This is a genomic window from Microbacterium sp. GXF6406 (assembly GCF_054798215.1).
The window spans coordinates 1-111802 of the sequence record NZ_JBSJZH010000006.1 but is presented as its reverse complement, the minus strand read 5'-3'; the positions used below and the strand labels follow the sequence as shown (position 1 = coordinate 111802).

The 111802-nt window shown below is 68.3% G+C and carries 111 protein-coding genes, 1 tRNA gene and 2 pseudogenes (1 of these 114 cut by a window edge); 68 read left to right on the top strand and 46 right to left on the bottom strand.

Annotation, left to right across the window (positions count from 1 at the left end):
* Positions 1–636: pseudogene (locus ACWAUG_RS05620) on the top strand (ABC transporter ATP-binding protein) (it extends 58 nt beyond the left edge of the window).
* Between the two features lie 69 nt (positions 637–705).
* On the opposite strand, the gene gndA reads toward ACWAUG_RS05620, so the two are convergent.
* Complete coding sequence (gene gndA / locus ACWAUG_RS05615) at positions 706–2154, bottom strand: NADP-dependent phosphogluconate dehydrogenase (RefSeq protein ID WP_460801783.1); 1449 nt, start codon at positions 2152–2154, stop codon at positions 706–708.
* Positions 2155–2202: 48 nt separating this feature from the next.
* Positions 2203–2328, bottom strand: a complete 126-nt coding sequence (locus ACWAUG_RS05610) for a hypothetical protein (protein ID WP_460801782.1) — start codon at positions 2326–2328, stop codon at positions 2203–2205.
* A gap of 229 nt (positions 2329–2557) precedes the next feature.
* On the opposite strand from ACWAUG_RS05610, the gene ACWAUG_RS05605 reads away from it, so the two are divergent.
* Both ACWAUG_RS05605 and pth read left to right on the top strand, forming a co-directional pair.
* Entirely contained in the window at positions 2558–3151 is a 594-nt protein-coding gene (locus ACWAUG_RS05605; RefSeq protein ID WP_298037875.1) for a 50S ribosomal protein L25/general stress protein Ctc, read from the top strand.
* 101 nt (positions 3152–3252) lie between these two features.
* Positions 3253–3834: an aminoacyl-tRNA hydrolase gene (pth, locus tag ACWAUG_RS05600; protein ID WP_460801781.1), complete on the top strand. Its 582-nt coding sequence runs from the start codon at positions 3253–3255 to the stop codon at positions 3832–3834.
* A 77-nt stretch (positions 3835–3911) separates the two neighbouring features.
* Here the strand turns inward: pth and ACWAUG_RS05595 are convergent, their stop codons facing one another.
* Positions 3912–4556 (bottom strand): hypothetical protein, encoded by a 645-nt coding sequence (locus tag ACWAUG_RS05595; protein WP_460801780.1) that lies wholly within the window; start codon positions 4554–4556, stop codon positions 3912–3914.
* Positions 4557–4578: 22 nt separating this feature from the next.
* Positions 4579–5583, bottom strand: a complete 1005-nt coding sequence (gene trpS, locus ACWAUG_RS05590) for a tryptophan--tRNA ligase (RefSeq protein WP_298037879.1) — start codon at positions 5581–5583, stop codon at positions 4579–4581.
* Between the two features lie 72 nt (positions 5584–5655).
* Between trpS and ACWAUG_RS05585 the strand changes: the two genes are divergently transcribed.
* From ACWAUG_RS05585 to ACWAUG_RS05570, 4 genes and pseudogenes are all read left to right on the top strand, one after another.
* Entirely contained in the window at positions 5656–6309 is a 654-nt protein-coding gene (locus tag ACWAUG_RS05585) for an SRPBCC family protein (protein WP_460801779.1), read from the top strand.
* A 13-nt stretch (positions 6310–6322) separates the two neighbouring features.
* Positions 6323–6463: pseudogene (locus ACWAUG_RS05580) on the top strand (DUF4166 domain-containing protein); the annotation flags it as partial.
* Positions 6464–6500: 37 nt separating this feature from the next.
* Positions 6501–6992 carry a DUF4166 domain-containing protein gene (locus ACWAUG_RS05575; protein ID WP_460801778.1) on the top strand — a complete coding sequence of 164 codons (492 nt, stop codon included), beginning with the start codon at positions 6501–6503 and terminating at the stop codon, positions 6990–6992.
* Positions 6989–7651, top strand: a complete 663-nt coding sequence (locus tag ACWAUG_RS05570; RefSeq protein WP_460801777.1) for a DUF4166 domain-containing protein — start codon at positions 6989–6991, stop codon at positions 7649–7651. Before ACWAUG_RS05575 ends, ACWAUG_RS05570 begins: the two co-directional genes overlap by 4 nt.
* Here the strand turns inward: ACWAUG_RS05570 and ACWAUG_RS05565 are convergent.
* From ACWAUG_RS05565 to sdhC, 6 genes are read right to left on the bottom strand one after another with little or no spacing between them, the layout of a single operon-like run.
* Positions 7639–8532 carry an exodeoxyribonuclease III gene (locus tag ACWAUG_RS05565; RefSeq protein ID WP_460801776.1) on the bottom strand — a complete coding sequence of 298 codons (894 nt, stop codon included), beginning with the start codon at positions 8530–8532 and terminating at the stop codon, positions 7639–7641. The genes ACWAUG_RS05570 and ACWAUG_RS05565 overlap by 13 nt on opposite strands.
* A 9-nt stretch (positions 8533–8541) precedes the next feature.
* Positions 8542–9750: a YihY/virulence factor BrkB family protein gene (locus tag ACWAUG_RS05560; protein ID WP_460801775.1), complete on the bottom strand. Its 1209-nt coding sequence runs from the start codon at positions 9748–9750 to the stop codon at positions 8542–8544.
* Between the two features lie 52 nt (positions 9751–9802).
* Positions 9803–10564, bottom strand: a complete 762-nt coding sequence (locus tag ACWAUG_RS05555) for a succinate dehydrogenase iron-sulfur subunit (protein ID WP_298037892.1) — start codon at positions 10562–10564, stop codon at positions 9803–9805.
* Between the two features lies 1 nt (position 10565).
* Positions 10566–12371 carry a succinate dehydrogenase flavoprotein subunit gene (sdhA, locus tag ACWAUG_RS05550; protein WP_460801774.1) on the bottom strand — a complete coding sequence of 602 codons (1806 nt, stop codon included), beginning with the start codon at positions 12369–12371 and terminating at the stop codon, positions 10566–10568.
* A gap of 17 nt (positions 12372–12388) precedes the next feature.
* Positions 12389–12841 carry a succinate dehydrogenase hydrophobic membrane anchor subunit gene (locus ACWAUG_RS05545; RefSeq protein WP_298037897.1) on the bottom strand — a complete coding sequence of 151 codons (453 nt, stop codon included), beginning with the start codon at positions 12839–12841 and terminating at the stop codon, positions 12389–12391.
* The gene (gene sdhC / locus ACWAUG_RS05540; RefSeq protein WP_298037899.1) at positions 12841–13272 is read right to left on the bottom strand and encodes a succinate dehydrogenase, cytochrome b556 subunit; all 432 of its coding nucleotides are present in this window, start codon (positions 13270–13272) and stop codon (positions 12841–12843) included. Before sdhC ends, ACWAUG_RS05545 begins: the two co-directional genes overlap by 1 nt.
* Before the next feature lie 164 nt (positions 13273–13436).
* Between sdhC and ACWAUG_RS05535 the strand changes: the two genes are divergently transcribed.
* From ACWAUG_RS05535 to ACWAUG_RS05495, 9 genes are all read left to right on the top strand, one after another.
* The gene (locus ACWAUG_RS05535; protein ID WP_460801773.1) at positions 13437–14552 is read left to right on the top strand and encodes a mannose-1-phosphate guanylyltransferase; all 1116 of its coding nucleotides are present in this window, start codon (positions 13437–13439) and stop codon (positions 14550–14552) included.
* 130 nt (positions 14553–14682) lie between these two features.
* A complete protein-coding gene (locus ACWAUG_RS05530; RefSeq protein WP_460801772.1) occupies positions 14683–15771 on the top strand; it encodes a BMP family lipoprotein in 1089 nt (362 codons plus the stop codon).
* Between the two features lie 111 nt (positions 15772–15882).
* Positions 15883–17448, top strand: a complete 1566-nt coding sequence (locus ACWAUG_RS05525; protein WP_460801771.1) for an ABC transporter ATP-binding protein — start codon at positions 15883–15885, stop codon at positions 17446–17448.
* Positions 17445–18746: an ABC transporter permease gene (locus ACWAUG_RS05520; protein ID WP_460801770.1), complete on the top strand. Its 1302-nt coding sequence runs from the start codon at positions 17445–17447 to the stop codon at positions 18744–18746. The genes ACWAUG_RS05525 and ACWAUG_RS05520 overlap by 4 nt, the downstream gene beginning before the upstream one ends.
* A complete protein-coding gene (locus tag ACWAUG_RS05515; RefSeq protein WP_460801769.1) occupies positions 18743–20023 on the top strand; it encodes an ABC transporter permease in 1281 nt (426 codons plus the stop codon). Before ACWAUG_RS05520 ends, ACWAUG_RS05515 begins: the two co-directional genes overlap by 4 nt.
* A gap of 8 nt (positions 20024–20031) precedes the next feature.
* A complete protein-coding gene (locus ACWAUG_RS05510; protein ID WP_460801768.1) occupies positions 20032–20427 on the top strand; it encodes a cytidine deaminase in 396 nt (131 codons plus the stop codon).
* On the top strand, positions 20427–21716 hold the full coding sequence (locus ACWAUG_RS05505) for a thymidine phosphorylase (RefSeq protein WP_460801767.1): 1290 nt from the start codon (positions 20427–20429) through the stop codon (positions 21714–21716). Before ACWAUG_RS05510 ends, ACWAUG_RS05505 begins: the two co-directional genes overlap by 1 nt.
* A gap of 58 nt (positions 21717–21774) precedes the next feature.
* A complete protein-coding gene (locus ACWAUG_RS05500) occupies positions 21775–22902 on the top strand; it encodes an adenosine deaminase (protein WP_460801766.1) in 1128 nt (375 codons plus the stop codon).
* Between the two features lie 117 nt (positions 22903–23019).
* Positions 23020–24084, top strand: coding sequence for a polysaccharide deacetylase family protein (locus ACWAUG_RS05495; RefSeq protein ID WP_460801765.1), 1065 nt, complete (start codon positions 23020–23022; stop codon positions 24082–24084).
* 43 nt (positions 24085–24127) lie between these two features.
* On the opposite strand, the gene ACWAUG_RS05490 is transcribed toward ACWAUG_RS05495, so the two are convergent.
* The 10 genes from ACWAUG_RS05490 to ACWAUG_RS05445 form a co-directional block, all read right to left on the bottom strand.
* A complete protein-coding gene (locus tag ACWAUG_RS05490) occupies positions 24128–24823 on the bottom strand; it encodes an alpha/beta hydrolase (protein WP_460801764.1) in 696 nt (231 codons plus the stop codon).
* A 9-nt stretch (positions 24824–24832) separates the two neighbouring features.
* A complete protein-coding gene (locus tag ACWAUG_RS05485; RefSeq protein WP_460801763.1) occupies positions 24833–25783 on the bottom strand; it encodes an SDR family oxidoreductase in 951 nt (316 codons plus the stop codon).
* Entirely contained in the window at positions 25780–26730 is a 951-nt protein-coding gene (locus tag ACWAUG_RS05480; protein WP_460801762.1) for a bile acid:sodium symporter family protein, read from the bottom strand. The genes ACWAUG_RS05485 and ACWAUG_RS05480 overlap by 4 nt, the downstream gene beginning before the upstream one ends.
* The gene (locus ACWAUG_RS05475) at positions 26727–28037 is read right to left on the bottom strand and encodes a flavin-containing monooxygenase (protein ID WP_460801761.1); all 1311 of its coding nucleotides are present in this window, start codon (positions 28035–28037) and stop codon (positions 26727–26729) included. Before ACWAUG_RS05475 ends, ACWAUG_RS05480 begins: the two co-directional genes overlap by 4 nt.
* 83 nt (positions 28038–28120) lie before the next feature.
* The gene (locus ACWAUG_RS05470) at positions 28121–29266 is read right to left on the bottom strand and encodes a mannitol-1-phosphate 5-dehydrogenase (RefSeq protein WP_460801760.1); all 1146 of its coding nucleotides are present in this window, start codon (positions 29264–29266) and stop codon (positions 28121–28123) included.
* Entirely contained in the window at positions 29263–29697 is a 435-nt protein-coding gene (locus tag ACWAUG_RS05465) for a PTS sugar transporter subunit IIA (RefSeq protein ID WP_298037934.1), read from the bottom strand. Before ACWAUG_RS05465 ends, ACWAUG_RS05470 begins: the two co-directional genes overlap by 4 nt.
* Positions 29694–31247 (bottom strand): PTS mannitol transporter subunit IICB, encoded by a 1554-nt coding sequence (locus tag ACWAUG_RS05460; RefSeq protein ID WP_460801759.1) that lies wholly within the window; start codon positions 31245–31247, stop codon positions 29694–29696. Before ACWAUG_RS05460 ends, ACWAUG_RS05465 begins: the two co-directional genes overlap by 4 nt.
* Positions 31244–32929: a phosphoenolpyruvate--protein phosphotransferase gene (ptsP, locus tag ACWAUG_RS05455; RefSeq protein WP_460801758.1), complete on the bottom strand. Its 1686-nt coding sequence runs from the start codon at positions 32927–32929 to the stop codon at positions 31244–31246. Before ptsP ends, ACWAUG_RS05460 begins: the two co-directional genes overlap by 4 nt.
* Positions 32926–33207 (bottom strand): HPr family phosphocarrier protein, encoded by a 282-nt coding sequence (locus tag ACWAUG_RS05450; RefSeq protein ID WP_460801757.1) that lies wholly within the window; start codon positions 33205–33207, stop codon positions 32926–32928. The genes ptsP and ACWAUG_RS05450 overlap by 4 nt, the downstream gene beginning before the upstream one ends.
* The gene (locus tag ACWAUG_RS05445; RefSeq protein ID WP_460801756.1) at positions 33204–33548 is read right to left on the bottom strand and encodes a PTS sugar transporter subunit IIB; all 345 of its coding nucleotides are present in this window, start codon (positions 33546–33548) and stop codon (positions 33204–33206) included. The genes ACWAUG_RS05450 and ACWAUG_RS05445 overlap by 4 nt, the downstream gene beginning before the upstream one ends.
* 153 nt (positions 33549–33701) lie before the next feature.
* Here ACWAUG_RS05445 and ACWAUG_RS05440 point away from each other — a divergent pair, with 153 nt between their 5' ends.
* Entirely contained in the window at positions 33702–35624 is a 1923-nt protein-coding gene (locus ACWAUG_RS05440) for a BglG family transcription antiterminator (protein ID WP_460801755.1), read from the top strand.
* A gap of 44 nt (positions 35625–35668) precedes the next feature.
* Here ACWAUG_RS05440 and ACWAUG_RS05435 read toward each other — a convergent pair whose 3' ends face one another.
* Genes ACWAUG_RS05435 through ACWAUG_RS05425 form a run of 3 tightly spaced genes read right to left on the bottom strand, consistent with a single transcriptional unit; the run spans position 35669 to position 38455 of the window.
* Positions 35669–35932, bottom strand: a complete 264-nt coding sequence (locus ACWAUG_RS05435) for an HPr family phosphocarrier protein (protein ID WP_460801804.1) — start codon at positions 35930–35932, stop codon at positions 35669–35671.
* Between the two features lie 13 nt (positions 35933–35945).
* The gene (locus ACWAUG_RS05430; protein WP_460801754.1) at positions 35946–37625 is read right to left on the bottom strand and encodes a phospho-sugar mutase; all 1680 of its coding nucleotides are present in this window, start codon (positions 37623–37625) and stop codon (positions 35946–35948) included.
* The gene (locus ACWAUG_RS05425) at positions 37622–38455 is read right to left on the bottom strand and encodes a purine-nucleoside phosphorylase (protein WP_298037953.1); all 834 of its coding nucleotides are present in this window, start codon (positions 38453–38455) and stop codon (positions 37622–37624) included. The genes ACWAUG_RS05430 and ACWAUG_RS05425 overlap by 4 nt, the downstream gene beginning before the upstream one ends.
* A gap of 57 nt (positions 38456–38512) precedes the next feature.
* Here ACWAUG_RS05425 and ACWAUG_RS05420 point away from each other — a divergent pair, with 57 nt between their 5' ends.
* Positions 38513–39952, top strand: coding sequence for an NAD(P)H-quinone dehydrogenase (locus ACWAUG_RS05420; protein WP_298037956.1), 1440 nt, complete (start codon positions 38513–38515; stop codon positions 39950–39952).
* Here the strand turns inward: ACWAUG_RS05420 and ACWAUG_RS05415 are convergent, their stop codons facing one another.
* The 3 genes from ACWAUG_RS05415 to ACWAUG_RS05405 form a co-directional block, all read right to left on the bottom strand.
* Positions 39953–41263 carry a hypothetical protein gene (locus ACWAUG_RS05415; protein ID WP_460801752.1) on the bottom strand — a complete coding sequence of 437 codons (1311 nt, stop codon included), beginning with the start codon at positions 41261–41263 and terminating at the stop codon, positions 39953–39955.
* A gap of 154 nt (positions 41264–41417) precedes the next feature.
* On the bottom strand, positions 41418–43181 hold the full coding sequence (locus tag ACWAUG_RS05410; RefSeq protein WP_460801750.1) for an acetyl/propionyl/methylcrotonyl-CoA carboxylase subunit alpha: 1764 nt from the start codon (positions 43179–43181) through the stop codon (positions 41418–41420).
* Between the two features lie 78 nt (positions 43182–43259).
* A complete protein-coding gene (locus ACWAUG_RS05405; RefSeq protein ID WP_298037963.1) occupies positions 43260–43904 on the bottom strand; it encodes a Maf family protein in 645 nt (214 codons plus the stop codon).
* 60 nt (positions 43905–43964) lie between these two features.
* Here ACWAUG_RS05405 and ACWAUG_RS05400 point away from each other — a divergent pair, with 60 nt between their 5' ends.
* The 6 genes from ACWAUG_RS05400 (at position 43965) to ACWAUG_RS05375 (ending at position 52685) form a co-directional block, all read left to right on the top strand.
* A complete protein-coding gene (locus ACWAUG_RS05400) occupies positions 43965–45191 on the top strand; it encodes a class I SAM-dependent RNA methyltransferase (RefSeq protein ID WP_298037966.1) in 1227 nt (408 codons plus the stop codon).
* A gap of 29 nt (positions 45192–45220) precedes the next feature.
* Positions 45221–45883 carry a response regulator gene (locus tag ACWAUG_RS05395; protein ID WP_460801748.1) on the top strand — a complete coding sequence of 221 codons (663 nt, stop codon included), beginning with the start codon at positions 45221–45223 and terminating at the stop codon, positions 45881–45883.
* Positions 45873–47105: a sensor histidine kinase gene (locus tag ACWAUG_RS05390; RefSeq protein WP_460801746.1), complete on the top strand. Its 1233-nt coding sequence runs from the start codon at positions 45873–45875 to the stop codon at positions 47103–47105. The genes ACWAUG_RS05395 and ACWAUG_RS05390 overlap by 11 nt, the downstream gene beginning before the upstream one ends.
* Positions 47102–48103: a hypothetical protein gene (locus ACWAUG_RS05385; RefSeq protein WP_460801744.1), complete on the top strand. Its 1002-nt coding sequence runs from the start codon at positions 47102–47104 to the stop codon at positions 48101–48103. The genes ACWAUG_RS05390 and ACWAUG_RS05385 overlap by 4 nt, the downstream gene beginning before the upstream one ends.
* Before the next feature lie 237 nt (positions 48104–48340).
* Entirely contained in the window at positions 48341–49576 is a 1236-nt protein-coding gene (locus tag ACWAUG_RS05380) for an ROK family transcriptional regulator (protein WP_460801742.1), read from the top strand.
* Between the two features lie 88 nt (positions 49577–49664).
* The gene (locus ACWAUG_RS05375) at positions 49665–52685 is read left to right on the top strand and encodes an alpha-mannosidase (RefSeq protein WP_460801741.1); all 3021 of its coding nucleotides are present in this window, start codon (positions 49665–49667) and stop codon (positions 52683–52685) included.
* A 21-nt stretch (positions 52686–52706) separates the two neighbouring features.
* Here ACWAUG_RS05375 and ACWAUG_RS05370 read toward each other — a convergent pair whose 3' ends face one another.
* The 5 genes from ACWAUG_RS05370 to ACWAUG_RS05350 all read right to left on the bottom strand — a co-directional run bounded on the left by ACWAUG_RS05370 (position 52707) and on the right by ACWAUG_RS05350 (position 56750).
* The gene (locus ACWAUG_RS05370) at positions 52707–52925 is read right to left on the bottom strand and encodes an acyl-CoA carboxylase subunit epsilon (protein WP_298037979.1); all 219 of its coding nucleotides are present in this window, start codon (positions 52923–52925) and stop codon (positions 52707–52709) included.
* Positions 52922–54517, bottom strand: a complete 1596-nt coding sequence (locus ACWAUG_RS05365; protein WP_298037981.1) for an acyl-CoA carboxylase subunit beta — start codon at positions 54515–54517, stop codon at positions 52922–52924. Before ACWAUG_RS05365 ends, ACWAUG_RS05370 begins: the two co-directional genes overlap by 4 nt.
* 117 nt (positions 54518–54634) lie before the next feature.
* Entirely contained in the window at positions 54635–54937 is a 303-nt protein-coding gene (locus ACWAUG_RS05360) for a hypothetical protein (protein ID WP_460801739.1), read from the bottom strand.
* Between the two features lie 75 nt (positions 54938–55012).
* Positions 55013–55957: a hypothetical protein gene (locus ACWAUG_RS05355; protein WP_298037986.1), complete on the bottom strand. Its 945-nt coding sequence runs from the start codon at positions 55955–55957 to the stop codon at positions 55013–55015.
* Positions 55958–56057: 100 nt separating this feature from the next.
* Complete coding sequence (locus ACWAUG_RS05350; protein ID WP_298037987.1) at positions 56058–56750, bottom strand: phosphocholine cytidylyltransferase family protein; 693 nt, start codon at positions 56748–56750, stop codon at positions 56058–56060.
* Between the two features lie 231 nt (positions 56751–56981).
* Here ACWAUG_RS05350 and ACWAUG_RS05345 point away from each other — a divergent pair, with 231 nt between their 5' ends.
* The 3 genes from ACWAUG_RS05345 to ACWAUG_RS05335 are packed head-to-tail and all read left to right on the top strand — an operon-like array spanning position 56982 to position 60570.
* A complete protein-coding gene (locus tag ACWAUG_RS05345; protein WP_366938965.1) occupies positions 56982–58721 on the top strand; it encodes an ABC transporter ATP-binding protein in 1740 nt (579 codons plus the stop codon).
* On the top strand, positions 58697–60262 hold the full coding sequence (locus tag ACWAUG_RS05340) for a hypothetical protein (protein ID WP_460801736.1): 1566 nt from the start codon (positions 58697–58699) through the stop codon (positions 60260–60262). The genes ACWAUG_RS05345 and ACWAUG_RS05340 overlap by 25 nt, the downstream gene beginning before the upstream one ends.
* A 41-nt stretch (positions 60263–60303) precedes the next feature.
* Entirely contained in the window at positions 60304–60570 is a 267-nt protein-coding gene (locus ACWAUG_RS05335; RefSeq protein ID WP_298037992.1) for a DUF3039 domain-containing protein, read from the top strand.
* A 12-nt stretch (positions 60571–60582) separates the two neighbouring features.
* Here the strand turns inward: ACWAUG_RS05335 and ACWAUG_RS05330 are convergent, their stop codons facing one another.
* Positions 60583–61908: a nicotinate phosphoribosyltransferase gene (locus ACWAUG_RS05330; RefSeq protein WP_460801734.1), complete on the bottom strand. Its 1326-nt coding sequence runs from the start codon at positions 61906–61908 to the stop codon at positions 60583–60585.
* Positions 61909–61972: 64 nt separating this feature from the next.
* On the opposite strand from ACWAUG_RS05330, the gene murI reads away from it, so the two are divergent.
* From murI to ACWAUG_RS05310, 4 genes are all read left to right on the top strand, one after another.
* Positions 61973–62842 carry a glutamate racemase gene (gene murI / locus ACWAUG_RS05325; protein WP_460801733.1) on the top strand — a complete coding sequence of 290 codons (870 nt, stop codon included), beginning with the start codon at positions 61973–61975 and terminating at the stop codon, positions 62840–62842.
* The gene (gene rph / locus ACWAUG_RS05320) at positions 62835–63569 is read left to right on the top strand and encodes a ribonuclease PH (protein WP_460801731.1); all 735 of its coding nucleotides are present in this window, start codon (positions 62835–62837) and stop codon (positions 63567–63569) included. The genes murI and rph overlap by 8 nt, the downstream gene beginning before the upstream one ends.
* Positions 63566–64165 (top strand): RdgB/HAM1 family non-canonical purine NTP pyrophosphatase, encoded by a 600-nt coding sequence (gene rdgB, locus ACWAUG_RS05315; RefSeq protein WP_298040501.1) that lies wholly within the window; start codon positions 63566–63568, stop codon positions 64163–64165. The genes rph and rdgB overlap by 4 nt, the downstream gene beginning before the upstream one ends.
* Positions 64166–64244: 79 nt before the next feature.
* Positions 64245–65162: a cation diffusion facilitator family transporter gene (locus tag ACWAUG_RS05310; RefSeq protein WP_460801729.1), complete on the top strand. Its 918-nt coding sequence runs from the start codon at positions 64245–64247 to the stop codon at positions 65160–65162.
* A gap of 26 nt (positions 65163–65188) precedes the next feature.
* Here the strand turns inward: ACWAUG_RS05310 and ACWAUG_RS05305 are convergent, their stop codons facing one another.
* Together ACWAUG_RS05305 and ACWAUG_RS05300 are read right to left on the bottom strand one after the other, a co-directional pair.
* Positions 65189–65842, bottom strand: coding sequence for a DedA family protein (locus ACWAUG_RS05305; RefSeq protein WP_460801727.1), 654 nt, complete (start codon positions 65840–65842; stop codon positions 65189–65191).
* Between the two features lie 39 nt (positions 65843–65881).
* Positions 65882–65963: transfer RNA gene (locus ACWAUG_RS05300), tRNA-Leu, on the bottom strand.
* 130 nt (positions 65964–66093) lie between these two features.
* Between ACWAUG_RS05300 and ACWAUG_RS05295 the strand changes: the two genes are divergently transcribed.
* Genes ACWAUG_RS05295 through ACWAUG_RS05265 form a run of 7 tightly spaced genes read left to right on the top strand, consistent with a single transcriptional unit; the run spans position 66094 to position 70499 of the window.
* Complete coding sequence (locus tag ACWAUG_RS05295; protein ID WP_460801725.1) at positions 66094–67236, top strand: CpaF family protein; 1143 nt, start codon at positions 66094–66096, stop codon at positions 67234–67236.
* Entirely contained in the window at positions 67233–68096 is an 864-nt protein-coding gene (locus tag ACWAUG_RS05290) for a type II secretion system F family protein (RefSeq protein WP_460801724.1), read from the top strand. Before ACWAUG_RS05295 ends, ACWAUG_RS05290 begins: the two co-directional genes overlap by 4 nt.
* The gene (locus ACWAUG_RS05285; protein ID WP_460801722.1) at positions 68093–69031 is read left to right on the top strand and encodes a type II secretion system F family protein; all 939 of its coding nucleotides are present in this window, start codon (positions 68093–68095) and stop codon (positions 69029–69031) included. The genes ACWAUG_RS05290 and ACWAUG_RS05285 overlap by 4 nt, the downstream gene beginning before the upstream one ends.
* Positions 69032–69063: 32 nt before the next feature.
* The gene (locus tag ACWAUG_RS05280; protein ID WP_298040511.1) at positions 69064–69261 is read left to right on the top strand and encodes a hypothetical protein; all 198 of its coding nucleotides are present in this window, start codon (positions 69064–69066) and stop codon (positions 69259–69261) included.
* Positions 69262–69308: 47 nt separating this feature from the next.
* Positions 69309–69662 carry a TadE family protein gene (locus ACWAUG_RS05275; RefSeq protein WP_298040513.1) on the top strand — a complete coding sequence of 118 codons (354 nt, stop codon included), beginning with the start codon at positions 69309–69311 and terminating at the stop codon, positions 69660–69662.
* A complete protein-coding gene (locus ACWAUG_RS05270) occupies positions 69634–70089 on the top strand; it encodes a TadE family protein (RefSeq protein ID WP_460801721.1) in 456 nt (151 codons plus the stop codon). Before ACWAUG_RS05275 ends, ACWAUG_RS05270 begins: the two co-directional genes overlap by 29 nt.
* The gene (locus tag ACWAUG_RS05265; RefSeq protein WP_460801719.1) at positions 70086–70499 is read left to right on the top strand and encodes a pilus assembly protein TadG-related protein; all 414 of its coding nucleotides are present in this window, start codon (positions 70086–70088) and stop codon (positions 70497–70499) included. The genes ACWAUG_RS05270 and ACWAUG_RS05265 overlap by 4 nt, the downstream gene beginning before the upstream one ends.
* 4 nt (positions 70500–70503) lie before the next feature.
* On the opposite strand, the gene ACWAUG_RS05260 is transcribed toward ACWAUG_RS05265, so the two are convergent.
* A complete protein-coding gene (locus ACWAUG_RS05260; protein ID WP_460801803.1) occupies positions 70504–71730 on the bottom strand; it encodes an MFS transporter in 1227 nt (408 codons plus the stop codon).
* Between the two features lie 103 nt (positions 71731–71833).
* Between ACWAUG_RS05260 and prfB the strand changes: the two genes are divergently transcribed.
* From prfB to smpB, 4 genes are read left to right on the top strand one after another with little or no spacing between them, the layout of a single operon-like run.
* Positions 71834–72946: a peptide chain release factor 2 gene (gene prfB, locus ACWAUG_RS05255; protein ID WP_298040517.1), complete on the top strand. Its 1113-nt coding sequence runs from the start codon at positions 71834–71836 to the stop codon at positions 72944–72946.
* 58 nt (positions 72947–73004) lie between these two features.
* Positions 73005–73943: a cell division ATP-binding protein FtsE gene (gene ftsE, locus ACWAUG_RS05250; RefSeq protein ID WP_298040519.1), complete on the top strand. Its 939-nt coding sequence runs from the start codon at positions 73005–73007 to the stop codon at positions 73941–73943.
* A complete protein-coding gene (gene ftsX, locus ACWAUG_RS05245; protein WP_298040521.1) occupies positions 73940–74854 on the top strand; it encodes a permease-like cell division protein FtsX in 915 nt (304 codons plus the stop codon). Before ftsE ends, ftsX begins: the two co-directional genes overlap by 4 nt.
* 57 nt (positions 74855–74911) lie before the next feature.
* Positions 74912–75388 (top strand): SsrA-binding protein SmpB, encoded by a 477-nt coding sequence (gene smpB, locus ACWAUG_RS05240; protein ID WP_298040523.1) that lies wholly within the window; start codon positions 74912–74914, stop codon positions 75386–75388.
* A 3-nt stretch (positions 75389–75391) separates the two neighbouring features.
* Here smpB and ACWAUG_RS05235 read toward each other — a convergent pair whose 3' ends face one another.
* Both ACWAUG_RS05235 and lexA read right to left on the bottom strand, forming a co-directional pair.
* Positions 75392–77284 carry an alpha/beta hydrolase family protein gene (locus tag ACWAUG_RS05235; RefSeq protein WP_460801717.1) on the bottom strand — a complete coding sequence of 631 codons (1893 nt, stop codon included), beginning with the start codon at positions 77282–77284 and terminating at the stop codon, positions 75392–75394.
* Positions 77285–77341: 57 nt separating this feature from the next.
* Positions 77342–78028 (bottom strand): transcriptional repressor LexA, encoded by a 687-nt coding sequence (lexA, locus tag ACWAUG_RS05230; protein ID WP_298040527.1) that lies wholly within the window; start codon positions 78026–78028, stop codon positions 77342–77344.
* A 265-nt stretch (positions 78029–78293) separates the two neighbouring features.
* Here lexA and ACWAUG_RS05225 point away from each other — a divergent pair, with 265 nt between their 5' ends.
* The 6 genes from ACWAUG_RS05225 to ACWAUG_RS05200 all read left to right on the top strand — a co-directional run bounded on the left by ACWAUG_RS05225 (position 78294) and on the right by ACWAUG_RS05200 (position 82623).
* Entirely contained in the window at positions 78294–78656 is a 363-nt protein-coding gene (locus ACWAUG_RS05225) for a LysM peptidoglycan-binding domain-containing protein (RefSeq protein WP_298040528.1), read from the top strand.
* A gap of 20 nt (positions 78657–78676) precedes the next feature.
* Positions 78677–79762, top strand: a complete 1086-nt coding sequence (locus ACWAUG_RS05220; RefSeq protein ID WP_460801714.1) for a histidinol-phosphate transaminase — start codon at positions 78677–78679, stop codon at positions 79760–79762.
* Positions 79759–80364, top strand: coding sequence for an imidazoleglycerol-phosphate dehydratase HisB (gene hisB, locus ACWAUG_RS05215; RefSeq protein WP_298040531.1), 606 nt, complete (start codon positions 79759–79761; stop codon positions 80362–80364). Before ACWAUG_RS05220 ends, hisB begins: the two co-directional genes overlap by 4 nt.
* On the top strand, positions 80361–80996 hold the full coding sequence (hisH, locus tag ACWAUG_RS05210; protein ID WP_460801712.1) for an imidazole glycerol phosphate synthase subunit HisH: 636 nt from the start codon (positions 80361–80363) through the stop codon (positions 80994–80996). Before hisB ends, hisH begins: the two co-directional genes overlap by 4 nt.
* A 111-nt stretch (positions 80997–81107) precedes the next feature.
* Entirely contained in the window at positions 81108–81854 is a 747-nt protein-coding gene (priA, locus tag ACWAUG_RS05205) for a bifunctional 1-(5-phosphoribosyl)-5-((5-phosphoribosylamino)methylideneamino)imidazole-4-carboxamide isomerase/phosphoribosylanthranilate isomerase PriA (RefSeq protein ID WP_460801710.1), read from the top strand.
* The gene (locus ACWAUG_RS05200) at positions 81838–82623 is read left to right on the top strand and encodes an SseB family protein (RefSeq protein WP_298040534.1); all 786 of its coding nucleotides are present in this window, start codon (positions 81838–81840) and stop codon (positions 82621–82623) included. Before priA ends, ACWAUG_RS05200 begins: the two co-directional genes overlap by 17 nt.
* A gap of 71 nt (positions 82624–82694) precedes the next feature.
* Here the strand turns inward: ACWAUG_RS05200 and ACWAUG_RS05195 are convergent, their stop codons facing one another.
* A complete protein-coding gene (locus ACWAUG_RS05195) occupies positions 82695–83081 on the bottom strand; it encodes a DUF1844 domain-containing protein (RefSeq protein WP_460801802.1) in 387 nt (128 codons plus the stop codon).
* Positions 83082–83325: 244 nt separating this feature from the next.
* On the opposite strand from ACWAUG_RS05195, the gene infC reads away from it, so the two are divergent.
* The 10 genes from infC to pheT all read left to right on the top strand — a co-directional run bounded on the left by infC (position 83326) and on the right by pheT (position 92539).
* The gene (infC, locus tag ACWAUG_RS05190) at positions 83326–83970 is read left to right on the top strand and encodes a translation initiation factor IF-3 (protein ID WP_366938984.1); all 645 of its coding nucleotides are present in this window, start codon (positions 83326–83328) and stop codon (positions 83968–83970) included.
* 73 nt (positions 83971–84043) lie between these two features.
* Complete coding sequence (rpmI, locus tag ACWAUG_RS05185) at positions 84044–84241, top strand: 50S ribosomal protein L35 (RefSeq protein WP_147037565.1); 198 nt, start codon at positions 84044–84046, stop codon at positions 84239–84241.
* 32 nt (positions 84242–84273) lie between these two features.
* Entirely contained in the window at positions 84274–84660 is a 387-nt protein-coding gene (gene rplT, locus ACWAUG_RS05180) for a 50S ribosomal protein L20 (RefSeq protein WP_298040293.1), read from the top strand.
* 81 nt (positions 84661–84741) lie between these two features.
* Positions 84742–85554: a TrmH family RNA methyltransferase gene (locus ACWAUG_RS05175; RefSeq protein ID WP_298040295.1), complete on the top strand. Its 813-nt coding sequence runs from the start codon at positions 84742–84744 to the stop codon at positions 85552–85554.
* Positions 85555–85669: 115 nt separating this feature from the next.
* Positions 85670–86419 carry an amino acid ABC transporter ATP-binding protein gene (locus tag ACWAUG_RS05170; protein WP_298040297.1) on the top strand — a complete coding sequence of 250 codons (750 nt, stop codon included), beginning with the start codon at positions 85670–85672 and terminating at the stop codon, positions 86417–86419.
* 32 nt (positions 86420–86451) lie between these two features.
* A complete protein-coding gene (locus ACWAUG_RS05165) occupies positions 86452–87354 on the top strand; it encodes a glutamate ABC transporter substrate-binding protein (protein WP_460801707.1) in 903 nt (300 codons plus the stop codon).
* A 64-nt stretch (positions 87355–87418) separates the two neighbouring features.
* Positions 87419–88075: an amino acid ABC transporter permease gene (locus ACWAUG_RS05160; RefSeq protein WP_460801706.1), complete on the top strand. Its 657-nt coding sequence runs from the start codon at positions 87419–87421 to the stop codon at positions 88073–88075.
* Positions 88072–88983 carry an amino acid ABC transporter permease gene (locus tag ACWAUG_RS05155; protein WP_460801704.1) on the top strand — a complete coding sequence of 304 codons (912 nt, stop codon included), beginning with the start codon at positions 88072–88074 and terminating at the stop codon, positions 88981–88983. Before ACWAUG_RS05160 ends, ACWAUG_RS05155 begins: the two co-directional genes overlap by 4 nt.
* Before the next feature lie 11 nt (positions 88984–88994).
* Positions 88995–90035, top strand: coding sequence for a phenylalanine--tRNA ligase subunit alpha (pheS, locus tag ACWAUG_RS05150; RefSeq protein WP_298040304.1), 1041 nt, complete (start codon positions 88995–88997; stop codon positions 90033–90035).
* Complete coding sequence (gene pheT, locus ACWAUG_RS05145; RefSeq protein ID WP_298040306.1) at positions 90035–92539, top strand: phenylalanine--tRNA ligase subunit beta; 2505 nt, start codon at positions 90035–90037, stop codon at positions 92537–92539. Before pheS ends, pheT begins: the two co-directional genes overlap by 1 nt.
* A 74-nt stretch (positions 92540–92613) precedes the next feature.
* Here the strand turns inward: pheT and ACWAUG_RS05140 are convergent, their stop codons facing one another.
* Genes ACWAUG_RS05140 through mvk form a run of 6 tightly spaced genes read right to left on the bottom strand, consistent with a single transcriptional unit; the run spans position 92614 to position 98928 of the window.
* Positions 92614–93771, bottom strand: a complete 1158-nt coding sequence (locus tag ACWAUG_RS05140) for a hydroxymethylglutaryl-CoA synthase (protein WP_460801703.1) — start codon at positions 93769–93771, stop codon at positions 92614–92616.
* A complete protein-coding gene (locus tag ACWAUG_RS05135) occupies positions 93768–94823 on the bottom strand; it encodes a hydroxymethylglutaryl-CoA reductase (RefSeq protein ID WP_298040310.1) in 1056 nt (351 codons plus the stop codon). Before ACWAUG_RS05135 ends, ACWAUG_RS05140 begins: the two co-directional genes overlap by 4 nt.
* 32 nt (positions 94824–94855) lie before the next feature.
* Positions 94856–95944, bottom strand: coding sequence for a type 2 isopentenyl-diphosphate Delta-isomerase (gene fni, locus ACWAUG_RS05130; RefSeq protein WP_460801701.1), 1089 nt, complete (start codon positions 95942–95944; stop codon positions 94856–94858).
* Positions 95934–97025 (bottom strand): phosphomevalonate kinase, encoded by a 1092-nt coding sequence (locus ACWAUG_RS05125; protein ID WP_460801699.1) that lies wholly within the window; start codon positions 97023–97025, stop codon positions 95934–95936. The genes fni and ACWAUG_RS05125 overlap by 11 nt, the downstream gene beginning before the upstream one ends.
* 5 nt (positions 97026–97030) lie before the next feature.
* Complete coding sequence (gene mvaD / locus ACWAUG_RS05120) at positions 97031–97984, bottom strand: diphosphomevalonate decarboxylase (RefSeq protein WP_298040316.1); 954 nt, start codon at positions 97982–97984, stop codon at positions 97031–97033.
* Positions 97981–98928 (bottom strand): mevalonate kinase, encoded by a 948-nt coding sequence (gene mvk, locus ACWAUG_RS05115; protein ID WP_298040319.1) that lies wholly within the window; start codon positions 98926–98928, stop codon positions 97981–97983. The genes mvaD and mvk overlap by 4 nt, the downstream gene beginning before the upstream one ends.
* 402 nt (positions 98929–99330) lie before the next feature.
* On the opposite strand from mvk, the gene argC reads away from it, so the two are divergent.
* From argC to ACWAUG_RS05075, 8 genes are read left to right on the top strand one after another with little or no spacing between them, the layout of a single operon-like run.
* Positions 99331–100374 (top strand): N-acetyl-gamma-glutamyl-phosphate reductase, encoded by a 1044-nt coding sequence (gene argC, locus ACWAUG_RS05110; RefSeq protein WP_298040321.1) that lies wholly within the window; start codon positions 99331–99333, stop codon positions 100372–100374.
* Positions 100371–101528 (top strand): bifunctional glutamate N-acetyltransferase/amino-acid acetyltransferase ArgJ, encoded by a 1158-nt coding sequence (gene argJ, locus ACWAUG_RS05105; protein ID WP_460801697.1) that lies wholly within the window; start codon positions 100371–100373, stop codon positions 101526–101528. The genes argC and argJ overlap by 4 nt, the downstream gene beginning before the upstream one ends.
* Positions 101525–102439, top strand: coding sequence for an acetylglutamate kinase (gene argB / locus ACWAUG_RS05100; RefSeq protein ID WP_298040325.1), 915 nt, complete (start codon positions 101525–101527; stop codon positions 102437–102439). Before argJ ends, argB begins: the two co-directional genes overlap by 4 nt.
* The gene (locus ACWAUG_RS05095; RefSeq protein ID WP_460801695.1) at positions 102436–103653 is read left to right on the top strand and encodes an acetylornithine transaminase; all 1218 of its coding nucleotides are present in this window, start codon (positions 102436–102438) and stop codon (positions 103651–103653) included. Before argB ends, ACWAUG_RS05095 begins: the two co-directional genes overlap by 4 nt.
* Positions 103650–104573: an ornithine carbamoyltransferase gene (gene argF, locus ACWAUG_RS05090; protein ID WP_298040329.1), complete on the top strand. Its 924-nt coding sequence runs from the start codon at positions 103650–103652 to the stop codon at positions 104571–104573. Before ACWAUG_RS05095 ends, argF begins: the two co-directional genes overlap by 4 nt.
* A gap of 8 nt (positions 104574–104581) precedes the next feature.
* Positions 104582–105658 (top strand): heparan-alpha-glucosaminide N-acetyltransferase domain-containing protein, encoded by a 1077-nt coding sequence (locus ACWAUG_RS05085; protein WP_460801693.1) that lies wholly within the window; start codon positions 104582–104584, stop codon positions 105656–105658.
* Between the two features lie 10 nt (positions 105659–105668).
* The gene (gene argH, locus ACWAUG_RS05080; protein WP_460801691.1) at positions 105669–107099 is read left to right on the top strand and encodes an argininosuccinate lyase; all 1431 of its coding nucleotides are present in this window, start codon (positions 105669–105671) and stop codon (positions 107097–107099) included.
* A gap of 55 nt (positions 107100–107154) precedes the next feature.
* Positions 107155–107799: a SatD family protein gene (locus tag ACWAUG_RS05075; RefSeq protein ID WP_298040332.1), complete on the top strand. Its 645-nt coding sequence runs from the start codon at positions 107155–107157 to the stop codon at positions 107797–107799.
* A gap of 3 nt (positions 107800–107802) precedes the next feature.
* Here ACWAUG_RS05075 and ACWAUG_RS05070 read toward each other — a convergent pair whose 3' ends face one another.
* Complete coding sequence (locus ACWAUG_RS05070) at positions 107803–108381, bottom strand: hypothetical protein (protein WP_460801689.1); 579 nt, start codon at positions 108379–108381, stop codon at positions 107803–107805.
* A 38-nt stretch (positions 108382–108419) separates the two neighbouring features.
* Here ACWAUG_RS05070 and tyrS point away from each other — a divergent pair, with 38 nt between their 5' ends.
* Together tyrS and ACWAUG_RS05060 are read left to right on the top strand one after the other, a co-directional pair.
* On the top strand, positions 108420–109745 hold the full coding sequence (tyrS, locus tag ACWAUG_RS05065) for a tyrosine--tRNA ligase (protein WP_298040335.1): 1326 nt from the start codon (positions 108420–108422) through the stop codon (positions 109743–109745).
* Positions 109746–109748: 3 nt separating this feature from the next.
* On the top strand, positions 109749–110573 hold the full coding sequence (locus ACWAUG_RS05060; protein ID WP_460801687.1) for a DUF4184 family protein: 825 nt from the start codon (positions 109749–109751) through the stop codon (positions 110571–110573).
* Here ACWAUG_RS05060 and ACWAUG_RS05055 read toward each other — a convergent pair.
* Positions 110512–111360, bottom strand: coding sequence for a CoA transferase (locus tag ACWAUG_RS05055; protein WP_460801685.1), 849 nt, complete (start codon positions 111358–111360; stop codon positions 110512–110514). The genes ACWAUG_RS05060 and ACWAUG_RS05055 overlap by 62 nt on opposite strands.
* Positions 111361–111802: the final 442 nt, after the last annotated feature.

Genomic DNA, 111802 nt, shown 5'->3' with positions numbered 1-111802 from the left:
AGAAGGACCGGGTCGTCCGGGCCCTGACCGGCGTCGACCTCGACATCTGGGCGGGGGAGTTCGTCACCATCCAGGGACCGACCGGCGGTGGCAAATCGACGCTGCTGCAGCTGCTGGGCGCGCTCGACCGGCCGACGTCCGGATCGCTGACGCTCGGCGGCACGGAGCTGGCGAAGGCATCGGATGCCGAGCTCACACGGCTGCGCGCGGAGGAGGATCGGGTTCGTCTTCCAGAGCTTCAACCTCATTCCGACGCTCACCGCGGCCGAGAACGTCGAGATGGCACTGGAGACCACGCGCCTGTCCAAGCCGGAGCGGCGCCGCCGTGTCGACGAGGCCCTTGAGCACGTCGGCCTCGCGGAGCGCGGCGACCACCTGCCGTCCGAGCTCTCCGGAGGCCAGCAGCAGCGCGTTGCGATCGCGCGCGCGATCGTGAGGCGGCCGAAGGTGCTGCTCGCGGACGAACCGACCGGCAACCTCGACGAGAGCATGCGCGATGAGATCCTCGTGCTGTTGGAGGGGCTGTGCGCGGAGGGGATAACGATGGTCGTCGTCACGCACGACTCCGCTGTCGCGCGCCGGGCCAGCCGCCGGTTGCACCTCGCGAAGGGCGCCATCACCGATATCACCCGCTGAGCGGTTCCTCAGAACACGGAAGAAGGCCCCGGCGTAGCCGGGGCCTTCTTCTCACGCGGTGAACGCTGCTCAGTGGGTGTCTTCCGCCTCGATCTCGGTGCGGTCGCCCGACCAGAGCGTGTGGAAGGTGCCGTCCTTGTCGATGCGCTTGTAGGTGTGCGCGCCGAAGAAGTCGCGCTGGCCCTGCACGAGGGCTGCGGGCAGGCGGTCGGCGCGGATGCCGTCGTAGTACGACAGCGACGAGCTGAACGCGGGGGCGGGGATGCCCGCGGTGGCCGCGGCGATGACGACGCGGCGCCAGGCGGCCTGGGCGCGGGTGATGGCCTCGGCGAAGTACGGGGCGCTCATCAGCACGGGCAGGTCGGCGTCGGCGGCGTAGGCGTCGGCGATGCGGTTGAGGAACTGGGCGCGGATGATGCATCCGGCGCGCCAGATCTTCGAGACCGCGCCCAGGTCGATGTTCCAGTCGTACTCGGCGGCGCCGGCGCGGATCTCGTCGAAGCCCTGCGAGTAGGCGACGATCTTCGACGCGTACAGGGCCAGGCGCACGTCTTCGATGAATGCGTCGGCGTCGTCGACGGTGAACGTCTCGTCGGGACCGGGGAGCGCGGATGCGACGGCGCGCTGTTCGGGGTGCGAGGACAGTGACCGGGCGAAGGTGGCCTCGGCGATGCCGGAGACCGGCACGCCCAGCGACAGGGCCGTCTGCACGGTCCACGCGCCGGTGCCCTTGGCGCCGGCCTGGTCGAGGATGACGTCGACGAGGGGCTTGCCGGTTTCGGCGTCGACCTGGCGGAGCACCTCGGCGGTGATCTCGATCAGATAGGACTCGAGCTCGCCGGTGTTCCACTCGGCGAAGATGTCGGCTATCTGGGCGGGGGTCTTGCCGGTGCCGCGGCGGATGAGGTCGTAGGCCTCGGCGATGAGCTGCATGTCGGCGTACTCGATGCCGTTGTGGACCATCTTCACGAAGTGGCCGGCGCCGTCGTGGCCGACGTGGGTGACGCAGGGCTCGCCCTCGGCGACCGCGGCGATCGAGCGCAGGATCGGGCCGAGGGTGACCCAGGACTCGTCCGAGCCGCCGGGCATGATCGAGGGGCCCAGCAGGGCGCCCTCCTCACCGCCGGAGATGCCCGCGCCGACGAAGTTGATGCCCGTCTCGCGGACGGCCTTCTCGCGGCGGATAGTGTCGGGGAAGTAGGCGTTGCCGCCGTCGACGATGATGTCGCCGGGCTCGAAGACCTCCACCAGGGCGTCGATCACCGCATCCGTCGGGCCGCCGGCCTTGACCATGATGATCGCGGTGCGCGGCTTCTGCAGGCTGTCCGCGAACTCCTGGTAGGTCTTCGCCGGGATGAAGCCCGCTTCGGGGTGCGCGTCGAGCACGCCCTGGGTCTTCTCATAGCTGCGGTTGAAGATCGCCACCGTGTTCCCCTCGCGGGATGCGAGGTTGCGGGCGAGGTTCGACCCCATGACGGCGAGTCCGACGACTCCGATGTTCGCTGATGCTCCGGGCAAAACTGCTCCTCGATCGTGAAGAAGTGGGGGTGTTCAGGTTAGCGCGCGTCAGTCCTTGCGGTACCCGGTGCGGCCCATCGCGTACATCGCGCCGATACTGACGACGGTGGCGCACACCGACATGGCGCCGATGAGCCAGAGCAACGCGTGGGACATGAAAGCTGCATCGAGCATGCGGAACTCCAAGTTCTCAAAGGGTGGGGATTGCCTGAGTTTCACCCTACCGGGTGATCCGGTACCATGGAGTTGTTCCTCGGCGAGGGATGCAACGTGCGCGCACGCAGCATCCGTAATCGACGCGGCGAATCAAGCCCCTGGTTTTTTCGCACGTCTGTGTCTGGGACACCGACCACCAAGACCACCACGCGGCGAGATGTTCGCCGCGTGCCCCGAAGGAGAAACCATGTCTGACGACACCAAGGTCATCGCAGAGGTCCGCACGCAGTTCGGCAAGGGCTTCGCCCGTCGTCTGCGCGCCGCTGGCCAGATCCCCGCCGTTCTTTACGGCCACGGCACCGAGCCGGTCCACGTGGCCCTGCCCGGCCACCAGGTCTCGCTCATCATCCGCCGCGCCAACGCGCTTCTGGAGCTCGAGATCGACGGCAAGGGCCAGCTCGCGCTGGTCAAGGACGTCCAGAAGGACCCGGTGCGCCAGATCATCGAGCACATCGACCTCCTCGTCGTGAAGAAGGGCGAGAAGGTCCAGGTCGAGGTCCCCGTCACCGTGACCGGTGAGTCCTTCTCCGGCACGATCGTCACCGTCGAGGTGAACACGATCAAGCTCGAGGTCGAGGCCACCCACATCCCCGAGCACGTCGAGGCTTCGGTCGAGGGCCTGCAGGACGGCGCGCACATCACCGCCGCCGACATCGTGCTGCCCCAGGGCGCTTCGCTGGTCGACGAGCCCGAGCTGCTACTCATCGCCGTTTCGGTTCCGGCCGCCGAGGTCTCGGAAGAGGCCGAGGCTGAGGCTGCTGCCGCACCCGCTGCGGAGTAATCCACACGCGAATCATGAGCAGAGGGGACGCGATCGGTTCGCGTCCCCTCTGTCGTATGCTCCGCCCGTTTCTGCGACCACGTCCGAAAGGCGCCTCCTCCATGGCCGATACCTGGTTGATCGTCGGGCTGGGAAACCCCGGCCCCCGCTACGAGAGCACCCGGCACAACGTCGGCCAGCTCGTCGTCGATGAGCTCGCGGCCCGGCGCGACGAGGGCTTCCGCGAGCACAAGGGCGGCGCCCGCGTCGTCGAGACCTGGATGCGGCCGGGCGGGGACAAGATGGTTCTGGCCAAGCCGAACTCGTTCATGAACGTGTCGGGAACCCCGGTGGCGGCGCTGTCGCGGTTCTATTCGGTGCCTGCGGAGCGCATCGTGCTCGTACACGATGAGCTCGACATCCCCTTCGACACCATCAAGCTCAAGGTCGGCGGCGGCCACGGCGGGCACAACGGCATCCGCGACGTCGCCCGGGCCGTCGGAACAGCCGATTTCCCCCGCGTCCGCGTGGGGATCGGGCGCCCCCCGGGGCGTCAGGATCCCGCGGACTGGGTGCTGGCGCCCTTCGGTAAGGCGGAGCGCGAAACGCTCGCGATCCTCGTCTCGGATGCGGCGGATGCTGTCGAGCAGCTCATCGGCGAGGGGTTGCTCGCCGCGCAGCAGAAGCATCACGCGCCGCGGTGACGAGGCGTCACCGATGATGCGGAAGGCCGGTACGGGAATCCCGTACCGGCCTTCCGCATCAGAGCGAGGTGGGCGCCTCAGCTGTAGTAGGTGATCGCTCCGGCGCTCGCACCGATCCCGAGCATGATGGCGAGCATCAGGAAGAAGATGAACGGTGCGATGACGCCGAGCACCAGGGCCGTGATTGCCCAGCCGCGGCCGGCACGCTTCACGATCGCGATGATGCCCACGATGATGGCGGCGATGCCCGCGAGGGTACCGATCCAGAAGCTGATCTCGCCGAGCAGGACATCATTGCGCACGGGCGAGAGCAGATAGAGCACGTCGTCGGTCATATCGAGGTAGTCCTCCTCGATCACACCCGGCATCCCGAAACCGATGCGGTATCCGGCGATGCTGGCCATGATGGGCGAGACGACGACGGCGATGACGCCCAGGAGCAGGGCGATGATGCCGGGCATCGGGGACTTCTTCGCCGGTGCGGACGGCGGCTGGTAGGCGCCGTCGCCCAGGGCGTAGCCGCCCACGGGGGCCCCGTATGCTCCGGGAGGCGCCTGCACGGCAGGACTCGACGGAGGGGCGACGGGGTATCCCGGAGCCGGGTACGCGGGCGCTGCCGTTGGCGCCTGCGGGTATGCGGGCGCTTGCGGATGGGCGGACGCCTGCGGCACCGGAGGCAGGGGAGTGCTCGGCCCGGGGGGAGGAAGCTGCGGATCAGTCACGGCTCCATCCTATGCGGGCGGCTCACACGCGACGCAGGAGTCCGACCCGGTCATAGACGCGAGCGAGGGTCTCGTCGGCGACCGCGTCGGCGCGTTCGGCGTTCGCCGCGAGGATGCGGTCCAGCTCGGCCGGGTCATCGAGCAGCTCGAGCGCACGGGCACGAACCGGCTCGAACTCCGAGACCACGACCTCGGCCAGGCCCTTCTTGAAGTCGCCGTAGCCGCGTCCCGCGTATTCGTCCTCGATCGCTGCGATCTGGCGTCCCGTGAGGGCCGCGTAGATCGTCAGAAGGTTGGAGACGCCGGGCTTGTTCTCGCGGTCGAAGCGCACGACGCCCTCGTTGTCGGTGACGGCGCGCATGATCTTCTTCGCGGACTTGGCCGGGTCGTCCAGCATCCAGAGCACGCCCGCCTCGCTCTCCGCGGACTTCGACATCTTCGACGTCGGGTTCTGCAGGTCGTAGATGCGCGCGGTCTCCTTCTGGATGACCGGCATCGGCACGACGAAGGTCTCGCCGAAGCGCGAGTTGAAGCGCTCGGCGAGGTCGCGCGTGAGTTCGACGTGCTGCTTTTGGTCGTCGCCGACCGGGACGACATCGGTCTGGTAGAGCAGGATGTCGGCGGCCATGAGCACCGGATAGGTGAACAGGCCGACGCTCGTGGCATCCGCTCCGTAGCGCGAGGACTTGTCCTTGAACTGCGTCATGCGCCCGGCTTCGCCGAAACCGGTGATGGTCGAGAGGATCCACGCCAGCTCGGCGTGAGCGCGCACGTGCGACTGCACGTACAGTGTGGACTGCGACGGCTCGATGCCCGCCGCGATATACTGCGCCGCCGTGCGGCGGGTCTTCTCACGCAGCTGGGCCGGGTCCTGCGCCACGGTCAGGGCGTGCAGGTCGACGACCGAGAAGTAGGCGTCGTAGGAGGCCTGCAGATCGCGCCACTGGAGGAGCGCCCCGATGTAGTTGCCGATCTGGAGGGAGTCGGCGGAGGGCTGCATTCCGGAGTAAAGGCGAGGCTTGGTCACGACATCGATTCTATGCGCGCTCCCGAAGGGGCCCGCACCATCCCCGGGAGACGGATGCCTTACGCTGGGGCAGTGTCCCCGGCATCCCGCATCCGTCGTCGGCGCCCGACGGCGCCGCTTTATGTCGAGATCCTCGTGCGCGCACCGCTGGAAAGGGTGTGGGAGCTGACCCAGGACCCGACGGCGCACGTGCGCTGGGACGCGCGCTTCACGGCGATCCTCCCCACCCGGGAGCGTGCAGACGGATCGCAGGAATTCCGGTACGAGCTCGATCTGCGCCTGCACACGATCCGCGGTACCGGCATCTCGAAGGGCACGCGGACCGCCCGCGGAGGGGAGCGCACATCGGCGCTCGTCTTCGACAGCGACGACCGGCTCTCGCCTCTGGGCGCCGGACGCGGCTACTGGCGATACATCCCCACGGCCGAGGGCGTGCGCTTCCTCACCGGCTATGACTACGCACCGGGGTGGGGGATCCTCGGCAAGCTGCTCGATCCGCTCGTCATCCGCCCCTTCATCTGGTGGCTGACCGCCCGCAGCCTCGATCGGCTGCGGCTGTGGGCCGAGTCCGGCATCATCCCGGAGGAGACCACCTGGTGGCGAGCCCTCCCCCCGGGCCGACGTGTGCGTCCGCGTGCCGGACGATGCCTGTCCCGTCCCGTCTCGCGGCGGCGGGCAGATGTCATGGACGATGCGCCGGTGAGCCTGGGCGAGATCTCACGATGACGACGCGGCGAGCATCTTCGCACGCGCTCTCGGCGAGGACTTCACACGTCTGCACCCGCAGCTGCAGCGCCGTTTCGGCGTCGGGGTCGACGCGGGGTACGGATGCATCGGCCGAGGCGTCATGACCGAGCTTCGACGCGGCCCCTGGTGGACGGTGCCCTTTCCTCCGGCTCGGCACGCTGCGCAACATCATGTTCCCCGAGCGGGCGAGCGATGTGCCCTTCCAGATCGACAACTTCCCGTACATCGATGGCTTCGGGCGCGAGACGGTCACCTTCGTGCGCACCATGCGGGTCGGCCACCGGCGTCGGCGCCGATTCGACGCGACGATGATCTACAGCGCTGCGGGTGGACGGATCGTCGACTACCTCGGTACCCATCAGCACCTCGCCGTCGACCTCGACCTGTCGGTCACGCCGGATGGCTCCCTGCGGCTCACCTCGCACTCCCAGAGGTTCTACGAGGGGGCCATAGCGTTCCGGTTCCCGATGCTCCTGAGCGGTCGCGCCGACCTCACGGAGCGCTACGACGAGGAGCGCGGATGCTTCGTCATCGACCTGGAAGTGCGAAACCGCTGGTCCGGGCGGCTGTTCGGCTACCGCGGGGAGTTCACCTGCACGTATCCGCCGGCATCCGCGATCCCGGAGACCGTGAAGCCCTATCGCGAGGAGCGGCGCGAGTGACGCACGAACGCTCGGTGTTCCTGCGCGCGCTCGGCGCCCAGACTGATCGCCTCGCCCCGGAGGTGCGTGCATACGTCGAGGGGCCGCCGCGCGGCGAGATCGGGGTCGGGGAAGGCGTGTTCGAGGTGGCCGGCAGCCCGTGGCGCTGGATGCTGCGGCTCGCCCAGCCGTTCATGGGCCCGGGGCTGCTGGTTCCGCGCTATGAGCGCGATGTCCCGTTCACGATCATCGAGCGCCCGGCGGAGGGTCTCTCCGACCTGCCCGTGCTCGCGGCCTCGCGCGCCCTGCGCTTCCGGGGCGGCTTGGAGCGCTTCGACGATGTGCTGCGTCTCGGACGCGAACCGGGCACGCTCGTCAACATCGTCGGCGATGGTGGTCGACTCGAGATCCTCCTCGACGTGACGGTCATGGAGGACGGCGCCCTGCGCTTGACGACGAGATCGACCCGTGCGCGCATCGGCGGACACCGTCTCCGTCTGCCGCGACTGCTCGGGATCGACGGCGTCGTCGTGAACGGATATGACCGCGCGCGATCTCGAGGCACGATCACCGCGCGCATGCGCAACCCTCTGCTGGGGACGGTCATGGAGTACCGCGGCTGGTTCCGATACGAGCATCGCATCGCACCGGAACAGCCGCAGGGCGCTCAGATCGCGTAGTCGACGATGACGGGGGCGTGGTCGCTCCACCGTTCGGCGTAACTCGCAGCACGCGCGACACGGTAGTCGACGACGCGCTCGGCCAGCGGGGGAGTGGCCAGGTGGTAGTCGATCCGCCAGCCGGTGTCGTTGTCGAAGGCCTGACCGCGCATCGACCACCACGTGTACGGGCCTTCGACCTCTCCGTGGAAGCGCCGGCCGACGTCGACCCAGCCGAGACCGGGACCATCGGTCTCTGAGATGTGCACTCGCGTGTCACTGAGCTCGCCGACCATTCCGCGCCCGATGCCCTCCTGGCCGATGACCGTTTCGCCGGCGGCAGTGAGGAACCGATCGAAGTAGGCGCGCTCGCGCGCGAGATAGCCGGACTTCTTGACGTTGCCCTTCCAATTCTTGATGTCGAGGGGGCGGTGTCCGACGTTCAGATCGCCCGTGACGACGGCGAGCGCATCGTCGGCGCCGAGCTCCGCGAGACGCGGACCGAACGCGTCGAGGAACTTCCACTTCTCGATCTGCTTGGGGGTCTCGGCCTCGCCGGAGTGGACATACGCGCTCACGACGGTCAGAGGACGGTCGCCGAGCAGGAAGTCGCCCTCGATCCAGCGACCCTTCGAATCGAAGTCATCGGGGCCGAAATCGGTGCGGTGCGCCAGTGCGGGCGTGCGGCTGGCGATCGCGACGCCGGCGCGGCCCTTCGCCGTCGCCTCGTCGTGGATGATGTGCCAGCCCGGAAGCGCTGCCTCGAGGTGTTCGTCCTGGGCGCGCACCTCCTGCAGGGTGAGGATGTCGACATCGGCGGCATCGAGCCAACCGCTCATGCCGTTGCGGGCGGCGGCACGGATGCCGTTGACGTTCACTGAGGCGACGCGGAGATGAGCCATTCCTCCAGCCTAGCGAGGGGCGCGGACACCGCCTTCGCCCCGGAACAGCTCCGTGAGCAACCGCCGCGGCGAAGCCGTCTCGGGGGTGGTCTGGCGGGGCGGGTTGTCGAGGAGTTCGGCGAGCTCGCTCTCGGCGGAGCGCACGGCGTGCGACGCCGACCAGTGGCGGAACCAGGGGGACGAGCTCCGGGCATCCGTCGCATCACGCAGGCGGATCCGGGCGGCGACGACGAGAGCCTGGTACTCCTGCTCCTGGCGCTGGAACTCCGACTGGCGCAGGAGAGGCTGGTCGCGATCCTGGGCGGTCACGGCGATCCATGCCGCGGCGATGAGCATGACCACTCCGATCACCCGGAACCACAGCAGCAGACCGATGAATATGGCGAACGTCGCCAGAAGCGGATTGGAGGGGGTGTAGCTGACGAGGAAGCCGACGCCGAACTGCAGGAACGTCATGGCGCCGCCGCCGAGCATCGCTCCGGGCCAGATCGTCCGCCAGTGCAGCGCTGTTCCGGTGAGGAAGCGCACCATGGCCGCCAGGGCGCAAGTCATGATCGCGAACGACACGATCACCGTGCCGATCCGGATGAGGAGGTTCAGGCTGGTGGAGCCGGAATCCCAGCCGAGCATCTGGAGTACCCAGCGCAGCACCGCGGCGCTGGTGTAGCTGAGTGCGGCTCCGACGATCAGGGATATGCCGAAGATCACGGCGGCCAGCAGATCCCGCGCCTTCAAGATGATGAAGTTGCGCATGTCCGGGGGGAGGCCGAACATGTCCCGGACCGCGCGCCGGGAGAAGGTCACCCAGCCGATCGCCGTCCACACGACTGCGCCGAGAGCGACCAGACCCGTCAGGGTCAGCACGCTCGTCGTGCTCCGGGCGATCTCATGCGCTTGCTCGGGAGTGGCGAACTTGCTGTCCTTGCTGATGAGATCGGGGATGTAGCTGTTGATGACGCCGATGAGCGCATTCACGGCATCCGGGCTCCCGCCCAGCCAGATCCCGGCGATCGCGAAGGCCAGGTAGATGGCGGCGAAGATCGCGAACAGCGCCTGATAACTCACACCGGCCGCGAGGAGGAAGCCGTTGTTCTGCAGGAAATGCCGCCAGACGCGCACGGGGAAGAGTTCGAGCGTGCGCCGGGTCAGATCGCCGGCGCGCTCGACTGCGGCATCGAGACGCCCGGCTTCGGAGGACGGGCCCGGAGAATCAGACACGCCCCCACCCTATTGCAGGGTGGGGGCGTGTCCGTGAAGCGGAGGCGCGGTGTCAGGGACGGCCGCGCAGAACAGCCTGCTTGACCTCGGCGATCGCCTTGGTGACCTCGATGCCACGCGGGCACGCCTCGGAGCAGTTGAAGGTCGTGCGGCAGCGCCAGACGCCCTCCTTGTCGTTGAGGATGTCGAGGCGGACCTCGGCGTTGTCATCGCGGGAGTCGAAGATGAAGCGGTGCGCGTTGACGATCGCGGCGGGACCGAAGTACTGTCCGTCCGTCCAGAAGACGGGGCAGGACGAGGTGCACGCGGCGCACAGGATGCACTTGGTCGTGTCGTCGAAGATCGCGCGGTCGGCGATCGACTGCGTGCGCTCCTTGCCCTTCTCGGGGGTGGAGCTGGCGACGAGGAAGGGCTGCACCTCGCGGTAGGAGGCGAAGAACGGCTCCATGTCGACGATGAGGTCCTTCTCGAGGGGAAGGCCCTTGATGGCCTCGACGTAGATCGGCTTCGAGATGTCGAGGTCCTTGATCAGCGTCTTGCAGGCGAGACGGTTGCGCCCGTTGATGCGCATGGCGTCAGAACCGCAGATGCCGTGCGCACAGGAGCGGCGGAACGACAGCGAGCCATCGACCTCCCACTTGATCTTGTGCAGCGCGTCGAGCACGCGGTCGGTCGCGAACAGCTCGACGTCGTAGTCGACCCAGCGCGGCTCTTCATCGACCTCGGGGTCGAAGCGGCGCACGATGAAGGTGACGAGGAACGACTGGATGGCCGGGTCAGCGGCAGCAGGGGTCTCTGCGACAGCGGTGGACATCTCAGTACTTCCTCTCCATCGGCTGGTAGCGGGTCTGGACGACCGGCTTCCAATCGAGCTTGATGTGGTCGGACGGCGTCGACGAGTGCGGGTCGCCCGTCAGGTAGGCCATGGTGTGCTTCATGTAGTTCTCGTCATCGCGCTTGGGGAAGTCGTCGCGCATGTGGCCGCCACGGCTCTCCTCGCGGTTCTGCGCGGCGTAGACGACGACCTCGGCGATGTCGAGGAGGAAGCCCAGCTCGACGGCCTCGAGCAGATCGGTGTTGAACCGGTGGCCCTTGTCGTCGACGTAGACGTTCTTGTAGCGCTCGCGCAGCTCGGCGATGACGCCGAGAACGTGCTCGAGGGACTCGTGGGTGCGGAACACCTGGGCGCCGCGGTCCATCTCGTCCTGGAGTTTCTTGCGCAGCACGGCGACGCGCTCGGTGCCGTTGCTGTTGCGCAGGTTCTCGATCATGTCCTTGACGAAGCCCGCCGGGTTCTCCGGCAGCGGGACGAACTCGGCCGTCTTGGCGTAGGCGACGGCGTTGTTGCCGGCGCGCTTGCCGAAGACGTTGATGTCGAGCAGCGAGTTGGTGCCGAGGCGGTTCGAGCCGTGCACCGAGACGCACGCGCACTCGCCGGCGGCGTAGAGGCCCGGCACGACGGTGTTGTTGTCGGAGAGGACCTCGGCATCGTTGTTCGTCGGGATGCCGCCCATCGCGTAGTGCGCGGTCGGCATGACGGGGACCGGGTCGGTCACCGGGTCGACGCCCAGGTAGGTGCGGGCGAACTCGGTGATGTCGGGGAGCTTCGTCTCGAGGACCTCGGCGCCCAGGTGGGTGCAGTCGAGGTAGACGTAGTCCTTGTGCGGACCGGCGCCTCGTCCGTCGAGGACCTCCTGGACCATGGACCGCGCGACGATGTCGCGGGGTGCGAGGTCCTTGATGGTGGGGGCGTAGCGCTCCATGAAGCGCTCACCCGACTCATTGCGCAGGATGGCACCCTCACCGCGGGCGCCCTCGGTGAGGAGGATGCCGAGACCGGCGAGTCCGGTCGGGTGGAACTGGAAGAACTCCATGTCCTCGAGGGGCAGGTTCTTGCGCCAGATGATGCCGACGCCGTCGCCCGTCAGGGTGTGCGCGTTGGAGGTCGTCTTGAAGATCTTGCCGAAGCCGCCGGTCGCGAAGACGACGGACTTGGCCTGGAAGACGTGGAGCTCGCCGGTGGCGAGGTCGTAGGCGACGACACCGGCGACGCCGATGTTTCCCTCGTCGTCCTTGACCGTGATGAGGTCGAGGACGTAGAACTCGTTGAAGAAGTTGATGCCGAGCTTGACGCAGTTCTGGAACAGCGTCTGCAGGATCATGTGGCCCGTGCGGTCGGCGGCATAGCAGGCACGGCGGACCGGGGTCTTGCCGTGCTCGGCGGTGTGGCCGCCGAAGCGCCGCTGGTCGATCTTGCCCTCGGGGGTGCGGTTGAAGGGCAGGCCCATGTTCTCGAGGTCGATGACCGCGTCGATGGCCTCCTTCGCGAGGATCTCGGCCGCATCCTGGTCGACGAGGTAGTCGCCGCCCTTGACGGTGTCGAAGGTGTGCCACTCCCAGCTGTCCTCTTCGACGTTCGCCAGCGCCGCGGCCATACCGCCCTGCGCCGCACCGGTGTGCGAGCGCGTCGGGTAAAGCTTGGAGATCACCGCGGTCTTCGCGCCGGGACCGGCCTCGATGGCGGCGCGCATCCCCGCTCCGCCGGCGCCGACGATGACGACGTCGAACTGGTGGTAGTGAACGCCATCGCGAACGACGGAATCCTGCGTCTCAGTAGTCACTTCTCGTTGCTCTTTTCTCAGTTTCCGACGACACCCAGGGCGACGCACGACTCCCAGAGCGTGCTCGACTCGGTCACGCCGAGGCAGGGGTCGAAGGTGAAGACGACAAGGGTGCCCAGAACGATCATGAGGGCCGCGGCGAGGCCGATGGCCCAGACGAGGGCCTTGCGGGCCTTCTCGTTCGTCACGTAGTCGTTGACGATCGTGCGCATGCCGTTGCCGCCGTGGATGAATGCCAGCCACAGCATCAGCACGTCCCACCACTGCCAGAACGGTGTGGCGAACTTGCCGGCGATGAATGCGAAGTCGAGGGCGTGGATGCCGTCACCGACCATGAGGTTGATGAACAGGTGCCCGAAGATGAGGACGATCAGCACGACGCCGGATGCTCGCATGAACACCCAGCCCCACTTCTCGAGGTTGATGCCGCGGCGACGGCGTGCCGGGGCGACGGCGGTCTGAGCAGACATCAGTGGGCTCCGAATCCTGCGAACGCGAGCATGAGGTGGCGGGGCACGAAGCCGGCCATGACGATCACCCAGACGGCGAGCACGCCCCAGAACAGCTGGCGCTGGAAGCGTGCACCCTTCGACCAGAAGTCGACGAGGATGATGCGCAGGCCGTTGATCGCGTGGAACACGATGCCGGCGACGAGCACGACTTCCCCGAGCGCCATGATCGGGTTCTTGTACGTTCCGATCACGGCGTTGTACGCCTCGGGGGATACCCGGATGAGTGCTGTGTCCAGAACGTGGACCAGCAGGAAGAAGAAGATGGCGACTCCGGTGATGCGATGAAGCACCCACGACCACATGCCCTCGCGACCCCGGTAGAGGGTGCCGCGCGGTGCCTTGGAAGTGGTTTCCGAAATCGACGGTGTCAAGCGAGTGCCTGCGGACACGGTCGTCCTCCCTGATCGATGCGAGGTCGGTTGCATCCTGGGGTCCGAACTGACGACAGGGCTGCCCGATCGCGTCCCATCCTATTCCCGTTCCGAGATCTGGACGAGGAAGGGTTGCCTAACTATCTTGATGTCGAGATTTCCCACCGGGCTACGCTGGAGGCATGAGCGACCCGTTCGACCATTTCTACGCAGTGATCCCCGCCGGTGGCATCGGAAGCCGGCTGTGGCCGCTGTCGCGGGCGGACGCTCCGAAGTTCCTCCACGACCTGACCGGTTCGGGGAACTCCTTGCTGCGCGACACGTGGGACCGACTTTCTCCTCTCTCCGGCACGGACAGAATCGCGGTCGTGACCGGACGCGCCCATCGCGCCGCCGTCGAAGCGGCGCTCCCGGGGATCCCCGATAGGAACGTCTTCCTCGAGTCCGAACCGCGCGAGTCGGCGGCCGCGATCGGCCTTGCCGCCGCGATCCTGCATCGTCGCGACCCGGACGTGATCATCGGCTCCTTCGCAGCCGACCACGTGATCCGCGGTACGCGCACATTCGAGTTCGCGGTGCAGCAGGCGGTCGCCGTGGCCCGCGCCGGCTACATCTGCACGATCGGCATCCAGCCCTCGGAGCCGTCCGTCGGCTTCGGATACATCCGCAAGGGCGAGGAGCTCGATGTCGAGGGCGCCCCGGAGGCCGCGATGGTCGAGCGCTTCGTCGAGAAGCCCGACCTCGACACGGCCAAGGAGTACTACGCGGATCGCTCCTTCCTCTGGAACGCGGGCATGTTCATCGCGAAGGCGAGCGTGCTTCTCGATGAGCTCGCCGCCAATGAGCCCGAGCTGCATGCCGGACTGCTCGAGCTCGCCGAGGCCTGGGACGACCGTGACCGTCGCGGGCCAGCCGTTGATCGTGTGTGGCCGCGCCTGAAGAAGATCGCTATCGACTACGCCGTGGCCGAGCCCGCCGCCGATAAGGGTCGCCTGGCGGTGATCCCGGGGCACTTCGACTGGGACGACGTGGGGGACTTCGCCTCGTTGACCAAGCTCATCTCCAACGGTCGCAAGAACGATCTCGCGGTGCTCGGGCCGCGCGCCCGGGTCCTCTCGGATGCGGCGACCGGGATCCTCGTCAGCCAGACCTCCCGCGTGATCAGTCTGGTCGGTGTTCAGGACATCGTGGTGGTCGATACCCCGGACGCGTTGCTGGTGACGACGACGGAGCATGCGCAGCGGGTGAAGGGCGTCGTCGAATCGCTCAAGCTGACGGGCCGCGGCGACGTCCTCTGACGTGCACGGCCGGGATCTATTGCGAGTTTGTAACCATTAACCGCGCGTGCGGTCAATGGTGCGGTAACAGTCGGTAATTTGGGCTGTGGGGCCACGCGATCGGCGCGGGCCAGTAGTCGTGGAGGCTTACGTGACCATTTCCACCCAGAAGCGCGCATTCGCCGTGCTCGTGGCGACCGGTGTCGCCGTCTCTCTCGCCGGCTGCGGCGCAGCACCGGAGGACAACAACGCCGGTGGCGGAGAGTCCATCGACTTCCTGCCCTGCATCGTCTCGGATCAGGGCGGATTCGACGACAAGTCGTTCAACCAGCTCTCGTACGAAGGCATGGTCCAGGCGGCCGAAGAGGTTAACGTCACGCCCAAGAGCGTCGAGTCCAACTCGGAGACCGACTTCGCCCCGAACCTCGAGAGCCTCATCTCGCAGGGCTGCGACGCGATCGTCTCGGTCGGCTTCGCGCTGTCCGCCGCAACGGTCGAGGCCGCGAACGCCAACGAGGGCGTCGACTTCATCCTCGTCGACGACGCCGCAGACAACAACTACGACGGCACCACCGACGCCGACAACGTCAAGCCGCTGCTGTACAACACCGCCGAGGCCGCGTTCCTCGCCGGCTACCTGTCGGCCGGTTACTCCGAGTCCGGCAAGGTCGGCACGTTCGGCGGCATGGAGTTCCCGACCGTCACGATCTTCATGGACGGCTTCTACCAGGGCGTTCAGTACTACAACGAAGAGAACGGCGCCGACGTCGCCGTCGTCGGCTGGGACGGCACGTCCGGCTCGTTCACGGGCGGTTTCGAGGCCGGCCCCGAGGCGAAGACCGTCGCTCAGAACATCATCGACCAGGGCGTCGACGTGCTGCTGCCCGTCGGCGGACCGGTCTACCAGTCGGCTCTGCAGGCCATCAAGGAATCCGGCCGCGACATCGCTCTCGTCGGTGTGGACGCCGACCTGTTCGTCACCGACCCGAACACCGAGGACTACGTGCTGACGTCGATCCTCAAGGACATGAAGCTCTCCACCTACGAGGCCGTCATGTCCAGCGCCAACGATGAGTTCGACGCCGCGACCTACGTCGGAACGCTGGAGAACGAGGGCGTCGGCCTGGCCGAGCTGCACAACTTCCAGGACAAGGTCGACCCCGAGCTGTGGGCCGCTGTTCAGGACCTGCAGCAGCAGATCATCGACGGTGACATCACCGTCACCTCGTACCTCGACTGATCGAGGACGATTGAAGAGGGGAGGTCGGCCACCCGCCGACCTCCCCTCACCTATGCCAGGCTCCCGATCGGAGCCTGGGCGGAAGCATCTTTGCTGATTAGGATCTGACATATGAAGCTAGAACTGCGCGGCATCACGAAGAGATTCGGCGCGCTGACGGCCAACGACCACATCGACCTGACGATCGAGCCCGGTGAGATCCACTGCCTGCTCGGAGAGAACGGCGCCGGGAAGTCGACGTTGATGAACGTCCTGTACGGCCTGTACCAGGCCGATGAGGGCGAGATCCTCCTCGACGACGTGGCTCAGGACTTCGCCGGCCCCGGCGATGCGATGGCGGCCGGCATCGGCATGGTGCACCAGCATTTCATGCTGATCCCCGTCTTCACCGTGGCCGAGAACGTCATGCTCGGGCATGAGAAGACCCGCTTCGGCGGGCGCCTGGACCTGGCGGCCGCACGCGCGATGGTGCGCGAGATCTCGGATCGCTTCGGGTTCCAGGTCGACCCGGATGCCGTCGTCGAAGACCTGCCCGTGGGCGTTCAGCAGCGCGTCGAGATCATCAAGGCTCTGTCGCGCGATGCGAAGGTTCTCGTGTTCGATGAGCCGACCGCGGTGCTCACGCCGCAGGAGACCGATGAGCTGATGGCGACGATGCGCCAGCTCAAGGACTCCGGCACTTCCATCGTCTTCATCACTCACAAGCTGCGCGAGGTCCGCGAGGTCGCGGACCGCATCACCGTGATCCGCCTCGGAAAGGTCGTCGGAGAGGCCTCGCCGACCGCCGGCAACGAGGAACTCGCCTCGCTCATGGTCGGTCGCGCCGTCGAGCTCACCGTCCAGAAGGACGCCCCGAAGCTCGGCGCCGAAGCGCTCGTCGTCGAGAACCTCACGGTGACGGACTCCGCCGGGACCGTGACGGTCGACGACGTCTCCTTCACGGTGCGAGCCGGGGAGGTCCTCGCGATCGCCGGTGTGCAGGGCAACGGACAGACGGAGCTCACCGAGGCGATCGTCGGCCTCCAGGAGCGCGTCGCCGGCAGCATCACGCTGAACGGACGCGAGCTCATCGGACGCTCCGTGCGCGGCATCCTCGACGAGGGCGTGGGCTTCGTCCCCGAGGACCGCAGCGTCGACGGCATCGTCAAGGAGTTCTCGATCGCCGAGAACCTCATGCTCGACCGCTCGGTCGGTGCTCCCTTCGTCACCGCGGGTACGGTTCAGCGCGGCATCCTCGACGCGTTCGCGCGCGAGAAGATCACCGAGTTCGACATCCGTACGCAGGGACCCGTGCAGGCGGCCGGTCGGCTTTCCGGCGGAAATCAGCAGAAGGTGGTTCTCGCCCGCGAGCTGAGCCGTGATCTGTCGCTGTTCGTCGCCGCGCAGCCGACCCGTGGCGTCGACGTCGGATCCATCGAATTCATCCACAAGCGCATCATCGACACCCGCGACTCCGGCATCCCCGTCGTCGTCATCTCGACCGAGCTCGATGAGGTCGCGGCCCTCGCCGACCGCATCATGGTCATGTACCGCGGAAAGGTCGTCGGCATCGTCCCCGGCGACACCTCCCGCGAGCAGCTGGGCCTGATGATGGCCGGCATGGTCGAGACCGATACGACCGCCGTGGCTGTGCCGAGCGAATCGGCGACCACCCCGACCGAGGAGACCCGCGCATGACCGGCCCCGAACTGAAGCCGAACCTCGCCCCGCCGGCGGACTTCGGCAAGGACGACACCGCGCCGGACCCGTCCAAGTGGCACGAGGCCTGGCACCGCGTGTCGACCGGAAACGGAATGATCTCGCTGCTGTCTGTCGTGCTCGCCCTCGTCGCGGGCTCGATCATGATCGCGTTCACCGATTCCGAGGTGCAGCGCACCGCCGGGTACTTCTTCGCGCGTCCGGGCGACATGCTCGCGGCCGTGTGGTCGGCGATCTCCGGTGCCTATGTCGCGCTCTTCCAGGGCGCGATCTACAACTTCCGCGTCGACGGGTTCGCCGCCGGCATCAAGCCGTTCACCGAGACCCTGAAGTTCGCGACGCCGCTGATCGCCGCGGGCCTCGGCGTCGGGCTCGCGTTCCGCGCCGGTCTGTTCAACATCGGCGGCCAGGGGCAGATGCTCATGGCCGCGGCCGCCGCCGGCTGGGTCGGAACCAGCATGAACCTGCCCTGGCCGCTGCACATGATCGTCGCGGTCGTCGCGGGAATCCTCGCGGGTGCGATCTGGGCCGGCATCGCCGGAATCCTGAAGGCGCGAACGGGCGCGCACGAGGTGATCGTGACGATCATGCTCAACCACATCGGCTTCTACCTCCTGGCCTGGATGCTGGCGACCCCCGGCATCCTCCAGGCACCCGGATCCAGCAACCCGAAGACCGCCGCGATGGCGGAGTCGGCGATCCTGCCCGGCATCCTCGGTTCGCAGTACAAGCTGCACGCCGGATTCATCCTCGCCCTCATCGCCGTCGCATTCACCTGGTGGCTGCTGGAGCGCTCGAGCCTGGGCTTCCGTTTCCGCGCGGTCGGGGAGAACCCGGCTGCGGCGAAGACGGCGGGAATCAGCGTCGGCAAGATGTACTTCCTCGTGATGCTGTTCGCCGGAGGCCTGGTGGGCATCGCCGGCGTCAGCCAGATGCTCGGCACCGTCACGACCGGCTTCGGTGGCGACATCGATGCCGGCATCGGCTTCGATGCGATCACCGTGGCGCTGCTCGGCCGCTCGACGCCGCTGGGCATCCTCGCGGCAGGCATCCTGTTCGGAGCGTTCAAGGCCGGTGGATTCGCGATGCAGGCCTCGGAGAACGTCCCGATCGAGATCGTGCTCGTCGTGCAGTCGCTGATCGTCCTGTTCATCGCGGCGCCTCCGCTGGTGCGCGCGATCTTCGGTCTGCCGCAGCCGGGAGCCCGACGCAAGACGAAGAAACCCAAGCCGCCGAAGAAGAACGCGGCGCAGATCGCCGAGGAGGTGTCCGCATGAGCATCACCGCCGAAGCGGTCGTGAGCGATGAACAGCGCCACGTCACCGTCACGTCCTGGAAGGCCCCGATCATCTTCGGGATCTTCACCGTGCTGTTCGCCCTGCTGCCGTTGCTCGTCCCGCGTGAGGGTGTGAGCACCTTCCGTCTCGTGCGCTCGGCCGAGGCCGCGATCCAGCTGCCCGAGCTCGTGCTGCCTGCAACGGCGACCGCCTGGGTGTGCGCCGCGCTGATGGCCGTGGTGACCGTCGTCTCGATCATCTGGACCCGCGCGCACCGGCTGCTGCCGCTGTGGCTGACCGTCGTCTACGTCGTGATCCTGCTCGTCGGCTTCCTCGCCTGGGCCTCCGCGGGAGGCACACTGCCGATGATCGGTCTGCTCGGCGGTGCTCTCGCCCTCGCGACGCCGCTGATCTTCGGAGCCCTCGGCGGCGTGATCGGCGAACGCGTCGGCGTCGTCAACATCGCCATCGAGGCGCAGCTGCTCGCGGGCGCCTTCATGGCCGCCCTCGTCAGCTCCGCCACCGGAAGCGCGTGGGCCGGGCTCATCGCCGCGATGGCGGCGGGCGTCCTCGTCTCGCTGGTACTCGCGGTCTTCGCGATCACCTACTACGTGAACCAGGTCATCGTCGGAGTCGTTCTGAACGTGCTCGTCGCGGGTCTCACGACGTTCCTGTACCGCCAGGTGCTGAACCCGAACGCTGCGGAGCTCAACGCGCCGAAGCTGTTCCCGGTGATCCCGATCCCGGTCCTGAGCGAGATCCCGGTCCTGGGGCCGGTGCTCTTCCGCCAGACGATCATCGTCTACATCATGTACGTCACGGTCTTCGTCGTCTGGTTCGGTCTCTACCGCACCCGCTGGGGTCTGCGTCTGCGCGCCGTCGGCGAGCACCCGCAGGCCGCCGACACCGTCGGCATCAAGGTCGAGCGCACGCGTTACGGAAACATGATGCTCGCCGGCGCGATCGCCGGTATGGGCGGCGCGTTCTACACACTGGTCACCAACCCCGAGTTCGGGCGCGAGATGACCGGCGGTGCCGGTTATATCGCACTGGCCGCCGTGATCTTCGGCAAGTGGGACCCGGTGCGCGCGACGCTCGCGGCGCTGCTGTTCGGCTTCGCCTCGAACCTGCAGGGGGTGCTGAAGGTGATCGGTTCGCCAGTGCCCAGCCAGTTCATGCTCATGCTGCCGTACATCGTCACGATCTTCGCGGTCGCGGGCCTGGTCGGACGCTCGCGTCCGCCCGCAGCATCCGGCGAACCGTACATCAAGAGCTAGAAGGACACATGACTGACATCGATTGGGATGAGCTGCGTCAGGTCGCGACCGACGCGATGACGAAGGCCTACGCCCCGTACTCCCGCTACAGGGTCGGTGCGGCGGCACTGGCCTCGGACGGGCGCATCGTGTCCGGATGCAACGTGGAGAACGCGTCCTACGGCGTGGGCCTGTGCGCCGAGTGCGCACTCGTCGGCAACCTGCAGATGACCGGCGGCGGCCGGCTCGTCGCCTTCGTCTGCGTCAACAACGACGGAGAGACGATCATGCCCTGCGGTCGGTGCCGTCAGCTGCTTTTCGAGCACGCGATGCCCGAGATGCTGCTGGAGACGGTATCGGGCATCCGCACCATCGACGAGGTGCTGCCCGACGCTTTCGGACCCCGAAACCTGGAGATCGTGTGATGACTGAGCCCTTCGACGCCATTGACGTCATTCGTGCCAAGCGAGATGGCGGTGCCGTCCCCGAGCCCGAGCTGCGCTGGATGGTCGACGCCTACACCCGCGGCTACGTCTCCGACGCGCAGATGGCCTCGTTCGCGATGGCGATCTTCCAGCGCGGCATGCAGCGCGATGAGATCCGCGTGCTGACGGATGCCATGATCGCGTCGGGGGAGCGGATGAGCTTCGCATCCCTCGGGAAGAAGACGGTCGACAAGCACTCCACCGGAGGTGTCGGCGACAAGATCACCCTGCCGCTGGCTCCGTTGGTCGCCGCGTTCGGCGTCGCCGTGCCGCAGCTGAGCGGGCGTGGCCTCGGCCACACGGGTGGAACGCTCGACAAGCTCGAGGCGATCCCGGGCTGGCGCGCGGCCCTGTCGAACGAGGAGATGTTCGCGCAGATGCAGGGCGACGTCGGCGCGGTCATCTGCGCCGCAGGCTCGGGTCTCGCGCCCGCCGACAAGAAGCTCTACGCGCTGCGCGATGTCACCGGAACGGTCGAGGCCATCCCGCTGATCGCCTCGAGCATCATGTCGAAGAAGATCGCCGAGGGCACGGATGCGCTGGTCCTCGACGTCAAGTTCGGCTCCGGCGCCTTCATGCAGGACATCGACCGCGCCCGGGATCTCGCCCAGACGATGGTTTCCCTCGGGACCGATTCCGGTGTGGCGACCACCGCACTGCTCACCGACATGAACGTGCCGCTCGGCTTCGCGATCGGCAACGCCAACGAGGTGCGCGAATCCGTCGAGATCCTCTCCGGCGGCGGCCCCGCCGATGTGAGGGAGCTGACGATCGCCCTCGCCCGTGAGATGCTCGCGCTGGCGGGACTCCCGGATGCCGATGTGGAAGGCGCCCTGGACGGCGGCCGCGCAATGGACGTCTGGAACGCGATGATCCGCGCCCAGGACGGCGACCCGACGGCGGCCCTCCCGGTGGCCAATGAGACGCACGTCGTCACGGCCCCGGCCGACGGCTTCGTCACACGGATGGACGCTCTGCCCTTCGGTATCTCGGCCTGGCGACTGGGTGCCGGTCGTGCGCGTGCCGAAGATCCCGTGATCCACGCGGCGGGCATCGACCTGCACGCGAAGCCGGGCGATCGCGTCACCGCCGGTCAGCCGCTGTTCACGCTCTCGGGCGAGGACGCCGCACGCTTCCCGCGTGCGCTCGACGCGCTCGAGGGCGCGTGGGAGATCGGCGCCGTGGCGCCCGAGCGCGGACCGCTCGTCCGCGAGCGCATCACCGCGTAACCTGGTATCCGCCTGTTCCGCACCCGGCCGGTGGGCGAAATCTGAGAGGACAACACCCATGTCTATCCCCGCAGACGGCGACGTCAAGGTTCAGGGCGTCTCGCTGCGCTCGCTGCCCAAGATCTCCCTGCACGATCACCTCGACGGCGCCGTGCGCCCGCAGACGGTGGTGGAGCTCGCAGCATCGATCGGGCTGGACCTTCCCGCACGCGACGGACGGGGCATGGGGCGGTGGTTCGGCAAGCAGGCGGACTCCGGCTCGCTCGTGGACTACCTGAAGACGTTCGACTACACGGTCGGCGTCATGCAGTCCGCGGATGCGCTCACCCGCATTGCGCGGGAGTTCGTCGAGGACCTCGCCGATGATGGGGTCATCTACGGCGAGGTTCGCTGGGCGCCCGAGCAGCACCTCGAGGGCGGACTGTCCCTGGATGATGCGGTCGAGGCCGTGCAGCGCGGCATCGACGAGGGCGAGGATGCCGTGGACCGCTCCGGTCGCAGCATCCGTGTCGGACAGATCCTCAGCGCCATGCGCCAGAACGACCGCGCCGTGGAGATCGCGGAACTCGCGCTCGATCACCGCGAGGAGGGCGTGGTCGGTTTCGACATCGCCGGCCCCGAGGACGGCTTCCCGGCCTCCGATCATCGTGAGGCCTTCGACCTGCTCGCCGCGAACTTCATGCCGGTGACGGTGCACGCGGGCGAGGCGGCGGGCCTCGCCTCGATCCGCAGCGCGCTGCTCGACGGACGGGCCCTGCGCCTCGGCCATGGCGTGCGCCTGGTTTCCGATCTCGAGGTCATCGCCCGCGAGGGCAGCCGTGACGGCGAGGAGGTGCAGGTGCGCTTCGGCGACCTGGCGCGCTGGGTGCGCGACCGGGAGATCCCGCTCGAGCTGTCGCCATCGTCCAACGTGCACACCGCGGCGATCGAGGCGTGGGGCACCGAGATCGGCGACCACCCCTTCGACCTGCTGTACCAGCTGGGCTTCGCAGTGACCGTCAACGTCGACAACCGCACCATGAGCGGCACGTCCCTCACGCGCGAGCTGGCACTGCTCGTCGACGCCTTCGGCTATGGCCTCGACGACCTCGAGACGTTCCAGTTCAATGCGGCGTCGGCCGCCTTCCTGCCGGTCGAGGAGCGCGAGGAGCTCGTCGAGATGATCGCGGACGGCTTCCAGCGCTGAGCCTCTCTTCCCCCATAGACTTCGGCCATGGGGGAAGAAGGACGCCGGGGGGCGAGAACGTTGGAGCGAGCCCGGAAACGGCGGCGGACGAAGATCTGGACACTGATACTCGTCCCGGTGATCGTGGTGCTCGCGATCGGAACGACACTCGTGGTGGCGGCGCTGCAACGCCCTGCGCCGGCGGCTGAGGCCTCGGAGACGGCGACGCCGTCTCCCACGCCCACACCGACGCCGCTGACACCGGTCGAGCAGCTGCTGATCGATGCGGATGATCCGCTGGCCTGCGCGGTGGAGTTCGACGGCGAGGGGATCGAGCTCGAGCCGATGCTGCAGAGCCAGGAGACGCTCTTCGCGTCGTTGCCGATCCCTGCTCGCGAGGGAATGGCGTTCGGCGGTTGGTACACGAGCGCGGAGGCGGCCTCGGCCTTCGAAGCGGCTTCCCGGATCAACGGCGCGGATTCCGTCGGATGCGATGACCAGCGGCTCACCCTGCACGGATCGTGGATGACGGCAGAGGAGAACGCGGCGACCGACACCGAGGTGCCGATCCTCATGTACCACCAGTTCACGAACCGGCCCGAGGGCGAGGACGGATGGCTGCGCGGCAACTACGCCTACATCGGCGATTTCCAGGCGCACATGGAGCACATCGGTTCGACGGGGTTCTACCTGCCCACGTGGGATGAGCTCGCCGCCTTCATCGATGGCAGGCTCCACCTGCCGCAGCGCTCCGTGATCATCACCGATGACGATGCGGATCAGACCTGGTTCGATCTCGCGGTTCCGGTGGTCGCGGAGAACAAAGTGATCGCCACGTCGTTCATGGTCACCGCTTACCGGCAGGACCCGGCGCCCTCGCCGTATGTGCTGCGTCGTTCGCACACGCACGACATGCACGAGGCCGGTGAGGATGGGCGTGGACGTATGGCGAACTGGTCGGCAGACGAGATCGCCGCCGACCTCAACGCGTCCGCCGATGTCCTCGGCGTGCGCGAAGTCGTCGCCTACCCCTACGGCCACTACAACGACACGACGAAACAGGGCGTTGGCCAGGCCGGGTTCGAGATGGGGCGAACGATCGAACCGGGCATGGTCCGCATCGGCACCGACAAGCTCGCGTTGCCGGTCGTTCGGATCGACTACGGGATGGGAATCGACGCGCTCATCGCCCGGATCGGCTGATCGTGGGGTCAGCCGGTGATCAGCAGCTCCACGATCGGAGCCGTCACCGCGGCACGCAACTCGGCGTCGGCGATCGTCGGTTCGCCGTCGCCGGACTGGGGCCGTAGGCGCCGAACGAGGCGTGAGAAGCTCCGGCGATCTCGATCATCACGGCGTCCGTGGGCAGAAGGCCGCGCGCTTCGGAGACATTCTCCGGAGTCGACAGACCATCCTTGGATCCGGCGAGGCTGAGCACCGCGAGATCGTCCGGGACCTCTCCGGCACAGTACGAGGCGAACAGGACGAGCGCGTCAGCCTGGGAAGCGAGCATGCAGGCGCGCACTCCGCCGAGCGAGTGTCCGCCGACGCCCCAGGACTCGACCTCGGGCACGGCGGAGGTGAAGGCGTCGGGGCCGCGCAGATCGAAGAAGGCGAGGTCGAGCCACGGGCGGGTGATCACGACCGTGACCCTGGATGCCGCCACATCCTGCAGCACCGGAACATACGCCCACGGGTCGACCTTCGCCCCCGGGATGAACACCAGGCCCGCCTCTGATCCGCCATCGGCGGGGGAGAGCACGATCCCCTCGGGAGCATCATCGATCGTGATCGATGGATTCGCGCGGGCCTCCGCGAGGGGCTCGTCTTCAGCATCCATCACCCCGACCTGCGACCAGATGAGGGTTCCTCCGACCGTGAGCACGACAAGGACGACGAGTCCCCAGATCACCCGCCGCAGAACCCGACGCCTGGTGCGCATGGGCGGCGCCTATCGGCGCGCCACAGCAGGATGCGTGGCGAGGTACTCCTCGAACGCCTGGGCCGTGGTGCGGGAGGGCGTGTAGCCGAACTCCTCCTTCAGCGCGCGGTTGGCCAGCACCGGCCGGTAGCGCAGGAACGGCACCTTCTCGGGACCGTGCGGGGTGAGGCGCAGCATCCTGCCGATGCCCAGTGCCGCCGTGAGGACCCAGGCGGGGACGACGATCTGTCCCTTGCCGAGGCGACGTGCGATGTCGGGGACCGTCAGGGAGCCGTCGCCGGCGACGTTGTAGATGCCAGCAGGCCCATCGGTCGCCGCTCGGACCATGGCGCCGGCGACATCATCGACCCAGATGAAGACGAACGGGGCATCCGACCCGGCGATGCGCAGCAGGCGCGGGCCGTCCCACAGCGCGGTGATCTGATTCTGCACATCCGGCCCGAGGATCGTTCCGATGCGGAAGATGACCTGCTCGAGTTCGGGGTGGGACACCCGGTACTCGGCGAGCAGCTCCTCGACAAGGCGCTTGTGGCGAGAGTACGGGAATGCGTCGTTGCCGCGCACCGGGACGCTCTCATCGATCCACGCCGGACTGTCGGCGTGGTAGCCGTAGGCGGCACCCGAGCTCGATACGACGATGCGCCGGACCCCCGCTTCGACGCACGCCGCGAGAACGTTCGCCGATCCCGTGACATCGACGCGGTACTCGAGTTCGACGTCCGCACCGGGGTTGACGATGGCGGCGAGATGAACGACGGTGTCGATGCGCAGTTCTGTCAGCACCGGTGCGATGGATGCGGCATCCGTCACATCCAGCACCACCGACTCGATGCCGTCCCGGGGCTCCTGGGCGCGCAGGTCGGCGGCGACGACCAGCTCGACGTCCTCGCGCTCGGCGAGGAGGCGTGCCACGTGCGAGCCGAGGAAACCGGCGCCGCCGGTGATGAGAACGCGGGTCATAGGGCCTCCACCGCGGTGCGTCCGGAGGCGTCGCCGGTCGCGGACCCGGTGCGCTTCTTGGTGTGCCGTGCCCAGAGGCCGGCGACGACGAGACCGGCGACGATGTCCCAGATGCCCCACCATCCGGCCACGATCGCCATGCCGCCCAGGCCCCCGAAGAAGGCGAAGACGAGGCCGAGGCCGAGGCCGGCGTTGCGGATTCCGACCTCGAACGTCATGGCCTTGCGCTCGCGGGTGCCCAGGCCGCCGACCACGGCGGTGCCGTAACCGAGTGCGAGGGCGACGGCATCGTGCACCGTGACGACGAGAACGACGATGCCGAGAACCTGGATGAACACCGACCAGTTGCCCACGAGCGCGACGACGATGAAGGCGACGAGCGCGATCAGGCTGAACCACTTCACGATCGGGTGCGCCCGGGCGGCGATCTTCGGGAGCCTGGCGCGCAGAAGCAAGCCGATGGCGAAGGGCACGCCGATGATCAGGACGATCTCCAGGAGCATCTTGCCCGGGTCGAGCGACACGTCCTCGAGCACTGTGCGCGCTGTGGGGTGCATCGACCCCCAGAACGCGATGCTCAACGGCATCGCGACGATGTAGATGAGGTTGCCGACCGCGGTCAGCGACACCGACAGCGCGACGTTGCCGCCGGAGCGATGGGTCAGCACCTGGGAGATGTTCCCGGGCGGGCAGCAGGCGACGAGGATCATGCCCATCGCCATGGAGGCGGTCACCGGCAGGATCATCGTCAGCCCGAAGGTGACGGCCGGCAGCAGCAGCAACTGTGCGAAGAGCGCGATGACGAACGGCTTCGGATGCCGTGCCACGACGCGGAAGTCGGAGGGCGAGGTGTCGAGGGCGATGCCGAACATGATCAGCCCGAGCACGATGTTCAGAAGGGTGAGCGATCCCGGTGTGAAGCTCAGGACGACGTCGTCGACGTTCATGCGGCCTCCAGCCCCTCGCGCTCGGCGCGGACCGCGGCGCGATAGGCGCTCTTGTTGACGTAGTACGACATGCGGTCCAGGCCCAGGTACCGATAGCCGCCGGTGACATCGGGCCAGGGCTCGCCGGAGACGCGCCGGCGGAAGCGCGCCGCGCGAGCCGGCGCGTTCTCGACCGCGGCGAGGTAGGTCGCCAGCAGCTCGGCCTGCTCGTAGCGGCCCTGCCAGCCGATGCCGCTGGCCTCGATCATACCCATGACGTACAGGCCGTTGAAGGAGGCGGGGAAGACGTTGAGGAACAGCTTCGGTGAGGCGGCGCGCCAGGACAGGTGCTCGCGATCGACGAAGGGGTAGTCGAGCGTGTAACCGGTGGCGAGCAGGATGATGTCGTAGTCGGCGTGCGATCCGTCGCGGAAGTGGACGGTGTCGCCGTCGAACCGGTCGATGTCGGCGCGGATGCGCAGATCTCCCTGACCGAGGTGGTTCAGCACCATGGTGTTCACGATCGGGTGCGACTCGTAGATGCGGTAGTCGGGCTTCGGGAATCCGAAGCGGGACGGGTCTCCGGTGAACGCACGCAGCATCTTCGTGTCGAGGAACTGCTTGATGCGGCGGGGGAGCGGTCTGCCGGTTTCGAAGGTATCGGTGGGGCGGCCGAAGACGTAGCGCGGTACGAAGTAATATCCGCGGCGCACGCTCATATCGACCCGTGCGGCGCGGTGCACGGCATCCACCGCGATATCGCACCCGGAGTTGCCGGCGCCGATGATGAGCACGCGCTGTCCCTCGAGGATCGACGCGCTCTTGTAATCGTGCGTGTGCATGATGGTGCCTGAGAACTCGCCGCGGAATGCGGGCACGTTGGGCTCGGCGAGAGTCCCGTTGGCGAGGATCACTCCGTCGTAGCGCAGAGTCTCCTCGACCGCATCCACGTCGTCGTCCGCGTGCTCCGCGACGATCGTGAGATCCCACTGGTCGCCAGCGGGCTCGACACGGGTGACCCGGGTGTCGAAACGGTAGAGATCGTCGAGGCCGAAGTGCTGCGCATAGGAGCGGAAGTACTCCAGGAGCGCCTCGTGGCTCGGATAGTCGACGTCGCTCTGCATCGGGTACTCGGCGAATTCGGTCGTCGTGCGGGACGATATCAGGCGTGCGGATTCGTACATCGAGCTACGCGGATTCGCGATGTCCCAGAGCCCGCCGACGCCGTGCGACGCCTCGAAGCCGTCGACGTGGATGCCCTGCTTCTGCAGGGCGCGGGCCGCGGCCAGGCCCGAGGGGCCAGCGCCGATGACGGCGTACTTCTTCATGCTTCTCCTTGCACGGCGGTGTGCTCGATCGTCGCCCCCCCCAGCTGATTCGATCGTACCGGCACCGCCGTGCGGCGACGTCATCAGCGCTGTGCCATCTCCTGCTGACGCGCGGAGAAGGCGACCTCGACGACCCGGAAGAGCGGATGATCGGGCTCCAGCCCGGTCACGGAAGCAGTGAGCTGCTGCGCACCCTCCGCGCGCAATCGGCGCTGCAACTCGACGGACTGCTCATCTCCCGGATCGTCGAAGCGGAGTGCGGCCGCCACAGCGGCGACGAGCGCCGCCGTGGGCAGTCCGCGTTCCGCGGCCATGGCGGCCGGTCCGATGAAGCGCTCGTGGCGGGAGAGCTTGCGCAGCGGCTGGCGGCCGACGCGCTGCACGGTGTCGACGAGCGCGGGGTTGCGGAAGCGCTCGAGGATCTTGGCCCGGTAGTCGGCCAGGTCCGCGGGGTCGAGGCCGTGCACCGCGGTGAGCACCGCCGAGGTCTCCGTCAGCGCTGTGGCGACCCGTGCGGCGATGGCGGGGTCGGCGAGCGCATCCGAGATGCGCTCGATGCCGGCCTCCGCCCCGAGATACGCCGTCGCGGCGTGCCCGGTGTTCACGGTGAAGAGCTTGCGCTCGATGTAGGGGGCGAGGTCATCGACGAAGTGCGCCCCCGGGATGCTCGGCAGGGACTCCGCGAGGGGGAGCCGCTCGATCGTCCACTCGAAGTACGGTTCCACGGTGACATCGATACCGCCGTCCGCAGGCTGCGCGGGCACGATGCGGTCGACGGCGGTGTTCGCGTACGCGGCACGCGCCGCCGCGTCGGCATCCAGGCTCTCGATCTCCGCCCGCAGGGTGTCGGTCGCGCCGATCGCGTTCTCGCACGCCATGACGATCAGCGGCGAGGCATCCAGATCCCGGCGCCGCAAGCCCGCGACGATCGCCGGGGCGATGAAGCGCAGCACGGTCGGACCGACCGCGCAGGTGACGACATCGGCCGAGGCGACCTCATCGGCCACGGCATCCGGATCCTCCGCACTGTTCACCGCTCGGAATCCGGTCACGACATGGTCGGTGCCGCCCGGGCCGGCCTCATGAACCGTGTAGGAATCGGCGGCGTTGATGGCGTCCACCAGGGCGCCGGAGACATCTGAGAACACCAGGTCGTAGCCGCCCTGGTGCAGCAGCAGACCCACGAAGCCGCGCCCGATGTTGCCGGCGCCGAAGTGGACGGCCTTCATCCTTCGTTCACCGTCGACAGCAGCTCGTACAGCTCATCCGGGGTGGTGGCGGCGTGGAGCCGGGCCACATCGTCCTCATCCGAGAACAGGATGGCGATCTGCGAAAGGATCTCGAGGTGCTCGTCACCGCGGCCGGCGATCCCGATGACGAAGGTGGCCTGCTCACCGGCCCAATCGACGCCGCCGTCGTAGCGGACGACCGACAGACCGGAGTCGAGGATCGCGTCCTTCGTCTCATTCGTTCCGTGCGGGATCGCGAGCCCGTTTCCCATGAACGTGGAGACGGTCTCCTCGCGCAGCTTCATCGCGTCGACGTAGGCCGGGGTGACGGCACCGGCGGCGACGAGGATATCGGTCGCCTCCTGCAGCGCCTCGTCCTGGGTGACGGATCCGGGATGGATGCGGACCTGGCCGCGGTTCAGGACACTCATGATTCTTCCTCTCGCTGGGACTGGACCATCTCGACGACCTCTTCGTATTGCGGTGCATTCATGAAGTTGTCGACCGAGACGTGGATGGAATTCGGCGAGGTGCCCTTGGCGCGATCGGTCAGCTGCTGCTGGGTGATCACGAGGTCTGCCGTGCCGTCGAGATTCGCGATGGCCTGGTTGGTGACGGTGACATCCGTGATGCCGGCCTTCTTCAGCTTGTTGCGCAGCACGCTCGCGCCCATGGCGGAGGAGCCCATGCCGGCGTCGCAGGCGAAGACGACGTTGCGGATCGGGGCCGTGACGGTTGCCGTCGTTCCTGCTGCGGCCGACGCTGCGAGACCGGACAGCGTGCTCGACGCCTTGCCCTTGTTCGCCTCGGTCTGCGCGATGGCAGCGGCGAGCGGGTCGCCGCCGGCGGCTTCCGCGGCGATGTCGCGCTTGCGGCTGGCCCGGAGGATGACACCGCAGACGAGGAACGATACGGCGGCCGAGAAGAGCACGGAGCAGATGACGCCGAGGTGGCTGCCGGGCGCGGTCTGGATGAGCACCGCGAAGATCGATCCGGGGGCTGCCGGAGCCACGAGACCCGACTGGAACACCATGTTCGTCGCAACGCCCGTTGCACCACCGGCGATCAGACCGATCACGAGAGCGGGCTTGGCGAGGACGTAAGGGAAGTACACCTCGTGGATGCCGCCGAGGAACTGGATGATCAGCGCACCCGGTGCGGTCGCCCGGGCGACGCCGACGCCGAAGACCATCAACGCGAGCAGCATTCCGGCGCCGGGGCCGGGGTTGGCCTCGATGAGGAACAGCAGGCTGCGTCCGGTCTCCTGCACCTGCTCGGTGCCGAGCGGGGTGAAGACGCCGTGGTTGATGGCGTTGTTCAGGAACAGCACCTTCGCCGGCTCCACGATGATGCTCGCCAGCGGAAGCAGGCCCGTCTCGACGAGCCAGCCGACCGCGTTGCCGAGGATCTCGGTGATCCACTTCATGACCGGAGCGAGCCAGAAGAACGACGCCAGCGCCATGAAGAAGGCGACGAATCCGGCGGAGAAGTTGTCGATCAGCATTTCGAAGCCGGGCTTGACCTTGCCCTCCCAGGGCTTCTCGACCCACTTGAGGACGAGGGCGGTGAGCGGGCCGACGATCATGGCGCCGAGGAACATGACGGTGCCGGATGCTCCGATGATGACGCCCATCGCGGCGACCGCGCCGACGACCCCGCCGCGGTGCCCGTGCACGACGCGTCCACCGGTGAATGCGATGAGAAGCGGAAGCAGGTAGTTGATCATCGGGCCGACGAGGCCCGGATACTCGACGCCCCCGACCTCACCTCCGCCGAGGATCGCGGAGTCCGCCCACTGCCACGATTCGACGGGGCTGTTGCTGCCCAGCCAGCCGTCGGGGATGAACAGCGCCGTGATGAAGCCCCATGCGATGAACGCCGAGATATTGGGCATGACCATGCCGGAGAGGAACGTGCCGAACTTCTGCACGCCGACCCGGAGTCCGCCGGTCTTTGCGGGGGACGGTGACGTCGTCGTCATGATGTCGTCTCTTTCTGATGTGAGGGGAGGGATGCCGCGGCCTCGGCCACGGCGCTGCGCGCACCGGCGGCGTCATCGGCTGCGAGTGCGATCTCGGCGAGGCGACGCGCCTCGTCGAGGGTGCGCTCGGTGAGCGCGAGTCGGACGTCGGCGAGTGCCGCGGGTGCCATCGACAGGCTCGTCGCGCCCAGACCCACGAGGACGACGGCGAGCAGGGGATCGGCGGCGGCCTCGCCGCAGATGCCCACGGGCTTTTCGGCGCGTGCGCCGGCGGTGCCGACCTCGCCGACGAGGCGCAGCACGGCGGGATGCCACGGGTCCTGGAAGCCGGCGACGGAGCCGAGCAGACGGTCGGCGGCCATCGTGTACTGGGTCAGATCGTTCGTTCCGATCGAGGCGAAGTCGGCGTGCGCGAGTACGCGGTCGGCGAGCAGGGCGCTCGCCGGCACCTCGACCATGACCCCCGCCGTCTTCAGCCCGTACTCGCGGGCGAGACCGGTGAAGTAGGCGGTCTCCTCGACCGTGGTCACCATCGGCGCCATGACCCACAGATCCGCGGCGGTCGCGGCATCCGCCTCGGCGAGCGCCGTGAGCTGCTCGCGCAGGATGTCCTCGCTCGCGCGCAGGGAGCGGAGTCCCCGCAGACCCAGCGCAGGGTTCTCCTCGTGGGCGTCGTTGAGGAAGGCGAGCGGCTTGTCGGCTCCGGCATCCAGCATCCGCACCACGACCTTCTGAGCGGGGAAGGCCGTCAACAACTCCGTGTACGCGGTGCGCTGCTCGGCGATCGTGGGTGCCTGCGCGGAGGAGAGGAACAGGAACTCGGTGCGGAACAGGCCGACGCCCTCCGCTCCTTCGGCCACCGCATCAGCGGCATCGGAGGGCTTCCCGAGGTTCGCGAGCAGAGCGATCGGTGTTCCATCCGCGAGCGCTCCCGCGGTCGGCGGCGCGCTGCGGGCCGCGTCGCGGTCGGCGGCGCGCTGGCGCGCGCGCTCGATCTGCTCGGCGCTCGGATCCGTCGTCACGGTTCCGGCCGCGGCATCCACGATCACCACCTGCCCGGTGCTCAGTTCACCCGCCGAAGCGGCGCCGACAAGTGCGACGATGCCCTTCTCCCGCGCAAGGATCGCGGTGTGCGAGGTCGGGCCGCCGTCCGTCGTGATGAGCGCGAGAACCTGCTCCAGATCCAGGAGCGCGGTATCGGCCGGGGCGAGGTCGCGCGCGACGAGGACGAAGGGATGCCCCGGGTCGGGGATGCCGGGAGCATCCACTCCCCGCAGATGCGCGAGCACGCGCTGGGCGATGTCATCGAGGTCGGCGGCGCGCTCGCCGAGGTATCCGCCGACGGCCTCGAGCGTGGCACGGAAACCGGCGAAGGCATCGTGCACGGCCCACTCCGCACCGGCGCCCTGGTCGATGCGCGCATCGACCTCCTCCTGCAGGCTGGGGTCCTCGGCGATCATGGCCTGCGCCTCGAGCACCTCTTGGGCGGATCCTCCCGCGGCAACCGCCCGCTGCTGGAGCTCCGCCGCGACGGTCGACACCGCCTCCCGCACCCGGGCGCGCTCTGCCTCGGGGTCGAGATCGCTCGGAGAGTTCTCCGGGGCCGGCAACGGCTCGGCCATCCGCACGACCGGACCGTGCGCGACTCCGCGTCCGACGCCGACTCCGCGCAGCTCGGTCATGCCTGCTCCTGGTCGTGATCCGTCGTCAGCAGCTCGGTGAGCGCGTCGAGCGCACCCTCGGCGCCGGCACCCTCCGCGGTGAGCGTCACGTAGTCGCCATGCACGACGGCGAGGGCGATCACCGCGAGGATGCTCGCGGCGTTGACAGGCTTGCCGGAGTCCTTCGCGATCGTCACCGGGATGCCGGACTCCTTCGCCGCCTGGGCGAAGAGCTTCGCGGGACGGGCGTGCAGCCCGTGGGATGAGCCGATGCGCACGGTGCGGCTGAGAGCGGTCATGATGTTCCTTTCGCAGAGGACGAGGAGCGGGTCGAAGAGGGAAGACCGGGGGAGTGCTCGAGCTCCGCCAGCACCAGGGCGAGCGTCAGGGCGCCGTTCCGATCGGCCAGGACGTCGGCCGGGAGAACCGCGACGGGAATCGGGAGCCGCGCGCGAATCGGCTCAAGACGATCGGCGATGTGCGGGCCGAGGAGCACGAGATCGGCGAAGGCCTGATCGATCGTGAGCTCCGTGCCGGGGTATGCATCGAGATCGAGGCCGGCGCTCTCGGCCGCGCGCCGCAGACGCTGGGCGATAAAGGTGCTGGACGCACCCGCGCCGCACACCACCAGGATCCTCATCGATGCCACCTCGTTCCGCTGTCCAGTCTGGGAAGACGCTGAACGATCCGCCACCACATTCCCTTCCGCCCCTGCGGAATCTTCCACAGTGTCCCGCACCGGGCCGAGGGCTGGCATCATGGGGCAGTACCGGCACCGGATGGGGAGGAGCGCATGTCGCGTCAGCGTCAGGACCAGCTCCTGCAGGCGCTGCTGCGCCATGACGACTGGGTGACCGCTGCCGAGCTCGCCGATTCCCTCGGAGTGACCCCGCGCAGCATCCGCTCCTATGTCGCATCCCTCAACGCCCGCGGCAGCTCCGGCGACGCCGTCGAGTCCGGGCCCGCCGGCTACCGGGCGGGACCGGGCGCGCACACAGCGCTGCGTTCGCGCGCCACCGGAGACATCACACCGCGAGATCGCCTGCACGCCCTCGTCCGCCTGCTGCTGGACGCCGATGACGGCATCGACGTCTACGACACCGCCGAGCGGCTGCACATCAGCGACGCGACCATCGAAGCCGACCTCGCCCGGGTGCGCGGGCTCCTCGACGGTGCGGATCTGCGCTTGGAGCGAGACCGTGAGACCGTGCGCCTGCAGGGGACGGAGATCGCTCAGCGGCGGCTGCTCAGCCGCCTCGCCCACGACGAGATGGATGCCGGATCCTTCCACCCGGAGAGCATCCGCCGTGCCCTGACCGGGAGCGCGGTCGCCGCCCACGCCGTGGCGCCCTTCAAAGCGGCGCTGGTGGGAGAGCTCGGAGAACTCGGATACTTCGTCAACGAGCTCGCGATCTCCGACGTTCTGCTGCACATCGCGATCGCCGCCGACCGCGTCGCGGCGGGGCGCCCTCTCGACGCCTCGGCGGTCGACGCTGGCGACGAGGCCCCGAAACTCGCCTCGGTGATCAGTCGCCTCGCCGCCGAGCACTTCGGCGTCTCGCTCGGCAACGGCGACAGCGCGCACCTCGCGACCCTCGTGCTCACCCGTGCCATCGCCCCCGGCGAGGAGACCACCGCGGAGGCGGCGCGACGTGCCGTTGACGCCACGATCGAAGCCGCCGTGCGAGCCGAGATCATCCAGGCCGCCGTCGACTACCAGGTCGACCTCCTCGATGAGCGCTTCATCCTGCGACTGGCCCTGCACGTGCAGAACCTGCTGCGCCGCGCCCAGGAACATGCCTGGACCCGTAACCCGCTCACCCGTTCGCTCAAGTCCTCATACCCGATGATCTTCGAGGTCGCCGTCTCGATCGCCAGCGGACTGCACGACCGGCTCGGCGCGCCGATCCGCGACGACGAGATCGCCTACATCGCCATGCACATCGGCGGCCGTCTCGAACGCAGTCGCAAGGCCGAGAGCATCCTCAGCGCCGTGATCGTCTGCCCCGGCTATTACGAGCTGCACGAACTGCTGCGCTCGAGCATCGATCGCTCGCTCGGCACCGCTGTCGAGGTCACCGGTGTCCTCACGAGCGTCGACCCCGATTGGGACGGCATCGACGCCGACCTCGTGCTGACGACGATCGAACCCGGCGCCGGGGGCGAGCGCTACGTGCGCATCCAGCCGTTCCTCACCGACGCCGACATCGAACGCGTCACCCAGGCGGCCTCCCGGATGCGGCGGGCGAGGCGACTCGCACGATTGCGCGAGGAACTCTCCCGATACTTCCACGCCGACGCCTTCATGCACCCGCTCGCGGACTCCGGCGACGAGACGATCATCCGTCGACTCGGCGGGCTGCTCGTCGAACGCGGGCTGATCGGCGAGGACTACATCGAGAACACCATTGCGCGCGAGCGCATGTCCTCCACCGCCTTCACCGACGCGCTCGCCGTGCCCCACGCCCTCCAGATGACCGCCGAGCGGACCGCCATCGCGATCGGAGTCGCCGAGGGCTCCGTCGCCTGGGGCGAAGGGCGCGTGCAGGTCGTCGCGCTCGCCGCATTCAGCGAGAACGACCGGGCGGCCTTCCAGACCGTCTTCGAGCAGCTCGTCGAGGTGTTCAGCGAGCGCGAGAGCGTTCAGCGCATCGTGCGCCGCGGGACGAGCTTCGAGGCCTTCCTCGACGAGCTCGTCGCCGTCATCGACGGCTGAGGCCCCTCCGGGATCGAAGGGGCCTCAGGCGTTCCGAGGGAACGTCAGGAGACCGGATCGAGCGCCTGCGCCAGGGCGGCCAGCACAGCATCCGCCTCCGGTGACGGAGCCGTCTCGAGGGACACCTCGTCTCCGATCTCCAAGGCGAGGTCCATGACGGCCAGCACACTCGACAGATCCACGACCGTGCCATCGTGCGTGCGCAGGGTCACCGGATCCGAGTGCTCGGCGGCGAGACGGACGAGCTCGGCCACCGGGCGCGCATGCGCGCCGCCCGGGACCGTGATCCTCACCTGACGGACGGGCATCATCCGCCGGCGCTCAGGAGCGCTCCTCCAGCAGAGCCCGCGCACCGGCCTCGAGCGCGGAGACGATCGTCTGCGCCTCCTCGGGAGTATCGGCCTGCGCATCCAGATAGATCTTCAGCTTCGGCTCGGTGCCGCTCGGGCGCACGATGACGCGCGATCCGCCCGCGAGGCGGTAGCGCAGCACATCGCCGGACGGTTCGCCCGGTGCGGCCTGGAGCAGATCATCGGCCTCGGTGATCGCAAGGCCGCCGAACTCCGCCGGCGCAGTCGTGCGCAACGACAGCATGATCTTCGCGATCACCGCGATGTCATCGACGCGCACCGATACCTGCCCGCTGGCGACGTGCCCGTACGCGTCTCCGAGCTCGGAGATGAGCGTCGCGAGCGTCTCACCGCGTTCGCGTGCCTCGGCGGCGAGACCGAGCACGGCGATCGCCGCGGAGATGCCGTCCTTGTCACGCACCGTCTCGGGGTTCACAAGGTAGCCCAGGGCCTCCTCGAAGCCGAAGACCATGCCGGGAGCACGCGAGATCCATTTGAAACCGGTCAGGGTCTCGTGGAAGTCCAGCCCGTGGCGGGCCGCGATCGTGCCGAGGCCGGGGGAGGAGACCAGCGAGCATGCCAGCGAAGCGCCCGGCGTGCCCTCCGCCGCGCGGGCCGCGCGGGCACCCAGCAGCAGGCCGATCTCGTTGCCGCTCAGACGGCGCCAGCCGCCCGCAGCGGTCGTATCCGGGATCGCGACCGCGAGACGGTCGGCATCGGGGTCGTTCGCGAGGATGAAGTCCGCGCGGGTGCGTCGGCCCGCGGCGAACGCGAGATCCATCGCGCCCGGCTCCTCCGGGTTGGGGAAGGCGACCGTGCGGAAGGTGGGGTCCGGCTCGAGCTGGTCGAACACGGCCTTCGGCCGGGGGTAGCCCGCGGCATCCAGGATGCGCGCGAACGTCTCCCAGCCGACGCCGTGCATGGCCGTGTAGACCCAGGTGAGCTTGCGGGCGGATGCCGGCGCCGGGGCGACGGCGGCCGTCGCCGCGACGTACGCCTCGACGACCCTCTCCCCGGCGACCTCGTAATCCTGCGAACGGGCGAGAGCGCCGATGTCGCCCGCGTCGGCGATGCGCTGGATGTGGGCGGCGATCTCCGCATCCGCGGGTGCCACGATCTGGGAGCCGCCATCGGCGCCGCCCAGGTACACCTTGTAGCCGTTGTCGTTGGGCGGGTTGTGGCTGGCGGTGACCATGACGCCCGCGTCCGCGCCGAAGTAGCGCACGGCGAAGGCGAGCACGGGCGTCGGCAGCAGGCGCGGCAGCAGGATTGTCCGCAGCCCCGCACCGGCGAAGACCTCCGCCGAGTCGAGCGCGAAGCGGCGCGAGTTGCGGCGGCCGTCGTAACCGATCACGACGGTCGGTGCGGGGCCCGCCGCGTGCTCGATGAGATATCCGGCGAATCCGGCCGCGGCCTGGGCGACGAGCACCCGGTTCATGCGGTTGCTGCCCGCACCCAGCTCGCCGCGGAGCCCGGCGGTGCCGAAGGCGAGGCGCGTGGCGAAACGATCGTCGAGATCGGCGAGGGCTGCGGCCTCGCCGGCACCGGCCCGGGTGATGATCGCGGCCAGCTCGTCGCGGGTCTCGGCATCCGGGTCCTGGCGTAACCAGGCGCGCGCCTGGGAGAGGCGGATCTGGGTCTGCTCGCTCACAGGGCCTCCACGACACGGGCCAGCAGTGCGGAGATCACCGGTTCGGCGGCCTGACCGGCCTCGATCACCTCGGTGTGGCTGAGCGGGGTCTTCTGGATGCCGGCGGCGAGGTTCGTGATCAGCGAGAAGCCGAGGATCTCCATGCCGGCCTCACGGGCGGCGATCGCCTCCAGGGCCGTCGACATGCCGACGATGTCACCGCCCATCTTCTTGGCCATCTGCACCTCGGCCGGGGTCTCGTAGTGCGGTCCGCGGAACTGCGTGTAGACGCCCTCGTCGAGCGAGGGATCGATCGTGCGGGCGACATCGCGCAGGCGGGTCGAGTACAGATCCGTCAGGTCGATGAACGTCGCGCCCTCGAGCGGCGAGTCGGCCGTGAGGTTGATGTGGTCGCTGATGAGCACCGGCTGGCCGGGCTTCCAGCTCTCGCGGGCGCCCCCGGCGCCGTTGGTGAGCACCATGATCTTCGCCCCGGTCGCGGCGGCGGTGCGCACGCTGTGCACGACGCGGCGGACGCCGTGGTTCTCGTAGTAGTGCGTGCGTGCGCCGATCACGAGGACGTTCTTGCCCCCGGGGGTGCGGATGCTGCGGAGGGTTCCGACGTGGCCGGCCAGCGCGGGCTTCGAGAAGCCGGTGACCTCGGTGGCCGGGATCGTCGCGATCGTCTCGCCGATGAGCTCGGCGGCCTTGCCCCAGCCGCTGCCGAGCGTGAGGGCGATGTCGTGGTTCTCGACGCCGGTGAGCCGCGCGATGTCTGCGGCGGCGCGAGCTGCGATCTCGAACGGGTCCGCGTTCGGCGCATCGAGAGGGTTGTCATGAATGTCGGTCATGGTTCCACTCTAAGGAAGATGGCGGGTTCTCAGCGAGGATTGCGGGAGAATGGGGATATGGCTTCCACTCCTTTCGAGCGCACTCAGCGCGTCGCCGTCCTCGGCGGCGGTCCCGGCGGTTATGAAGCGGCGCTCGCCGCGGCTCAGCTCGGTGCGGAGGTGACCCTGGTAGAGCGCGTCGGCGTCGGCGGCTCTGCCGTCCTCACCGACGTCGTGCCCTCGAAGAGCCTCATCGCGACGGCCGATGCCGCTGTCGCCATCGCGGAGGCGAGCGATCTGGGCGTCCAGTTCTACGCGAAGGGCGACAAGGGCAAGCCGCTCAAGCCGGAGATCGCGATCAACCTCGCCGCGGTCAACAAGCGGCTCATCGCGCTGGCCGGTCAGCAGTCCGAGGACATGCGCACGACGCTCATCGAGTCGGGCGTGCGCATCATCTCCGGTCATGGGCGCCTCGAGGGCACGAACGCCATTATCGTCGCCACCGGCCCCGGCGGCACCGACTTCGACCGCGTCGAGGCCGACACCATCGTCGTCTCGGTGGGTGCATCGCCGCGCGAGCTCGATTCCGCGAAGCCCGATGGGGAGCGCATCCTCACCTGGACGCAGCTGTACGACATGAAGGCTCTTCCCGAGCATCTGATCGTCGTGGGCTCCGGAGTGACGGGTGCGGAGTTCGCCTCGGCCTACATGAACCTCGGCGCCAAGGTGACGCTCGTCTCCAGCCGCGACCAGGTGCTGCCCGGTTCCGACCAGGACGCGGCCCGCGTGCTCGAGAAGGTCTTCAAGCGCGGCGGCATGACCGTGCTGTCGAAGTCGCGCGCGGACCTCGTCGAGCGCACCGAGACGGGGGTGAAGGTCTCCCTCGCGGATGGTCGGGTCGTCGAGGGCAGCCACTGCCTCATGGCTGTCGGATCGATCCCGAACACGGCCGAGATCGGCCTGGAGGACGCCGGCGTCGAGCTGACCGAGTCCGGTCACGTGCGCGTGAACAAGGTCGCGCGCACCTCCGTGCCGAACATCTACGCGGTCGGCGACTGCACGAACTTCTTCCCCCTGGCATCCGTCGCCTCCATGCAGGGCCGCACGGCCGTCTTCCACGCCCTGGGCGACATCGTGATCCCGCTGGAGAAGATCAAGATCACCTCGAACATCTTCACGGCGCCCGAGATCGCCACGGTCGGTCACGGCGAGCAGGACGTCGAGGACGGCGTCGTCGACGGGCTCGTCTACAAGCTGCCGCTCGCGGCCAACCCCCGCGCGAAGATGATGGGCATCAAGGACGGGTTCGTCAAGCTGATCGCCCGAAAGGGGTCGGGCACGGTGATCGGCGGTGTGATCGTCGCGCCGAAGGCGTCGGAGCTGATCTACCCGATCGCGGTCGCCGTCGAGCGTCGTTTGACGGTCGACCAGGTCTCGCGCGTGTTCGCGGCGTACCCGTCGCTGTCCTCGAGTATCACGGATGCCTCGCGCGCGATGCACCTCGTCAACATGAGCTGATCAGCGATCGGCCGATTCCGGGGTCGGATCCGCGGGTCGGCGCACGAGTTCCACGAACAGGAAGGCGACAGACGCACCGATCACGATGCCGATGACCGATCCCACCGTGGTCGGGGCCGAGAAGATCAGGACCACGGTGAGGGCGAGGATCATGACGATGATCGCCGCGCGCCAGCGTTCGACGAAGCGGCCGACGCGTCCGGTCGTGATGCCGTGGCGTTCGCCGGCGTCCCGCAGGGCCGCGCTGCCGTGAGCCGCCGCGCGACGGAGCCTGCGGGCGGCGACGGTGGATCCGGCGAACCAGGCGCCGAGAGCGATGAATGCGGCGAGCACGGCGAGAGCGACCGCGGTCGACCTCAGCAGCAGCGTCACCTGTGAGAAGAGCGCGGTGGCAGCGGACTCCGGCATGATGGCGGGGCTCATCGTCTGGATGAAGAACAGCCGTCCGACCCCGAGCGCGGCGGCGAACAGCGCGAATGTCGCGGCGAGGAGCCCCGCGGTCCAGGCCAGGGCGTGCACCGGGCGTCGTGCGATCGCCACTCCGGCGATGAGCAGCGCGAGAACGACCCACGGCATCCAATAACCCGCTGTGACGGCGACGGTGTACACGGTGCGCGCGAGGATCAGGGCATCCGCCTGAAGAATCGGGATCTCCCGGTCGATCCGCGGGATCAAGTCCGCGAAGCCGACGCCACGGTCCATCAGCTGCGCCTTCACCGTCGAGACGATCACGTCGAGTTGCAGCGATAGGGTGCCGTCCTCGGCGAGCTGCACGGCGGCCGCGGGATCGCCCTGGATGAGCGCGACGGCATTCGCGTGGGTGATGCGCAGCGAGCCCGCCCATACCTCGGCGAACGCGGGGGAGGCGACGACCTGCACGACGACGTCGCCGATCAGCGTCTGCACGCCCTGAGCCGCGGGCCCCTCCAACAGGCTCAGCGCCGCGGATGCCTTCGGCGGCATGCCGAGCTCTCGTACGCCGTCGAAGACTTCGCCGACGAGGGCATCGACGTCGATCTGCTCGATGATCGCCGCGGTCACCTCATCGGCGACGAAGGCCTGCACCGAGGCATCCTCGGCCAACGGCGCGAACGTCGCGACGAACCGGTCCGTGTCGACCAGCTGCATTCGCGCCCAGCTGCCCAGCGCCGCGACCGGTGCCAGAACCAGCGCGATGGCGATCAGGATGAACGAGAGGGCGGCGCGGCCGCGGCCGGCGCGCGCACCCCCGCCCTTCGCCGCGGAGCGCAACAGCTCGTTCTCCTGCTCGAGCACGGCCAATCTGCGTCGCAGCTCGTCTACCTCGGTCACGGTGCCCCCTCTGCCCGAAATCCGGTGTCAGAGCCCACAGTAGAGGGTGCCGGCGTCGAGCCCCCGTCACAACGACGAGACCCCGTCCTACCAGCGAGGGCAAGACGGGGTCTCGTCGGTAAAGCGGGGTCTCGGCGTTTGGCTGGCCGGCGGATCAGCTGATGGTGAGCAGTTGGTGTCCGGCGGCGATGGTCGCGCCGGGTTCGGCGTTGATGTTGCCGATCACGCCGTCCTTGTGCGCCTGGAGGGGCTGCTCCATCTTCATCGCCTCGAGGACGACGACGAGGTCGCCCTTGACGACCTCCTGGCCCTCCTCGACGGCGAGCTTGACGATCGTGGCCTGCATGGGGGACTTGACCGCGTCGCCGGAAGCGCTGGAGGACACCTGCATGGTGTGATTGCGGCGCGACGGCGGGACGGCCGCGGGACGTCCGACGGCGCCGGCGGCGACCGTCACACGGTCGGGCAGGCTCACCTCGAGTCGCTTTCCGGCGACCTCGACGACGACCGTGTGACGGCTCTCGGCCTCGGCCGGCGCCTCGAGCTCGCCGTCCCAGGCGGGGATGTCGTTGTCGAACTCGGTCTCGATCCAGCGGGTGAAGACGCCGAACTCGCCGTTCTCGGCGGTGAAGGCGGGGTCGCTGACGACCTTGCGGTGGAAGGGCAGCACGGTCGGCAGCCCCGCGACCTCGAATTCCTCAAGGGCCCGACGCGAGCGCTCGAGGGCCTCGGCGCGGGTGCGGCCAGTGACGATGATCTTGGCCAGCAGCGAGTCGAAGGCGCCCGAGACGGCGTCGCCGGCGGTGACGCCGGAGTCGAGGCGGATGCCGGGGCCTCCGAACGTCTTGAAGACGTGGATGGGGCCGGGCTGGGGGAGGAATCCGCGGCCCGGGTCCTCGCCGTTGATGCGGAACTCGAAGGAGTGGCCCTGCGGCGTCGGGTCGTCGTAATCGATGGTGCCGCCGGCGGCGATGCGGAACTGCTCGCGCACCAGGTCGATACCGGTGATCTCCTCGGAGACGGGGTGTTCGACCTGGAGGCGGGTGTTCACCTCGAGGAACGACACGGTGCCGTCCGCGCCGATGAGGAACTCGCATGTTCCGGCTCCCACGTAGCCGACCTCCTGGAGGATGGCCTTGGACGCCGCGTACAGCTGGGCGTTCTGGTCATCCGTGAGGAACGGCGCGGGGGCCTCCTCGACGAGCTTCTGGTGGCGGCGCTGCAGCGAGCAGTCGCGGGTGGAGATGACGACGACGTTGCCCGCGGCATCCGCCAGGCACTGGGTCTCGACGTGACGCGGCTTGTCGAGGTACTTCTCGACGAAGCACTCGCCGCGTCCGAAGGCGGCGACGGCCTCGCGGGTGGCCGATTCGAAGAGCTCGGCGACCTCGTCGAGCTCGCGGGCGACCTTGAGGCCGCGTCCGCCGCCGCCGTAGGCGGCCTTGATGGCGATGGGGAGGCCGACTTCCTCCGCGAAGGCGATGACCTCGTCGGCGCTCTCGACGGGGCCGGGCGTGCCGGGGGCGAGCGGTGCGCCGACCTTCTCGGCGACCTGACGCGCCGTGACCTTGTCGCCGAGCGATTCGATGGCTTCGGGCGAGGGGCCGATCCAGATCAAGCCGGCGCCGATGACGGCGCGGGCGAAGTCTGCGTTCTCGGCGAGGAATCCGTAACCGGGGTGAATGGCATCGGCTCCGGCGCGGCGGGCCACGGAGAGGATCTTGTCGATCTGCAGGTAGGTCGCAGCGCTCGTCTCGCCGTCGAGCGAGTAGGCCTCATCGGCCAGGCGCGTGTGCAGGGCGTCACGATCCTGATCGGCGTATACGGCGACCGAGGAGATCCCCGAATCACGAGCGGCGCGGATGATGCGTACGGCGATCTCTCCGCGGTTGGCGATGAGCACCTTCTCGATTGGCATGAGTGTCAGCCTATCGAGATCAGGGCTGATCCCTTTGAGTACTCTCGACAAGAAAGACGCAAAAACGTAGAGGGATGTCTACGACCACAGATCGGTCCAGGCGACGCCGAGCTCGCGGGTCAAGGAACGCAGCGTCGAGACCGACATGCCCACGACGGTCGAGGGATCGCCCTCGACGCGCGTGATGAACGCGCCGCCCAGGCTATCGACGGTGAATGCTCCGGCGACGTGCAACGGTTCGCCCGAGGCCACGTAGGCATCGATCTCGGCGTCGGTGACGTCAGCGGCGAAGGTGACGGATGCCTCGGCCACGGCGGTCGCCTCGACCGGCGCCGAGCCCGGGGTCAGACGGAAGACGGAGTGGCCGGAGTGGAGGATGCCGGTCGCTCCGCGCATCTCGTCGCGCCAGCGGCGGGTCGCCTCCTCCGCGGTGTACGGCTTGCCGTAGACGCGGCCATCGAGGGCGAACATCGAATCGCCGCCGATCACGATGCCGTCGAAATCAGGGTGCTGCGTCACGAGGCGCTCCGCGACATCAGCCGCTTTCGCGCGGGCGAGGAGGAGGACCATGTCGGCCGGGGGGAGGCGGCCGCCGCGTTCGGCCGCCGCTGCGGCGGCCACGGCATCCTCATCCGTCTCGGGGGCTCGCGTGATCGGTTCGATCCCGACCTGGCGCAGCAGCATGAGACGGGCGGGGGAGGTGGAAGCGAGGCAGACCTGCATTCCTCCAGCGTAGAGCGCCGCATGCAGGCAATGTCCGAACAGACGTGGGATCCTGGAGGGATGACTTCCTCTTCGGGCCAGCTGCTCGACCTCGACATCACCGGTATCGCCCATGGCGGCACGTTCATCGCTCGTCACGAGGGGCGCGTGGTGTTCGTCTCCGACGCGATCCCCGGTGAGCGCGTGCGCGTGCGCATCACGGATCCCGCGCCCGGCTCGAGCGCCGAGGCCGCGGCCAAGAAGAAGTTCTGGCGCGGCGAGACGGTCGAGGTGCTCGAGCCCTCTCCGCACCGACGAGCACACGTGTGGCCCGAGGCCGACGTCTCGCGCGCGCCCGAGGATCGTGCCGGTGGAGCCGACCTCGGACACATCGAGCTGTCGCATCAGCGCACGCTCAAGCGGCAAGTGCTGCAGGAGGCCCTCGACAAGTTCGCCGGTGCGGGGCTGACGGCGCCCGAGGTTCAGGCCGTCGACGAGGGCGACGGCACGGGATGGCGAACGCGCGTCTCCCTGCACGTCGACGACGACGGCATCGTCGGGCCCTTCGCAGCCCGCAGCCACCGTGTGATCCCGGTGAGCTCGCACCCGCTGGCCCGCCGCCGTGTGGCCGCCGAAGCGCTGTCGCAGAAGAACGCCAAGCCCGGCCGCATCGACCTCGTGCAGTCCGCGGACCAGCAGGTCCACGTCATCCGCCGCCCGGAGAAGGGCAAGCGCCAGCCTGCCGACGTCATCATCGAACGTGTGGGCGAGCGCGCCTTCCGCGTGGATGCGGACGGCTTCTGGCAGGTGCACCCGCGCGCGGCGGAGACGCTCGATGCCGCGGTGCGCCGCACGCTCGCCGACCGCGTCGACCCGGAGCTCACCCACCTGGACCTCTATGGCGGGGTCGGCCTGTTCGCCGCCACTCTCGCGGATCTCGGTGCGCGCCAGATCGTCACGGTCGAGTCGAGTCGACGTGCGACCGAGCACGCCAAGCACAATCTCGAAGACGTCGACGTCGCCGCGGTCACGGCGCGGGTCGACCGGTACCTCGACGGGTTCTCGGGGGACACGAAGGTCGGCGCGGTGGTCCTCGATCCGCCCCGCGCGGGCGCCGGTCGCGCCGTGGTCGACGGCATCCATGCTCTGAAGCCGCAGGCGATCACCTATGTGGCCTGCGACCCGGTGGCGCTGGCGCGCGACCTCGGCACCTTCCGCGAGCTCGGATGGAACGTCGCCTCGCTCGAGGCCTTCGACCTGTTCCCGCACTCCCATCACTTCGAGGTCGTCGCCCTGCTGACGGCATGAGTTCACAGGGAATCGATAGACTGGGGGCTATGAGCAGGATCGCCCTCATCGATGACCACGAGTCCGTCCGCCTCGGGCTCGAGCTGGCCTGTGAGCGCGACGGCTCTCAAGAGGTTGTTTTCTCCGGAAGCACCGTCAACTCCTACCTGGCGTGGCGGCGCGAGGCGGGGGTGCAGCCGGCTGATGTGATCGTGCTCGATCTGACGCTCGGCGACGGCACGACCGTGACCGAGAACGTCGGCCGACTCGTCGCCGACGGCGCCGCCGTCGTCATCCACAGCGTCGCCGACCGGCCGGCTGCGGTCCGCGAGGCGCTCGCGGCGGGAGCCGCGGGAGTGGTCAGCAAATCCTCCTCCCTCGACGATGTGCTCGGAGCCATCCGCACGGTCGCCGGGGGCGAGGCGCTCAACAACGTCGAATGGGCCAGTGCCGTCGACGGCGACCGGGCGTTCGCGGACGCGCAGCTCTCCGTGCGCGAGCGGGAGGTCCTGCGGCTGTATGCGGCGGGGCTGCCGCTGAAGGTCGTCGCCGAGCGACTGGGCGTGGCCTATTCCACGGCGAAGGAGAACATCACGCGTGTTCGGGTGAAGTACGTCGAGGTCGGGCGTCCCGCGCGCACGAAGATCGAACTGCTGCGCCGGGCGGTGGAAGACGGCATCATGCTCGTCGATGGATCATCGAGTGGCGACTGAGGCGACGCTCGAGCAGGCCTGGAGCCAGATCCCGTCACCGGGAACGGCGGAGACGGCCTTCGAGCGGTTCACGGCCAAGCGCATGGAGCGCATCCTCGCCACGGTCGTAGCGATCGGATCGACGCTGCTGGGAGCGCAGGGGCTGGTGGCGGCGATCGCCGGCAGCTCACAAGGCGTGGATCTCGGATACATCGTGCTGCTCGTGGCCGTCTATGCGCCGCTGATCGGCATGCTCGCCGCCTGCGTGCTGGGGCGGTTCGTGGGCATGGCCGCCGGAATCTTCGCGGTGGTCTACGTCGTGGCGCTCTCCTGCTGGCCGTTCGTCGTGGGCACGAGCGGCAGGGAGGGCGGTCAACCATGGATCTTCTTCCTCGTCAACGTCGGCGTCGTGGCGGCGGTTCTCGCCTTCCGGCTCTGGGGGCAGCTCATCTGGGCGATCGCCGTGCCGCTCATCTATGGCGCAGTCCGGCTGGCCGAGGGGGACTTCTCCACCCGGTGCTGGACGATGAACGCCTTCGACGTCACCTTCACCCTCATCCTCGGCATCGTGCTGCTCGCCCTCGGGTGGATGTTCCGCTCGGTCGCCGCGGGCGTTGACGAGGTGCGCGGCCAGGCGGTCGCCTCCTATGCGGCGGCTGCGGCGGCTGCTGCGGCCGAGGAGGAGCGCGTCGAGCTGGCCGCACTCATGCATGACAGCGTGCTCGCCGCGCTGATCGCCGTGGAGCGCGCCGACACGGATCGCGCGCGCGAACTGTCGGTGGCGATGGCTCGGGAAGCGCTGACCCGGCTCGCGAACGCCGAGGCGCTCTCTGCCGAGGAGGGCAGCGACGAGCCGGTCTCGACCGTGCAGATGATCGCCGAGCTGCGGCGGACGCTGTCCGAGCTCGGAGCGGATGCGAGCGTGGAGGCGTGCGGTGATCCCGTGACGGTTCCGGGCCGCGCCGCACGCGCCATCGTGCTCGCCGCGCGGCAGGCGATCGGAAATGCGCTCACGCACGCGCAGGGGCGCGGGCTCCACGTCTCCGTGTCTTCGGGCGAGACCTCGGGTGTGACGGTCGCCGTCTCCGATACGGGCACGGGGTTCGACCTCGCCCGGATCCGTGAGGATCGACTCGGCATCCGTGCGTCGATCATCGCCCGCATGGCGGGCGTCGCGGGCACGGCCCGCATCGATTCGGATGCCACGGGTACGACGGTCTGGCTGAAATGGGAGCGCGCATGAACCTCTCCGTGCGCACGGTCGCCACGGCTCTGGCCGTCGGCTTCTCCGTCTACTTCGCCGCACGCGCCGTGTGGTGGACGGTTCAGCCGACGGCGCCGCTGCTGATGATCGCCGCAATCCTCCTCTATCTCGTCGTGATCCTGGCGGTGACGCTCGTCGACGCCTCCGACGGCGCACGGATGCCGCTGTTCTGGGGCATCGTCGCGGTCATCGCGGGGACGGCGATTCCGACGATGGTCAGCGCTTCGCTGGCGCCCGAGTCCCTCACCGCGCCGTTCGCGACGTGGTACATCGGGGCGCTCGGCGTCCTCGCCGTCGTGTGCATCGTCCGGCGCCGGAGCATCGAGGGGTGGTTGGTGCTCGTCGCCCTCGTCATCGGATCCTCGGTGCATCTGGGGGTCACGGTGGCGCTGGAGTTCGGTCTCGTCGGCTCGATCATGTGGACGCTCGTCGCGCACCTGCTCGTGCTGTTCTGGGATCGCGCGGTGCGCGACACCGAGCATCTCGCCGACATCCAGCGCGCCGTGTCCTCCTGGCATGCGACGCAGCTCGTGCGGCAGCGGGAGCGTCGCCTGCGCGTGCAATACGCGCTCGACGTCGCCGGACCGGTCCTTGCCCGCACGGTCGCTGCTCGCGGGCATCTCGATGACGCGGAGCGCGAGGCCGCTCGGATGGCCGAGGGGCGTCTGCGCGACGAACTGCGCGGGGCGAGCCTGCTCAACGAAGCGGTGCGCGAGTCGATCAATGCCGCGCGCATGCGGGGGGCCGTGGTGACGGTGTTCGATGAGGGAGGCCTCGACGGCCTCGACGAGCAGCGGCGCTCGGAGATCCGCGACGAGCTCGCCGGCGTGCTGGGCGAGGCATCCAGCGCGCGGATCATCATCCGTGCGGCCCGCGATGAGCGCATGGCCGTAACGGTCGTCGGGCGGTCCGGTGTGCTGGAGTCCGCCGATGAGGATTCGGTCGACCTGTGGCACGAGATCACGCGCATGCGCTGAATCACGAAGGAGATGGGCGAGGGGCGGCGTAGTCGCCTGCCCCTCGCCAGGTGCGATCAGTTACCCGAAAACTGACCGCTTTGGTCGATCTTCGTCTGCCTACCCTGGGGCAGAGAGACCGAACGAACGCGAGGCGTTGACGCCAGTCTGCACGAGCGCAAGAGCAATGTCTGTAGGTATTTTGGGGGACAAAATTTCTTTTCCGCGCATCCGCTCCCGCTGGGGCATGATGGGGGCGTGACTTTGCGCCGACGCGGAACGAACCTGCCGAAGATGGGCGACTTCAATCAGTCCGTGATCCTCGAGGCGATCCGTCGTTCGGGTGAGGGGCTCAGCCGCACCGAACTCGTGGAGACGACCGGGCTCTCGGCCCAGACGGTGACGAACATCACCCGTCGTCTCATTGCCGATGGTCTGATCGATGAGGCGGGCCGCACGATCAGCGGCCCCGGGAAGCCGCGCACGACGCTGCGGTTGAACGCCGGGAGCCGGTTGTCGATCGGGGTTCATCTGGATCCGACGACGATGACCTTCGTGCTCCTGGACCTCGCAGGGTCCGTGATCGCCGATGATGCGCGCAGGACGCCTCCGGGCACTGCCGATCAGCTGATCACTGCCATGGCCGATGGTGTCGCCGATCTGATCAGGGGGGCGGGCATCACGACTGATGGCGTCGCCGGGATCGGCGTCGCGGCGCCGGGGCCCCTGGACGCCGAACGGGGCACGGTGATCGACCCGCCCAAACTCCACTCCTGGCATCGCGTGCCGTTGCGGGACGCTCTGGCCGCGGCCACCGGGATCGATGTCACGCTCGAAAAGGACACGACGGCGGCGGCGGTGGCCGAGCTGTGGAGGGGCGATGATCCCTCGAGCGGATCGTTCCTCTTCGTCTATCTCGGCAGCGGTATCGGCACCGCGCTCGTGATCGACGGCGATGTGGTGCGGGGGGCTTCGCGGAATGTCGGCGAGGTCGGGCACATCATCGTCGATCCGGATGGTCCGGCATGCGCCTGCGGCCGCCGCGGATGCGTCGATGTCGTCTGCACACCCGCGGCGATCGTGCAGCGTGCCGAGCACGCCGGGCTCTTCGGCGCAACCCCCGAGGCGGATGCGCCCGCGGTCGTCGATGCGCGCTTCACCCAGCTGTGCGCGCAGGCCGACGCGGGGGAGCAACCCGCGCTGCGGATCCTCGAGGAGGCCATCGGGCATTTTTCGGTGCTGGTCTCGTCCCTGACGAACATGCTGGATGTCGACCGGGTCGTGCTGGGCGGACCGTTCTGGAGCCGGGCGGAGCGCACGGCGCTCCGGGTGCTGCCGGTGCTTCTGGAGGCGCAGAGCGCGACGCGGGCGGTTCGTGGTCTCCCGGTGTCGGGAACAGTTGTCGGCGAGGAGGTCGGGGCGATCGGGGCCGGGTGCCTGGTGCTCGACGAGATCCTCACGCCCCGAGCATCCGCACTGCTCCTTGATTCTTGAACCCCGTCCATCCAAAAGATGGTCTTGACAGGGGTAAATCCAATCGATTGACTATCTGTCATCACCTCGCATTGGAGTTCGTTGCCGAATGCATGACATGTTCGCCCTCGGGGAAGCTCGCGTCCGACGCTTCATATCCGAGCGATTGCGCCCGAACATGCACATGGATCTCGCGCCGCTGACTCTCGCGAGTTGGGAGGTGCCGGGGGAACCGGTACCGTTCTCTGAAGCGGTGCAGAAGGTCTACGAACCTTTCGTCGTCGGGACGAGCTGGGGACGGCCGTGGGGTACGACGTGGATACGGCTTCGGGGAACGGTACCGGCAGCATCACCCGCCGAGCTCCTCATAGACCTCGGGTTCACTCCGGCCGAGCCCGGCTTCCAGGCCGAGGGCACCGTGTACCGCCCCGATGGGGCGATCGTGAAGGCCATCGAGCCGCGCAATGCCCACGTGCCGCTGGACGGCGTGCCGGGCAGCGACTTCGAGTTCTATCTCGAGGCGGCGGCGAATCCCGACCTGGCAGAGGGCTTCCGAGAATTCCGTCCGACCGCACTGGGAGACCCGGCGACGGCGGGAACGGACCCGCTGTATGTTTTCCGCCGGGCCGATGTCGCCATCCGCGACACCGCGGTGTGGGAGCTGTTTCAGGACGCCACGGTCCTCCTCGGAGTGGTGGACGAGCTGCCGGCCGAATCGACCCGGCGCGCGGAGATCCTCCGCGCGCTGGAGCGCATGGTCGACGCCGCCAACCCGGACGACATCTCCGGCAGCGCATCGGACGCGCGGGCGGCGCTCGCGCGAGTGCTCGCCTCCGAGGCATCCGGCTCCGCCCATCGGGTTCATGCCATCGGTCATGCGCACATCGATTCGGCCTGGTTGTGGCCGGTGCGCGAGACGCAGCGCAAGATCGCGCGCACCTTCTCCAACGTGCTGTCGCTGCAGCAGGAGCATGATTTCGTCTTCGCTGCATCCTCCGCTCAGCAGTACGCCTGGCTGAAGCAGGCCCAGCCCGAACTGTTCGAACGGGTGAGCGGGGCCGTGGCCGCCGGGCGCTTCGTCCCCGTCGGAGGCATGTGGGTCGAGTGCGACACGAACCTTCCCGGCGGGGAGTCGCTCGTACGCCAGTTCCTGCACGGGTCGCGCTTCTTCGATGAGGAGTTCGGCGTGTCGACGCAGGAAGTCTGGCTGCCGGATTCATTCGGCTATTCCGCGGCGCTCCCGCAGATCGCGCGCTCGGCCGGGGCACGCTGGATGCTGACGCAGAAGATGTCGTGGAATGAGACGAATCGGATGCCGCACCACACGTTCTGGTGGGAAGGCCTGGACGGGTCGCGCATCTTCACGCATTTCCCTCCGGTCGATACGTACTCGTCGGATCTCTCCTCGGCGGATCTGGCTCGCGCCGAGCGGCAGTATGCGGAGAAGGGGGAGGCGAACACCTCGCTCGTGCCCTTCGGGTACGGCGATGGCGGTGGCGGGCCGAACCGCGAGATGCTGGCGGCGGCCGCGCGGCTGCGCTCGCTGGAGGGGTCGCCGCAGGTCGAGTTGTCGAGCCCGGAGCGGTTCTTCACGGCGGCGGAGGCGGAGTATCCGAATCCGCCCGTGTGGTCGGGCGAGATGTATCTCGAGTTCCATCGCGGCACGTACACGTCGCAGGCGCGCATGAAGCGCGGTAATCGGCGCAGCGAGCATGAGCTGCGCACGGCGGAGCTGTGGGCGACGATGGCGGCGCTGCGCGGCGCGCCGTACCCCTATGACGATTTCCGGTGCCTGTGGGAGAGCGTGCTGCTGTACCAGTTCCATGACATCCTGCCCGGCACGTCGATCGGTTGGGTGCACCGTGAGGCCGAGCAGCGTTATGCGGAGGTTCTCGAGCAGACGGAGGCGCTCAGCAAGGAAGCGCTGAGCGAGCTCGTGGGCGAGGGCGAGGTCGAGCTCGTCGCGAATGCCGGGCCGCTGGCGCGGGGAGGAGCCGCGGGGATGTCGGTCTCCCGTCGGTCGCCGGATGCCGTTTCCCCTGCTCGTGCGGTGCGCACGGCCGATGGGATCGTGCTGATGAATGAGCACCTGGAGGTCAGGATCGATGACGCGGGTCTCGTGACCGCGCTCATCGGCCGACCGAGCGGACGCAATGCGATCGCGCCGGGAGAGAAGGGGAATCTGCTTCAGCTGCACCGCGATACGCCTGCGCAGTGGGACGCCTGGGACATCGACGAGAACTACCGCCGCCATGTCATCGACCTGGTCGAGGCGGAGTCCGTCGCGATCGTCTCGCATCCCACCGCGGCTATCGTCTGCGTGATCCGCGGCCGGGGGGCCACGCGGATCACGCAGACCCTCACCCTCGAGGCGGGCGCGCAGGCTCTGGACATCGAGACGACGGTCGACTGGCATGAGCGGCAGAAGCTGCTGAAGCTGGCCTTCCCCCTGGATGTGCATGCGGAGCGGGCGGCGTCGGAGATCCAGTTCGGTCATGTGCACCGGCCGACGCACGCCAATACCTCGTGGGACATGGCGCGTTTCGAGACCGTGGCGCACCGCTGGGTGCATGTGGGGGAGAGCGGCTTCGGAGTCGCGGTGGCGAACGATGCCACCTATGGCCATGACATCGCCCGGGCACCGCGCTCAGGCGGGGGGAGCATGACGGTGGTGCGGCTGTCGTTGCTGCGTGCGCCGCTGTATCCCGATCCGGAGGCGGACCAGGGCGAGCACACGTTCCGTGTCAGTGTTCGGCCGGATGCCGGCATCGCGGATGCTGTCGAGGAGGGGTACCGGTTGAATCTTCCTCCGCGCGCCGTGCGCGGGGCCCGCCCGGTGGAGCCTCTCGTCACGCTGTCGACGGACGCCGTGATCGTCGAGGCGGTGAAGCTGGCCGAGGATCGAAGCGGGGACCTGATCGTGCGGCTCTACGAGGTGCACGGCGGCCGGGCGGTGGTGAGCTTGTCCACCGGATTCGCGTTCGACGAGGTCATCGAGAGCGATGTGCTCGAAAGGAGCGCCGACGACGGCACGATCGTGTCGGCGACGGCGCGCGACGTCTCGCTGTCCCTGCGCCCGTTCCAGATCATGACGCTCCGCTTCACGAACCCGCGCCTCGCGGATCGTTGAGCGCCTGCTGAGAGCATCCGCTCAGCCGGAGAAGCGTCCCCAGGGGATGTCCCGGCGAACCGGCGTGCGCAGGGGCCTGCGGGTGCGATCCCATGCGGAGACGACCGGCTCGTCGATGACGGCGGCTGCCGCCTCTCGCTCATAAGCGTCGGTGACGACGGCGATGAGCGCGGCGATCTCCTCCTCATTCGCGTTTCCGCGGATGAGACGAACGTCGGGGGTCTTGTCGGGCTCGGTCACAGCGGGATGTTCCCGTGCTTCTTCGGCGGCAGCTCCTGGCGCTTGCCGCGGAGGGACCGCAGAGCCTTCGCGATGGCGACGCGGGTGTTGGCGGGTTCGATGATGCCGTCGATCTCGCCGCGTTCGGCGGCGAGGAAGGGCGAGGTGACGCCGTACGTGTATTCGGCGGCGAGCTTGCTGCGCACAGCGGCGACGTCTTCGCCGTTCTCCTCGGCCTTGCGGATCTCGCCGCGGTAGAGGATGTTGACCGCTCCCTGGCCGCCCATGACCGCGATCTCGGCGGTGGGCCAGGCGAGGTTGACGTCGGCGCCGAGCTGCTTGGAGCCCATGACGATGTATGCGCCGCCGTACGCCTTGCGCAGGATCACCGTGACCATGGGCACGGTGGCCTCGGCGTAGGCGTAGATGAGCTTCGCGCCGCGGCGGATGACGCCGGTCCACTCCTGGTCGGTGCCGGGCAGGTAGCCGGGCACGTCGACGAGGGTGACGATCGGGATGGAGAACGCGTCGCAGAAGCGCACGAAGCGGCTGGCCTTCTCGCCGGCCTCGATGTTGAGCGTTCCGGCCATCTGCGAGGGCTGGTTGGCGATGATGCCGACCGAGCGTCCTTCGATGCGGCCGAAGCCGATGACGATGTTCGGGGCGAACAGCGGCTGCACCTCGAGGAAGTCGTCGTCGATCACGTGGTCGATGACGGTGTGGATGTCGTAGGGCTGGTTCGCCGAGTCGGGGATGATCGTGTTCATGACACGGTCGGAGTCGGTCGTCTCCCACTCGAAGGCGCTCGTGTAGTCGGGAGCATCCGAGAGGTTGTTGTCGGGGAGGTGCCCGAGCAGGGTGCGCGCGTAGTCGATCGCATCGTCCTCGTCATCGGCGAGGTAGTGCGCGACGCCCGAGCGGGTGTTGTGGGTGAGGGCTCCGCCGAGCTCCTCCATGCCGACGTCCTCGCCGGTGACGGTCTTGATGACGTCGGGGCCGGTGACGAACATCTGGCTGGTCTTGTCGACCATGATGACGAAGTCGGTAAGGGCGGGACCGTAGACGGCGCCGCCGGCGGCCGGGCCCATGATGATGGAGATCTGCGGGATGACGCCCGAGGAGCGCGTGTTGAGGCGGAAGATCTCGCCGTACTTGCTGAGGGCCAGCACGCCCTCCTGGATGCGGGCTCCACCCGAGTCGAGGATGCCGATGATCGGCATGCCGCCCTGGAGCGCGAACTCCATGATCTTGATGATCTTGTCGCCGGAGACCTCGCCGAGCGAGCCGCCGAAGGTGGTGAAGTCCTGCGAGTAGACGGCGACGGTGCGGCCGTGGATCGTGCCGGTTCCGGTGACGACGGAGTCGCCGTACGGCCGGTTGCGGTCCATGCCGAAGGCGGTGGTGCGGTGGCGCACGTATTCGTCGAACTCGACGAAGCTGCCCGGGTCGACGAGGAGTTCGATGCGCTCGCGGGCGGTCATCTTGCCCTTGGCGTGCTGCTTCTCCTTCGCCTTCGTCTCGGCGCCGACCACCGCTTCGCTGTAGCGCGCGCGGAGGTCGGCGATCTTGCCGGCGGTCGTGGAGAGGTCAGGGGTGTCCGTCACGGATTCCACACTAGCGGCGCGAATGATTCCTGCGTTGGATGCCTCGCACAACGGGTCGTCCGATCCTTTGGCGGGAGCGTCACTCTTCCGTCGCGAACTGCGCCGACGAGAAGTCGGCTGGCCTCGTCATCCGACGAACTTCCACACGTATTCCTGGCCGTCGCTCGGGCGGAACCAGGCGATCGTGACCACCACCTGATCGAGGTCGGCGGTGCACAGGCACAGCTCCATGTTCTCGGTCGGCAGCATCTGCCCCCACCACTGCGTCGAACACTCTCCCGGATCGCTGCGGAACACCCGCACGAAGTCCGCGCTCTCAGCCGAGTCGTTGCTCACGACGGGGTGGGCAGGGTCCGTGCGCACGATGCGCCACGGCACCCGGTAGGCGGGCGGAGGAGGGATATCGGTCGGGTCGATCGGTCGAAGCATGCGGCCACGCTAGGAGCGATCTCCGACGTCACGGCGCTGTTCCGCGCCGCCCCGGTGTGGGCGGGGGAGAACCGCTCAGGAGGCGTCGTCTGTGGAGGAGGAGTCGAGCTCCTTTGGCGTTCGCCGCACCCGCCCGATCTCTCCGGCGCGACGCCCGGCCCACGCTGCCCCGCGGCCGAGGTTCTCCGCAGCTCCGAGGAAGGCACCGCCGACCTGGCGCGCCCCGCGCAGCATCCGCATCTCGATCTTCTGGGCACCCTCGACCGGCTCGAGCGAAGGGGGAAGAACAGCGGGCGCTGCGCCGAAGGCGCGATGAGAGGTCGTCAGTACGCGCCGACCGAGCAGATGGTTGCCCGCTCCGCCGACCGCGGCGCCCACGCCGAAGGGGAGCGCCTTGCCGATGACGGACGCCCCGCCCGAAGCCGCGAAGTGCTTGACGAACCGGGTCTTGAGCTGATCGACGACCGGGCCGACCGCCGCACGCGGCAACGACTTCGTCACCATCTCGCCCCAGTATGACGAGCGGGACGCCCCGCCGCCGGTCGCCTGTTTGGCGAGCTGGCCCACCAGATCGACGCCCTCCTTGCCGAGCATGAGCGTCATCACCAGCGCCCGGGCACGATCCGGATTCTCGATCGCGATGCCGTGCACCTCGGCGACGGACTGCGCGAACAGCGCCGTCGATTCGAGGAACCCCAGCGTCTCCACGCCCGACAGAGCGAGCGTGACACCCGTGCCGATGCCGGGCACGACGGCCGTGGCGCCCACAGCCGCACCACCGGTCGTCACAGCCGCGAGATATCGCCGCTCGAGAATGCGGATGAGACGCTCGGGCGTCGCATCCGGATTGCGCAGACGGATGCTGCGGATATGGGCCAGCACGAGCGGGCGCTGGATCGCCAGAACGCGATCCAGTCCGCGAACCGCAAGAGGATGCTCCTGCGAACCCACGGGAGGCACTCCCTTGTCCCACGGGGCGTCTTCCGGGAGGGAGTGGATCTTGTGCACCTTCTTGGCCATCATCGCGATACTACGGGCGGAAGTCCGGGAAGAAGCAGAAAGCCGCCGGATGCTTCGGGAAGAAGCATCCGGCGGCTTTTGAAGCGGATCAGATCGATGATCAGACGAAGAGGTTCGCTCGCTCGAGGTCCTCGGCGAAGTCGACCTCGACGGCGTAGAGGTCGGAGACGTCCATCGGCTCGAGGAGCAGGCCGTCCTCGGCGATCGCGAGCTCGAGGCCACGCTCGAAGTAGTCCTGGTCGTCGACGCGCTGCAGCTGGCGCATGAACGCCTTCTTGTGCGTCGAGGAGATGTAGTTGATGCCCACGGCCTCGCCGAGACCGCCCGTGACGGTCTTCGACAACTCATTGATGAAGCCCTCGGCCGTGACCGTGTACTTCACCTCTTCGTCGCTGACCTTGGAGGTGTTGACGGTCACGAATGACTGGTCGCGCTCGATGAACTCGATGGCGCGTCCGAGGATGCGCGGGTCGAAGACGACGTCGCCGTTCATCCAGAGCACGCCGCCCTTGCCCGTGGCGCCGAGGGCACGCAGCAGGCTCTTAGAGGTGTTGGTCTCGTCATAGCGCTCGTTGTGCACGTAGTTCGCCGACGGGAAGGCCTCGATGATCGTCTCGGCGCGGTAGCCCACAACAGCTGTGATGCGTGCGTCGCTGCCGAACACGGCACGGATGTTGTCGTGCTGCTGCTGCATGATGCTGCGTCCGTCGCTCAGCTCGGTGAGCGGCTTGGGCAGCGAGCGGCCGAGGCGCGAGCCCATGCCTGCGGCGAGGATGACGGTTTGAAGAGTCACGAATACTCCTAAAAAGTTTCGGTGTTCACGGCCGGTTAATCGACCAGACACTTCTTCGTGCCGCCCTCATGCTAGCGACGGGGGCTGGGAACGACCCGGGGGCGGCCCCTCTGTTGCCATTTCGTGATCAGCTACACACCCGACGCACAGGTGGAGACAACCGACGAACACGCATAGCCAATTGTGTCGATTGGACCGGAGAAAGACCAGGGCCGTTGATACCGTAAGACGGTGACTGCTTCTCCTGATGACCGGATCGAACCTGCCGATGATGTGACGGCGGACACAGCCGAAGCCCCCGCATCCACGGCGAAGAAGACTCAGCCGACGAAGAAGGCGGCGCCCGCGAAGACCGCCGCGAAGACCACGGCGAAGCCGGCTGCGAAGAAGGCTGCGCCGAAGAGCACCGCGTCGACGACGACGGCATCGCGGACCGCGACGAAGAAGACGACGACCAAGAAGACGACGACCGCGAAGACGGCGACCGAGACCGCGGAGCCGGCGAAGAGCACGGCGTCCAAGAGCACGGCGCCCAAGGCGCCCGCGGCGAAGACTGCGGCGGCGAAGAGCGCCGCGGCGAAGACCTCGGCGGCCAAGGCCGCAAGCACCTCCGCCGCGGCGAAGAGCACCGCGGCGAAGACGACCGCAGTCAAGGCCGCTGCCGCGAAGACGGCGACGAAGGCCGCCGCCACCAAGAACACGGCGGCGAAGACGGCCGCGGCGAAGACAGCCGCTGCCAAGATCGCCGCCGCGAAGAAGGCGGAAGAGGCGAAGAAGGCCGCGGACGCCGCGAAGCTCGAGGACGCGAAGCGCGCGGAAGAGGCGAAGCAGGCTGAAGAAGCGAGGCGCGCGGAGGAAGCGAAGCTGGCTGAGGAGGTCGCGAAGGCTGTAGAAACCGCACAGGCGGAAGACATCGCGCACGAGCAGGAATCCTCGACCTCGGAGGAGAAGAAGCCCGCTGCGAAGAAGTCCGGCTCAGGCAAGCGCAAGCAGTCGGTTGCGAAGAAGGCGGCCGATGCTGCTGCCTCGACCGCCGAGGCCGTCATCTCCCCGGCGGAGGACCCCGTCGAGGAGCTCACCGTCGTCGAATCCGACACGACGGCCGTTCTCGACGCGAGCGAGATCGAGGCGAGCACCGAGCTCGACGACATCGAGGCCGCGGCCCAGGCGATCGCGGGCTCCGTGACGGAGACGGCGGATCCGGCATCCGCCTCCGACGCCGTCGTCATCCGCGGCCTCGTGAAGGAGTTCGGAGACCACCGTGCGGTCGACGGCATCGACCTCACCGTGCCCGCAGGATCCTTCTACGGCATCGTCGGGCCCAACGGCGCGGGAAAGACCACCACACTGTCGATCCTTGCCGGGCTCCTGCGCGCCGATGACGGCCAGGTCGTCGTGTGCGGGATCGACCAGAAGGAGGATTCCTTCGGTGCCAAGCGCGTCATGGGCGTCCTGCCCGATCGCCTGCGCACCTTCGACCGTCTGACGGGTCGTCAACTGCTGCGCTATTACGGTCTGCTGCGCAGCCTGAGCGCCGACGTCATCGAGAAGCGCACGGCGGACCTCATCCGCGCCTTCGATCTCGGCGACGCCGTCGGCCGCGTCGTCTCCGACTACTCGGCCGGTATGACCAAGAAGATCATGCTCGCCGGGGCCATGATCCACTCGCCGCGCGTGCTCGTGCTCGACGAGCCGTTCGAAGCGGTCGACCCGGTCTCCTCGGCGGTCATCCTCGACATCCTGCGCGCCTACGTCGCGCACGGCGGAACCGTCATCCTCTCCAGCCATGGCATGGACCTCGTCGAGCGGGTCTGCTCGCGTGTGGCGATCATCGTCGACGGAGAGGTCCTGGCGGAGGGAACGGTCGACGAGGTCCGTGCGGGCCAGACGCTCGAGTCGCGCTTCGTGGAGCTGTCGGGCGGCATCGGAGAGGTGGAGGGGCTGGAATGGCTGCACACGTTCTCCGACTGAGGCTCGCCCTCATGCTCGGCGCCCTGCGGGGCGACCGAGCGGTGCGCACCGTCATCGGCATGCTGGCTCTGATCGCCGCGACCATCGCCGTCTGCATCGCTCTGTTGAGCCTCGCCGATGCGCCGGTATCGGTCGCGCGGACCGTGATCGTGCTCGGAGGCGCCGCGGCGCTGCTGGGCTTCCTCATCGGCCCGGTGCTCACCGGAACCCAGGATCAGCTCGATCCGCGAAAGTTCGGGATCTTCGGCGTCGATGTGAAGCAGATGCCGTGGATCCTGGCGCTGGGCTCGCTCGTGAGCGTGCCGTCGTTCGCGCTCCTCGCCGTGGCCGTCTGCCTGGCGATCGTGCTGACGGAGCTCGGTGCGCCGGCGCCTGTCGCCGTTCTCGTCGCCATCGTGGGCTTCCTCTCGTCCGCTATCGCCGCCCGCATCGGTATGGCGCTCAACGCGCTGCTTCTGCCGGGCCGTCGCTCGCGGGAGCTGACCACGCTGTTCGTTCTCGCGGTCGTCGTGATCGCATTCCCCGTGGCCGTATTCCTCGCCTCCCTCGAATGGGACGGACGGGTTCCGGATGCCGTCGACCGGGTGACCGAGACCATCGGGTTCACCCCGTTGGGGGCGATTCCCTCGTTCCCGCTCGCGATCGCCGAGGGCGATACGGCGGGCGCATGGGGCGCCGGGATCGTCGCGCTCGTCACGCTCGGTGCGCTGTGGATGCTGTGGAACCTGCTCGTGCAGCGCCTGCTCACCATGACCGAGCGCCCCGCGACATCGCGTGAGCGGACCGGTCTCGGCTGGTACGGGGTCCTGCCCTCGAACGCCTTCGGCGCGATCGCCGCACGCAGCCTCGTCTACTGGCTGCGCGATCGGCGCTACATCGTGAACTTCGTCATCGTGCCGATCGCCGGTGTGCTCACGGTCTTCCCGCTGCTCGTCGCCGGTGTCCCGCTGTACATCGCCGCTCTCGTGCCGGTGCCCGTCATGGCACTCTTCTTCGGCTGGCTGCCGCACAACGACGTCGCCTACGACTCCACGGCTCTGTGGCTTCACGTGGCCAGTGGTGTGCGGGGCCTCGCCGACCGGCTCGGACGCCTCGTGCCGATCGCCCTCGTCGCGCTTCCCGTGCTCGCCGTCGCAGTCCCGTTGACGCTGGCGCTCATCGAGAGCTGGTATCTGCTGATGCCGCTGATCGGTCTGGCCTCGAGCCTGTTCCTCACCGGCCTCGGCTGCTCCAGCATCCTCTCGGTCGTCTCGCCCTATGCGGTCTCGCGTCCGGGGGACAGCCCCTTCCAGCAGCCGCAGCGCGCTGCATCGCGCGGCGGCTACGGGCCGGCGATCACGTTCCTCGGCTCGCTGATCTTCAGCGCGCCGACGATCTGGCTGTTCATCCTGACGGTCATCGAGGACGGCGTCTTCAACCCGCTGACGTTCTGGGTGGGAATCGGAACCGGTGTGCTCGTCCTCGCCGCGGGCGCCGTCATCGGCGGCCGGATCTACGATCGCAGCGGCGAACGGCTGATGGAGTTCGTCGAGACGGCGTGAACCGCCGCCCTGTGGTGTCTACGGGCGGATAGACTCAGCGCATGAGCACTCCGTTGGACAGCCCCGATCAGGGCGGCATCGCAACCCTCGATCGCGAACTTGAAGAACTCCTCAAAGAGGAGAACATCGAGCCCGGTGACCACGAGCGCTTCAGCCACTACGTCAAGAAGGACAAGATCCTCGAGTCCGCGATCAGCGGGCGCCCGGTTCGCGCGCTGTGCGGCAAGAAGTGGACGCCGGGACGCGACCCCGAGAAGTTCCCCATCTGCCCGACGTGCAAGGAGATCTACGAGTCGATGGTCGGCTGACGCCGACTCGCATCACTCCTGATCGAGGTAGACCGTCGGGATCGCCGGGTCGGATTTGCTGAGCGCGAGGGCGCGGACGGGCAGCTCTTCGCGGACGCGGAGGTGGTGCTCCCGAGCGGATGCCGTTCCGGCCGCGCCCTCGTAGGCGGCGTCGATGTTGCCGTTGTCGACCAGCACGACCTGCAGAGCCCGGGAATCCGGGTGCTCTGCTGACGTGCCGAGCGCTTCGAAGCCATCCGAGACGACGATGGTCTCGGCCGTCGCCGTGCCTTCGACAAGCGTGCGGAACGCGGCCTTGCGTCCGCCCTGCGAACCCTTGTCTGCGGATTTCTTCGCCACGGCGACCCATCCGCCCGCGGCATCCTGTCGTGCGACGATCTTGTAGACCATGCTCGCCGTAGGGTAGCCGGACCCGGTGACCACCGAGGTGCCGACGCCGTAGGCGTCGACCGGCGAGGCCGCCAGCGCCGCGATCGCGTACTCGTCGAGGTCGCTCGTGACGGTGATCTTCGTGCCGGTGGCGCCGAGCTCGTCGAGCTGCGTGCGCACGGCTGCGGCGACCGTGGGCAGATCGCCCGAGTCGAGCCGCACGCCGCCGAGCGAGGTGCCGGCGACGCGGATCGCGGTCTCGACGCCGCGAGCGATGTCATAGGTGTCGACGAGCAGGGTGGTGTCGATGCCGAGGCTGGCCACCTGCGAGCGGAAGGCCTCCTCCTCGCTGTCGTGCAGCAGCGTCCATGCGTGCGCCGCGGTGCCCATCGTGGGGATGCCCCACTGCCGTCCGGCCTCGAGGTTGCTCGTTGCGCCGAAACCGGCGATGTAGGCGGCGCGGGCCGCGGCGACGGCCGAGCGCTCGGCGGCGCGGCGCGAGCCCATCTCGGCGAGCGGGCGCTCGCCGGCGGCGATGCTCATGCGGGATGCCGCGGTCGCCACCGCCGAGTCGTGGTTCAGCACGCTCAGGGCGAGGGTCTCGAGCACGACGGCGTCGGCGAAGGAGCCCTCGACGGTGAGGATGGGGGAGCCGGGGAAGTACAGCTCGCCCTCGCGGTACCCGCGGATCGTGCCGGTGAACCGGTAGTCCTCGAGGTAGCGGAGGGTCTCGGCGTCGACGATGCCGCCGTCGCTGAGGAAGCGAAGCTCGTCCTCTCCGAAGCGGAAGTCGCGCAGCATCGTCAGCAGGCGCCCGGTGCCGGCGACGACGCCGAAGCGGCGGCCGCCGGAGAGCCGGCGCGAGAACAGCTCGAAGACGCTCGGACGCGAGGCTGTGCCATCGCGCAGGGCGGCGCCGAGCATCGTGAGTTCGTATTGATCGGTGAGCAGCGCCGTCGACGAGGTCATGTGCTCAGCCTAGTGAGCGCGTGGCGGGTCTCGTGACATCGCGCGGAGGGTAGGCTGGTGAGTCATGAACGAGGCACCGATCGGCATCTTCGACTCCGGTGTCGGCGGACTCACGGTCGCTCGGGCGATCCGCGCACAGCTGCCGCAGGAGTCTCTCGTCTACATCGGCGACTCCCAGCATTCCCCCTACGGCCCGAAGCCGATCGCCGATGTGCGGCGCTACGCGCTCGAGGTGCTCGACACCCTGGTCGACCAGGGCGTGAAGATGCTGGTGATCGCCTGCAACACGGCATCCGCGGCCATGCTGCGCGATGCGCGCGAGCGCTACGACGTCCCCGTCGTCGAGGTCATCGGCCCCGCCGTGCGCCGCGCGGTCTCGACGACCCGTAATGGGCGCGTCGGCGTGATCGGCACGATCGGCACGATCGCCTCGCGCGCCTACCAGGACATGCTCGAGGTCGATGAGCGCCTGCAGGTCTTCACCGCGGCATGCCCGCGCTTCGTCGAGTTCGTCGAGGCCGGGATCACCGGAACCCCGGAGGTCATCGCCGTCGCCGAGGAGTATCTGGCACCTCTTCGCGAGGCCGACGTCGACACGCTCGTGCTCGGGTGCACGCACTATCCCTTCCTGCGCGGTGCGATCAGCTACGTCATGGGCGAGGGCGTGTCGTTGGTCTCCAGCGACGACGAGACCGCCGGCGACGTGTTCCGACAGCTTCTGCGCGGCGATCTGCTCGCCCCGCCGGATGCCAAGGCCTCCTATGTGTATGAGGCGACCGGCGAGTCGACCGAGGAGTTCACAGCCCTCGCCAACCGGCTCATGGGATCCGAGATCCGCGACGTGCAGCACGTGCAGACCGGCGTCATCACGCTCCCCGACCTTTCCGAGCTGGCCGCGGCCGGCATCACCGACCTGAAGGAAGTCCATGACTGACATCGTCCGCTCCGACGGCCGCTCCATCGATCAGCTGCGCGAGATCACGATCGAGCGCGGCTGGAGCGCCCACGCGGAGGGCTCGGCGCTCATTAGCTTCGGCGGGACGAAGGTGCTGTGCACGGCATCCTTCACCAATGGCGTCCCGCGCTGGCTGACCGGCAAGGGCAAGGGCTGGGTCACCGCCGAGTACTCCATGCTTCCCCGCGCGACCAACAGCCGCAACGACCGCGAGAGCGTCAAGGGCAAGATCGGCGGACGCACCCACGAGATCTCCCGGCTCATCGGCCGGGCACTCCGCGCCGTCGTCGACACGAAGGCGCTCGGCGAGAACACGCTCGTCATCGACTGCGACGTGCTGCAGGCCGATGGCGGCACCCGAACCGCGGCGATCACCGGCGCCTATGTCGCACTGGCCGATGCGATCGAGTGGGGCCGCAACAAGAAGTTCATCGGCAAGAACGCCACCCCGCTGATCGATTCGGTCGCCGCGGTCTCGGTCGGAATCATCGACGGCGAGCCCATGCTCGATCTCGCCTATGTCGAGGACGTCCGTGCCGAGACCGACATGAACGTCGTCGTCACCGGGCGCGGCCTGTTCGTCGAGGTGCAGGGCACCGCCGAGGGCGCGCCCTTCGACAAGCGCGAGCTCGACGCGCTGCTCGAGCTCGGCGTCAACGGCTGCGCCGATCTGAAGGCCCACCAGCTGAAGGCGCTCGAGGCATGACGACGAAGGTCGTCCTCGCCACGCACAACCCGCACAAGGTCAGCGAGTTCCAGCAGATCGTCGCGCTGACCCGCCCCGACCTCGAGGTCATCGGCTACGACGGCCCCGAGCCGGTCGAGGACGGCGTCTCCTTCGCCGAGAACGCCCTCATCAAAGCACGCGCCGCGGCCGCCCACACGGGGCTGGCGGCCTTCGCCGACGACTCCGGCATCTGCGTCGACGTGCTCGGCGGCTCGCCGGGCATCTTCTCGGCCTACTGGGCCGGGCAGAAGAAGGACGCCGCAGCGAACCTCGAACTGCTGCTCGACCAGCTCGCCGACATCGCCGATCCGCATCGCGCGGCGCAGTTCATCTCGACAATCGCGCTCGTGACGCCGGAGGGCGCCGAGCACACCGTCGCCGGCGTCTGGCCGGGACGCCTCGCCACGGCACCGGCCGGGGGTCACGGCTTCGGCTACGACCCGATCTTCATCCCGGACGGCCAGACCGCCGGCGATGAGCGCACCGCGGCGGAGCTGTCGGACGAGGAGAAGCAGTCGCAGTCGCACCGGGCGCGCGCCTTCGAAGCGTTCGTGCCGCTGCTGAAGACGCTCTGACGCGCTATTGAGAATCATCACCGTTCCCGACTGGCCCATCACGGCCTTCGGGACCGGTGAGGTCGCCTAGCCTGGAGGCATGCACGATCACGATCCGGCTGGGGGAATCCGCTCGTTCAGCAATCGCCGACTGCTGACGATCTCCCTCTGTCTGACGGCGACGGTCATGATCGTCCAGGTCGTGGGCGCCGTGTTGACGGGATCACTGGCGCTTCTCGCCGATGCCGCCCACATGTTCACGGATGCCTCGGCCCTGGTCATCGCCCTGATCGCGAGCACGGTCGCAGCGCGTCCCGCGGATGACCGGCGCACCTTCGGCTACCAGCGCGCGGAGGTCTTCGGCGCACTCATCAACGCGATCATCCTCATCGTCCTCGCGGCGACGGTCGGAGTGGAGGGCGTGCGACGGCTCATCGAACCGGCCGAGACGGAGGTCGCCGGCCCCCTCATGCTGGTCGTCGCGATCATCGGTCTGATCGCGAACATGATCGCCATGTGGCTGCTCAGCGCCGCGCAGAAGACGAACATCAACGTGCGCGGCGCATATCTCGAGGTGCTCGGCGACATGATCGGCTCCGCCGCGGTCATCGTCGCCGCTGTCGTGATCGTCGTGACGGGATGGATGCCGGCGGATGCCATCGCCTCACTCTTCATCGCGGTGATGATCATCCCGCGCGCGGTCTCGCTGCTGCGCGAGGTCTTCTCGGTGCTCGCGGAGTCCGCTCCGAAGGACACCCATGTCGGCGAGATCCGCGATCACCTGCAGGGGATCCACGGCGTCACCGGGGTGCATGATGTGCACGTGTGGCAGCTGACCCGCGGCGCACCGGTGTTCACCGCCCACGTGGGAGTCGATCCGGAGGTGTTCGCCGCCGGCCGCGCCGGGGATCTCCTCGAAGAGCTCCAGGCCTGCCTCAGCGACCATTTCGACGTCGAGCATTCTACCTTCCAGCTCGAGCCCGATGGTCGGGCGGAGTGCACCGAGACGCACGCCTGATGTGGGCGGTGCGCTGGAGCCCGTCGCTAGGCGCGGGCGGCTCTGCGGCGCTCGAGAAGGTAATGGATGCCCGTGACGATCACGGTTCCGAGTACGACCGCGAGCAGGATCAGGTCGATGTAGCGGGTGACGAGATCGGCGACCGTGGGGATGAATGCGATCGCGTAGCCGAGCAGCGTCAGCCCGTAGCCCCACAGCACCGCGCCGATCGCGTTGTAGAGCGAGTATCGCTTCCACGGCATATGTCCGACGCCCGCGGCGACCGGGGCGAAGGTGCGCACGATCGGGACGAATCGGGCCAGGACGATCGTCAGGCCTCCGAAGCGCTCGAAGAACGCATTGGTGCGGTCGACGTTCGCCCGGGAGAATATGCCGGAGTCCTTGCGTTCGAATATCGCCGGCCCGCCCTTGTGCCCGATGAGGTATCCGACCTCGCCTCCGATGAATGCAGACACGGCGATGGCGGATGCCACGATCCAGATGCTCACATGGAACACGTCGTTCGTGTGCGTGAGGAGCCCTGAGATGACCAGGAGCGTATCGCCGGGCAGGAGGAAGCCGATGAGCAGACCCGTCTCGGCGAAGATGATCAGGCAGACGACCAGCAGTGCCCATCCTCCCGCCGAGGAGATGATGCTCTCCGGGCTCAGCCAGTCCGGGAGGAACGCGATCTGGTGCATGCAAGCCCGTCGGGGATGGAATCGGATACAGCGGAACAGTGCGGAAGGTGGGACTTGAACCCACACGCCCAGAGGCACAGGAACCTAAATCCTGCGTGTCTACCGATTTCACCACTCCCGCATGGTGGTTCCAGTCTACGGGGCGCCGGGTCACTCGCGAGCGGACCTCGCGGATGAGCGGTCTGCGAATCTCCGCGGGGACCTGTGGATAACTTTTCCGGCAGTCCGCGGGGATTTGCAATGATTCCGGTGTGAGCCAGCCCGCCCTCGTCGTCGCCGAACGTGTTCGGCGACGACTGCGCACCGAGCGCACCGACCCCTCCCTCGCGCCCGAGGAAGCACGGCGGATCGCTCAGGCGGAAGTGCGACGGCACAACGATCTCGCATTGTCGCGTGGGGACGCGATGATCGAGGACGAGTCCGCCTGCGTCCGGGATGTGCTGGCATCAGTGGGTGGGTTCGGGCCCCTTCAACCGCTCCTCGACGATCCCACGGTCGAGGAGATCTGGTTGAACGGGCCCGAACACGTCTTCGTCGCACGGGGCGGGAAGTCCGAGCGGGTCCCGCTACGGCTCACCGACGCCGGCGTGCGCGATCTCGTCGAGCGGATGTTGCAGTCCACCGGACGCCGCGTCGACATCAGCCAGCCCTTCGTCGACGCGAGCCTGCCCGACGGATCCCGCCTGCACGTGGCGATCGCGGACGTCGTCCGCGGAGCGTGGGCCGTCAACATCAGGAAGTTCCTCCCCGTGCACCGCTCCCTCGAAGCGCTCGTCGCCCGGCGCTCGCTGCCTCAGCACGTCGCCGACCTGCTGAAGGAAGCGATGCATGCGGGCCGCAGCGTCATCGTTTCCGGCGCGACGCACGCCGGCAAGACGACTCTGCTCGGCGCCCTCTTGGACTCGTGCGCCGAGACGCAGCGCATCATCACGGTCGAGGAGACGTTCGAACTCGCGGTGCAGGGCACGGACGTCGTCGCCCTGCAGGGGCGCCAGGCCAGCCTCGAGGGCACCGGGGAGATAACCCTGCGCCGCCTCGTGAAAGAGGCGCTGCGCATGCGGCCCGATCGCATCGTCGTCGGAGAGGTGCGCGACGCCGAAGCCCTCGACCTGGTCCTCGCACTCAACACCGGTGTACCCGGTTCCGGCACCATCCACGCGAACTCCGCCGCTGAGGCGCTCGAGAAGCTGACACTGCTCCCACTGCTCGCCGGGCGCAACATCGACCGGTCCTTCATCGCTCCCGCCGTCGCGGCGTCCGTCTCGATGATCGTGCACTGCGAGCAGGATGCGGACGGAAGTCGTCGGGTCGCCGAAGTCGTCGCGCCGACCGGCGAGATCATCGACGGGCGTCTGCGTACGCGCAGCCTCTACCGTGCGGAACCTCGGCGATGACCCTGCTCATGGGGGCGCTCCTGGCCTCCGGGGTGCTGCTGTGCGCCTCCCCTTGGCTGTGGCCCGCGCGCGAGCGGCACAGAGCCGAACCCGGAATCCGTGAGGGCGCCCTCGCCCGACTGCTCGATGAGGCAGGGCTCTCATCGACCGCTCCGCGCACGGTCATCGCGATCATGATCGCCGCAGCCCTGGTCGCGGCATCCGTCGTCTGGCTGATCACCGTGATCCCCGTGCTCGCGGCGCTCGCAGCACTCGCCGCCGCGGTGACGCCGATCGTCTACCTGCGCTCCCGGCGCCTGCGCCTGCGGAAGGCCCGCCGCCAGCTCTGGCCGGACGTCTGCGATCTGCTCATCGCCTCGATCCGCGTCGGACTCTCCCTGCCGGATGCCGTCGCGAGCCTCGCCGAATCCGCCCCCGCCATGGTCCGCCCGGCGTTCGTCGTCTTCGCCCGCGACCTGCACCAGACCGGACGATTCGAGACGAGCATCGACCGTTTGAAGGCCGCGCTCGCCGATCCCATCGCCGACCGCATCGTCGAAGCTCTGAAGATGACCCGCCAGGTCGGCGGCACCGAGCTCACGTCGGTGCTGAGAGCGCTGTCCTCCTCCGTGCGCGCCGATGCGGCGCTGCGCGGCGAAGTCGAGGCGCGCCAGTCCTGGATCCGCGGCGCCGCCGTGCTCGGCGTCGTCGCACCGTGGGTGATCCTCCTGCTCCTGGTCATGCGCCCCGAAGGCGCCCAGGCCTATGCGAGCGCACAGGGCGTCGCGGTGATCTGCGCCGGGGCTGCTGTCTCGGTGATCGCCTTCCGCATCATGGTGCGCATCGGACGGCTCCCCGAACCGCGACGGTGGTTCGCATGAACGTGCTGACGGATGCCGCGACCGCGGTCCTCTGGGGCGGGCTGCTCGGTACCGGCATCCTGGGCGTGCTCACCGCGCTGCCGCGATGGTCGGCGGCGCCGCTCACCGACCGCATCGCGCCCTATGTGCGCGATGCGGTCGCCGATGCCGATCTTCCCGCAGCGGCTCTTCCGCGGGTCGGCGTGCTGCCCGCGGCGGCCACCGGCGCTCGCGAGCGTCTGCGCGCCCTGCTCCTGGGCGGATTCGGCGACAGCACCGCGCTCTCCCTGCGCTTGGCGCAGGCGGGCGCCACCGAGGAGCCGGTCCGCTTCCGCGCCCGCCAATTGAGCTGGGCGGTCGCCGGATTCGGGCTCGGCAGCGCCCTGGTCGTCGTGCTCGCCGTGTCCGGGCGGCTCACGGCGCCGGCCGCCGTGCTGCCCGTCGTCCTCGGTGCCGTCGGGGCGATCGGCGTCGACATGCTCCTGACGGCCCGCGTCACCGCCCGCCGGACGCGGATCGCCGAGGAGCTGCCCACGACGCTCGAATTCCTGGCGCTGTGCCTGTCGGCGGGCGAGAGCTTCCTTGATGCGTTGCGCCGCGTGGCATCCACGGGCTCGGGCGAGCTCACCCAAGAGCTGCGACTCGTCGTCCTCGCCGTCGGCACCGGATCCCCGCTCGCCGATGCCCTGACCGAGATGTCCGCCCGGTTGCGGGTGGACATCATCTCGCGGGCGACGGACCAGATCATCGCGGCGCTCGAGCACGGCGCGCCCCTCGCCGGCGTCCTCACCGCGCAGGCCTCGGACGCACGCGAAGACGCCAAGCGCGCACTCATCGAGCAGGCCGGGCGGCGCGAGATCACCATGATGCTTCCGCTCGTGTTCCTGATCCTGCCGCTGTCCGTGCTGTTCGCGGTGTATCCGGGGCTTTTCATCCTGAGACTCGGCCTCGGCTGAGCATTGACCATTTCCCTCACGAGGAGCAGACCATGACACGAATCACCCGATGGTGGCACGCCCTGGCCGATGGCGCCGATGCGCTCGCCGACGACGAGTCCGGAGACGTCCCCGGGTGGGTTCTGGTCACACTGATGACCGCCGGTCTCGTCGTGCTCATCTGGGCCGTCGCCGGTCCTGCGTTGACCGGGCTGTTCGAACAGGCCATCTCCCGGGTCTCCGGAATCTGACGGTGCCGCGGCGGAGATGGTGGCGCGAGGAACGCGGGTCTAGTCCGGTGGATTTCATTCTCGTCGGCTCCCTTCTGACGGTGCTGACGCTGGCGATTCTGCAGCTGGGGCTGGCCATGTACGTTCGCAACGTCGTGCACGACGCAGCCGTCGAGGGCGCGCATCACGCGGCGCTGGCCGATACGAGCCTGATCGACGGCGCCGAGCGCACCCGTGACGTCATCACACGGTCCATCGGCGCCGCCTTCGCGGAGGACATCTCCGTCGCCCGCAGTGACCGGCTGGGCTACCCGACAGCGTCGGTCACCGTGCGAACCCGGTTGCCGATCATCGGCCTGCTGGGCGTGCCCTACGCGATGGAGGTGGAAGCGGATGCCCCGATGGAGAGTCTGGGCGAATGATGAGGACGGATCGGCCGCCGTCGAGTTCATCACCGCCGGTGTCATCCTCCTCGTCCCCTTCATCTACCTGATCATCACCCTCGGCGCCATGCAGCAGAGTCTGCTGGGCGTGGAGGCCGCCGCACGGCACACCGCCCGGGTGATCGGGCAGGCGGAGGATGCGCCCAGCGCTGCGACCCGCGGCGATGCCGTGATCGCGAGCATCATCGACGAATACCAGCTCGAGGCCGAGCGCGTGCAGATCGCCATGCACTGCGTGCCGAGCGGCATCGAGTGCCCATCGACCGGTGCGACCGTTGTGGTGACGGTCTCCACCCGCGTCTCGCTGCCCTTCGTGCCGGCGGTGTTCGGCCTCGACGAGGCCACGAGCATCCCGCTCGAGGCGGTCGCCGCGCAGAAGGTCTCCCGGCTGTGGGGCACGCAGTGATCGAGCGATCCGATGAGGACGGCAGCATCCTACCCCTGCTTCTGGGCTATATCGTCCTCGCGATCGCCGTGGTCTTCGTGTGCACCTGCGCGACCGACCTGTACCTGCATCAGAAGAGACTGGACTCCCTGGCGGATGCGGCGGCGCTCGCCGGAGCCGACGGGTTCACCCTCGTCGTCGAGGAGGACGCGGTGCGCGCCGAACTCACCGATTCGGGGGTGCGCGAGCAGGCGGCGGCGATCGTCGACGCGGTCTCCTCCGGGGCCTGGGTGGTCGCGGCATCCGCCCCGGATGGGGTCACCGCACGGGTGACGCTCGCCGTCGACTGGCATCCGCCGCTGTTCTCGGCGTTCGTCCCCGACGGCGTCGCGCTGGAATCGACCGCGACGAGCCGGACCGCGCTGCGCTGAGGCGTCAGTCCTCGGAGCGCCCGGGAGGAGGGCTGAAGCGGGGGATCCACCGGACGAACCCCGCGGCGCCGAGAAGCCCGATCAGGCCCACGACACCGGAGGCGATCGACAGCGAGGCCATCGCGGTCACTCCGGAGACGATGAGGGGCGCGATGGCGCCGCCGGCATCCGTCAGCGTGCGCCACGAGCCGAGGAAGGCCGCAGGATGCCGTTTCGGGGCGACATCCGCGCCGAGGGTGAGCAGGATGCCGCTGGAGAGGCCGTTGCCGACGCCGAGCACCGCCGCCAGCATCCCGAACCAGAGGACGGCGCTGTCGCCGTCGTGAGTGAAGGCGAGGGCGAGGAACCCGGTGCCCATCAGCACCATGGCCGGCATCGCCGCCCACAGACGACCGAAGCGGTCCATCACCTGACCACTGGCGTAGAAGAGCGCGAAGTCGATCGCTCCGGAGACGCCCACCACGAGCGCGATGGTCTGCGCATCGAGCCCGAGCGAGATGCCCCACAGCGGGAGCACGACCTGACGGGCCGAGCGCACCGCCGACAGGCAGGCCGCCGCGGCGCCGAGCCGGCCGAGGACCCCGCGATGGCGCCACATGGTTCGCAGCACCCCGGTTCGCTCGAGCGTCGGGATCGATCCGGTCACGGCCTCTCCGGTGTCTTCCGCGAGCGCGGATGAAACCGGGATCTCCGGGTTGGTGCGTTCGGGGTCCGGGCCGAGGAGGACGAGCGCGACCATCGCCGCGAGGCAGAGGAGGAAGAACCAGATCGCCGCATGCTCGTCTCCGAAGATCTGCAGCAGCGCCGCCGTGACGAAGGGGCCGATGAAGATGCCGAGGCGGAAGCTGCCGCCCAGCAGCGACAGCGAACGGGCGCGGAACGCCAACGGCACCCGGGTCGTCATGAACGCGTGCCGGGCGAGGCCGAAGGCCGCGGCGCAGAACCCGAGGACGAAAACGGCGACGGCGAACACCGCGATGACCGGGGCGAGAGCCATCCCGATGACCGCGACCATGGAGATGATGCCGGCGACCACCATCGTGAACCGCTCGCCGATGCGCGCGACCGCCCAACCGGCGGGGATGTTCCCGCACAGCTGTCCGACGACGAGAGCCGAGGCGACGAGAGCAGCGGATGCGACATCCGCGCCCATGTTCGCCGCGATCACCGGGATCAGGGGGAGGACCGCCCCCTCGCCGAGGGAGAAGAGCACGGTGGGCAGGTACACCATCGGACCGAACTGGCGCAGGACCCTCGACGCATTGCTCACCCGGCCCACGCTACCGCGCGGTCGTACAGCGGATGCCCGGAGATCCGCGGTAGGCTGAACTGCCATGCTCGAACTCGATCTCTCCGCCGACATCCAGGCGCTCAAGCACACCTTCGGCGACATCCGTGAGGTCGTCGATGTTCCGCGACTCACCGCCGACATCGCCCGTCTCAGCGAGGAAGCGGGCGCGCCCGACCTCTGGGACGACCCCGAAAAGGCTCAGAAGGTGACGAGCGCGCTCAGCCACCGCCAGTCCGAGCTCAAGCGCGTCACCGACATCGAGCGCCGTCTCGACGACCTCGATGTGCTCATCGAGCTCGCCAACGAGATGGAGGACGAGGACTCCGCCGCCGAGGCGCGCGCCGAACTCGCCGCTCTCACCGAGGTCATCAACAACCTCGAGGTGCAGACCCTCCTCGACGGCGAGTACGACGATCGCAGCGCGATCATCACGATCCGCTCGGGCGCCGGCGGCGATGACGCCACAGACTTCGCCGAGATCCTCATGCGCATGTACCTGCGCTGGGCCGAGCACCACAAGTACCCCACCAAGGTCATGGACATCTCGTACGCCGAAGGCGCCGGAATCAAGTCCGCCACCTTCGAGGTCGACGCGCCGTACGCCTTCGGCACGCTCTCGGTCGAAGCCGGCACGCACCGCCTCGCGCGCATCAGCCCGTTCGGCTCCGCGGACAAGCGCCAGACCAGCTTCGCGGCCGTCGAGGTCATTCCTCTCATGGAGGAGGCCACCGAGGTCGAGATCCCCGAGAACGACATCCGGGTCGATGTCTTCCGCTCCTCCGGACCCGGCGGTCAGTCGGTCAACACCACCGACTCCGCCGTGCGCCTGACGCACCTGCCGACCGGCATCGTCGTGTCGATGCAGAACGAGAAGTCGCAGATCCAGAACCGTGCGGCCGCCATGCGCGTCCTCCAGACCCGGCTGCTCCTGCTGCAGAAGGAAGAAGAGGCCGCGAAGAAGAAGGAGCTCGCCGGAAACATCACGGCGAGCTGGGGCGATCAGATGCGCTCCTACTTCCTCTACGGCCAGCAGCTCGTCAAGGACCTGCGCACGGGCCACGAGCACGGCAACCCCGCCGCTGTCTTCGATGGTGCGCTGGACGACTTCATCTCCGCCGGAATCCGCTGGCGCAAGCGTCGCGACGACGACGACTGATTCGCCCTGGGGTGTCGCTCGCCGCTGCGCGGGCACGCCCGCTTAGGCTCGATACGCCATGATTCGGTTCGAGAACGTCACCAAGCGCTACCGCGGGACGAAGAGACCGGCCCTCTCCGGGGTCGACTTCGAGATCCAGCGGGGCGAATTCGTCTTCCTCGTCGGTGCGTCAGGTTCGGGTAAATCCTCCTGCCTCCGGCTCATCCTCCGCGAAGATGTGCCCACGTCGGGGCGGGTCGCCGTCCTCGGGCGCGATCTGCGATCGCTCGCGAATCGCAAGGTGCCGTACTTCCGACGCAACATCGGCTCGGTCTTCCAGGATTTCCGGCTTCTGCCGTCCAAGACGGTCTTCCAGAACGTCGCCTTCACCCTGCAGGTGACCGGTTCCTCGCGCGGGTTCATCTCGCAGGCGGTGCCGGAGGCTCTCGCGCTTGTCGGGCTCGCGGGCAAGGAGAAGCGGATGCCGCATGAGCTCTCCGGCGGTGAGCAGCAGCGCGTCGCGATCGCCCGTGCCCTCGTCAACCGGCCGCAGCTGCTGCTCGCGGACGAGCCGACCGGAAACCTCGACCCCGCGACGTCCGTCGACATCATGCAGCTGCTCGCCCGCATCAACGCCGGCGGGACGACCGTGGTCATGGCGACTCACGAAGCGGCCTTCGTCGACCAGATGCAGCGCCGCGTCATCGAGCTCAAGCACGGTGAGATGGTGCGCGATGAGACCCATGGCGGCTACGGCGACCGCTCGATGATCCCTCGGCTCGTCCCGGAGCAGGAGCGCGGTGCCGCAGCGACGGCCGCTCTCAGCGCCGTGCAGGAGGTGCAGCGCGAGACCGAGACGCTCGAGCCGCTCACAGCCGAGCGCATCGCCGAGATGAACAGGACTCCCAGCACGCATCCGATCGTGCTCCCCGAGGTCGACGTCGCCGAGCTGGGCGTTGCCGATCGCCTGGGGCTGGCCGATGCTGCCGGAGAAGACGAAGTGGGGCCGACCTCATGAGAGCGGGACTGATTCTCATGGAGGCCCTCGGGGGTCTTCGACGCAACATCTCGATGGTGATCTCCGTCGTGCTCGTGACATTCGTCTCGCTCACGTTCGTTGGCGCCGCGATCCTCATGCAGGGGCAGATCAGCACGATGCGCGCCTACTGGACCGAGCGCGCGCAGGTATCGATCTCGATGTGCTCGACGGTGTCGAGCGGGGAGACCTGCCTGGACGGCGCGGCCACCGACGATCAGGTCGAGCAGGTCCGCGCCGAGCTCGAGGGCGATGCGCTCGGCTCCCTCATCAGCAACGTCCGCTTCGAGGACCGATCCGAGGCCTACGCGAACATCACCGAGTTGCTCGGTGAGGAGCAGGCCGGGATCCTCACCGAGGAGCAGGTGTCCGAGAGCTTCTATGTGACGCTCAAGGACCCGGAGCAATCCCAGGTGATCGTCGAGGCGTTCGCCGGCATCAACGGCGTCGAAGACGTCAGTGACCAGCTGCAGTACCTCGACCCGCTGTTCTCCGCGCTGACCGTGGCGACCTACATCGCCGTCGGAATCGCCGTGCTCATGCTGATCGCAGCGATTCTCCTGATCGCGACGACCATTCGACTTTCGGCCTATGCGCGGCGCAAAGAGATCGGCATCATGCGTCTGGTCGGAGCATCCAACCGCTTCATCCAGACCCCCTTCGTGCTCGAAGGCGTGTTCGCCGCATTCCTCGGATCCGCCCTCGCGAGCGCCGCGATCATCGCCGGCATGCACTTCGGCGTCGACGGATACCTCCGGGGGCGCGTCCCCTTCATCACGACATGGGTGTCGATGCAGGACGCGGTCATCGTCGTGCCGATCCTCATGGGTATCGGCATCGTGCTGGCGGCGCTGTCCGCGGGCTTCGCGATCCGCCGGTGGCTGCGCACGTAGCATCCGCCCTGTTATAGGGTTGAGGGCTGGCTGTACGACGGAAAACAGGAGAGCATCATGCCCAGGGAACGCGGGGAGAAGGTCATCGCGACCAATCGTCGCGCACGTCACGACTACACCATCGAGAAGTCGTACGAGGCGGGAATGGTGCTCACCGGCACCGAGGTCAAATCACTGCGTCAGGGGCGCGCGAATCTCTCCGATGGATACGCCTTCATCAAGGGCAACGAGATCTTCCTCGATTCCGTGCACATCCCGGAGTACTCGCAGGGGCACTGGACGAACCACTCCGCCAAGCGGGTGCGCAAACTCCTCATGCACCGCGAGGAGATCCAGAAGCTGGAGCACGCGGTGCAGGCCGGCGGTTACACTCTCGTCCCGATGAAGCTCTACTTCTCCGATGGACGCGCCAAGGTCGAGATCGCACTCGCGAAGGGCAAGCGAGAGTACGACAAGCGCCAGACGCTGCGCGAGCGGCAGGACACCCGCGAGGCCGAGCGCGCCATGCGGCTGCGCAACCGCATGGGGGAGTGAAGCTCACAACTCCGGTGTGAACCCGAACACCCGACCGAGGAACGTCAGTTCGCGCTCCATGGAGTCGACGACAGTCTCGGCACGACGGAAGCCGTGCCCCTCGCCGGGGTAGAGCACGTACTCGTGGTCGATGTCGCGTTCGGCGAGCGCATCGCGGATCGCCTCGGACTGCGAAGCCGGCACGACCCGGTCGTCCGCGCCCTGCAGCAGCAGCACGGGCACATCGATACGATCGGCGTGCGTGAGTGGGGATCGGTCGATGTAGAGCTGCTCGGCCTGCGGAAGCGGACCGACAAGGCCCGAGATGTAGTGCTTCTCGAAGTCGTGGCTGTCTTCGGCCAGCATACGCAGATCGGCCACCCCGTACCGGCTGATCCCGGCGGCGAAGACCCCGCCGCGCACGAGTGCCGACAGCACCGTCCATCCGCCCGCGGAGCCGCCGCGGATCGCGATCCGGTCGGGATCGGCAAGACCCGCTTCAGCGAGTCCCCGTGCCGCGGCGAGCACGTCGTCGACATCCGCGATGCCCCACTGGCCGTCGAGGCGCTCCCGGTAGGCGCGGCCGTAACCGGTTGAGCCGCCGTAGTTCACGTCGAGGACACCGATGCCCCGGCTCGTGTAGTAGGCGAACGCGGCGGACGCCGCACCCGAGACGTGGGCAGTGGGCCCGCCATGTACGAAGACGATGTATGGCGGAAGGTCGCCGCTAGGTGCGGATGCCTCAGGGTTAGCCGGCGCGTAGTCGAACGCGTGCACGGGACCGTTCGGTCCGGCGAAGGTGCGGGCGATGGCCGGCGGCATCCACGCCGGATCCGCGGGCGAGCCCCCGGCGATCGTCGTGACCTCGCCGGAGTCGACATCGACGGACCATACGCCGGCGCGAGCGGAGGCGCCGCCGCCGGAGAGCAGTACGCGCGTTCCATCCGCGTGGTCCACGCTCACGTGCCCGGTGGCGGGGACCTCGAGTGCGCGGATCGAGCCATCGCTGGCGATCACCACGACCTCGTCCGCGCCGTTGGTGCGCACAGCGACGATGCGGTCGTCCGCGAGCCGCTGGTACCAGCGGTTTCCAAGAACCCAGAGGCCATAACCGGTATCGGCATCGGCGGGCGCGATCATCCGCGCGGGGCCTGCGGCGCCGGTGGCATCGATCGCCACTCGATGAAGGCTCCATCGCGCCGGGCCGTCGATGCCGTTCCCGATGATCGGCCGGTCGTCGAGATAGACGACCTCGTCATCGTCGATCCAGGTCGGCTGCAGCGCGGCGCGGGTACCGATGGAGAAGGTCTCGTCGGACTCGAGAGACCGCACGCGCAGTGAGGCCCGCTGCCACGGCATCTGGAGGCCGCTCCACTCGACGTAGGCGATGCGCCGCCCATCGGATGAGAGCGCGGGGTGCGCGAAGAACGATCGACCCTCGGCGATGATGCGGAGAGCGCCGGGGTTCTCGGACGCCGACCCGTCCGTCGGGATCTCGATGATGCCCCGTCGATGGGGGTCCCGCGAGAGATCCTCGCGCACCGCGAACAGTCGTCCCTGTTGCCAGACCAGCCCGCCGTGATGGGGTCCGGGCGCGGTGAGCGGCATCGGCGAATCACCCGTCGTCAGGCTCATGACCTGCTGCGTGGTCGCCTCGACGAAGAACAGCGTGCCATCGGAGGAGGCGGTCCATGCCCCGCCGCCGTACTCGTGCACGCGGGATCGCGCGCTCCACGGCGCGGGCAGGATCTCGCAACCGTTCGAGCTGCGAACGCTCATCCGTCCGCCCTCGGACGGAACGGACTCGCCCCACCAGATCTCACCGGCGACGAAGCGCGACCCGTCGAGCTTGGGCGATGCCGCGGCGATATCGGCGGCGTGGAAGGGTGAGGACCAGGTTCCGTACGGCTGAGGCATGACACGAGCCTAGGCCGGACCGCCGACACCCGCTCGGAGAGCGGGGCCGGTGAGCGGTCAGACGGCTCGCATCACCGCGACGACCTTGCCGAGGACGACCGCGTCATCGCCGAGGATCGGCTCGAAGGAGGAGTTCCTGGGCAGGAGCCAGGTGTGGCCGTCGCGCTGTCGGAAGGTCTTCACCGTCGCCTCGCCGTCGAGCATCGCCGCCACGATCTCGCCGTTCTCGGCGGTCGACTGGGTGCGCACGACGACCCAGTCGCCGTCGCAGATCGCCGCGTCGATCATCGACTCCCCGGAGACCTTGAGCATGAAGAGGTCGCCCTTGCCCACGAGTTGGCGGGGGAGGGGGAAGATCTCCTCGACCTGCTGGTCCGCCGTGATCGGGACGCCTGCGGCGATGCGCCCGACCAGGGGCACCATGGCAGCGTCGCCGACGGGGGTCGAGGCATCCGCCGGATTCTCGCCGCTCTGACCGGGGAGATCGATCAGGACCTCCATCGCACGGGTCTTTCCGGGATCGCGGCGCAGGTACCCGCTCAGCTCGAGCTGGCCGAGCTGATGGGTGACGCTCGAGAGCGACTTGAGGCCGACGGCGTCGCCGATCTCGCGCATGCTCGGCGGGTAGCCGTTCGTCGCGATCGAGGACTGGATGACTTCGAGGATCGCCATCTGCTTGGCACTGAGACTCTTGCGACGACGGGTGCGTCCGGCCTCGGGGTCGGGGACGGCGATGTCGCTCATGCATGCTCCTTGGTGCGCGGTTCCGGCGGTGCTCTTCGAATGTCTGCGGCCCGTGGTGGGGTCTCGTTATCGAGAACCGTAGCGGAGATTCGCCCCGATTCGGAATATCTGTTCGAGCGTGTCCTCGAATCGGATGCCGGGTTTTCGAATAATCCTTGACATCCATTCGAATTCGAAGATAAGTTCGGAACGTAGCTTCGCATTCACCGCTCCCGGCCGAGCGGTGAATGCGAACACTGCGTCCACAGGCAGAGGAGACAAACTCATGAGCAGCACCAGCATCAGTGCCCCGGTCATCAGCCCCGTGCGCGCGACGACGCGGCTGCGTCTGACCGCGCGCGGCCGAGCTGTGCTGCTCGGGCTCGCCGCAGTTCCGCTGGCGGCCGTCGTTGGTCTCGTCGCGCTCAGCGGGGGCTCGGCGCTCGCCTCGGGTGAGTCCTCGCCGGCGACGGGGTTCGAGATGGTGACGATCCTGCCGGGCGATACCCTGTGGTCGGTGGCCGAGTCCGTGGCGCCGGGTGTCGACCCGCGTATCGTGATCGATGAGATCCAGCGTCTGAATGTCCGCAGCAACGGGGCGGTCCAGGTCGGCGAGCGGATCGCGATTCCCGCGCAGTACTCGAATTGATCTCCCCGTAGCATGGAAGGGTGACTGCTTCACTCGACGACCTGCCCCTCCGCGACGATCTTCGCGGACTCACCCCCTACGGTGCTCCGCAGGCCCCGCTGCCTGTCGCGCTGAACGTCAACGAGAACACGCATCCGGTTCCTGACGCGGTTGCGAGTGAAATCCTCGATGACATCGCCGTCGCTCTGCGTGATGTCAACCGCTACCCCGACCGCGAGTTCACGGCGCTGCGCGAGGCATTCGCCGGATACCTCGGGCATGGCCTGGATGCTGCGCAGATCTGGGCGGGCAACGGCTCCAACGAGGTGCTCCAGCACATAATGCAGGCCTTCGGCGGCCCCGATCGCACGGTGTTCGGTTTCGGGCCGACCTACTCGATGTACCCGTTGCTGGCTCAAGGAACGGGCGCCCGCTGGGTCGCGGGGGAGCGGCGCGATGATTACACCATCACGCCGGAAGAGGCCGCCGCGCAGGTCGAGATGCACGATCCCGACATCGTGCTGCTGTGCCGTCCGAACAACCCGACGGGAACCCCGCTCGGCCTCGACGTCGTCGAGGCCGTCTATGCGGCATCCCGTGGCGTCGTCGTCGTCGACGAGGCGTACTGGGAATTCGCGTCGCGTGACGCCGTCTCGGCGCTGAGCCTCCTGGAGGGGCGTCCCCGCCTCGCGATCTCGCGCACGATGAGCAAGGCATTCGCCTTCGCCGGTGCCCGGGTGGGGTACCTCGCCGCAGACCCCGCCTTCATCGATGCGCTTCGCCTCGTGCGCCTGCCCTACCACCTCAGCGCCCTCACGCAGGCGGCCGCGGTCGCCGCGCTGCGCAATGCCGACACCATGCTCGGGATGGTCGATGAGATCGTCCAGCAGCGCGATCGCATCACGGCGACGCTCGAGGCGCTGGGTTACCGGCCGCACGAGTCCTGGTCGAACTTCGTGCTCTTCGGCGGGGTGGAGCACCCGAGGGCGACGTTCCAGGCGCTGTACGATCGGGGCGTCCTCGTCCGTGATGTCGGCATCCCGAACCACCTGCGCGTGACGGCGGGCACCGAGGCCGAGACGACGGCGTTCCTCGACGCGCTGGCGTCGGTAGAATCAGCCTCATGAGTGCTTCCCGTATCGCGACCCGCGGCCGACACACCTCCGAGTCGACCGTCGAGGTCACCGTCAACCTTGACGGCACCGGCCGCAGCGACATCGACACCTCGGTGCCCTTCTTCGATCACATGCTGACGGCGTTCGCGAAGCATTCGCTCACGGACCTCACGGTCCGCGCCACGGGAGATACCCACATCGATGCCCACCACACGGTGGAGGACACCGCGATCGTGCTGGGGCAGGCGATCCGCGAGGCCCTCGGCGACAAATCGGGAATCTCCCGCTACGGAGATGCCCTCGTCCCGCTGGACGAGGCGCTCGCCCAGGCCGTCGTCGACATCAGCGGACGTCCCTTCCTCGTGCACTCCGGCGAGCCCGCAGGCTTCGAGATGCACCTGATCGGCGGACACTTCACCGGCTCGCTCGTGCGCCACGTCTTCGAGGCGCTGACGTTCCACGCGGGGTTGACCGTGCACGTGCGCGTTCTCGGCGGTCGCGACCCGCACCACATCGCCGAGGCCGAGTTCAAGGCCTTCGCCCGCGCGTTCCGTCAGGCGAAGGCTCTGGACCCGCTGGTCGAGGGCATCCCCTCGACCAAGGGAGCCCTGTGACCCGCCGCCCGACCGTCGTGGTCTACGACTACGACTCGGGGAACGTCCATTCAGCGGTCAAGGCATTGATCGCCGCAGGCGCGGATGCGGTCCTCACGGGCGACCGCACCGCTGCGCTCGAAGCCGATGGGCTGTTCGTCCCCGGCGTCGGAGCGTTCGCGGCCGTGCGCGAGGCTCTCATCGCGAAGGGCGGCGACGAGATCATCGAGCGGCGTCTGGCGGGAGGGCGCAAGGTCCTCGGCGTCTGCGTCGGCATGCAGGTGATGTTCGAGCACGGCGTGGAGCGCGGCCAGGACGTCGCCGGTCTCGGCGAATGGCCGGGGGCCGTCACCGAGCTCAACGCGCCGGTGCTGCCGCACATGGGCTGGAACACGGTGACCCCGGATGCCGGCAGCATCCTGTTCCGCGGCCTGGAGGAGGAGCGCTTCTACTTCGTGCACTCCTACGCGGCGCAAAAGTGGGAGCTCGACGTCATCCCGCCGTTCCCGAAGCCTCAGCTCACCTGGACGACGTACGGAGACCCGTTCCTCGCCGCGGTCGAGAACGGTCCGCTGTCGGCGACCCAGTTCCACCCGGAGAAGTCCGGTGCGGCGGGCATCCGTCTTCTCAAGAACTGGGTCGACAGCCTCTGAGCCGAGGTGGCGGTCTCAATGAGTCGTCGCCGTTTTGAACCCTGAACCCCGCCGGGCTAGTCTCGGATTCCGTGCACCTCGATCGGCGCACTTCACCCACCTGAGGATGACATGAACGATTTCGCGTCCACGCCCAAGCTCACCCTTCTGCCGGCGGTCGATGTCGCCGGCGGCCAGGCCGTCCGTCTCACGCAGGGCGAGGCCGGTTCCGAGACCAGCTACGGCGATCCGTTGGATGCCGCGGGCGAGTGGGTCGACCAGGGAGCCGAGTGGATCCACCTCGTCGACCTCGACGCAGCCTTCGGCCGTGGCAACAACACGGCGATCCTGCGCAAGGTCATCAAGCAGTTCAAGGGTGTGAACATCGAGCTCTCGGGCGGCATCCGCGATGATGCGAGCATCGAGGCGGCCCTGGAGAGCGGCGCGAGTCGCATCAACCTCGGCACCGCGGCGCTCGAGAACCCCGAGTGGTCCGCCGATGTGATCGCACGCTACGGCGAGGCCGTGGCGGTCGGTCTGGATGTGCGCGGAACGACGCTCGCCGCCCGCGGCTGGACGAAGGAGGGCGGCGACCTCTGGGAGGTGCTCGCCCGCCTCGAAGACGCCGGCTGCAGCCGGTATGTCGTCACCGACGTCACGAAGGACGGCACGCTCCGCGGCCCGAACATCGAGCTGCTCCGCGAGGTGACTGCACGCACCCCGAAGCCGGTCATCGCCTCGGGCGGCGTCTCCAACCTCGATGACATCGCCGCTCTCCGAGAGCTCGTGCACCTGGGTGTCGAGGGCGCGATCGTCGGCAAGGCCCTCTACGCGGGCGCGTTCACACTGGCCGAGGCCCTGGATGTCGCAGGGGACTGACGCCTGCGACCATGGCAACCACGGCGATTCCGCCGGGGTGCCCTGGGAAGGGCGCAGCTTCGAACCGAATCCGCATTCAACGGATGACGGCTCGGCCGACCCTGCGCTGCTCGACGCGCTGACGCGCTTCCGCGCGGGTTCCGGGAGCCAGGCGGAGGTCGTGGACGCCTTCCGCGGAGCACGCGTTCTCATCCCCCTGATCGCCGAGCGCGGCGATGAGGGCGTGGGACCCACGGGCCTCCTCGTCGACAAGACGCAGGAGCTGTCGATCGTGACGGTCGCTGCGCCGGATGGGCGCACGGTGCAGCCCGTGTTCTCGTCGGTGGAGGCCATGCAGGAATGGGATCCGAAAGCGCGGCCGATCCCGGTCGAGGCGGTGCGTGTCGCACTATCGGCGTCTTCAGAGGGCACCGACCTCATCGTTCTGGACCCGACGAGCGAAACCGAGTTCGTCATCCGGCGTCCTGCGGTCTGGGCCCTGGCCCAGGGGCAGTCGTGGGAGCCGAGCTTCCTGTCTCCCGAGGTCTTCCTCGCGCTGCAGGAGAGCATCGGGCACGAGTTGGCCGTGATCGATGTCGCGGTCGCAGCAGGGGACCCGGATGCTCGTCTGCACGGCCCGGAGCTGGTCGTGATCCTCGACCTCGCGGATGGGCTCGAGCGTGAGACGCTCGATGCCGTCCTGGCCCGTCTCGCGCAGCGCTGGGCGGCAGACGATCGTATCGCCGTGCTCGCGGACTCGTTGACGGTGAAGCTGCGCCGCGCAAGCTGACGTTGATCTGCAGAACAGGGCTCATCCCGAGGGATGAGCCCTGTTCTGCAGGTCGGGGGCGTCGAGGCCCGTCAGTTGACCGGGCCGGTCCACTTCTCGCCCGGACCCTTGCCGATCGGGTCGGGAATGGCGGATGCTTCGCGGAAAGCGAGCTGCAGCGATCGCAGGCCGTCGCGCAGCGAGCGCGCATGCATGTCGCTGATCTCGGGCGCGCCGGCCGTGATGAGCCCGGCGAGGGCATTGATGAGCTTTCGCGCCTCGTCGAGGTCGAGCTCATTGTCGGGGTCATGGGCGAGGCCCGTCTTCACGGCCGCGGCGCTCATGAGGTGCACGGCTGCGGTGGTGATCACCTCGACGGCGGGAACGTCGGCGATGTCGCGGGTGGCCGCCGCTGCGGCCTCCTCCTGCTGCTGCCAGCGCTCGTGGCGCTCGTCGGGGGTGTCATCCTGATGCGGAATCGTCACTTTGCCTTGCCTTCTGTTAGACTTTGTCGGGCTTCGGAGCGTCGTGCTCCGAACTGAAAGAGGATTCACTTCCCACCCGCGCTTGCCGTTCCAGGCTACCGGGTCTTGCACTCCGCCGGTTCCCGCCGGCAGATCGGACGATGTCCGGTGGTCAGGGTGCGAAGCCGATGTCTGAGCGTCGGCGGGTGTGGGGCGATTCCGATTTCGCCCGTGATGCAGTCAGCGTCGCGGAGGCCGAATCCCATCGTCTAAGGAGCTCCGCATCAGCGATCCCCGTACCAATGAGCGCATCCGCGTCCCCGAGGTCCGCCTCGTCGGCCCCGCGGGTGAGCAGATCGGCGTCGTCCGCATCGAGGCCGCGCTGCGCCTTGCGCAGGAAGCCGATCTCGACCTCGTCGAGGTTGCCCCCAACTCGAAGCCGCCCGTGGTCAAGATCATGGATTACGGCAAGTTCAAGTACGAGGCCGCCCAGAAGGCGAAGGAAGCTCGCCGCAACCAGGCGAACACGATCCTCAAGGAAGTCCGCTTCCGCCTGAAGATCGAGGCGCACGACTACACGACGAAGCTCAAGCGCGCCGAGGGCTTCCTGAAGTCGGGCGACAAGGTCAAGGCCATGATCCTGTTCCGCGGCCGTGAGCAGCAGAAGCCCGAGCAGGGCGTTCGTCTGCTGCGCAAGTTCGCCGAGGACGTCGCCGAGTTCGGCACGGTCGAGTCGAACCCCACGATCGATGGTCGCAACATGGTCATGGTCGTCGCGCCGCTGAAGAACAAGTCCGAGGCGAAGGCCGAGCAGAACGCCGTGCGCGATGCGCAGCGTGCTACCAAGCAGGGCGCCCGCAACGACAGCTCGGCCGGAGAGGCCGAAGCCGCACCGGCGGAGTGACACCCGCCCCGAAGACTCCCGCACTGCGGGCTGACAACGTCGCCTGAGAAGGCGCCATACGAAGGAAGAGAAGATGCCGAAGCAGAAGACCCACTCGGGTGCTAAGAAGCGCTTCAAGCTCACCGGTAGCGGCAAGCTGAAGAAGCAGCAGGCAGGGATGCGCCACAACCTCGAGCACAAGTCGAGCCGCCGCACCCGTCGTCTGAACCAGGACCAGGTGCTGTCGAAGGCCGACTCCAAGGTCGCCAACAAGCTTCTCGGTCGCGGCTGAGCGCCCGAACGCACGAATAGGAATACAGGAAAATGGCAAGAGTCAAGCGGGCGGTAAACGCCCACAAGAAGCGTCGCGTCATCCTCGAGCGCGCCTCCGGCTACCGTGGTCAGCGTTCGCGCCTCTACCGCAAGGCCAAAGAGCAGGTCATCCACTCGCTGGTCTACTCGTACCGTGACCGCCGCAAGCGCAAGGGCGACTTCCGTCGTCTGTGGATCCAGCGCATCAACGCTGCTGCCCGCCAGAACGGCATCACGTACAACCGCTTCATCCAGGGCCTCGGTCTTGCCGGTGTCCAGGTCGACCGTCGCATGCTTGCCGAGCTCGCGGTGAACGAGCCCACGACTTTCGTGGCCCTCGTCGAGGTCGCCAAGAAGGCTCTGCCTTCGGACGTCAACGCTCCGAAGTCGGCTGCGTAAGCATCCTTCACAGAAATGGGCGTCTCCCTTCGGGGAGGCGCCCGTTTCCGCATTATCGGGCATCATCCCTAGACTGAGAACGTGCTGGAGAATCCTCGATCCCCGCGAGTCCGTGCCGTCGCCAAGCTGTCCAAGCGCAGTGCGCGGACGGAGCGCGGACTGTTCCTCCTCGAAGGACCGCAAGCGGTTCGCGAGGCGTTGGGCTACAGCCCAGATGCCGTCGTCGAACTGTTCGCGACGAGCGCGGGGTGGGACCGGCACATCGATCTGCACGGCGCCGCGCGGGCGAACGGCATCGAGGTCGAGTTCGTCACGGACGACGTCCTCGGCGCCATGGCGGATACCGTCACCCCGCAGGGCGTCATCGCCGTGGCACGGCAGACGCCCGTTTCCGTGGCGGACATCTTTGCGGAGCGCCCTCGTCTCGTCGCGATCTGCGAGGAGATCCGCGATCCGGGGAACCTCGGAACGATCATCCGAGCGGCGGATGCCGCGGGTGCCGACGCCGTGATCCTGACGGGACGCACGGTCGATCCCTACAACCCGAAGGTCGTCCGATCGACGACCGGTTCGCTCTTCCACCTCCCGATCGCGGTGGGTGCGGATCTCGACGACGTCGTGCGCCGTGCGCATGAGGCCGGATTGTCGATCCTCGCAGCCGACGTCAAGGGCGATGACCTGCTCGCGGCTCGGGCCGAGGGCGTGCTGTCCGGCCCGACCGGTTGGTTGTTCGGGAATGAGGCCCATGGCCTGGAGGATTCCGCGCTGGAGCTGGCCGACCATGTGCTGCGATTGCCGATCTTCGGCAAGGCCGAGTCGTTGAACCTCGCGACGGCCGCGAGCGTTTGCCTGTACGAGAGCGCGTTCACTCAGCGCGCCGGCGATGCGGGCTGAGTCCGTTCCGCTGATCGCCGCGCGTTGATCGAGACAGCTCGCCTCTCGGTTACAACTCGATAACCCGCATGGGCTGACTCTGGCCCAGGGGGCCTCGTGCTCCTATGGTGGGGGCATGACCGAGACTGGTGCACCCCTTGTCGTCGTCGACAACGTCCAGAAGCACTACGGCGATTTCCAGGCGCTGACCGATATCGACCTCACGGTCAATCGCGGCGAGGTCGTCGTCGTGATCGGGCCGTCGGGCTCGGGCAAGTCGACGCTGTGCCGAACGATCAACCGTCTTGAGACGATCACGAGCGGATCCATCACGATCGACGGCGCGGAGATCCCGGCCGAGGGCAAGGCGCTGGCGCGTCTGCGTGCCGATGTCGGAATGGTGTTCCAGTCGTTCAACCTGTTCGCGCACCTGACGATCCTCGAGAACGTGACGCTCGGACCGATCAAGGTGCGCGGGCTGAAGAAGGCGGATGCCGAGAAGGAGGCCCACGAGCTGCTGACGCGCGTCGGGGTCGACCAGCAGGCGTCGAAGCTCCCCGCCCAGCTCTCCGGCGGCCAGCAGCAGCGCGTCGCGATCGCGCGTGCTCTGGCGATGCATCCGAAGGTCATGCTCTTCGACGAGCCGACCAGCGCCCTTGACCCCGAGATGATCAACGAGGTCCTCGATGTGATGGTGCAGCTGGCGAAGGAGGGCATGACGATGGTCGTCGTGACCCATGAGATGGGCTTCGCGCGCAAGGCGGCGGATCGCGTCGTCTTCATGGCCGACGGCCGCATCATCGAGGAGGAGACGCCGGAGGAGTTCTTCACGAACCCGAAGACCGACCGCGCCAAGGACTTCCTCTCCAAGCTTCTGACCCACTGACCCCTGCACGACAGCACATGAAGGAGACGGACATGCGACGCACACGGACACTGGCAGGTCTTGGGATCGCCGTAGCGGCAGTACTCGCGCTGACGGGCTGCAACAGCGGTACCCCGACGGACCCGGGCAGCGGGGGCGGCGACGACGGCGGCGATGCCGGAGCGATCTGGGAGGTCGCGACCGACGTCTCGCTCGAGGGCAGCCCGACGTTCGACGCCATGACGAAGCGCGATGGAGTGATCATCGGGGTGAAGGAGGATCAGCCGGGGCTTGGATATCTCGATGTCACGACCCAGGAGCGCAGCGGTTTCGACGTCGACATCGCACGGTGGATCGCCGCCTCGCTCGGCTTCGACGAGAACCAGATCGAGTACAAGCCGATCGCATCCGCGAACCGCGAGCAGGCGATTGTGAACGGCGAGATCGACTACTACGTGGGCACCTATTCGATCAACGACAAGCGCAAGGAGCTGATCGACTTCGCCGGCCCGTACTTCATCACCGGTCAGGGACTGCTGGTCGCGGCTGACGCCGAAGACGCCGAAGCCATCGAGGACTTCAACGGCAAGACGGTCTGCTCCGCCACAGGATCCACACCGATCCAGAACATCAAGGCGAACTTCCCGGAGATCACGACGGTCGAATACGACCTGTACTCGGCGTGCGTCGAGGATCTGCTCAACGGCAAGGTGGATGCCGTCACCACCGACCAGGCCATCCTGATCGGCTATGCGGCGCAGTACCCCGATGAGATCAAGGTCACGGGCGGCCTGTTCACCGAGGAGCGCTACGGGGTGGGTCTCGCCAAGGGCGACACGGTTCTGCTGGATCACATCAACGCGCTGTTCACGGATGGCGGTACGACCTGGCAGGCCATCTTCGACAAGAACCTGGGATCGTCCGGCATCACGGTCGACCAGCCTGTCGTCGACTGATCGCGCGCAGGGGGTGATCCGGTAGTCGGATCACCCCCTCAAAAACTCGGAAGGGGAGGATGACGTGGACGTCATCTTCGGCAACCTCGACCTGTGGGGCGAGGCGATCACGAACACGCTGCTGGTATTCCTCGGCGGCGGCGTGATCGCGCTGGTGCTCGGGATCATCATCGGTGCCATGCGGGTCTCGCCCGTGCCGATAGCCCGCGGTGTGGGCACGGTGTACGTCAACATCGTCCGCAACACCCCTCTCACCCTCATCTTCTTCTTCTTCGTCTTCGGGTGGGCACCTCTCGGGATGCCCAACCTCGATAACACGGTGCTCGGGATCATGGCGATCGGCATCTACACGGCGACCTACGTCGCCGAGGTCCTGCGCGCCGGCATCAACACCGTTCCGGTCGGACAGGCCGAAGCAGCGCGAGCAATCGGTCTGCCCTTCGGTCAGGTGATGACCCTCGTGGTGCTTCCGCAGGCCTTCCGCTCCGTCGTCCCGCCGATGATGAGCGTCTTCATCGCCCTGCTGAAGAACACCACGGTCGCCGCGGGCTTCTCCGTCGCAGAACTCGCTGCGCTGCGCGCCACCATCTACGACGGCGCCGACCGGCCCGGAAACCCCATGGAGGTTCTCCTCTGGGTGGCCGCCGTGTTCGTGGTGCTGGTGCTCGCGCTGAGCGTCGTTCAACGAAGACTCGAGAACCGATGGAGGATCGTGCGATGACTTCCGTGCTCTACGACGTCCCCGGCCCGCGTGCGGTTGCGCGCAACCGCATCATCGCCGTGCTGACCGTCGTCGTGGTCGTCGGGCTCATCGGGCTCATCGGCTACCGTTTCTGGGACTCCGGACAATTCTCCGCGTCGAAGTGGTACGTGTTCAGCTTCAGCACCGTGTGGGAGCAGATCCTCACGGCGCTCGGCAACACGCTCGCCGCCTTCGCGCTGGCCGCCGTTCTCAGCCTGCTCCTCGGCTTCGTCCTGGCGATCGGCCGGCTCTCCGAACATGCGTGGGTGAGCGTGCCGGTGATGCTGATCACGGAGCTGTTCCGCGCGATCCCCGTTCTCGTGCTCATGATGATCCTCTTCTTCGGACTCCCGGTCGTCGGAGTCAAGATGCCGTCCTACTGGGCAGTGGTCATCGCCTTGACGGTCTACAACGGATCCGTGCTGGCAGAGGCGCTGCGCGCGGGAATCGAGTCCTTGCCCCGCGGGCAGAAGGAGGCGGGTTACGCGATCGGGCTCCGAAAGAGCGGCGTGATGGCGTTCATCCTGCTTCCGCAGGCGGTTCGGGCGATGCTGCCGGTGATTGTCGCGCAACTCGTCGTGACGATGAAGGACACGGCGCTCGGCTTCATCATCACCTACCCGGAGCTGCTCTACTACGCGAAGCTCCTCAGCAGTCAGCAGGGGCGTCCGCTGCTGCAGTCCGCTTTCGTCATCGGCGGCATCTACATCGTGATGTGCCTGCTCCTCTCCGGTATCGCCAAGTGGCTCGAAGTGCGCACACGCCACTCGCCCAAGCTCAAGGCGCTCGCCGCAGATCAAGCCGCCGTCATGCACGAGGGCACCGATACCGAACTGATCGCCGCCCAGATCCCCCCGGAGGAAGGCGCACAGGGCCCACGCCGGTAGACTCTTGTCTCGTGTCTGATGCCCCTGAAATCACGCCCGAGGCGGTGGAATCCGCCGTCGCCGCTGCGCTCGCCGCGATCGGTGCCGCCGCCAGTACCGCAGAGCTGAAAGCCGCTCGCGCGGCACACGTCGCCGAGGGATCGCCGCTGGCCGTGCTCAACGCGTCGATGCGCCAGGTGGCGCCCGAGCACAAGGCGGCCTTCGGCAAGCTCATCGGGCAGGGCCGCGGCCAAGTGACCAAGGCTCTCGCCGCGAAGGAGGCCGAGCTCGCCGAGGCTGAAACCGTCGCGCGCCTCGAGGCCGAGCGCGTCGACATCACTGCCGTCTCGACCCGCACGCGCGTGGGGGCGCGGCATCCGCTGCCCCTCCTTCAGGAGGAGATCTCCGACATCTTCGTCAGCATGGGCTGGGAGGTGGCCGAGGGCCCGGAGCTCGAGCACGAGTGGTACAACTTCGATGCGCTCAACCTCGATCCCGATCACCCGGCGCGTCAGATGCAGGACACGTTCTACGTCGACCCGACCAGCCGCCACCTCGTGATGCGCACGCAGACGAGCCCCGTGCAGATGCGCACCATGCTCGATCGCGAGGTTCCGATCTACATCGTCTCGCCCGGCCGCGTGTTCCGCACCGACGAGTACGACGCCACGCACCTGCCTGTCTTCACCCAGGTCGAGGGCCTCGTGATCGACAAGGGCATCACGATGGCCCACCTCAAGGGCACGCTCGACCACCTCGCACGCCAGCTCTTCGGAGCCGAGGCGAAGACCCGCCTGCGCACGAACTTCTTCCCCTTCACCGAGCCGTCCGCCGAGTTCGACCTGTGGCACCCGACCTTCACCGGCGGTGCGCGCTGGATCGAGTGGGGAGGCTGCGGAATGGTCAATCCGAACGTGCTCCGCGCGGCGGGCATCGACCCGGAGGAGTACAGCGGCTTCGCCTTCGGCATCGGCGTCGAGCGCGGGCTCATGTTCCGCAGCGACGTGCAGGACATGCGCGACATGGCAGAGGGCGATATTCGATTCAGCGAGCAGTTCGGGATGGTGGTGTGATGCGCGTCCCGCTTTCGTGGTTGCGTGAGTACGTCGACATGGCAGCGGATGCCACGGCGGAGGACGTCTTCGCGTCGCTCGTGTCCGTCGGCTTCGAGGAGGAGGAGCTGCACGGCTTCGAGCTCTCCGGCCCGGTCGTGGTCGGCCAGGTGCTCTCCTTCGAGGAGGAGCCACAGAAGAACGGCAAGACCATCCGCTGGTGCCAGGTCGATGTCGGCGAGGAGAACGGCGGCATCCGCGGCATCATCTGCGGTGCGTCGAACTTCGCCGTCGGCGACAAGATCGTCGCGACGCTGCCCGGCGCGGTGCTGCCCGGCCCGTTCCCGATCGCCGCGCGCAAGACCTACGGTCACGTCTCTGACGGCATGATCGCCTCGGCCCGCGAGCTGGGGCTCGGCGATGAGCACAACGGCATCCTGATCCTGTCGAGCATCGGCGTCGATGCCCCCGTCGGCACCGACGCGATCGCGCTCCTGGGCCTGGATGACGAGGCCGTCGAGATCAACGTCACGCCCGACCGCGGCTACGCGTTCTCGATTCGCGGCGTCGCCCGCGAGTACTCGCACGCCACCGGCGCGGACTTCCGCGACCCGGCCGAGCACGAGTGGATCGACGTCGAGCCGGGCACCGGCTTCTCGCTAGCGGTCGACGCGGAGCCGATCCGCGATAGCAGGGCCGTGCAGGAGTTCGTCGTGCGGGTCGTGCGCGATGTCGACCCGTCGCGTCCGACTCCGCCGTGGATGGTGGCGCGCCTGTCGCTGGCCGGCATCCGCTCGCTGGGCATCCTCATCGACATCACCAACTATGTGATGCTCGAGCTCGGCAACCCGATCCACGGTTACGACCTCGACACCCTGCAGGGCGGTATCACCGTCCGCCGCGCCGCGGCGGGTGAGAAGCTGACGACGCTCGACGGGCAGGAGCGCTCGCTCCATGTCGAGGACCTGCTCATCACCGACGAGTCCGGCCCGATCGGCCTCGCCGGCGTCATGGGCGGCGGCACGACCGAGATGACGGATGCCACGCGCAACGTCCTCGTCGAGGCGGCCATCTTCGATCCGATCTCGATCGCGCGCACCGCTCGTCGGCACAAGCTGCCGAGCGAAGCGTCCAAGCGCTTCGAACGGGGCGTGGACCCGCTGATCCCGTTCGCTGCGGCCAAGCGCGTCGCGGACCTCATGGTCTCGCTCGCCGGCGGAACGCTCGACACCGAGCTCGGCGGAGCCCTGTACTCCGACGTCGAGATCGACGGCATCGATCTGCCGGCCGAGTTCGTGCCGAACCTCATCGGCGTCGACTACACCGACGAAGAGATCGTCGGAGCACTCGAGACGATCGGCGCGGAGGTCGCCGACATCGCCGAGGGCTGGCAGGTCATCCCGCCCAGCTGGCGCCCCGATCTCACCGACAAGTGGACACTCGCCGAGGAGGTCTCCCGCATCCACGGGCTCGACCGCATCCCCTCGATCCTGCCGGTCCCTCCGGCCGGCCGTGGTCTCACCCCGCTGCAGCTGGGTCGCCGCCGCGTCGCGAATGCGCTGGCTGCGTCCGGCCTCGTCGAGACCCCGACGTTCCCGTTCACGACCGACACGCTGAACGACCTGCACGGATCCTCCACGGGGGAGGAACTGCCGAGCATCAAGCTTGCGAACCCCCTCGACGGGCAATCGCCGTTCCTGCGCCGCTCGCTCATTCCGACGCTGCTGCCGACCGCTCACCGCAACATCGCACGCGGGCTGACGGATCTCGCGATCTTCGAGATCGGCGCTGTATTCCTTCCCGAGCCCGGCGTCGCCTACGGTACGGTCGATGTGCCGCCTCTGGGCGAACGTCCCTCGGACGAGAAGCTCGCCGAGCTGAACGCATCGATCCCCGCGCAGCCACGGTTCCTCGCCGCGCTGTTCACCGGCAACGTGACCCCGCGCCAGCCGGGCCGTGAGGCCGAGGCATACGGACTCAGTGAGGCTCTTGACACGGTGCGCGTGATCGCCGCTGCGGCCGGCGTCTGCATCGAGGTGGTGCAGACGCAGCGCGCGGCCCTCCACCCGGGGCGCGCGGGCCTGCTCACCGTGGACGGCCGTGAGGTCGGCTACGTCGGCGAGCTGCACCCGAATGTGTCGGCGGATGCCGATATCCCGGGGCGGGCGATCGTGCTCGAGCTCGACCTGGACGCTGTGCTCACCGCCGCCGGGGAAAAGGTCGTCGCAGCATCGCTCTCGCGCAACACCGCGGCCACGCAGGATGTCTCGCTCGTGGTCCCCGCAGAGGTGACCGCAGCCGAGCTGCAGGCTGCTCTCGTCGAGGGCGCCGGCGACCTGCTGGAGTCCGTGCGCCTCGTCGACGACTATCGCGGCCAGGGCATCGAGGACGGGCGCAAGAGCCTGACGTTCGCGCTGCGCTTCCGGGCATCCGACCGCACCCTCACCGCGGCGGAGGCGACCGAGGCGAAGCTCGCCGGCGTCGCCGTGGCGACCGAGCGGTTCGGGGCGACGATCCGCGACTGATCGTCTCTTCCGCGCAGAAGGGCGGGGTGCGGGCCGAAGCCCGCACCCCGCCCTTCTGCGTCGGTCCGGAGGGGTCAGCCGATGTGCTCGTACTGGCGCGCTCCGCCGCGGATGCCGGCGAAGCGGAAGGGTCCCGTCGTCGTGCGCGGCGTCTCGGTGTCCGTGCCGCTCGGGTACGACAGGGCGTGCAGCCGCTCGTACTCGGCGATGGGCAGAGGTGCCCGGGCATCCAGCATCCGGCTCACGCGCGCCGAGCGATCCTCGCGCCCACCCTGGGGGAGGACGCGGGCCGTCAGCAGCTCTCCGACGCTGCCGGATCCGTAGCTGAACAGGCCGACCCGTCGGCCATCGAGATCGGCGCGGGCATCGATGAGCGCGGCCAGAGCGACGTACAGCGAAGCCGTGTAGCTGTTGCCGAGGCGTCGGTTGTACGTCGACATGGCGACGAGATCGTCGTCGGCGAGCTCTGCGCCGAGGTGCGCGGCCAGGCGCCGCTGCGCCTTCGCCGCCATCTTCGTGAACGGCTGGTGGTAGGCGAAGGCGGCGATGTCCGCAGCGGTTACCCCGCCTCGGGCCTGCAGATCATCCCATGCGCCGAGCAGTGCGTCGATGTACGCCGACATCGACAGCTTGCCGTCGACGAGGGCCGTCGAGGAGTCGTTCGGCCGCCAGAAGTCATCGACGTCGGCGGTGAAGACGCCGGAGACCGGATCGATCTCGAGCAGCGCCGGATCGGCGCTGACGAGCATCGCGACGGAGGCGGCACCCTGCGTGGGCTCGCCGGCCGAGTCCAACGCGTAGCGGGCGACATCCGCGGCGATGATGAGAACGCGCTCGGCGGGATTGCGGGCGACGATGCCCAGGGCCATCTGCAGTGCAGCGGTGCCGGCGTAGCAGGCCTGCTTCAGCTCGACCGCGCGCACATCTGCTCCGAGGCCGAGCAGGCCGTGGGCGAAGACCGCGGCCGACTTCGACTGGTCGATGCCCGACTCGGTCGCGAACAGGAGCGTACGGACGCCGTCTGCACCGGTGCGCGCGAGGAGCGCCCGGGCCGCCGCCGCGCCCATCGTGACGATGTCCTCATCGGGTGCCGGGAAGCTCATCTGGTCCTGGCCGAGGCCGATGCGGAATTTGTCGGGGTCGACGCCGCGCGCGACGGCGAGATCGGCGAGATCGACGACGTGGTGGGTCGTTCCGATCTCGATGTCGTGGATGCCGATCGAGCGGTTCATCGTGCGGCCTCGCCGCGCTCGAGCTTGCGGTGCACCTTCATCAGCTCGCCGGGGTTGGTCTGTGCAGCCAGCAACGACAGCTCGCCGCACAGCACCGTCGCCGCGGTGATCGCCGCGAGGCGACGGGCGTTTCCGCCGCTGTCGCGGTCCTCCCGGCATCCGAGTCGCTCGAGCGCCTTGTCGACGTGGGGCAGGCCCTTGCCGTTTCCGACCGTCCCCATGATCAGGTGGGGCAGGGAGCAGGAGAAGTAGAGTCCGTCTTCGCGGTCCTCCGCGTAGGTGATGCCCTGCGAGCCCTCGACGATGTTCGCCGCGTCCTGGCCGGTGGCGAGGTAGATGGCCAACAGCATGTTCGCGTAGTGCGCATTCGCCGAGCGCAGGGCTCCGGCGATCGTGGAGCCGACGAGGTTCTTGCGCACGACGAGGTCGGCGACGCGGCTCGCATCGGTGCGCAGCACATCGCGGACGATGTCGTGCGGGATGAGGATGTCGGCGACGACACTGCGCCCGCGCCCCAGGATGCCGTTGACCGCGGTGGCCTTCTTGTCGGAGCAGAAATTGCCCGAGATCGAGCCGTACTCGATGCCGATGCCCCAGGAGAGGATGCGCTCCATGAGCGCCTCGGAGGCGGCGGTGACCATGTTGTGGCCAGACGCATCGCCCGTGGTGAACGCGAAGCGCACGAACAGCAGGCTGCCGACGATCTCGGGGTGGATCTCGATGAGCTTCGCGAAGCGGCTTCCGGCGCGGACGACCTCGGCGAGCTCGTCCTGACGGGCGGAGATCTCGTCCGCCGCGCGATGTGCGGCGATGGCATCAGAAGCGTGGAAGAGGACCGAACGGGTCATCTTCTCACCGACGACGACCGTCCGGATCCCTCCTTCGACGGTCCGACTGACGCGCGCACCGCGACCCACGGAGGGCCACAGCGGCGACTCGTACGTCGCCAGCGGCACTTCGATGTCGCCAGCGGCGTCATCGCCGCTGATTCGGATCGGTCCGACCCAGCGGGTCGGGATCTCGGTGGGGGAGTGATCACTGCGATAGCTCATCGTTCGTCCTCGTCGGTCAGCTGTGTCGGGTGTCAGTCGGGCGAATCGGTCGCCCGGGATCGGGTGGAGAAGGAAGCCGCGTCGATGCCGCGCAGCGCGCAGAATTCGCCGAGATCGCCGCGCACGAGAAGGTCGGTGCTCACGAGGGCCGCGGGGGAATCGGCACCCAGCAGCGCCATGATGGAGCGGATCTGATCGAGCCAGCGCTGGATCATCACGATCAGGGCATCGGCGCCGCCCTCTACCGCGGCATCGAGGAAGACCCCGGCGACTCCTACGGCCCGGGCCCCCAGCGCGAGCGCCTTGACGACATCGAAGGGGTTGCGCACGCCACCGGAGGCGAGGAGCGCGGGGAAGCCTGCCGGTGCATCGAGCAGCGAGGCGGGCGCGGACTGGCCGAAACCGGTCAGGAAGGAGAGGCCGCCATCGGCGTGCCGGTCGTTCTCGATGCGGAGGAAGTCGGTGCCGCCGCGCCCGCTGACATCCGCGATCCGCACGCCCAGGTCGCGCAGGCGCATCAGCGTCTCGCGGCTGAGGCCGAAGCCGACCTCCTTGATGATGACCGGCACGGGGGATGCGGCGATCATCTCCTCGAGCGAGGCGTGCCAGGACGAGAGGTCGCGGGCGCCCTCGGGCATCGCGATCTCCTGCACGGGGTTGATGTGGATCTGCAGCGCGTCGGCCTCGAGCAGGTCGACGGCGCGGCGCACATCGTCGCCGCCGCGGCCGATGCCGAGGTTCGCGAAGACGAGGCCGTCGGGGTTCTCATCGCGCACGATGCGGAAGCCCGTGGAGGTGGACGGGTCATCCACCGCGATGGATGCGGAACCGGTGCCCATCGCGATGCCCGTCTCGCGCGCGGCGATGGCGAGCTCGCGGTTGATGGCGGCGGTGCGCGTGGTGCCGCCGGTCATCCCATTGATGTACAGGGGCGCCGACCAGCGCATGCCGTCGACGCGAGTGCTCAGATCGATCGCCGCCGTGTCGATGCCCGCGAGGGCGTGGTGCACGAACGCGAGGTCGTCGAATTCGCTGTGCGCACCGGTGGGGCGGCTGCCCGGTGCCAGACGCAGGTGGTCGTCCTTGCGGGCCGCGCGTGCGCGCGAGTCCTCAGCGGCCATCGCCGTCCTCCTCGGGGTCGTGCACGGTCAGGGCGAGATGCTGGATGCCGTGCGCCACCCAGTCCTCCGCGATCAGGGCTTGCGCGGTGCCGGGCTCGACGAGAGCTATACCGCAGTCGCCGCCGCCCGCACCGGAGGGCTTGGCAGCCGCGCCGTGCCGCTCGACGATGTCGCACATTGCGCGCAGCCGGTCGGTCTCGATGCGGATCCCGGTGGATGCGTCGAGCTCCTGCAGCAGTCGTCGGACGCGTCGGATGGCGGGTTGCACGGGGGTCTCGTCGGCGCCGAGTGCGGCAACGATCACCTCCACGTTCTCCCGGCTCCCGGCGCGGAAGAGGGCGCGCTGCCGCTCGTGGTCCTGCTCGGAGCGCTGCACGCCGTCGACGAGACGTTCGGTGGAGGCGGGGGAGCCGGTCCACCCGACCATCAGCTCCAGCGTGCGCGGCGCGGGCAGAGGTGTGATCGTGCAGATGTCCCACAGGGGCGCCGTCATGGTCGCGGGGAGCCCGTGCGCGGTGCGGTGGGCGCGCAGCGCCTCTCGATCCGGGGAGGTGTAGCGAATCCATCCGCCATAGGTGCTGGCGGCGATGTCTCCGCCCGAGGCCCGCGGAGAGAGCTCGATCGTCGTGAGCAGACCCAGCCGGAATCGTTCGAGGCGGGTGAGGCCGAGACCGTAGAACTGCTCGAGCGCCGAGATGACGGCCACCGTCACGGCCCCGGAGGAGCCGAGGCCGAACTTGCGCCCGGAGGGGTCGTCGAGCTCGCTGCCGATGTGCAGGTCGAAGTAGCGGGGTTCGATTCCTCGCGCGGCACGCAGCTCTTCGACGGCGTCGATCGCGGCGGCGACGAAGTCCACGGGGGCGTGCTCGAGCACGATGCGGTCGCCGGCATCATCGCGAGCCCAGACGCGCGGCTGGTCGCCGTAGGCCGTGGAGTGGATGCATCCGCTGCTGTTCTCGGAAGCGGAGACGCGAACGCTCAGGTAGCGGTCGACGGCGACGAGGATCGCGGGCTCACCGGGCTCGACGACAGCGTATTCGCCGGCGATGAAGAGCTTGCCCGGGGCGCGCGTCTCGATCACGGGATTCACTCCTCGGAGATGAGGGCGGCACCGGGGCCGGGTCCGACGACCGCGACGCGGCCGAGGTCGCCGAGGCGTTCGGCGACGGCGTCGGCGTCGGCGGGGCGAGAGATCACCACGACGTTCGGGCCGGCATCTGCGGTGGCGTATGCTTCGAGGCCGTCTTCGCGGAGGCGCTCGACGGCGTCGAAGACGGCGATGCTGCGCGCGGTCAGGTAGCGGATCGGCGGCTCGGCTGACTGGATGACGGCGTGCATGCGCAGCGCGTTGGATTCCGTGAGCTGACCGAGACGGGTGAAGTCGTCATCGGCGCACGCTTGGAGGGCCAGGTCGAGGCTCTGCGCGGTCGACTCGACCCACGCGCTGTGGAAGGGAGAGGTCGCCGCGGTGCGGCGCATGGCCTCACGGCTCGTGACGCTCTTATGGCTCTCGTCCACGAAGACGATGATCATGCGGAAGTCGGGGCCGGAAACGTCTTCGGCGCAGGAGGATTCGTCGTCGCCCGCGTGCCACATGGCGAGTCCCGGGAAGATGGAGCGGGTCGCGGAACCGGAGCCGCGGCGGGCGAGACGGCTGAGGTCGCGCGCCGACAGATCGAGTCCATAGGCGTCGGCGGCCGCGGTCGCGAGCGCCGCGAATCCGGAGGCGGAGGAGGCGAGGCCGGCGCCGGTGGGAGCCTCGTTGCGGGTCACGACGCGGGCGTGCGCGGTTGATCCGGACCATTCGCGCACGATGTCGAGCAGGCGGGTCACACGGCGCACCTGCTCGGGGGTCGCTTCTGCGCCGTTCAGCTCGAGGCTGTCGTCGTCAGCCTCGGGGACGAGGGTCACGGTCGTCGTGGTCGCGAAGGTGTCGAGCGTCAGGGACAGGCTGCCGGCGGCCGGCAGCATCAGCTCCTCATCCGCCTTTCCCCAGTACTTGATCAGAGCGATGTTCGGGTATGCGCGAGCGGTGCTCATGCTTCTCCTGCCGTGAGAGTCCAGGTGCGGGGGGCCCCCGCATGTCGCAGCGCCGTTTCCAGGCGTTCTGCGTGCGGTTCGGATTCGGCGAGGGCGATGACGCAACCGCCGAGGCCTCCGCCCGTGAGCTTTGCTCCGAGCGCGCCGGCGGCGCGTGCCGCGTCGACGAGCGCGTTCAGACCGGGGGTGCTGACGCCGAGGTCCACGAGGCCCTGGTGGGCGCGGTCCATCTCGGAGCCGACCGCGCGCGCATCGCCGGTCTGCATCGCGGTGACGGCGCGCTCTGCGCCCGCGGCGAGGTCGAGCATGATCCCGTCGATGCGCTCGGGTTCGGCATTGCGCCGGCGGCGCACATCGCCCACAGCCTCGGAGGTCGAGCCGGGGATGCCGGAGTCTGCGATGACGAAGGTGAGGGGCTCGGCGAAGGTCAACGTGCTGATCTGGCCCTGGCGGAACAGGATCGGACCGTCAGCGACGACGGCATAGGCATCGAGCCCGCTGGGGGCGCCGTGCGCGACGCGCTCGGCCTCCTGGATGATGCGGTGGCAGTCCTGCGCGTCGAGGTCGCGATTGGCGAGGGATGCCACGGCGCGGGCGATCGCACCGGCGACGGCCGCGCTGGATCCGAGTCCGCGCTCGTGCGGGATGCTGCTGCCGATGCGCACCCAGAGGCCCGGCGTGAGCGGGGCGATGCGGCGGATGGCTGCGCGGATCGCGGTGACGACCGGGAGCAGATGGTCGGGCGCGCGCTCGGCTTCCCCGGAGTAGAGGGCACTGTCGATGTGGATCCCGCTGGCCTCCGGACGCACATGCACCGTCGCTGCGAGTCGGGTCATGGGGAGGGCGACAGCGGGGGCGCCGTACACGACGGCGTGCTCCCCGAACAGGATGATCTTGGCGTGCGAGCGCCCGTCGCCGGTCAGGCGCGGCGCGGTGCTGGGCACCGCGTAACTCACGCGTTTCGACCGATGACGTTGGCGGTGCTCGGCATGAACCTTCTCCTTGTGATCGCCTTAGCGCTCGATTCTAGTCACCTCGGCGGGGAGTCCTCTGAGAGTGCAGGGGCGCGTTCGTCGGGCTGGTGACCGATTTGCCGGATACGCGCTTGCGGCGCTAAGGTCTCCGCATGCTTCCGGTTGCGCCCGCATCGAACACGCTCGTCCCGAGCGCGTTCATCGTGCGCCGACGTCGCGGACGCCGACTCTAGGCGACCCCGTGATCTCCGGCTGCGGCTTCCGCGCACCGGCACCGGTGTCGCCGCCTCCGCCCCTTCGGCATTCCGAAGGTCCTCCCTTTCCGCAGTCAAGCATCAGGGACCGAGGGTCCCGCACCGTTAAGGTAGAAACATGACGTATACCGTCGCCGTCTCCGGCGCATCCGGCTATGCGGGTGGCGAAATACTGCGCCTGCTGGCAAGCCATCCCGATATCGAGATCCGCACCGTCACCGCGCATTCCAACGCGGGACAGCCGCTGATCCAGCATCAGCCGCACCTGCGCTCACTCGCGCACCTGACGCTGCAGGACACGACGCCCGAGATCCTCTCGGGTCACGACATCGTGTTCCTCGCGCTTCCGCACGGGCAGTCGGGGCAGTACACCGATGCGCTCGGCGACGTTCCGCTCGTCATCGACGCGGGCGCCGACCACCGTCTGACCTCCGAGGAATCCTGGGACGCCTTCTACGGCGGCCACTTCCACGAGCCCTGGTCCTACGGAGTCCCCGAGCTTCCCAGCGGCACGGGCAAGCTGCGCGAGGAGCTCGTCGGCACGCGGCGCATCGCCGCCCCGGGATGCAACGCCTCCACGGTCAGCCTCAGCCTCGCCCCCGGTGTGGCGGCGGGCGTCATCGCCGCCTCCGATATCGTCAGCGTCCTCGCCGTCGGCCCCTCGGGAGCCGGCAAGAGCCTGAAGACGAACCTGCTCGCCAGTGAGATCCTCGGTACCGCGAACCCCTATGCGGTCGGCGGAACGCACCGGCACATTCCCGAGATCCAGCAGGCCCTTCGCCAGGCCGGCGCCACGGATGTGCGCATCTCGTTCACTCCGGTGCTCGTGCCCATGGCCCGCGGCATCCTCGCCACATCCACTGCGCCGATTCTTCCCGGCGTCACGGATGCGCAGATCCGAGAGGCATGGGAGAGCGCCTACGCCGATGAGACGTTCGTCCAGCTCCTTCCCGAGGGCCAGTTCCCGCGCACAGCCGATGTGCTCGGTGCGAACCTTGCGCTGATGGGTCTCGCGATCGATCGTGCCGCGAACCGTGTGACCGTCGTCACCGCGGTCGACAACCTCGTCAAGGGCACCGCCGGTGCCGCCATCCAGTCCATGAACATCGCGCTCGGCCTTCCCGAAGACCGTGCCCTGACCATCAACGGAGTAGCACCGTGAGCGTCACCGCGCCCCAGGGATTCGAAGCGGCCGGTGTCGTCGCGGGTCTGAAATCAACAGGAAAACCCGATCTCGCCGTCGTCGTCAACCGCGGCCCCCGGAAGGTCGGCACAGCCGTCTTCACGAGCAACCGTGCCAAGGCCAACCCGATCATCTGGTCGCAGCAGGTCGTGGCGGATCGCACGGTCGAGGCTGTCGTGCTGAACTCCGGCGGTGCGAACTGCTTCACGGGGGAGTTCGGCTTCCAGACGACTCACCTCACGGCCGAGAAGGCCGCCGAGCTGCTCGAGGTCAGCGCGGGCGATGTCGTCGTCTGCTCGACGGGCCTCATCGGCACGGGCGACCAGACGTTCCGCGACAAGGTGATCGCCGGAACGACGCACGCCATCGCGGAGCTCTCGGCCGAGGGCGGCGAACTCGCCGCGCAGGCGATCATGACGACCGACACGGTCGCCAAGACCGAGGTGATCACGCGCGACGGGTGGACGATCGGCGGCATGGCGAAGGGTGCGGGAATGCTCGCGCCGGGCCTGGCGACGATGCTCGTCGTCATCACGACCGACGCCGATCTCGACCCCGCGGAGGCCGATGCGGCACTGCGCGCGGCGACCGGGCGCACCTTCGACCGCCTCGATTCCGACGGATGCATGTCGACCAACGATCAGGTGACGCTGCTCGCGAACGCGGCCAGCGGCATCCGCCCCGACCTCGAAGCCTTCACCGACGCTCTCATCGAGCTGAGCGATCGCCTCGCCGAGAAGCTGCAGGGCGACGCCGAAGGCGCGAGCCACAACATCACGATCCGGGTGACGAACGCCGCCTGCGAGCAGGACGCGGTGGAGGTCGGCCGCTCGGTCGCCCGCAACAACCTCTTCAAGGCGGCGATCTTCGGCAATGACCCGAACTGGGGGCGCGTGCTCGCCGCCATCGGCACCACGAGCGCGGAGTTCGACCCCTACGACGTCGATGTCTGGATGAACGGCGTCCGCGTGTGCACGGCCGGCGGTCCCGACCGCCCGCGCGAGGACGTCGATCTGACCCCGCGCGCCACCGATCTGCTGATCGACCTGCGCACCGGCGACGCCGAGGCGACGATCCGCACCAACGACCTCACGCACGACTACGTCCACGAGAACAGCGCGTACGCCTCATGACCGATATTCAGGACACCCCGGCCGAGGTCGCTGCCGAGAAGGCTTCGACCCTCATCGAGTCGTTGCCGTGGCTGAAGAAGTTCCGCGATCAGATCGTCGTCGTCAAGTACGGCGGCAACGCCATGGTCTCGGACGAGCTTCAGGAGGCGTTCGCGCAGGACATCGCGTACCTGCGCTACGTCGGCGTGCAGCCGGTCGTCGTGCACGGCGGCGGCCCGCAGATCTCGAACATGCTCGACAGGCTCGCGATCCCCAGCGAGTTCAAGGGCGGCTACCGGGTCACCAACACCGAGGCGATCAGCGTCGTGCGCATGGTGCTCACCGGTCAGGTCAACCCGCAGCTGGTGGCGAAGATCAACTCGCACGGCCCCATCGCCACCGGGCTCAGCGGCGAGGACGCCGGACTCTTCGGCGGCCGCCGCCGCGGAGTCGTCATCGATGGCGAGCAGGTCGACCTCGGCCGCGTCGGCGATGTCGTGCAGGTCGACCCGACCGCGGTCCTCGACCACCTCGCGGCCGGTCGCATCCCGGTGATCTCCTCGATCGCCCCGGACCTCGACAACCCCGGGCAGTCCCTGAACGTGAACGCGGATGCCGCGGCGTCCGCCCTCGCCGTCGCCCTCGGCGCGCGCAAGCTGGTCATCCTCACCGATGTGCCGGGCCTCTACGCCGACTGGCCGAACCGCGATTCGCTCGTGTCGCATCTCACCTCCCCGCAGCTCGTCCAGATGCTGCCGTCGCTGGAGTCGGGCATGATCCCGAAGATGCGCGCCTGCCTGGATGCGGTGGAGGGCGGCGTCGACGCCGCGGCGATCATCGACGGACGCGTACCGCACTCGGTGCTCGTCGAACTTTTCACCAGCAAGGGGATCGGAACAGAAGTGGTACTCGGAGAAGGGGTGACGGCGTGACCGTCTGGCAGGATGAAGCGGCGCGGGATCTCGCGCTCAACGCAGGACAGCGGCTCGCACTGCTCACTCGCGGCGAAGGGTCGTACCTGTGGGACGGCGAGGGCAATCGTCACCTCGACTTCCTCGCCGGAATCGCGGTCACCTCGCTCGGGCACTCCCACCCGGCGTTCGTCGAAGCGGTCTCCTCGCAGGCCGCCGTGCTCACGCACGTCTCGAACTACTTCGCCACCCCGCCGCAGCTTGCGCTCGCCGCACGTCTCAAGCGCCTCGCCGGCGCCGGCATCGAGGGTCGCGTGTTCTTCTCGAACTCGGGCGCCGAGGCGAACGAAGCAGCGTTCAAGCTCGCCCGTCTGCACGGCGGCGCCGAGCGCCCGCGCATCATCGCCCTCGAGCAGGCCTTCCACGGCCGCACCATGGGATCGCTCGCGCTGACCGCGAAGAAGGCTTACCGCGCCCCGTTCGAGCCCATGCCCGGTGGCGTCGAGCACATCCCGGCGACGATCGAGGCGCTCGAGGCGGCCATGGACGATCGTGTCGCCGCGGTCTTCGTCGAGCCCGTCCAGGGCGAGGCCGGCGTCGTCGAGCTGCCGGAGGGCTACCTCGCGGCGGCTCGAGCGCTGACGCTCGAGCACGGCGCGCTGCTCATCGTCGACGAGATCCAGACCGGTGCCGGACGCACCGGCGCATGGTTCGGGTTCTCGCACGAGGGCATCACACCGGATGCGATCACCCTGGCCAAGGGCATCGGCGGCGGCTTCCCGATCGGAGCACTCGTCACCTACGGCGCCGCCAGTGCCCTGCTCACCCCGGGGTCGCACGGATCGACGTTCGGCGGCAACCCGCTGGGCACCGCAGTCGCCAACGCCGTCCTCACCGAGATCGAGGATGCCGGCCTGGTTGAGAACGCGGCCGTGCGGGGCACCCAGCTGCGCACCCTGATCGAGGGCATCGGCTCACCCCTGGTCGAGTCCGTACGCGGGCGCGGTCTGCTCCTGGGCGTCGCATTGAGCGAACCCGTTGCCGGCGACGTCGTCGCTGCGGCTCAGGCCCGCGGCCTGATCATCAACGCTGCGAACCCGTCGACCGTGCGCATCGCCCCAGCACTGAACATCGGTGACACCGAGATCGAAGAATTCCAGACCCTGTTCGCAGCATCCCTCGCCGACGTGCGGGAGAGCCACGCGGCATCCGCAACCGGAAAGGTTCCCGCATGACCCGCCACCTGCTGCGCGACGATGATCTGACACCCGCCGAGCAGGCAGAGGTCCTCGACCTCGCGCTCGAGCTGAAGAAGGACCGCTGGGCCGATAAGTCGCTCGCGGGCCCGCAGACCGTCGCCGTCATCTTCGACAAGTCCTCGACCCGCACGCGCGTCTCGTTCGCGGTCGGCATCGCCGATCTCGGCGGCTCGCCGCTGATCATCTCGACGGCCAGCAGCCAGCTCGGCGGCAAGGAGACGCCCTCCGACACCGCCCGCGTGCTGGAGCGCCAGGTCGCGGCGATCGTGTGGCGCACCTATGCGCAGTCGGGCCTGGAAGAGATGGCGAACGGCACGCGCGTTCCCGTCGTCAACGCCCTCTCGGACGACTTCCACCCCTGTCAGCTGCTCGCCGATCTGCTCACCATCCGCGAGCACAAGGGCGACCTGAAGGGGCTGACCCTCGCGTTCTTCGGTGATGGGCAGAGCAACATGGCGCACTCCTATGCGCTGGCCGGCGTCACCGCGGGCATGCATGTGCGCATCGCGGCCCCGGAGTCGTATGCGCCGCGAGCCGATGTGATCGCCGACGCCGAGCGTCGTGCGGCGGAGACCGGCGGATCGATCACCCTGTTCACCGATCCCGCTGAAGCCGCGGCCGGTGCCGACGTCGTCGTCACCGACACGTGGGTGTCGATGGGCAAGGAAGAGGAGAAGATCGCGCGCATCCGGGACCTCGGCGGGTACAAGGTCACTGAGGAGACCATGAAGCTCGCCGATCCGGAATCGATCTTCATCCACTGCCTGCCGGCAGACCGCGGTTACGAGGTCGACGCCGAGGTCATCGATGGCCCCCAGAGCGTGATCTGGGACGAGGCGGAGAACCGGCTGCACGCGCAGAAGGCCCTGCTCGTCTGGCTGCTGCGCCAGAGCTGAGGCACCGGATGCGGGACGCACTGTCACGTTTGGACGGTGCGTCCCGCATCTCCGGAATCGACCTGGCCCGCGGGCTCGCGGTCATCGGAATGCTCGCCGCGCATCTGCTCATGACCGCGGACTCGTTCGTCTGGAATGACCCGTCCACATGGACGGCGGTGGTCGACGGGCGCTCCTCGATTATGTTCGCTGTGCTCGCCGGGGCGTCGATCGGCATCGTCACGGGCGGGCGCGAACCGCTCGCACGGCCGGAGATGGAGATCGCCCGGATCAGACTGCTGATCCGGGGGTGCATCCTGTGGGTCATCGGCATCCTGCTCGCGCTGACGGGTGTCCCCGTCTACGTGATCCTGCCCGCCTACGCGATCCTCTTCATCGCGGTGATCGGTTTCGTGGGGCTGCGGGCGCGAACCGTGCTGATGATCGCCGCTGCGATCGCTCTCGTCATGCCGTTCGTGCAACCGTTGCTCGATGATCTGCCGTTGTGGCGCGCACCGGTCGGTGCGGAGATCGAGACCTACATCGGATGGCACTATCCGTTCACCCTCTGGCTCGTGTTCGTCCTGGCGGGCCTGGGCGCGGCGCGCACGGGCCTCGCGCGATTGAGGATTCAGATCAGGATGCTGGTGCTCGGCGCCGTCGTCTCGATGCTCGGTTATCTGCTCGCGCTTGTCCGAGTTCCGGGATCGTCGTATCTGGATGCGGTGTTCACGGCAGTACCGCACTCCGGTGGGATCGGGGAGGTCATCGGCTCCGGAGGTTTCGCCGTCGCTGCCATCGGCGCCTGCCTGCTGCTGTGCCGGCTCCGAGCGGTGCGGATGCTCTCCCTGCCGGTGCGGGCCATGGGTTCGATGCCGCTGACCGCCTACATCGCGCAGCTCATCGTGTGGGCTGTTGCGGCAGCGGTCCTTCTCGGCGACACCGCTGACCTCAACGGTTTCCTCGCCCTGGCGCCCTTCTGGTCGATGACGGTCGGGATCCTCGTGGGGTGCACGGCGTGGGCGCTGCTCTTCGGGCGCGGACCGGTGGAGTGGGCGCTGGCCAAGCTCTCAGGGTTCGTCGGCTCCGGGCCTGTACGCCAGTAGGCTGGAGAGTATGAGCGACGCGAAGCACGATGGCACGAACGAGGGCGCACTCTGGGGCGCACGATTCGCGAGCGGGCCGTCGCCCGAGCTCGTCGAGCTGAGCCGATCCACCCACTTCGACTGGATCCTCGCACCCTACGACATCGCGGGTTCGCACGCGCATGCCAAGGCCCTGGCCGCCGCGGGCTATCTCGAGGCAGACGAAGAGCGCCGCATGCACGAGGGTCTCGACGCCGTCGCGCGCAAAGTCGCCGATGGCACGATCGTGGCCCAGCCGACGGATGAGGACGTGCACGGCGCGCTCGAGCAGGCGCTGATCGCCGAGCTCGGCCCTGAACTGGGCGGTCGCCTGCGCGCCGGTCGCAGCCGCAACGATCAGATCGCAACCCTCGTGCGCATGTACCTGATCGACCACGCGAAGGTCATCGCCCGCGATATCCTGCGCGTCATCGACGCCCTCGTGGCCCAGGCCGAGGCGCACCCCGATGCGATCCTGCCCGGCCGCACCCACCTGCAGCACGCGCAGCCGATCCTGCTGGCCCACCACCTGCAGGCCCACGCCTGGCCGCTCGTGCGCGAGCTCGAGCGCCTCGTCGACTGGCGCGTCCGCGCCGGTGTCTCGCCGTACGGCGGCGGCGCCCTCGCCGGATCCACGCTCGGCCTCGACCCCGAGCTCGTCGCCCGCGAGCTGGGCCTCGACCGCCCGGCGGAGAACTCGCTCGACGGCACGGCCGCGCGTGACGTGGTGGCGGAGTTCGCGTTCATCACGGCGATGATCGGCGTCGACCTGTCGCGCCTGAGCGAGGAGATCATCCTCTGGAACACCCACGAGTTCGGGTTCGTCACGCTGCACGACGGCTACTCGACCGGTTCCAGCATCATGCCGCAGAAGAAGAACCCCGACATCGCCGAGCTCGCCCGCGGTAAGTCCGGCCGACTCATCGGCAACCTGTCGGGTCTCATGGCGACCCTCAAGGGCCTGCCGATCGCCTACAATCGCGACCTTCAGGAGGACAAGGAGCCGGTCTTCGACTCGGTGAACACCCTTGAGGTCGTGCTCCCCGCGTTCGCCGGCATGGTCGCGACGCTCACCTTCGACACCGAGCGCATGGCGGCGCTCGCGCCGCAGGGCTTCTCGCTGGCGACGGACGTCGCCGAGTGGCTCGTCAAGCAGCGCGTTCCCTTCCGCGACGCCCACGAGATCTCGGGTGCGCTGGTCAAGGCGTGCGAGATCCGGGGGATCGGACTCGAGGATGCCGATGATGCTCTGCTTGCGGAGGTCTCGGCGCACCTGACCCCGGCGGTCCGCGAGGTTCTCAGCATCGAGGGATCCGTGGCCTCGCGCACGGGAGCCGGCGGCACCGCTCCTATTCGTGTTGAGGAGCAGCGTGCGGAGCTCATCGCCCGCACGCAGGCTGCGGTGCACGCTCTCGGGATCTGACGCAGATATCAGCGTTATTCTGATATTTGCTGAATATCAGTGATAAGCTGATGTAATGCTGACCGTCGTCACCGCTGACATCATCGGCTCCCGGGAGATCGCCGACCGGAGCGCCGCCCAGAAGGTCTTCGACGCGTCGATCGCCCGCGTCGAGCAGGCCCTGCCCGTCGTCGTCCGCGGACTTCGTCCGACCGTCGGTGATGAGCAGCAGGGTGTTTACCCGACCCTCGAAGCGGCGCTCGCGACGATCCTGCTGCTGCGGCTCGCGCTTCCGGACGGGCTCGAATTCCGTTACGGAATCGGGCTCGGCGAGATCGGGCGCGTTGCGTCCGTGGGGATCGAGCAGGGGATCGCGGACGGACCCGGCTGGTGGGCGGCGCGCACAGCGGTCGAGCACGTCGAGAAGCTTCAACGGCGGGACGCACCGAACGCCCGCAGCTGGGTGGTCGCCGATGAGAAGACGGCGAAGACGGATGCTGCGGCGGTGAACTGGGCGAACGCCTATCTGCTAGCCCGCGACGAGATCGTGTCGACCATGACCGCCCGCTCGAGGCGGCTGACATACGGGCGGTGCTTGGGTGAGCCGCAGCGCGAGCTCGCCCGTGCAGAGGGCATCACGCAGTCCGCGGTCTCGCAAGCGCTGGCGAGCTCGGGCGCTTCGGCGATCGTCGCTGGATTCCGCATGCTCGCGGTGGCTTGAGGGTCAGAGCAGGGCCAGGCGTGCGATCGCGCCGACCGCTCCTGCCCACAGCAGGCTCGCCACGGTACCGATGATGAAGCGCTCCCGCGCCTCCGGCTCTCCGAGCTCGGGGAATCGTCCGATTCCTTTGACAGCGATGACCGCCGCGACCGCTTCGGGGAATCCGACCGTGATCGCCACCGCCGCCGCGACGCGTTCGAGGAAGCCGATCACGGTACCGCCGCGCATGAGCGTGCGGGGAGCCGAAGCATCCGCCGCGATGATGAGGATCCCGCCATCGCGGGTCTCGCGCACGCGATCTCCGGAGGCGATGTCGAGCGCACGGCGCGTGAAGGGGGACCCGCCGATGACGGCGACAGTCATGGCCAGGAGGATGACCGGTAGGCGCAGAGCCAATGGGGCCGACGTGATCGGGGCGACGAGCGCGGTGATGAGCGCGGCCGCGGCGAGTGCGCAACTGATGGCGACAGGTGCCGTTCTTGCACGGCGGAGCCCGGCGATGCTGAGCGCGAGGGCGATGAGGAGAGCACCGCCGAGGCTTGCGGCGACGACCGCGGCGACTGCGGGATCGGCGATGATCATGACGACAGCCTGGCACGAGCATCCGACATCGAGGAGACATGCGCGCTGATAGCCTGGAACGCGTGTCGAATTCTGATCTGACGACTGCCGCTGTGGCGAATGACCCCGCGTTCGAGAACGTATGGGATGAACTCGTCTGGCGTGGCCTCGTCCACGTGTCCACGGACCAGGAGGCGCTGCGCGCCCTGCTCGGCGGAGACCCGATCACCTATTACTGCGGATTCGACCCGACGGCACCGAGCCTGCACCTCGGCAACCTCGTACAGCTGCTCGTCCTGCGTCGCCTGCAGCTCGCCGGTCACAAGCCGCTCGGTCTCGTCGGCGGTTCGACCGGTCTCATCGGAGACCCCCGGCCCACGGCCGAGCGCACCCTGAACACCCGCGAGACGGTTGAGGAATGGGTGGGCCGTCTGCGCGCACAGGTCGAGCGCTTCCTGAGCTTCGAGGGCGTCAACGCCGCCCGTATCGTGAACAACCTCGACTGGACGGCGCCGATGTCGGCGATCGACTTCCTGCGCGAGATCGGCAAGCACTACCGTGTCGGAACGATGCTGAAGAAGGACGCCGTCGCCGCGCGCCTCAATTCTGATGCAGGCATCAGCTACACCGAGTTCAGTTACCAGATCCTGCAGGGCATGGACTTCCTGGAGCTCCACCGCCAGTACGACTGCGTGCTGCAGACCGGTGGATCGGACCAGTGGGGCAACCTCACCAGCGGTACCGACCTCATCCGTCGCGTCGAAGGCGTCTCGGCGCATGCGATCGGCACCCCGCTGATCACGAACAGCGATGGCACGAAGTTCGGCAAGAGCGAGGGCAACGCCATCTGGCTCGACGCCGAGATGTGCAGCCCGTACCGCATGTACCAGTTCTGGCTGTCGACGGCGGATGCCGATGTGATCGAACGTCTGAAGATCTTCACGTTCCTCACCCGCGCCGAGATCGAGGAGTACGCGGCTCTCGTCGAGGGCGAGCCCTTCCGCCGCGCCGCGCAGAAGCGCCTCGCGCTCGAGGTCGTCGCCACCGTGCACGGCATCGATGCGACGGCGGCCGTCATCGCGGCATCCGAGGCTCTCTTCGGTCAGGGCGACCTGACCGCGCTCGATGCCGTCACCCTGCGCACCGCTCTCGAGGAGCTGCCGAACGCGACCGTGCCCGCTGGCACGAGCGTGGTCGACGCGCTCGTCGCGACCGGTCTCGTCGCGAGCCTCTCCGAGGCCCGCCGCGCGATCAAGCAGGGCGGCGTCGTGCTCGATGGGCAGAAGATCGACGACGAGCAGGCGCTCGTCACGGCGAGCCTGCCCGGCGGAGTGTCGGTGCTGCGCCGCGGCAAGAAGACCCTCGCCGGCGTGTTCATCGGCTGACAGATGCCGTTCACGCCGAGCCACGCCGTCGTGGCCCTGCCGTTCATCCGCACGCCGTTGATCCCCGCGGCGATCGCGATCGGTGCGATGACGCCGGACCTGCCGTTGTTCCTGCGGGGTTTCGGCGTCACCTACGCGTTCACTCACACGAACGGCAACGTCGTGTGGACCGGCCTGATCGCCTTCCTGCTGTTCCTATTGTGGCGAGTTGTGCTGCGTCCGCTCGCCGGGCGTCTCGCGCCACGCTGGGTCGCCCGGCGCCTCCCGGGGGAGTGGGACCAGCCGGCTTGGCGGGCCGCTCAGGACGCGGTGGGCGTCGGCAGAGCGTGGTGGTACCCGTTCATGCTCGCGGTGTCGTTGCTGCTCGGGGTGATCTCGCACATCCTCTGGGATGCGTTCACTCATGAGGGTCGGGCGGGCTCCGACTGGCTTCCGGTGCTCGCCGAGCAGTGGGGCCCGCTCGCCGGATACAAGTGGCTGCAGCACGGATCCAGCGTCGTGGGCCTCATCATCATCGGCATCTGGATGCTGTGGTGGATCCGCCGCGCGCCGGTGCGCGCGATCCCCGAGACGACGCGGCTCGAGACCGCCGTGCGCATCTCCTGGTGGGTGGCGCTGCCCGTGATCCTCATCGGCTTCTGGACGTTCGGCTACTTCGCGTACGGACCGCTCACCGCGGAGTTCACCGTTCAGCATCTCGCGTACCGCACGCTTCCGCGAGCTGCAGGCATCTGGGCGATGCTCACGCTCGCGCTGTGCGTGGTGCTCACCATCTGGCCGGGTCGGCGCCGAACGGACGCGGCGGCTGCAGGCGCACCCCGGGGATGACGGATGCGGCCGTCGTGATGCAACGGCCGGCGACGACGAACTCCTCTGTGTGCGCGGAGGCATCGAATTCGGCATCCGGTGCTGGCTCCGCCGTCCGCGGCATCCCGAGCAGCTCGGCGGCGATCCGACGCAGTGATGTCGAGACGTGCCACGTGCCGCCTTCCGATCGGCGGCGGGCGAGGGCATCGCAGACGGAGGCCGCCAGCAGATAGCCCGCGCTGTGGTCCAAAGCCTGTGCGGGGAGCACACCGGGAGTCGCGCCGTCGGGCGACTCGATCATGTCGATGCCGGACTCCGCCTGTACGAGACTGTCGAATCCGCTGCGCTCGGCCTGTTCGTCTCCCCATGCGCTCAGTTGTGCGATGACGAGATGCGGATGCTGTGCGGCGAGGTTTGCGGGGGAGAGGCCGAGTCGCGCGAGTGCAGCCGGGCGGTACCCGAGCACGATGACGTCCGCGCGCGCGAGAAGGCCCGGCATCCGCGGGTCGTGCGCATCGAGAAGTGCGGAGCGCTTGCCGTGGCCGGTGTCGAGATGCTGCCACCCGGGCTCCGGCATATGGGGAGGGTCGATACGGAGGACGTCTGCGCCGAGGGAGGCGAGAGTGCGGGTGCTGACCGGGCCGGCGATCACACGGGTGAGATCGATCACACGGATGCCGCGCAGCGGGAGCGCGCTTGAGGGGAGCTGTTCTCCGCGTCCTGCCGGTGCCCCGTCCCCGACGCGCTCGATGCGCACGAGGGGAGTGGAACGCAGCGCAGCATCGGATGCGGGGTCTTCTTCTCGCACGTCCGCCTGCAGCCGAGATGCGGTCGACGACGGCGGAGACGGATGACGCGGCGAGTGCGTCGCGCAGCGGGTCGGCGTCGGATACCTCGTCGAGCCCGAAGGTGCGGAGGATCGCCGTGGCGTGATGGGGGTAATTACCGTGGGTGCGCACCCACCCGTCAGTCGTCTGCCAGAAACCGGAGAGCGCGGACCACGCATCGGGGCGGGCTCCGTCGATGCGCATGACCCGATCGCTCCGGTACGCCGTCGCGATCCGTGCCGGATCGGCCAACGGATGCTCCGGCCCGAAGGCCGCTCGGAGTAGCGCGGTCACGCTCGACCAGGCGAGCGGGCCAGTCGCGAGGCGCGAGGACAGCGGACCAGCAGGGGGGGGTGCCCCTATGTCTTTCGTCAAGTCTTTGGCGGACGAATTGAGATACTTGGTGCGTGGAGTTTCAGGCGA

What these genes read in the sequence shown, in the direction of transcription:
- ACWAUG_RS05605 (WP_298037875.1), top strand. Translation starts at nt 2,558, where the DNA reads ATGTCTGACGACACCAAGGTCATCGCAGAGGTCCGCACGCAGTTCGGC.
- ACWAUG_RS05280 (WP_298040511.1), top strand. Translation starts at nt 69,064, where the DNA reads ATGACACGAATCACCCGATGGTGGCACGCCCTGGCCGATGGCGCCGAT.
- ACWAUG_RS05575 (WP_460801778.1), top strand. Translation starts at nt 6,501, where the DNA reads ATGTTCCCCGAGCGGGCGAGCGATGTGCCCTTCCAGATCGACAACTTC.
- ACWAUG_RS05285 (WP_460801722.1), top strand. Translation starts at nt 68,093, where the DNA reads ATGAACGTGCTGACGGATGCCGCGACCGCGGTCCTCTGGGGCGGGCTG.
- ACWAUG_RS05375 (WP_460801741.1), top strand. Translation starts at nt 49,665, where the DNA reads ATGCATGACATGTTCGCCCTCGGGGAAGCTCGCGTCCGACGCTTCATA.
- ftsX (WP_298040521.1), top strand. Translation starts at nt 73,940, where the DNA reads ATGAGAGCGGGACTGATTCTCATGGAGGCCCTCGGGGGTCTTCGACGC.
- ACWAUG_RS05385 (WP_460801744.1), top strand. Translation starts at nt 47,102, where the DNA reads ATGAACCTCTCCGTGCGCACGGTCGCCACGGCTCTGGCCGTCGGCTTC.
- ACWAUG_RS05335 (WP_298037992.1), top strand. Translation starts at nt 60,304, where the DNA reads ATGAGCACTCCGTTGGACAGCCCCGATCAGGGCGGCATCGCAACCCTC.
- ACWAUG_RS05435 (WP_460801804.1), bottom strand. Translation starts at nt 35,932, where the DNA reads ATGCCCGTCCGTCAGGTGAGGATCACGGTCCCGGGCGGCGCGCATGCG.
- ACWAUG_RS05565 (WP_460801776.1), bottom strand. Translation starts at nt 8,532, where the DNA reads ATGGCTCATCTCCGCGTCGCCTCAGTGAACGTCAACGGCATCCGTGCC.
- ACWAUG_RS05510 (WP_460801768.1), top strand. Translation starts at nt 20,032, where the DNA reads ATGACTGACATCGATTGGGATGAGCTGCGTCAGGTCGCGACCGACGCG.
- ACWAUG_RS05305 (WP_460801727.1), bottom strand. Translation starts at nt 65,842, where the DNA reads ATGCACCAGATCGCGTTCCTCCCGGACTGGCTGAGCCCGGAGAGCATC.
- ACWAUG_RS05445 (WP_460801756.1), bottom strand. Translation starts at nt 33,548, where the DNA reads ATGAGGATCCTGGTGGTGTGCGGCGCGGGTGCGTCCAGCACCTTTATC.
- rpmI (WP_147037565.1), top strand. Translation starts at nt 84,044, where the DNA reads ATGCCGAAGCAGAAGACCCACTCGGGTGCTAAGAAGCGCTTCAAGCTC.
- ACWAUG_RS05235 (WP_460801717.1), bottom strand. Translation starts at nt 77,284, where the DNA reads ATGCCTCAGCCGTACGGAACCTGGTCCTCACCCTTCCACGCCGCCGAT.
- ACWAUG_RS05440 (WP_460801755.1), top strand. Translation starts at nt 33,702, where the DNA reads ATGTCGCGTCAGCGTCAGGACCAGCTCCTGCAGGCGCTGCTGCGCCAT.
- pth (WP_460801781.1), top strand. Translation starts at nt 3,253, where the DNA reads ATGGCCGATACCTGGTTGATCGTCGGGCTGGGAAACCCCGGCCCCCGC.
- ACWAUG_RS05310 (WP_460801729.1), top strand. Translation starts at nt 64,245, where the DNA reads ATGCACGATCACGATCCGGCTGGGGGAATCCGCTCGTTCAGCAATCGC.
- ACWAUG_RS05155 (WP_460801704.1), top strand. Translation starts at nt 88,072, where the DNA reads ATGACTTCCGTGCTCTACGACGTCCCCGGCCCGCGTGCGGTTGCGCGC.
- rdgB (WP_298040501.1), top strand. Translation starts at nt 63,566, where the DNA reads ATGACGACGAAGGTCGTCCTCGCCACGCACAACCCGCACAAGGTCAGC.
- ACWAUG_RS05260 (WP_460801803.1), bottom strand. Translation starts at nt 71,730, where the DNA reads ATGGTGTACCTGCCCACCGTGCTCTTCTCCCTCGGCGAGGGGGCGGTC.
- ACWAUG_RS05470 (WP_460801760.1), bottom strand. Translation starts at nt 29,266, where the DNA reads ATGAAGGCCGTCCACTTCGGCGCCGGCAACATCGGGCGCGGCTTCGTG.
- ACWAUG_RS05490 (WP_460801764.1), bottom strand. Translation starts at nt 24,823, where the DNA reads ATGCGCACCAGGCGTCGGGTTCTGCGGCGGGTGATCTGGGGACTCGTC.
- argB (WP_298040325.1), top strand. Translation starts at nt 101,525, where the DNA reads ATGACCGATATTCAGGACACCCCGGCCGAGGTCGCTGCCGAGAAGGCT.
- lexA (WP_298040527.1), bottom strand. Translation starts at nt 78,028, where the DNA reads ATGAGCGACATCGCCGTCCCCGACCCCGAGGCCGGACGCACCCGTCGT.
- hisB (WP_298040531.1), top strand. Translation starts at nt 79,759, where the DNA reads ATGAGTGCTTCCCGTATCGCGACCCGCGGCCGACACACCTCCGAGTCG.
- ACWAUG_RS05535 (WP_460801773.1), top strand. Translation starts at nt 13,437, where the DNA reads ATGAGCGACCCGTTCGACCATTTCTACGCAGTGATCCCCGCCGGTGGC.
- ACWAUG_RS05395 (WP_460801748.1), top strand. Translation starts at nt 45,221, where the DNA reads ATGAGCAGGATCGCCCTCATCGATGACCACGAGTCCGTCCGCCTCGGG.
- ACWAUG_RS05555 (WP_298037892.1), bottom strand. Translation starts at nt 10,564, where the DNA reads ATGTCCACCGCTGTCGCAGAGACCCCTGCTGCCGCTGACCCGGCCATC.
- ACWAUG_RS05485 (WP_460801763.1), bottom strand. Translation starts at nt 25,783, where the DNA reads ATGACCCGCGTTCTCATCACCGGCGGCGCCGGTTTCCTCGGCTCGCAC.
- ACWAUG_RS05075 (WP_298040332.1), top strand. Translation starts at nt 107,155, where the DNA reads ATGCTGACCGTCGTCACCGCTGACATCATCGGCTCCCGGGAGATCGCC.
- ACWAUG_RS05465 (WP_298037934.1), bottom strand. Translation starts at nt 29,697, where the DNA reads ATGAGTGTCCTGAACCGCGGCCAGGTCCGCATCCATCCCGGATCCGTC.
- ACWAUG_RS05360 (WP_460801739.1), bottom strand. Translation starts at nt 54,937, where the DNA reads ATGCTTCGACCGATCGACCCGACCGATATCCCTCCTCCGCCCGCCTAC.
- argC (WP_298040321.1), top strand. Translation starts at nt 99,331, where the DNA reads ATGACGTATACCGTCGCCGTCTCCGGCGCATCCGGCTATGCGGGTGGC.
- murI (WP_460801733.1), top strand. Translation starts at nt 61,973, where the DNA reads ATGAACGAGGCACCGATCGGCATCTTCGACTCCGGTGTCGGCGGACTC.
- ACWAUG_RS05140 (WP_460801703.1), bottom strand. Translation starts at nt 93,771, where the DNA reads ATGAACCGCTCGATCGGCATCCACGACATCGAGATCGGAACGACCCAC.
- ftsE (WP_298040519.1), top strand. Translation starts at nt 73,005, where the DNA reads ATGATTCGGTTCGAGAACGTCACCAAGCGCTACCGCGGGACGAAGAGA.
- ACWAUG_RS05330 (WP_460801734.1), bottom strand. Translation starts at nt 61,908, where the DNA reads ATGACCTCGTCGACGGCGCTGCTCACCGATCAATACGAACTCACGATG.
- ACWAUG_RS05060 (WP_460801687.1), top strand. Translation starts at nt 109,749, where the DNA reads ATGCCGTTCACGCCGAGCCACGCCGTCGTGGCCCTGCCGTTCATCCGC.
- pheT (WP_298040306.1), top strand. Translation starts at nt 90,035, where the DNA reads ATGCGCGTCCCGCTTTCGTGGTTGCGTGAGTACGTCGACATGGCAGCG.
- ACWAUG_RS05135 (WP_298040310.1), bottom strand. Translation starts at nt 94,823, where the DNA reads ATGAGCTATCGCAGTGATCACTCCCCCACCGAGATCCCGACCCGCTGG.
- ACWAUG_RS05450 (WP_460801757.1), bottom strand. Translation starts at nt 33,207, where the DNA reads ATGACCGCTCTCAGCCGCACCGTGCGCATCGGCTCATCCCACGGGCTG.
- ptsP (WP_460801758.1), bottom strand. Translation starts at nt 32,929, where the DNA reads ATGACCGAGCTGCGCGGAGTCGGCGTCGGACGCGGAGTCGCGCACGGT.
- ACWAUG_RS05355 (WP_298037986.1), bottom strand. Translation starts at nt 55,957, where the DNA reads ATGGCCAAGAAGGTGCACAAGATCCACTCCCTCCCGGAAGACGCCCCG.
- rph (WP_460801731.1), top strand. Translation starts at nt 62,835, where the DNA reads ATGACTGACATCGTCCGCTCCGACGGCCGCTCCATCGATCAGCTGCGC.
- ACWAUG_RS05225 (WP_298040528.1), top strand. Translation starts at nt 78,294, where the DNA reads ATGAGCAGCACCAGCATCAGTGCCCCGGTCATCAGCCCCGTGCGCGCG.
- smpB (WP_298040523.1), top strand. Translation starts at nt 74,912, where the DNA reads ATGCCCAGGGAACGCGGGGAGAAGGTCATCGCGACCAATCGTCGCGCA.
- mvaD (WP_298040316.1), bottom strand. Translation starts at nt 97,984, where the DNA reads ATGAGCACCGCTCGCGCATACCCGAACATCGCTCTGATCAAGTACTGG.
- ACWAUG_RS05270 (WP_460801721.1), top strand. Translation starts at nt 69,634, where the DNA reads ATGCCCCGATGGAGAGTCTGGGCGAATGATGAGGACGGATCGGCCGCC.
- ACWAUG_RS05500 (WP_460801766.1), top strand. Translation starts at nt 21,775, where the DNA reads ATGTCTATCCCCGCAGACGGCGACGTCAAGGTTCAGGGCGTCTCGCTG.
- ACWAUG_RS05200 (WP_298040534.1), top strand. Translation starts at nt 81,838, where the DNA reads ATGTCGCAGGGGACTGACGCCTGCGACCATGGCAACCACGGCGATTCC.
- ACWAUG_RS05420 (WP_298037956.1), top strand. Translation starts at nt 38,513, where the DNA reads ATGGCTTCCACTCCTTTCGAGCGCACTCAGCGCGTCGCCGTCCTCGGC.
- ACWAUG_RS05525 (WP_460801771.1), top strand. Translation starts at nt 15,883, where the DNA reads ATGAAGCTAGAACTGCGCGGCATCACGAAGAGATTCGGCGCGCTGACG.
- priA (WP_460801710.1), top strand. Translation starts at nt 81,108, where the DNA reads ATGAACGATTTCGCGTCCACGCCCAAGCTCACCCTTCTGCCGGCGGTC.
- ACWAUG_RS05545 (WP_298037897.1), bottom strand. Translation starts at nt 12,841, where the DNA reads ATGTCTGCTCAGACCGCCGTCGCCCCGGCACGCCGTCGCCGCGGCATC.
- ACWAUG_RS05425 (WP_298037953.1), bottom strand. Translation starts at nt 38,455, where the DNA reads ATGACCGACATTCATGACAACCCTCTCGATGCGCCGAACGCGGACCCG.
- ACWAUG_RS05165 (WP_460801707.1), top strand. Translation starts at nt 86,452, where the DNA reads ATGCGACGCACACGGACACTGGCAGGTCTTGGGATCGCCGTAGCGGCA.
- ACWAUG_RS05520 (WP_460801770.1), top strand. Translation starts at nt 17,445, where the DNA reads ATGACCGGCCCCGAACTGAAGCCGAACCTCGCCCCGCCGGCGGACTTC.
- ACWAUG_RS05460 (WP_460801759.1), bottom strand. Translation starts at nt 31,247, where the DNA reads ATGACGACGACGTCACCGTCCCCCGCAAAGACCGGCGGACTCCGGGTC.
- ACWAUG_RS05085 (WP_460801693.1), top strand. Translation starts at nt 104,582, where the DNA reads ATGCGGGACGCACTGTCACGTTTGGACGGTGCGTCCCGCATCTCCGGA.
- argH (WP_460801691.1), top strand. Translation starts at nt 105,669, where the DNA reads ATGAGCGACGCGAAGCACGATGGCACGAACGAGGGCGCACTCTGGGGC.
- ACWAUG_RS05405 (WP_298037963.1), bottom strand. Translation starts at nt 43,904, where the DNA reads ATGCAGGTCTGCCTCGCTTCCACCTCCCCCGCCCGTCTCATGCTGCTG.
- ACWAUG_RS05505 (WP_460801767.1), top strand. Translation starts at nt 20,427, where the DNA reads ATGACTGAGCCCTTCGACGCCATTGACGTCATTCGTGCCAAGCGAGAT.
- rplT (WP_298040293.1), top strand. Translation starts at nt 84,274, where the DNA reads ATGGCAAGAGTCAAGCGGGCGGTAAACGCCCACAAGAAGCGTCGCGTC.
- ACWAUG_RS05515 (WP_460801769.1), top strand. Translation starts at nt 18,743, where the DNA reads ATGAGCATCACCGCCGAAGCGGTCGTGAGCGATGAACAGCGCCACGTC.
- ACWAUG_RS05610 (WP_460801782.1), bottom strand. Translation starts at nt 2,328, where the DNA reads ATGCTCGATGCAGCTTTCATGTCCCACGCGTTGCTCTGGCTCATCGGC.
- ACWAUG_RS05475 (WP_460801761.1), bottom strand. Translation starts at nt 28,037, where the DNA reads ATGAAGAAGTACGCCGTCATCGGCGCTGGCCCCTCGGGCCTGGCCGCG.
- argF (WP_298040329.1), top strand. Translation starts at nt 103,650, where the DNA reads ATGACCCGCCACCTGCTGCGCGACGATGATCTGACACCCGCCGAGCAG.
- ACWAUG_RS05290 (WP_460801724.1), top strand. Translation starts at nt 67,233, where the DNA reads ATGACCCTGCTCATGGGGGCGCTCCTGGCCTCCGGGGTGCTGCTGTGC.
- ACWAUG_RS05070 (WP_460801689.1), bottom strand. Translation starts at nt 108,381, where the DNA reads ATGATCATCGCCGATCCCGCAGTCGCCGCGGTCGTCGCCGCAAGCCTC.
- ACWAUG_RS05480 (WP_460801762.1), bottom strand. Translation starts at nt 26,730, where the DNA reads ATGAACGTCGACGACGTCGTCCTGAGCTTCACACCGGGATCGCTCACC.
- ACWAUG_RS05400 (WP_298037966.1), top strand. Translation starts at nt 43,965, where the DNA reads ATGACTTCCTCTTCGGGCCAGCTGCTCGACCTCGACATCACCGGTATC.
- ACWAUG_RS05340 (WP_460801736.1), top strand. Translation starts at nt 58,697, where the DNA reads ATGGCTGCACACGTTCTCCGACTGAGGCTCGCCCTCATGCTCGGCGCC.
- ACWAUG_RS05170 (WP_298040297.1), top strand. Translation starts at nt 85,670, where the DNA reads ATGACCGAGACTGGTGCACCCCTTGTCGTCGTCGACAACGTCCAGAAG.
- tyrS (WP_298040335.1), top strand. Translation starts at nt 108,420, where the DNA reads ATGCGCGCTGATAGCCTGGAACGCGTGTCGAATTCTGATCTGACGACT.
- fni (WP_460801701.1), bottom strand. Translation starts at nt 95,944, where the DNA reads ATGGCCGCTGAGGACTCGCGCGCACGCGCGGCCCGCAAGGACGACCAC.
- prfB (WP_298040517.1), top strand. Translation starts at nt 71,834, where the DNA reads ATGCTCGAACTCGATCTCTCCGCCGACATCCAGGCGCTCAAGCACACC.
- ACWAUG_RS05410 (WP_460801750.1), bottom strand. Translation starts at nt 43,181, where the DNA reads ATGCCAATCGAGAAGGTGCTCATCGCCAACCGCGGAGAGATCGCCGTA.